Source organism: Vineibacter terrae (genome assembly GCF_008039615.1).
Classification (GTDB): Bacteria; Pseudomonadota; Alphaproteobacteria; order Reyranellales; family Reyranellaceae; genus Vineibacter; species Vineibacter terrae.
The window spans coordinates 56,879-168,058 of record NZ_VDUZ01000012.1; the positions used below are offsets into that span (position 1 = coordinate 56,879).

Here is a 111,180-nt window from a genome sequence, read left to right on the forward strand (position 1 = left end):
ATCTGCTGGGCGGCGAGGTCCAGACGACGAACAACATCACGCTGGGCGCCGATGCCACGGCCATGCTGGCCCACTACTTTGTCGACGTCGCCATCGTCGGCGCCGGTGCCATCACGCCGGCCGGCGTGCTGATGGACTACACGCGCGAGGAGGCGGAGATTTCCCGCCTGATGCTGCAGTCGGCGCGTCTGTCGGTGGTGCTGGCCGACCACACCAAATTCAATCGCCACGCCCCGGTGCAGGTCGGCACCTTCGAGAAGGTCACGTGCCTGATCAGTGATCGTCCGCCCGAGGCGCCGTTGTCGACGGTATTGGCGCGGTTGCCGCTTGACGTGCTGATCGCGGATGGCCAGCCGCACTAGGCTGCCTTGCCGAACGCATATCACGGCGCTCCGCTCCCAAATGGGAGTATCGCCACACGCGCCGATGAAGCACACGACGGCCTGCGGGCCGGTGTCGTCGTCAGTCGACATAGGGCGGCCGCGCGCATCCCAGGTGCCGGAGGATCCGCCGATGACCATGACCCGCACTGCGACGGCGCCGATATCGCCGCGACGGCGCCAGTGGCGCAGCTACGCCGCCTGTGTCGTGGCGCTCGGGCTGCTGTTCCTCGGCCGTGGCGCATGGGATGCCGTCGAGGCGACGCAGTTCGCGCTCCATGGCATTGTCACCGACGCGCGCGTGGTCGGCATCACCATCGTGCCCGAGGGGCGGGGCCGCATGGGCCGCTACGCCCGGGTTCGCTACGTCGTCGCCGACGGCAAGCCGATCATCGCCACCACCGAGGACCGGGTCGACAACCTCAAGATCGGCGATGCGCTGCGCGTCAGCTACTTGTCGACCGATCCCGAAAGCGTGCGCCAGGCCGCCGATGCCGGCACGCTCGGCGCCTGGTCGTGGTTGACGTTGGGCCTTGGCCTCGTGATCAGCCTCACGGGAGTGCTTTGGCTGCGCCGTCTCAGGCGTCAGCCGATTTGAAGGCCTGGATCCGCCATCGCAGGATCAGCGCAACGGATGTCGGGCAGCGTCAAGCGATCGCTGATACGACGCGCGGCAGCAGGTGCGCCTCGTGCAGATGCGCGACGAACGCTTCGACCAGGTTGGAACGCAGCCCGGTGCCGCGGGTCACGATCTCGAAACGCGCAGTGTAGCCCAGCGCCGCCGGCAGCAGCACGCGCATCTCGCCGCGATCGACCCAATGGGCGGCCTGGTGGTCGGGCAGGTAGCCGATATAGCGGCCCGAGAGCACCAGCAGCGCGATGGCCTCCATGTGGAATGCCGACCCTGCCGGCGGCACGTCGAGGATCTGCTGCTGCGCATAGCCGTGCGCGATGAAGGCATGGCGGCTGACGCTCTCGACCGTCAGCGCTTCCTCCGCCTTGCCGAACAGGGGATGCTTGCGGCCGCAGACCAGCACCTGCCGTTCGGTGAACAACGGCTCGTAGCGCAGGCCGGCGCTATGGTGGAAGAACGAGCCGACGCCGACGTGGCAGCGGCCGTCCAGGACGGCCAGCTCGATATTGTCCGGCACATCCACGGTCACGGTGAGGCGAGCGCGCGACGACCGGCGGGTGAAGCGCTCGATCGCCCGTGACAGACGGCAGGCGGGATTGGTGGCGATGTTGTCGACGACATGCAGCGACAGATCGCCCGCCAGCCCGCCGCGCAGGCTGGCCACCTCGCCCTGGAAGTCGGCCGTGGCTGCGAACAGCCGCTGCGCCGCCTGGTAGACGCGCTCCCCTTCTTCCGTCAGCCGGAACCCGCTGCGGCCGCGGTGGCACAGCCGGACCCCGAGCTGCTGCTCAAGGGCCGCCATCTGCGTGCTGATCGTCGACTGGCCCAGGTTCAGGGCGGCCTGGGCCTGGGTGAAGCCGCCGTGCTCCACGATCCGCGTGAACAGCTGCAGCAGGCGAAAATCACGGCTGAGGAAGCGGGGCATCATTACTTCTATATCCGTAGATGTAAGCTAGCATGCATCTTGCACCAATGAAACTGAACCGCAATAGTGCCGGCGGAAGCAGCTTGGAGCGTGGGTGGCATGACGGAGCGGATGGTCATTGGCGGAGCGGGAACGGCAGGCGGCGATCGTGCCCACGACGCCATGCGAGTTCCGGGCCAAACAGCAGACGGACACGCGGGCTGATGGCCGGCGCTGCTGCCCAGGCGGCGACAGCCGCTGCACATGCCCTGCAGATCGAGGGCATCGGCAAGCAATACGGTACCTTTCATGCCGTGCGTGATGTCTCGCTGCGCATCGACAGGGGCCGGTTCCTGACGCTGCTGGGACCCTCCGGATCGGGCAAGACGACGCTGCTGATGATGATCGCCGGCTTCACACGGCCGACGACCGGCCGGCTGCGCCTCGACGACCGCGACATCACCGACCTGCCGCCCGAGCAGCGCAATTTCGGCATGGTGTTCCAGGGCTACGCCCTGTTCCCGCACCTGACCGTGCGCCAGAACATCGAATTCCCCCTGCAGCTGCGCCGTATCGCGGCGCGGGAACGGGCTGAGCTCTGCCAGCGGGCGCTGGAGATGGTGCAGCTTCAAGCCCTGGGAGACCGCCATCCGCGCCAGCTCTCCGGCGGCCAGCAGCAGCGTGTCGCGCTGGCCCGCGCGCTGGTGTTCGGACCCGACCTGCTGCTGCTGGACGAGCCGCTCAGCGCCCTGGACAAGAAGCTCCGCGCTGATCTGCAGGGCGAGCTGCGGCAGCTGCACCAGCGGCTGGGCACCACCTTCATCTATGTCACGCACGACCAGGAGGAGGCGCTCTCGATGTCGGACGAGATCGTCATCTTCAACCGCGGCTCCATCGTGCAGCGTGGCAATCCGCGCGAGCTCTACGACACGCCGGCCAGCCACTTCGTCGCCGACTTCCTCGGCCGGTCCAACTTCATCGAGGGCCGGGTCGAGCGCCAGGACAGCGGCACGCTCCTCTATCGCGTCGGCGACCTCACCTTGCGACAGGTGCTGGCGGCACCGGTCGTCGCGTCCGATGCGGTGCTCATCGGGCTGCGGCCCGAGAAGATGCAGCTCGCCAGCGAAGCGCCGGCGCAGGCCAACGCCTTGCCGGCCGTGGTAAAAAGCACGACCTATCTCGGCGCCGACCAGCAGGTGCTGCTCGACAGCCCGATCGGCGAGATCACGGTGCGGGTTCCGGGGTGGCCGGCCATCGTGCCGCGCGCCGGCGACAAGGTCTGGGCCGCCTGGGCCCCGGACGCCTCGACGCTCCTGCGCGACGACCGCGCCTGAGGCGCCAGGGGCGCCGCGCGCCAGACCGCAGTCAGGTGGCGTCCTGCCGGCGCCGCGACGTCAACAGGTGGGCGACGATCCCGATCAGGGTCACGACGATCAGCACCGTCGCCATGGCTGCCACGGACGGGCTGATATTGTCCTGGATGCCGTCCCAGATCTTCTTTGGCAGGGTGTAGACGCGGCGGCTGGTGATGAACATGGTGACGACCAGCTCGTCCCATGACGTGATGAAGGCGAAGACCGCGCCGGCCAGGATGCCCGGGCGGATGCAAGGCACGACCACGCGGTACATCGCCTGGGTCACCGTCGCACCCAGGTTGCGGGCCGCCTGCTCCAGCCGCAGGTCGAAGTTCGCCAGCGATGCCGATACCGAGATCACCACGTAGGGCAAGCCCTTCAATGCATGCGCGATGATCAGGCCGGCATAGGTGTCGATCAGGCCGACCTGCACCCAGGCCTGGTAGAAGCCCAGCGCATGCACGATCGAGGGCACGATGATCGGCGCCAGCATCAGGAAGCGCATCACCTCGGACAGGCGCGACGAGATGCGCCAGCAGCCCACGGCGCACAGCGTTCCCAGCACCACGGCGATCACGGTGGCGCTGGCGCCGACCAGCAGGCTGTCGCCGATGCTGTTGCGCCACGCCGCCTCGCTCACGATCGCCTCGTAGTGGCGCAGCGACCAGCCGTCGACGGGCAGCGACAGGTAGCGGTTCGGGGTGAACGACACCGGCACCACGACGGCGATGGGCAGCAGCAGGAACAGCAGCCCGATCCACGCGACGAAGGTCGAGGCGCCGCGGCGGCCGGACGGGTTGGCGGCGGTCATGACTTGGCTCCGAACACTTCGCGCAGATTGGCGAACCGCGACACCGCTGCCAGCAGCGCGATGACCCCCACCAGCAGCGTGACCGCCAGCATCGAGCCCGTGCCCCAGTTCAGCGCCTCCATGATCTGGACGGCGACGTACTCGGCGATCATCACCGTCTTGCCGCCGCCCAGCAGGGCCGGCGTGATGTAGAAACCGAGCGAGAAGATGAAGAGCAGGATGCCGGCGCTGATGATGCCGGGCATGCTGAGCGGCAGGAACACGCGCCAGAAGGCAGTGAAGCGCGATGCGCCCAGCCCGCGCGCGGCCGGCACCAGGCGCGAATCGATGCCTTGCATGTTGGCGAAGATCGGCAGCACGGCGTAGGGGATGAGGTAGTGGACCATGCCGATCACCACGCCGAGCTCGTTGCGCACCAGCGGCAGCGGCGTATCGATAAGGCCCATCTCCATCAGCGCCGTGTTCACCAGCCCGCGGCTCTGCAGCAGCGTCAGCCAGGCGAAGCCGCGCACCAGCACCGACAGCCAGAACGACAGCAGCACGATGAACAGCATCCAGACGCGTCGCTCCGGCGGCGCCTGCAGCATCGCGTAGGCGATGGCATAGCCGATCACCAGCGACAGCGCCGTCGTGATGACGCCGATACGCAGCGTCGTCAGCATGATGTTGTGGATCGCCGTGCTCGACAGCAGCTTCTCGTAGTTGCCGAAGCCCGGCGTCGGTACGGTCACGCTCAGCCACAGCACCTTGGCCAGCGGATAGAAGTAGAACGCCGTCAGCACGGCGAGCGGGATCAGGATGAAGATCCAGTATGTCCGGGTCGCATGATCACGCTCCATGTTCCTGACCTATCCGGCCGTTGATCCGGCTTCCATATGATTTCGTCGATCTTTGCTTCCGATCGGAACGAAGCAAAAACATTTCACTTGCTCTTGCTTCCGCCGCGCGCGTTTTCTCGCGATCGGCAAAGCGTTGCAAGGCGTCCGTGTCGCCGGCGCCGGGAGTTGAGCAAACGATGACATGGTCGGTCGATTCGGAAACCGGACGCCTTCGCGATGTCCTCCTGTGCCAGCCGGATCACTACACGTGGCTACCCTACAACACCGTCGCGCAGCGCACGCTGTCAGAGGGCGGCAGCATCGACGCGCAGCAGCTCCATCGCGAGTTCCGCGAGTTCGAGGATGCGCTGGCCCGTGCCGACGTGCGCTGCCATTACCTGGAGCGCGACGAGCAGCTGCCCTATCAGGTCTACACGCGCGATTCGAGCCTGATGACGCCGTGGGGGCCGGTCATCCTGCAGCTGATGCGCCCGCAGCGGCGCGGCGAGGTGCGCGCCGTGGTCGAGTTCTATCAGGACCGCCATCCGCGCTGGCACTGGAGCACGGCGGGCAGCATCGAGGGCGGCGACATCCATATCATCCGTCCCGGCCTGCTGCTGATCGGCCACTCCGGCGAGCGCACGACCGACGTTGGCGCCCGGCAGCTGGCGGCGGCGTTCGAGGCCAAGGGCTGGGAGGTGCGCCTGCAGCCGTTCCAGGAGCATTTCCTGCATCTGGACGTGCTGTTCTGCATGGCCGCTCAGGGCCTGGCTGTCGCCTGCGTCGATGTGCTCGACGACGACTTCACCGCCTGGCTCGGAGGCAAGGGGATCGAGCTGATCCCGGTTTCCTATCGCGACACTATGCGCCTGGGCTGCAACCTGCTGAGCCTCGGCGATGATCGCGTGATCTCGCCACGGCAGAATGTCGAGCTGAACGCCCGGCTGCGCGCCCACGGGCTGGTCGTCTACGACCCCGAGCTGTCGTTGTTCACGCGCGGCGGCGGCGGCGCGCACTGCATGAGCATGCCGCTGGCGCGCGACCCGCTCGCCCCGACGCATTCCTGATCGATCTTCCAAGGAGAACGCCCATGGCCCAGCCCGCATCGTCCGACTACCGTTCGGTCCCGCTGTTCGACGAGATGACCTCGCCGGAGGTGGCTGCCGCGATCGCCAGCGACGCCGCGATCTTCGTCTCGCTGGGCGCCACGGAGCAGCACGGCGCGCACCTGCCGCTGGGCTCCGATACGATGCAGGGCCTCGACATCTCGCGCCGCGCCGTCCATCGGCTGCAGCAGGAAGGCATTGCCGCGATCGTCGGGCCGGTCATCCCCTTCGGTCCGCGTCCTTTCCTCAGCGAGACGCCGCGCGACTATCCGGGCACCGTCAACATCTCCAACAACACGCTGCGCATCCTGCTCGAGGAAGTCTGCCGCGAGCTCATCGGCCAGGGCTTCCGGCGCATCTACCTGGTGCTCGCCAATGCCGAAAGCGATCCGCCGATGCAGATCGTGGCCAAGGAGCTGAGCGAAACGACGGAGGCGAACCTCGTCACCCTGAACTGGCTGGTCGGCGTGCGGCCGCACTATCCCAAGTTGATGAAGGCCACCAAGCCACAGGGCCATGGCGGCGAGGGCGAGACCTGCCGCATGCTGGCCACCGCGCCGCATCTGGTGCGCATGAACGAAGCGCGGCCCTGGCACCCGACCGTGCCCGACGGCGTTCCCTTCGCCGACTACCTGCCCTATCTCGGCGGCGGCGTGGGCCGCTACAAGATGCCTGATCCGTTCTTCGCCGGCTTCAGCGACGGCATCACCGGCGATCCGCAGCTCGCCAGCGCCGAGGTCGGCGAGAAGGTCTACGAGCTGGTGACCGACTGGATCACCTCGATCGTGAAGTTCGATCTGGCCACGACGAAAAAAGGCTGATGCCAGCGCGGAGGCGATCATGAATGCGGACATCGAGAAACAGAAGCGCGCCCTGCGCGATGCGTTGCCGGCGTTGGAGCAGCCGGTAGCGCAGGCCGAAGGCCTGCCGGCTTTCGTCTATACCGATGCCTCGTGGTTCGAGGCCGAGCGCCAGGCGCTGTTCGCGGCCGGCTGGATGGCAGTGGCCTTCAAGAGCGACGTGCCCGAGCCGGGCTCGCTGGTGCCGGTCGAGATCGCCGGCTGGTCGCTGCTGGTGACGCGCGCCCGCGACGACACGATCCGCGTCTTCCACAATCTGTGCCCCCATCGCGGCATGAAGCTGGCCGCAGCGCCCAAGACGCAGTGCAGCGGCCTGACCTGCCCATGGCACGCCTGGACGTTCGATCTGGCGGGCAAGCTGCTGAGCACGCCCAATATCGGCGGTCCCGGCGTGCGCACGCAGGACGGCTTCGACCGCGACGGCCATGGCCTGCGCGAGGTGCGTGCTTCCGTCTGGCTCGACGTGATCTTCGTCAACATCGATGGCCAGGCGCCCGCGCTCGACGACTACACGCGAAGCTTCCGGCAGCGCCTGTCCGACTTCGATTTTGCGCGCACGGCGCAAGCCGATCTCGCCTACGAGTACGACTACGACTGCAACTGGAAGATCGCCATCGAGGGTGGCATCGAGGACTACCACATCCCCTTCGTGCACCCGCAGCTCGGGCCCGGCGGCCGCTTCTTCGCCGAGCACGGCGATGACCGGCATGTCGGCATCTCCTGCCGCCGCACGGTGGAGGACGGCAAGCGCCGCTTCCTGGATGCTGCCGAGGGCGGGATCAAGCCACTGCCGGCCTTCCCGCACGTGCCCGACAGCGGCGAGGTTGAGGCTTCGCTCATCCTGCTGCTGTTCCCGAACCTGTTCATGGCGACCGTGCTCGACCACTCTACGGTCAGCATCATCATGCCGCAGGATGCCGGCCGGACGCGCTATCGCCGGCGGTTCCGCCTCGTCGAGCCGGCGGCGACGGGCGCCGACTACGCGGCCACCCGTGCCCGGCTGCTGGACGGCTGGATCAGCGTGACGTCACAGGACGGCCCGGTCTGGGGCGAGGTGCAGCGCATGATGGCCCAGCGCGCCGAGCTTGGTTTCCGTTCCGCCTTCTCGGCGCATTGGGAGTCGGCGATCCACGAGTTCCAGCGCAAGGTCGCCTACAAGATGCTGGGCGAGACACCGCCGCCGCGTGTGCGCGAGGTGCGGGCTGCGGCAGAGTAGGGACCTCAGCGAGCGAAGCAGAGGATCTTTCCGGGCGCAAGGTCGCCTTCAGAAAGATCCTCGCTCTGCTCGGGATGACGTGACGGTCAGGAAACGGCTTCAAGATAGGCCGTGAGCGCGCTGGCGCTGTTCTTCGCATACCATTCGGCGCTGACCTGGACCTGCTTGGCGTAGTTCTCGGCCGAGCCGGGGTCGATCACCTTCAGATCGTTCGGCACCAGGGCCGAGGCTGCCGGATTGATTGGGCCGTTGCCCAGCAGCTTGAACAGCTCCACCTGCTTGGCCGGGTCCTGGGTCGATGCCATGAAGCGGAAGACATCCTTTCCGGCCGGGTTGTTCTTCGGCACGATCCAGGCGCCGACCCAGAGCAGCGCCTCGTTGAAGTGGAAGTCGACCTGCTGCTTGGATTCCCGCCGCAGCACGCTGGCGCGGGTGTTCCACAGGTTCGCCATCACCACTTCCTTGTCGCGCAGGATCTGCTGGCTTTCGGCGCCCGAGCTCCAGAAGATGCAGTGGGGCTTGATCTCCTTGATCTTGTTCAGCGCCCGCTTGAGGTCGAGCGGATAGAGATCCTTCGGCGCGACACCGTCGGCCAGCAGCGCGGCCTCCAGCTGCCCATCGATATGCTTGCGCAGGCCGCGCTTGCCAGGGAAGTCCTTCACGTTCCAGAAGTCCTTCCAGGTCATCGGCTTGCGGCCGCCGAAGGCGCCGGTTTGATAGGCGATGACGTTGGAGAAGATGTAGCTGCCGCAGCCCCATTTTGCGGCATGCTCAGGCCGCACCTTGGCCTTGTCGACGATGGTGTAGTCGATCGGCTCCAGCAGGCCCTGCTCGCCCAGCTCCAGGGCCGCCGGCAGGTTGCGGTCGCAGATGTCCCAGGTGGTGTGCTTGGCCTCCACCATGGCCTTGATCTTGGCCGAGGCCGGCAGGGTGCCGTCGACCACCACCTTGGTGGCCGGCACCGCCTTCGTGTACGGCTCGGCCAGCACCTTCTGCATCGCGCTTGCGGCATCGCCGCCGGCGTTCGCCAGCACGATCTCCTTGGCCTGCGCCAGGGCCGGGGCAGCGATGGCCGTCGACGCGCCGAGCAAGGTTGCAAGCTGCAGGAAGCGCCGGCGATCGATGGCGCCACGGGCAAGCTGCTCGTTCAGCAACGCCAGGGTGTCTTCACGGTGGCTGTGATGGTCACGCATGGCAGTGCTCCTTCAGAATGAAAGTCTGGATGTCATTATCTATGGCGGCAGGTCGTGTTCCATTGCCGATCGCCGTAGTTTTCATCGCCTTTTTGCGATCTTGCCCGCGCAGTGGCATCGGCCGGATGCTCCGAGGAGCGCACGCCGCGGAAATTTGAGAAGGCTTCGTCGCAATCGGGCCGGGCGTCAGCGATATGCTTCCTCGACGCGGCGCAGCTGCGCCGCGTCGAGCGGCTCCCAGAGCTCGATGGGGTTCCCTTCGGGGTCGTGCAGGCGCGCGAAGCGCCCGACCTCGTGCGTCTGCGGGTCCTGGACGGTCACGCCGGCTTGGCGCAGCTGCAGCACCATCGCGTCCAGATCGCGGACGCGGAAATTGATCATCCATTGCTGCTCGCGCCGGCCGAAATAGTCGGTGTCCTCGGCGAACGGTGCCCAGACCGTGGGACCAGCCTCCTGCCAGAACGGCCCGTCGAGTGGTATGCCCAGATGCCGGGCATACCACTGGCTCAGCGCCTTGCCGTCCCGCGCGCGGAAGAACACGCCACCAATTCCCAGAACCCGCTCCATCGTCGGACCTCCCCAACACCTTCGGCAGGCTGACTATAGCTTTCCTTGACCGGAGATCGTCGGCCGGGCAGCGCCTGCTGACGGTCGACGAGACGGTGAACTCATGCCGGACCTGCGGCGCGGCGCCCAGTGCGTATTCGACTGGACGCCGTCCGGCGCGCATGTGATCGGCGGGTAGGCGGTCAGGCCCGGCCGCCTACCGCCCGCAGGCGCTCGCCCGCGGCCTCGGCGGGAGTCCCGCCGACTGTCGTCGCCGGCGCATCGGCGTCGGGCAGCGGGCTGCCGGCCAGGGCCGCGTTCAGGCGTGCCTGATCCAGCTCGCCTTCCCACTTCGCCATGACCACGGTGGCGACGCCGTTGCCGATCATGTTCACCAGCGCCCGGGCCTCGCTCATGAAGCGGTCGATGCCCAGGATCAGGGCCATGCCGGCGACCGGGATGGCAGGCACCACCGACAGCGTGCCGACCAGGGCGATGAAGGATGCGCCGGTCACGCCCGAGGCGCCTTTGGAGGTCAGCATCGCCACCGCAAAGATGGTGAGCTGCTGGGTCAGCGTCAGGTCGGTGTTCGTCGCTTGCGTCACGAACAAAGCCGCCAGCGTCATGTAGATCGACGTGCCGTCGGTGTTGAACACATAGCCGGTCGGCACGACCAGCCCGACCACCAGGCGATGAGTCCCAGCACGCCGAGAACGAACACGATGCTCGTGACATAGAACGTGGCGATCGGGACCACCAGCGGCCCCAGCGATGACACGCCGTACTTCCCGACAGTGAATGCCATGGCGCCGAACGCGCCGATCGGGGCCAGGTGCATGATGACGTTGATCACGCTGAAGACCAGGCGCGAACCCGCATTGATCAGGTCGCGCACCGCCTTGGCGCGGTCGCCCAGGTGCGACAGCACATAGCCGAACAGCACCGAGATCAGCACCACCGGCAGGATGTCGCCCTTGGCGAAGGCGTCGATCACGGTGTTGGGAATGACGTTCAGCAGGAATTCGGTGACGGACTGCTCGTGCGCCTTGCCGGCGTAGGCTGCCACCGCGCGTGCATCCAGCGTTGCCGGATTGGCGTTGAAGCCGGCGCCGGGGTGCACGACGTTGGCGATCACCAGCCCGATGGCCAGCGCCGCGGTCGACACGACCTCGAAATAGACCAGCGCCTTGCCGCCGACCCGCCCGACCTTCTTCAGGTCGCTCATGCCGGCGATGCCCGACACGACCGTGCAGAAGATCACCAGCGTGATCACCATCTTGATGAGCTTGAGGAACGCATCGCCCAGCGGCTTCATGTCGGTGCCGACATGCGGCCAGTAGTGACCCAGGACAATCGCCACCGCGATGGCGATCAGCACCTGGACATAGAGCACCTGATACCAACGCTTACGCCTGCGCGACGGGGATTGCGTGTCGGCCATGATGTCCTCCCGGGAGCGAATGGCACGGTTGCGGCAGGCATGCGGCCTGCCGGTTGGCTTGCTTCGATGGTTCGGCGGATCAGCGTTTGCGGGTCAGCTGCCCGGCTTTGTCGGCAACGGCATCACCAGCAGGATGGATGCCGGGTGGTCGGTGTCGTTGCGCCGCTGGTGGCCTTCGTGCGGCGCGATGCGGCAGGAGTCCCAGCGCTGCTGGCGGACGGTGTCGCGGCCGTTCGACACCATGACCTCGCCATCGAGGGCCACGTACAGCCGACGGTTCTGGTCAACCGGGGCGAGGACCGGCTCCGCGCCGCGTCGGTCGTCTCGGATGACAGCGGCGGCATGGCGCTGGCGGTCGAGCACCTGGCTGACCTCGGGCATCGGTCGATCGGGCATCTCGCCGGTCCGGAAAACCTGTCGACGGGCCTGCTGCGGCGCCAGGGCTTCGAGGCTGCAATGACCGCAGCCGGCCGGGATCCATCCGCCATCGCCATCGCAGTGGCCTACAGCCGCGCGGCAGGCCAGGAGGCCACAGCCTCGTTGCTGGACCGCTGGCCCCGGCTGACGGCGATCGTGGCCAGCAACGACCTGCTCGCGCTCGGCGCCTACCTGGAGCTCAGGCGCCGCGGGCTCGCGTGCCCGCAGGACATCTCCGTCGTCGGGCACAACGACATGCCGCTGGTCGACATGGTCGACCCGCCGCTGACGACAGTGCGCATCGCCCATGCTGCGATGGGGCGTGCCGCCGCCTGCCTGCTGCTGGAACGGCTCCAGGATCCGGGCATCGACGCGATCGTTCGTCTCGTTCCGGCGGGGCTGATCGTAAGGGCGTCAACCAGGGCGCTTTGAATCAGGCAAACCGTCGGGCGAGGGCAACGCAGAGGATCACGAGACCGGCAGCGGCGATCATGGTCCAGGCCACGGGCTCGCGCAGGAGCAGGCCGGCGAGTGCGAGGCCGAGGAACGGCTGGACCTGCTGCAGCTGTCCGATGCGCGCGATGCCGCCCAGCGCCAGGCCGCGATACCAGAAGACGAACCCGACCAGCATGCTGAAGACCGAGACATAGGCCAGCCCGAGCCAGGCCGGCGCATCGATGCCGGTCCACGTGTCCGGCAGGGTCGCCAGCGCCACCACGGCCATCACGGGCGATGCCAGGACGAGCGCCCAGGAGATGACTTGCCAGCCGCCGAGCCGTCGCGACAGCGCCGCGCCCTCGGCATAGCCCAGCCCGCAGAGCAGGATTGCTGCCGCCATCAGGAGGTCGCCGGTCAGCGACGCCGAGCTGTCGTTCGACAGCGAGAAGCCCGCCACGACGGCGCTGCCCAGGCCCGAGAACAGCCAGAAAAGCGGCTTCGGGCGCTCGCCCCCGCGCAGCACGCCGAAAAGCGCGGTGACCAGCGGCAGCAGACCGACAAAGACCACCGAATGCGCGGCGGTGACGTGCTGGAGCGCCAGTGCCGTCATCAGGGGGAAACCCACCACCACGCCCAGCGCGACAACGGCGAGAGCGCCGAGGTCGTGTCGCTCCGGCCGCTTTTGGTGAAGCAGCGCCAGCAGGGCCACGCCGAGGATGGCCGCGATCACGGCCCGCGCCGACGTCAGGAACAGCGGCGAGAATCCGCCGACGGCGACCCGGGTCGCCGGCAGCGAGCCGCTGAAGATGATCACGCCCAGAAGCCCGCTGCCCCAGCCGTCGGCCGTCGCCTTCATGTCCCGCCTCGCCCTTCCGGTCGGGGATGCTAAGGCCGGAGTGGCTGGTCGAGACAGCAACAGCTCAATACAATTTGACCGAACTGTATGGTTATACTACTCCATACAGTGGAGATTCGAGGCGAGGATGGGCAGCGCACCGAGAACGCGGACGGGCGACGTCATGGCGGCCATCCGCGCCAGGATGGCGAGCCGCGCGTTGACGGGCGGCGACCGCCTGCCGTCGATCCGCAGCTTCGCGGCCACGATGGGCGTGTCGCCGTCGACGGTGGTGGAGGCCTATGACCGGCTCGCTGCCGAAGGCCTGATCCGAAGCCGCCGCGGTTCGGGGTTCTACGTCGCCAGCGCGCACCTGCCGCCGCTGGCGCTGGCGGCGATCGAGCCGCGGCGCGACCTCGCCGTCGACCCGTTCTGGGTGTCGCGGCAGTCGCTCGATGCCGATCCGGCGACCCTCATGCCGGGTTGCGGCTGGCTGCCGCCGGACTGGATGCCGGCTCCTGCGTTGCGGCGCGCCTTGCGGGCGCTGGCGCGCGCCGCGGATCCGGTGCTGGCCGATTACGGCGGCACGCGCGGCTCGCCGGCCCTGCGCCGGCTGCTGCTGGCGCGGTTCGCGGAGGAGAGCATCCCGGTGTCGCCCGACCAGCTCCTGCTGGCGGCGTCGGGCACGCAGGCGATCGACCTGATCTGCCGCTTCCTGCTCAGGGCCGGTGATACGGTGCTGGTCGACGATCCCTGCTACTTCAATTTCCAGGCGCTGCTGCGGGCCCATCAGGTGGCCATCGTCGGGGTGCCCTGCACCCCGTCCGGTCCGGACATCGCGGCCTTCGAGGCGGTGCTCGCGGCGCAGCGCCCGCGCCTCTACATCACCAACTCGGCGCTGCACAATCCGACCGGCGCGACACTCTCGCCGCAGACGGCGCACCGCCTGCTGAACGCGGCGGCGGCCCACGACCTGACGATCGTGGAGGACGACATCTTCGCCGATTTCGAGCCCGATCCGTCGCCGCGCCTGGCCGCGCTCGACGGCCTGGACCGCGTCATCCGGATCGGCAGCTTTTCCAAGACGCTCTCGGCCTCGGTCCGCTGCGGCTACATCGCCGCGCGCGCCGACTGGATCGACGGGCTCGTCGATCTGCAGGTCGCCACCAGCTTCGGCGGCCCGAGCCCGGTCGCGACAGAGCTGATCGCCAGCGTTCTGGCGGGAGGTGGCTATCGCAAGCACATGGATGGCCTTCGCCGCCGGCTGGCGCGGGCTCGGCGCGACACGGCCCAGAGGCTGCGCCAGCTCGGCATCGAACCATGGCTGATGCCGCGCGGCGGCTTCTACCTCTGGTGCCGGCTGCCGGAAGGTGGCGACGCGACCGCGATCGCCCGAGCGGCGCTCGCCGAAGGTGTCGTGCTGGCGCCGGGCAACGTGTTCAGCATCTCGCAGACCGCGACAGCCTTCATGCGCTTCAACGTGGCGCAGTCGGCCGACCCGCGTGTCTGGGAGGTCCTGCGCCGCGCGATGCCGGCTGCGCGGTGAAGGAGGTATTGAGAATGATTTGCAGTTGCGTATGATAAGTGGCGCCGTTCGGCACAGGCTGGCATGCACGGACTTTTCAGTGAGCGAAGCGAACGCCGCTGCAATCAGTCTGGAAGCCGATAACGACGAACGTCCAAAGCGTCCTCGCCCCAGGTGATCTCCAAGACCTTGTTCACGAGATCAGCGTCGGCCTCCAACTCGTCCAGCGCCTGCTCGAAGAGCTCGATCTGCATATCCAGATCCATGCCCGGCGGTCCGTTGAGGCAGACCAGGCCAGCGTGAAGGGCGACATCGGCGTACTGACCGTTGACCCCCGGCCGTTCCGCGGGACCGCGGAAGTCCACGGAATTCTCGGTCACAAAGGTCCAATCTCCGTCGACGATGATGGGCGTCAGTTCCCAATCCTTCAGGCCGGCGCACCTGAGTCAGACGACGTGGGACGACTCGCCATGGCCTTTGGCACGAGCGAGCTTGGTCAGTTCCGGGCTCAGGCACTCATCGACCAAAAACTTCATCTCGCCTTCCTGCGGCGAGGGACCGGCCGGTCAGTGACGACGACAGCGCCTTGGGGAAGTTCATTGCTCGCTCTCGGGCGGCCCCGTGCAGGGTTTGCCTCAGCATAGATCGCGGCAAGCTCGATCTTGTCCATATCGAGAAGCGGATAGGCCGCAAGGATGCGGTCCATCGGCAGGCCACCGGCGACGGAGGCGGCAACATCGTGAACCGGAACGCGCGTTCCGCGCACGACAGGAGCCCCCCCGAGCACTTCCGGGTCGGATACGACCATCTCGCGGGCGGCCGCCAGACGCTCCATGCGTTCTTTCGTACGCTGGACGAAAGGGGCCAAGTCGATGGTGAGGAAGTCGTCGCGCACGATCCAATCCTCGTCGACCAACACGGCAAGGGCGGCACGGGACTTATAGAGACGCCTGCCAATTTCCCGGATGGCGAACAGCCGTTCCTCCGAGGTCAGGCGCTTGGCGCTGTCGAAGTAGAATGAGATGAGCGTGCAGGCGGTCGCCGCAATGCGCCGACCGTCATCCAGCGAGAAGAAGCCCTCGGGCAGGATGCGCTCGTCGATGACGCGGTTGACATCGCGCAGAGCAACCCGGGCGACCACAGCGGCCTCCGTCGGCTTGAGCATATCCGCAGCAGAGCCCATGATGGTCTCCGATATATTCCGATGTATCGGAATATATATCCTGGGACTGAAACTTCAATGGCATAGGGCCAAAGCAGCAAGCTGGCGCCGGTTGCCCGCTGTTGTGGACATCGTGCGGGCACCACACCAGAACGACAAAGGCCGCCTTGCGGCGACCCTCAACATTCTAATTTCCTTGAGGAAAAATGGAGCGGGCGAAGGGATTCGAACCCTCGACCCCAACCTTGGCAAGGTTGTGCTCTACCCCTGAGCTACGCCCGCGCTCCGTGTCTTCGCCCGGGTGTCGTCGGCGAGGACGGGCGCGGAGATAGCCGCTTTCCCGGCTTTTGGCAAGACGATTGCCTCAATTGGCTGTCGCCGCTACCAAGGCGGCCCATGAACGCCGAAACTATCGCCGATCCCGAGGGCAACGACCTGCCGACCACGCCTGCCGCCCTGCTGGCGCGGCTGTCGGCGCTGGGCCTGGCGCACGAGACGGTGACGCACGAGGCAGTGTTCACCGTCGAGCAGTCGACGGCCGTGCGGGCCCGCCTGCCGGTGCTGCAGCAGGGCGTGCACATCAAGAACCTGTTCTTGCGCAACAAGCGCGAGGAGATGTGGCTGGTGACGGCGGAAGCGCACCGGCCGATCGACCTCAGGCAGCTGGGGGAGCGGATCGGCGCCGGCCGGGTCTCCTTCGGCAGCCCCGAGCGGCTGATGCGCTATCTGGGCGTACGCCCGGGCTCGGTGACGCCCCTGGCGCTGATCAACGACACCGCCCACCGGGTGCGCTTGGCCGTCGACCGGGCTGTGCTGGATGCGGACATCGTCTGGGCGCATCCGCTGGTCAACACCATGGTGACGCGGCTGTCGGGGGCCGACCTGCGTCGGTTTTTCACCGCTACCGGCCACGCGCCCGCCGCGATTGATTTCGCTGCCTGACGGCCGGCCTTGCCTTCGCGGCGGTCAGCGGCCACATTCCCGGAACCGAAGGCGGCCCTGGCCGCCATGCGAACCTTGTCGAGGACAGATGGACCAGATCATTGGTGGCGATCCGGCGGCAGACGCCGACCTCGTAAAGGACTCCGACCAGCGGCGCTTCGCCAAGGACGTGCTGGAGGCCAGCCGCGCGCGCCCGGTCATCGTCGATTTCTGGGCACCCTGGTGCGGCCCCTGCAAGACGCTGGGGCCGATCATCGAGAAGGCGGTCAAGAGCGCCAAAGGCGCGGTGCAGCTGGTCAAGATCAACATCGACGAGAACCAGATGCTGGCTCAGCAGCTGCGCATCCAGTCGATCCCGGCCGTGTACGCCTTCTTCCAGGGCCGCCCGGTCGACGGCTTCGTCGGCGCCCTGCCCGAGGGCCAGATCAAGCAGTTCATCGACCGCCTCGTGCAGGCCACCGGCGGCACGCCCGGTGGCGACCAGCTCGCCGAGCTGCTGGAGCACGCCAAGGCGGCGCTGGAGGGGGGTGACGTCTCGCTGGCGGCCCGGGTCTACGGCGAGATCCTGCAGCAGGAGCCGGAGAACCCGGCGGCGATCGCCGGCATGGCGAAATGCTACCTGCAGAGCGGTGATGGCGATCGCGCCAAGGCGCTGCTGGCCAAGCTGCCGCCGGTCCTGGCCAGCAATGCCGAGATCGCCGCCGTGCGCTCGGCCATCGAGCTGGCCGAGCAGGCGGAGCAGGCCGGCCCGGTCGGCGAGCTCGAAGCCAAGGTCGCGGCCGATCCCAAGGATCACCAGGCACGGCTCGACCTGGCTACGGCGCTCTATGCCGAAGGCAACCGCGAAGCCGCGGTCGATCACCTGCTGCAGTCGATCAGGATCGACCGCAAGTGGAACGACGAGGCGGCGCGCAAGCAGCTGCTGAAATACTTCGAGGCGTTGGGCTTCAACGACCCGATATCGGTCGACGGCCGCAAGCGGCTGTCGTCGATCCTGTTCGCGTAAGGGGCACGCATTCCGATCCGGAGCGTTGGCGTGGCACGAGGGCTGCCCTCATAGGCAGCCGAGGAGAGACCGTCACGGTCATGACCGAGCAGCGCAGCGGCAGGAATCCGTTCGATCCGGCGTTCGAGCAGCTGCCGGAAGCGATCCCGGTGTTCCCGCTTTCCGGGGTGCTGCTGCTGCCGGGCGGACGCCTGCCGCTCAACGTCTTCGAGCCGCGCTACCTGGCGATGGTGTTCGATGCGCTGGCTGGCCATCGGATGATCGGCATGGTCCAGCCCGCCAAGCCAGGCGGCTTCGCCGGTGACGGCCTGCCGGCCGGCGAGGGCCCGCCGCCGATCCACCCGGTCGGCTGCGCCGGCCGTATCGTGCAGTTCGCCGAGACCGAGGATGGCCGGCTGCTGATCACCCTGGCCGGCATCATGCGCTTCCAGGTCGGACAGGAGCTGGCGCTGCACCACAGCGGCTACCGCCGGATCATGACGCATTTCGAGCCTTACCGCGACGACCTCGATCATGCCGACGAGATGATCGACCTGGACCGCCCGCGCATGATGGCTGCCCTGCAGGCCTATTTCCACGGCCACAAGCTGTCGACCGACTGGAAGGCCGTGCAGGATGCGGGCGACCGCAACCTCGTGACCTCGCTCAGCATGGTGCTGCCCTTCGGTCCGGCCGAGAAGCAGGCGCTCCTGGAAGCCACCGACAGCACGGCGCGGGCCCGCCTGCTGATCGCGCTGCTCGAGATGGACAGCCGCGGCGAGGACGGCGGCAGCACCTCACGGCACTGAGCTACATCTCTCCGTCATCCCGAGTTCACTGTCATCCCGAGCGCAGCGAGGGATCTCCTGCGGCAATGCGCACGGTGCGCTCTTCGCGGGAGATCCCTCGCTGCGCTCGGGATGACAAGTCGCCCCGATCAGCCGCTGCGCACCTGCTTGAACGGGACGTTGCGGTCGAGCTCCGGCTCCTTGGGAAGTCCCAGAACGCGCTCGCTGATGATGTTCTTCTGGATCTGGTCGGTGCCGCCGCCGATCGAGGTGAAATAGGCGTTGAGCGCCAGGAAGTTGACATCGTCGGCCGTCGGATGGGTCTCGCCGGCAAGCAGGCTCTCGACGCCGATGATGGCGGTGCGCACGCGCGCCTCCTCGTGCAGGATGCGCGACATCGCAAGCTTGCCCAGCGACATGATGGAGGACGAGGTGCCCTGCTCCAGGTCGGCCTTGGCGCGTGCATTGTTCAGCGCGTTGAGGCGGCGCAGGGCGATGACGCGGGCGATGTCCTGGCGCAGCAGCGGATCGTCGAGCCGACCGGCGGCGCGCGCCAGCGCGATGATGTCGTCGGCAGATCCGTGCCGCGACTTGCGTGCGTTGGCGCCCATGGTCGAGCGCTCATAGGCCAGCGCCGTCTGGAGGACCCGCCAGCCCTGGTTCAGCCCGCCTACGAGATTGGCCGCCGGCACGATGGCGTTGGTGAAGAACACCTCGTTGAAGTGCGCCTCGCCGGTGATCTGGCGCAGCGGCCGCACTTCCACGCCGGCCTGCTTCATCGGCAGGAAGAAGAAGCTCAGGCCGCTGTGCTTGGGGACCTCCCAGTCGGTGCGTGCGATCAGCATGCCGTAGTCGGCGGTCGCCGCGCCCGACGTCCACACTTTCTGGCCGTTGACGATGAACCTGTCGCCGTCGCGCTCGGCGCGCGTGCGCACCCCGGCCAGGTCGGATCCGGCGCTCGGCTCGCTGTAGAGCAGGCAGGTCGTGATCTCGCGCTTGAGCAGTCCGGGGATCAGGGCGTCCTTGAGCGCGTCGCTGGCGAGCGCCAGCAGCGTGTTTGCCGGCAGGTTGAACCGGTCCTGTCCGGTCCCGGGCGCGCCGACGCGCGCGAAGGCTTCGATGACGATGCTCGTCTGCTCGTCGGAGAGGTTGCGCCCGAACCATTCGACCGGCCAGCTGGGCACCGACCACCGGGCCTCGAACACCTTGGTGTACCAGGCTCGCATCTCGGCATTCGTGTCCCACATGCCCTGGGCGATGGAGCCGGCGCCGCCCCAATGGGCGGCGAGCCAGTCGTTCACCTCGCGGCGCAGATCGTCGTTGGTCATGGTGCGGCGCTCACGTTGTGGGGTTGGGCGGATATCTTCGTCAGGAAGCGCTCGCGGTACAGATCCGAGGATCCGAACAGGTAGCTGTAGGCGCGGGCCCGCCGCAGATAGAGATGCGCCGGGTGCTCCCAGGTGAAGGCGATGCCGCCATGCATCTGGATGGCCGTCGCCGCGATCTTGGCGAAGGCATCGGCGCAGGCGAAGGCGGCAAGATCGATCGCTTCGCCGGCGCCGGCTTCCTCGAGCGCCAGCTGCAGCGCCGCATCCCGCGCCGCCGACGTCGCCGACTCGGCCTCGAGCAGGAGCTCGGCGGCCATGTGCTTGATGGCCTGGAAGCCGCCGATCGGCCGGCCGAACTGGATGCGTGTCCTGGCATACTCGACCGTCATGTCGAAGATGCGCCGCGCGCCGCCGGCCTGCTCGCCGGCGCGCGCGACCAGCGTCAGGCGCAACGCGGCCTCCATGGCCGGCCAGCCCGCTTTGCCGATGCGTGTGGCCGGGACACGGTTGAAGGTGATGCGGTCGAGCCGCAGTGTCCGATCGAACGTGGGCAGCGCCGCGATCGTGATCCCTGGATTGCGGGGCGCGACCTCGAAGAGGGCGGGACCGTCGGGTGTCGTGGCCACGACGAGCAGCACGTCGGCTGAGCCCGCGTGCGTGACGTAGGAGGCGGTGCCCGTGAGAACGGCGGCGCCGTCCGTCTCCTGGGCGGCCACGGCCACGTCCTCGGGCTTCCAGGAGCCACGCTCTGCGGTCAGCGCCGCGGTCGCTATCGTGGTGCCGGCGGCGATGCCCGGCAGCAGGCGGGCGCAGGCCGCCTCGTCCTGGCTGGCGACCAGCAGGCCGGCCGTCAGCACGCTGCTCGAGAGGAACGGGGTGCAGGCCAGGGCGGCGCCGGTTTCCTCCGCGATGAGCTCGAGCTCCACGGGCCCCAGGCCGGCGCCGCCGAACCGGGACGGAACCAGCAGGCCAGCGATGCCCATCTCCGCCAGCCGCGACCATAGCGGCCGGTCAATCCCGTCCTGCGTCTCCATGACGGCGCGCACGCGCTTCTCGCCGTTCTCGTCCGCCATGAGCTTGCGGACGGTCTCGGCAATGGCGCGGCGTTCTTCGAGGGTTGTCGCGATGGCCATCCCGCCTCCCTTGACAATATCAGTCTATTTCCGTCTGTAATTACGCCGACGGATCATGGCGCGCAAGGGACTCGACCATCTTGAGACGGCTCATGACAAGGCCGGCGGTTGACGGGGAGGTCCGCAGCACCCGCGGCCGGCCGCGGGATCCCGGTCTCGAGGGCCGGGTGTTCGATGCCGCCATCGCGCTTTACGCCGAGGTCGGATGGGCGGGCTTCAGCTTCGATGCCCTGGCGAAGCGGTCCGGCGTCGGCAAGGATGCGCTGTACCGGCGCTGGGGAGCGTCGCGCGCCGGCCTGCTGCGACAGACGCTCGAGGCACGATGGTATGGCCTCGAGCAGATTGACACCGGATCGATCCGCGAGGACCTGCTGGCGCTGGCGCGCATGTGGCTGCGCCTGCGCACGGGCCCCTACGGCAAGGTCGGCCTGCACATGATGATCGACACGCTGCGTTTTCCCGAGGTTGCCGACGTCCTGGCCGGCTACAGGGAAGACGCCGTCCGGCAGGCGCGATCGATCGTCCGCCGCGCGATCGATCGCGGCGAGATTCCGCCGAGCACCAACCCCGGGCTGGTCCTCGACATCGTTGTCGGCGGCGTGACGAACCATGTCGCCACCACGCCGCAGCGGCTGCGGCCGGCGATGACGGCCAAGATGGATGAGTTCGCCGTGTCCCTGGTCGACGTTCTCCTGAGCGGCGTGAAGCAGGCCGGCCAGTAGACGTCCCGCATCGCTTCAATCGCGATCGGCTCGACGGGAGGACTTCCGGGCCAGGGCCGCAAGGGTCCGACCCCAGACAGCCACCATGACGGTGCTCTCCACGGCGCACAGCAGAAGGCGCACGGCGGCGATGCCGGCGAGGCCATGACCCAGCTGCACGCCGACATACCAGCACAGCGGCAGCTGCGCCCCCCATTGCAGCGCGAAGGTGATCATGGCCGGCACCTGCGCGACGCCGGCGCCGCGCAGGGCGAACACCAGCACGCGGCCGACCGCGTCGATGCACATCGATAGCGCCATCAGCCGCAGCGGCGTGGCCGCGAGGTCGATGGTGGCTTCGTCGACGACGAACAGAGCCAGCGTGCCGTGCGGCGCCGCCATGATGGCCACGCTCAACGGCATCACCACCAGGGCGCCGACGCGGCTTGCGTCCCAGCCCCAGCGGCGCACCGCTGGAACATCGCGGCGGCCCAGGGCCTGGCCGACCAGCGTGGCGGCCGCGATGCCGACACCGGTCGATGCCAGGATGGAAAGCAGCATCAGCGCGATCATCACGTTGGCGGCTGCGATCTCGCGTGTGCCCAGCCGCGCGACGATGGTGAAGAAGACGACGACGCCCGCGTACAGGAAGGCCTGCTGGATGCTGACCGGCAGGCCCTGCGACAGCAGCGTGGCGATGCCCGAAGCCATAGGCCGGAGGGAGATCGACGCGCGCCGCGTGATCAGCCTGATATGGACCGCAAGCGCGATGAGAGCCGCTGCCGCAGCGCCGAGGCCGGCGCCGGCGGTGTCGAGCCGCGGACACCCGAACGCGCCGAAGATCAGGGCGTAGCTGAGCGCGCCGTGGCAGGGCAGCTGGACACAGATCGCGCGCAGCGGCAGCGCCGGCATGCCGCGGCCGTTCCAATAGGCGCTGAAGGCGAAGCCGGCGCCGATGAACAGCAGCGTCGGGCTGAGCGCGCGCAGATAGTCGATCGCGGTGGCGACCACCGCCGGATCGTCGACCATCATCGCAAGGACAGCCGGTCCGCCGACGTAGGCGGCAGCTGCCAGGAGCAGCCCGGCCGGCAGGGAGATCGCAACACCATCGGCCAGCACGGCGGCCATCCCCGGCATGTCGCCGGCGCCGGCCCGGCGGGCAACCGCGGCCTGCACGGCGGTGTCCAGCGCGAACAGCATCGCCAGCATCATCGAGAACACCGTGCCGCCGACCGCGATGCCGGCCAGCGCCGCATCGCCCAGCCGGCCGACCAGGGCGATGGTGATCAGGCTCATGGCGTTCTGCGCCACCAGCGCGAGGATGACGGGCCAGGACAGCTCCAGGATTGTCCGCGCGCGTTCACACGGCACGATCATCTTCGCGCTCCGGCATGCCGCCGTCGGTCTTGTGCCGGGAATCGCCGCTGATACATCTGTCATCCCGAGCGTAGCGAGGGATCTCCTGCGAGGGACGCACGGTGCGCCATTCGCGGGAGATCCCTCTCCTGAGCCTGTCGAAGGGGCGCTCGGGATGACAGCCGCGACTCACCCTCTACCGCACCGATAGCCAGGTACTAGCGATCGCACACGGACCAGGATAATGATTTCATGCCATGCGTGATATCGATCACAGCCATATCCGGTTGCTGGACGGGAGCCTGCTGCTGGTGTTCCGCGAGCTGTCGCGCGCCCGGCGCACCACCGAAGCGGCGCGGCGCTTGGGGCTGACGCAGTCGACCGTCAGCCACGCGCTGGCGCGGCTGCGGGACCTGTTCGACGATCCGCTCTTCGTGCGCCGGCCGCATGGCCTTGAACCCACAAGACGGGCGCTGGAGCTGGCGCCGCGCATCGACGCGCTGATCGACTTGGCGGGCGCCGTGATGGGGCATGATGGCGGCTTCGATCCGGCCCGCAGCGATCGGCGCTTTCGTCTCGCCGCAGCGGAGTTCGTCATGGCGCTGATCGGCGCGAAGCTGGCGCAGGCCTTCGCGCAGCAGGCGCCGCAGGCTTCGTTCTCGGTCGAGTTCCTGCTGGGCAGGGCATCGCTGGACAGCCTGCGCCGCGGCGAAACCGACCTCGTGCTGGGGCAGTTCCTGACGCTGCCGCCGGGCTTCGAGGCCGAGACGCTCTACGAGGACGGCTACTGCGTGGTGGCCCGCAAGCGCCATCCGCGAGTCAATGGCACGGTCGACGCGGCAACATACGCATCGCTGCCCAACATCTTCGTCGGACCTTCGGGCGAGACCGGCATCACGGATGCGACGCTGCCCAGCCGGCGCGTGGTGTCCACCGTCGCGCTCGTGCCGCGCTGGCTGACGGCGCTGACCATGGTGGCCGGCAGCGATGCCATCGCCACCTGCCCGCGGCGGCTGGCCGAACGGCAGGCGAAAAGCCTCGGGCTCCAGGTGATCGACACCCGATTCGCCGGGCCGCGCTTCATGGTTTCCGCCGTGCGCCGCGCCGGCCACGCCGATGCCGGCCTCGACTGGCTGCTGTCTGCGATCCGTGCCGCCGTATGAGCACGACAACCGGGCGCCGTCCGGGATGACAGCCGGGGGCACCATGATGCTATAAGCGCCATCAGCATCCGGAGCGCCCCGCCATGAGCCCCCCTGAAGGTCCCGCCCGCCGGGTGGGTATTGATCCCAAGCTGCTCGAGATCCTCGTATGCCCGGTGACGCACGGGCCGTTGGAGTTCGACGCTGCAAGCAATGAGCTGATCAGCCGCAAGGCCGGGCTCGCCTATCCCATCCGCGACGGCATTCCCATCATGCTGCCGGGTGAGGCGCGCCGGCTGGACGACGCAGGCTGACACGATGAGCAAAGGCAACGGTACCGCGCCCTTTGCGCAGTCGGCGCCCGCGGCTGGCGGCTACGAGCCGTCCGCTGGCACGCCTTGGCCGACGGAAGTGCGTCTGCTGCGCGAGAAGGCCGAGCTCCAGGTCGATTTCGACGACGGCCGCACCTTCCGCTACCCGGCGGAGTATCTGCGGGTGGAGAGTCCCTCGGCCGAGGTCCAGGGCCATGGCCCCGGCCAGAAGACGATCGTTCCCGGCCGCCGGCATGTGCGCATCGAGGCGATCGAGCCGGTCGGCAACTACGCCATCCGCATCCGCTTCGACGACAAGCACGACACCGGCATCTTCAGCTGGGCCTATCTCCACGAGCTGGGCAGCCAGCAGCAGGAGAAATGGGAGGCCTACCTGGCGGCCCTGCACGCCCGCGGGCTGAGCCGCGATCCCTGACTATCGCCGATGCGGCGCCCGGCGCAGGCTCGATGCCAGCGCGAAGCCGATCAGGGGCATGCCGATCGCGGCGCCGAGGAACACCGGCGTGGCGCCGATATGGTCGACGATCGGCGCGGCGATCGCGACACCCAGGGACTGGCCGAGGAACAGCGCCGTGGCGAACGCCGCGACGCCGGCGCCGCGCGCCTTGGGCGCCATCTGGGTGCCGTGCGTCTGCAGGGTGTTGTGCAGCATGAAGAAGCCCAGCCCGCACAGCGCAATGGCGAGCACCGAGACCCAGAGCGCCGGCGCCAGGACCAGCACCACGAAGCCGGTTCCCAGCAGCGTGCCGCCGACGCGTGCCAGGCCGGCCTCGCCCAGCATCTGGACCAGGCGCCCGACGCCGGCGGTATACACCAGCCCGCCGCCGCCATAGGCGGTCATCGCCAAGCCCACGATGGTGTAGTCGATGGCGAAGCGATGCCGCAGTTCGTTGCCCACATAGGTGAACGCGCCGAAGAACAGAAATCCCTCGGCGGCGACCGCGGTCAGGATCACGCGCACCCACGAATCACGCAACAAGCCGATCGTGTCGCGCCAGGACCGGACCAGGCCGGCGAGGCCGGGAACGCCGCTGCTGTCCCGCAGCCGCGTCAGCGGATCGAAACGCAAGTGCAGCAGCAGCACCAAGCCGGCCACGACATAGGCGATCGCGAGCGCGCCGAAGACCCAGCGCCAGCCGAAGGCGTCGCCCAGGATGCCGCCGGCCACCTGCCCGAAGATCATGCCCAGGATCTGTCCGGTGATGAATCGCGCCAGCACCGGCTGGCGGCGTGCGTAGGGGATGACGTCGCCGATCCAGGCGAAGGACAGGGGAATGATGGCGCAGGCCACGGCGGCGGTGGCGAACCGCGCCACCGTCAGGGCCAGCAGCGAGGGCGCGAGCGCGCAGGCCAGCGAGCCCGCCGCCGCCAGCAGCGTCGTGATCGCGATCAGCCGCACCTTGCCCATGCGGTCGCCGGCGGCGCCGTAGAAGATCTGCATCAGCCCGTAGGCCAGCGTGAAGGCGGTGACGATCGCCGATGCCTCGCCGGCGGTGGTGCCGAACGATGCGGCCACCTGCGGCAGCAGCGGGTCCGATACCCGGATGCTGGCGGCGCTCGAGAACGTCGCGCACGCGAGGATGGCGAGCGACAACGTGGGCGTGGCGGATAGTGTGGGAGGCGGATTGTCGGGCGAGGCGGTCGTCACACGTCCGACAATGCGCCGTGGCGTGCGTCGGCGCCACCGGATCATGTGTCGCACGCTCACGCGTTGGCCGCGGTCATGCCCACCACCGCCGCCTCATGGCGACGGAACCCGCCGATGCCGGGCCCTGCTGACGAGATGGGCCCGGCTGCACGCCATGCGGACCGGCCTGGGATGCGCTGCTGCCGCCGTGCTCCTCTGGGCGTCGCTGCGATGACGCATCACGCCGCGGGCGCCGCCAGCAGCCATAGGCCGCGCGCCAGGTAGACGGCGCTGACGGTCAGGATCAGGCGGCGGCTCCAGCGCCGGAAGCTGTCGTCGGTCATGCGGTGCAGCACCCCGGCTGCCAGCGACGTGCCGGCCAGCGCCAGCGCCACGGCGCCGACATAGACCCACCATGGCAGGACGTCGTTGCCGGGGATCGCGAAGGTGCCGAAATAGACGATGCGGCAGACATGGGCGATGACCTGGGTGACCGCCTTGGTGGCGACGATCGCCTTGCGGTCCAGCGGGCTGCGCTGGAAGAAGATGTCGAGCACGCTGCCGGCGGCGCCGGCCATGAGCTGCAGGGCCATGATGAAGGCGCCGCAGGCGAACGGCATGAAGCGCCGGGTGATGTCGGGCCGCCACGCCGGCGGCACGAAGGTGCCGGCGATCGGCAGCACGCCCAGCCCGATATAGACCATCGTCTTGTCGGGCAGGAAGGCGGCCACCTTCATGAAGCCGAACATCGCCAGCGCGCCGGCGACATAGCCCCCGATCAGCCGCCATACGACGTGCCCGCGCCACAGGAACGCACGCCAGCCGTTGGCGCCCAGCTGCGTCGTGCCGAACAGGATCATCGCCGACGCGACGTCGAGGATGATCAGCAGCACCCCCAGCAGGATGAGCCCGCCGGCCATGCCGAAGATGCCGGAGAGGAACGACGTGACCAGGACGACAGCGGCAACGATGGCCATCGTGACGGCGGACATGGCCACACCATAGACGCCGCTGGGCTCTTGCGCATCCGCCGGTCGCCGACGAAAGTGCGGTCCTCGATTTTTCTCGAGCCTTCATGGTGAGCTTGTCGAACCATGGAGGCGTCGCACGGACAATCGTGCGGATGCTTCATGGTTCGATTCCGAAATGCGCAGCTTTTGCCTGAGCTCACCATGATGCATCCACGTTAGATGATCCTTGACGCAGAGGAAGCGCCATGGCCAATCCGCCGACCTACGAAGTCCATGCCTGCAAGTACGCCCATCTGCCGCGCAAGGGCCATGAGGTGCAGATCATGGCCGATCCACACGACGCCGACTGGCCGATGGACTATTTCGTGTGGGTGGCAATCCCCCTGGGCGAGGACGGACGGCGGATGATCGGCGCCCGGCCGGTCGTCATCGACACCGGCTTCAGCGCCGAGGTCGGCGCGCGCCGCGGCCGCAAGATGCTGCGCGACCCGGCTGTCACCTTGCGCGATCTCGGCATCGAGCCCAACGAGATCCAGGACGTTGTCATCACCCACCTGCACTACGACCATGTCGGCGGCTGGGCGATGTTCCCCAAGGCGCGGTTCCACATCCAGGACAAGGAGATGAATTTCGTCACCGGCCGGCACATGACCAAGAAGACGTTCCGCCACGCCTACGAGGTCGAGGAGGTCGTGGCCATGGTGCGGGCGCTCTACGGCGATCGTGTTGTGTTCCACGATGGCGATGAGGAGATCGTGCCCGGCCTCAGCGTGCACCATATCGGCGGCCATACGGCCGGCATCCAATCGGTGCGCATCTGGACGCGCAATGGCTGGCTGGTGCTGGCCTCGGACGCCAGCCACTACTACTGGGGCCTGCACGACGAGAAGCTGTTCGCGATCGTCTTCAGCGTCGCCGACATGCTGAGCGGCTACGACAAGCTGAAGGCGCTGGCCGGCGGCCGCGTCGAGATGGTCGTGCCCGGCCACGACGCCGAGGTGATGAAACGCTACCCGGCATCGACGCCGGAGCTTGCCGGCTGGGCGGTGCGCCTCGACTGAGGACGCAGGCCGCCGACCGCCACATCGACGATCAGGGCCAGCACCAAGGCAGCGGCGCCAATGCCGAACAGCAGGACATGGCTGCCGCCGTGCGCGAACAGGAAGGACATCGCATAGGCGGCGCCCGCCTGCCCGACGGCGAACGCCGTGGTCGCGGTGCTCCACGCCGCCTGGCGCGCGTCGTCATCAGGCGACGCCAGCGCCTGCGTGCGGCCGAGCACCAGCGGCACGATGCCGGGCACGAACGCACCGACGATCAGGCTCGACAGGCCGAGCGCGACGGCGGTGCTGGATACGGCGATCAGCGCGATGGCGCCGGCCTGGACGAGCAGGGCCAGCCGCAGCGCCGGCCCGAAGCCGATGCGATCGGCGAGGTGGCCGGCCAGCACCGGGCCGACGGTCGCACCCAGTCCGAACAGCACCCAGCACCGGGCGCCGGCGTCGAGCCCGTGGCCGAGCCCGCGGGCCACGAAATCCACCAGGAAAACCATGTGCGGCACGAGGCCCACCGCATTCAGCGCGTACTCGAGGTAGAGCGCCTTCAGCGTTGGCGCCGCGCGCCGCTCGACACGTGGCGACGAATGGGCGGCGGGCTGGGCCGCCGCGTCCGGGAAGCCGTTCCACGCCGCGATGGTCAGAGCGAGCGCCAGGATGCCCAGCGCGCACCATGTCTCGACCAGCCCCCAGCGCAGCAGCGGCGGCACCAGCGTGCCCGACGCCGCGATTCCCAGCCCGACACCGGCGAAGATCACACCGCTGGCCAGGCCGCGCCGGGCTGGCGGCACGTGCGGCAGCACCATGGTGGCCGGCAGCACCATCACGGCACCGCCGGCGAAGCCCGAGATGAAGCGCCAGACGAAGAACCAGGCAAAAGAGAACGGCGCGGCGCAGGCGAAGAAGGCCAGGACGGCCGATGCCAGCATGATGCGCATGGTTCTGCGGGCGGAGATCCTGGCCGCCAGGTGGCGGGCGGCCAGCGCCCCGCCGAGATAGCCCGCCAGGTTGGCGGCGCCGAGATAGGCGGCGTCGGCGGGCGAGAACCAGCCCGCCGCGACCAGCGCCGGGATCAGGGGCGTGTAGGCGAAGCGCGACAGCCCGATGCCGACCAGGCTGGCGCTCAGTCCTGCCGCTACCGCGCGCGCGACGTTGACCCGATTGGAAAGTGCCGCCACCTGCGCCATGAGCCGCTCCCTCGATGGCGCCAATCTAGGGCAGCAGAGATCTCATAAAAAACGGTTTGAGATGATAAAATATATCTGAGTTACAGATATCTATTCAGCTGCCTGGGCGTGCAGCAGCGGCGGCCGCACATGGTCCAGGAAAGCGCGCAGCGCGCTCGAGACGTGGCTGTCGCGGCGGCGGATGAACAGCGTCTCGACATGGGCCTCGTGCACCGGCAGGGCGTGAAGGGCGATGCGCTCGCCATGCCGCGAGCCGGCCACCAGCGCGCGCGGCAGCAAGGTGACGCCCAGGCCAGCCGCGACGCAGCCCAGGATGGCCTCGATGGTGCCGAACTCCAGCAGGCGTGCGCCGACGGCGCCGCGGCGGGCCAGGATATCCTCGAGCCGCTGGCGATAGGAGCAGCCGGCGCGCAGCACCACGATCTTGAGGTCGCCCTCGCCGATCAGGGCGTCGAGCGTGCGCACGCCGCGGGCCGTGGCCAGCACCAGCTCCTCGCGGAACAAGGCCTCGCCGGCCAGCTCGGGATGATCGACAGGGCCGCAGACAAACGCGCCTTCCAGCTGGTGGGCCGCGACCTGCTCGACCAGCTCGCATGTGGTGCCGGTGCGCAGCGCCAGGTCGACCTCCGGCCAGGCCGTGACATAGCTCGACAGCAGCGGCGACAGGCGCAGCGCCGCCGTGGTCTCCAGCGCGCCGATGACCAGCGGGCCGCGCGGCGTGCCGTCATCGACGGTGGCGCGGCGCGCATCGACGAGAAGCTGCGCCATGCGCTCGGCGTAGGGCAGCAGGCGCTGGCCGGCCGGCGTCAGGGCGACGCCGCGGCTGTGGCGATGGAACAGCGGCGTGCCCAGCTCGTCCTCGAGCAGCCGCACGCGCGCCGTGACGTTCGATTGCACGGTGTTCAGCTCAGCCGCAGCGCGGTTCATGCCGCCCAGCCGCGCCACCGCTTCGAAAATCCTGAGATCCGCCGCGTCCATCGGACGCCTCCACCGCTTACCTATCGGAATTAATGATATATGGTCGCGTCGGAAAAGGCATCTGGAGATTTCCGATGAGCTACGTCTATCTCGGCATCGCCATCGTCAGCGAGGTGATCGCGACCTCGGCGCTGAAGGCATCCGAGGAATTCAGCCGGCTGGTGCCGTCGATCATCGTCGTGGTCGGCTACGGCGTGGCTTTCTACTTTCTGTCGCTGACATTGCGGACGATCCCCGTGGGTATCGCCTATGCCATCTGGAGCGGCGTCGGCATCGTGCTGATCGCCCTGGTCGGCCTGCTCTGGTTCCGGCAGGCGCTGGACCTGCCGGCGATCATCGGCATGGCACTGATCATCGCCGGCGTCGTCGTGGTGAACCTCTTCTCCAAGTCGGTGCCGCATTGAGGGCTGCCGCCGCAGAGGCGGCGACAGTGGTTCGGCTCAAGCCCCGCCCTAATCAGGTGCCCGCCGGGCGGAAACAGAGGTAGCAATTTCGTTCCGCCGTCGAGTTTGACGATACGATCAACCGTCTATGATCGAGGTGCGTCTGCCAGGTCGGCAAGCATCTCCTCGACCCATTCCTCATCCCTGGATCGCAGCAGCACGGCCGCCAGCAGCTGGACCATGCGCGGCACCTCAGCGGTAGCAGGATAGTCAGGCAACAGGAACGAGATGTCGCCAGACGCATCGACGACGAGCGCCGCTGCGTCTGGCGGCAGCACACTGCCATGGTCGGTTGAAATATCAGTCATCTCATTTACCAGTAGTACCTGTGTGGGCGACTGTTTCCGAGGTCCCAGACAAGGGCGTCAGGATCGTCGCCGCGATGCACGCGTTGCAGGCCCTTCGCGTTGCGTCGGCGGCGGGGCCTGTTGTGAAACAGGATATTCCAATGCGCGGGCGTTCCAGACAGGAAGGCGCCGACGCTGCGGCTCTTCGTGCGCGGCTTCTTGCGTTTATGGTGCATGATGGTCTCCGGGGCTTCTGGGCACGGAAATACGTGCCGACCCGGAGGTCCGCGGATGGCGGGCAGAAATGCAGCGTGATGAAAAGCGTCGTCTGCGCTCCCAATAGCAGATCGGGCCGCGCCGGCAAAGCCTGCTTTCCTGGGGACAGGCGCCGCCAACCTCATGGTGCTATGGCGTAAACATAGTTCTCACCATTACCTGTCACGGCGCGCCATTCGCGGGAGATCCCCCGCAGGGCTTGGAATGACAGCGCGATAAAAAATTTCCTTCGCCGCTTTTCGTTCCGTTGTCGCTGTGCGCGGCGGTGCGCATATGCACCGGGAAGTTCGTGTTCACACCTGCCGGGCCGATTCATGACCGCGACCGTCCTGCCGCCCACGAAAGTCGCGCACGCTGCCGGCGCATGCGCGACTTTCAGTCATTGTTGTCGTTCTTGTCACGCATTTCGCGGTGACGGTATTGGCGCCGACGGGTCGGTGTGGCGCATCCGCTTATTGCGCGCGCAGGAGCTCCGGCACGCGCAGCAGGATGAGCTCGTTGTCGTCCTGCCTGCCGATCTGGCGGCCGGACGAATAGGGCAGGTTGTTGTCGTTGGCGACGATGATGTGGTCGGCGTCGACGATGGCCACGTCCTCGATGGTCACGAACGGGAAGGTGAAGACGCCGTCACGTGTTGCGGTGCGCGCCAGCTTCTTGGGGTCGGCGATGCGCATCAGGTCGATGTAGCCCACCTTCTTCACGAAGCCCTCGGCGTCGGCCTGGGTGAGGTCGATCTTGTAGATGCGCTTGAACCTGGCCGGAACGTTCTGGCAATCGGGCCGGGCCGGCCCGTTGCAGGCCGTCGCCGGATCGCCCTCGCCGTTGTCGCGCTCGATGATCAGGCCGGTGGCGGCGTCGATCATGTTGAAGTCGCCGATGTTGTTGTCGTTGAGCTCCAGGCGGTACTTCCACGAGCGGCCGGTGTACGCGCCCCTGGCGACATCGAACTCCAGGATGCGCAGATACTCGCGCCCGTCCTTCATCTCCCAGGTCTTGGCGGCGGCATCCCACAGCGGCCCTTCCAGCAGCGGATACAGGAGCTTGCCGTCGACGGCGGCGGCCATGCCCTCGAAGCCGCGCGAGCGGCGCACCTCGAAGGTGACCGCGCCCGGCACGGCCGGCGTCGTCATGCCGTAGTGGTCGGGCGAGCGCACGACCTTGCCGTCGACCCTGGTCTCGAAGAAGCCGGTCACCTTGCCGTCGAGATCGGTGCGCACCAGGTACGGCCCGAACTCGTCGCCGAACCACAGGCTGTCGCCGATCGGCTGGATCGATTCGATATCGAGATCGGCGCCGGTGAGGTAGCGCCGCGGCGTATGCTCGTTGACGATCACGAAGGGCAGCTTGCGGTCGGGGTCATGCAGGAACTTCGTGCCGACACGGTCGACCTTGCCGGCTGTCCAGTCGGCCTTCAGCTCGTGGAACATCAGCATGGCGTCGGACGAGTTGGCCTTGCTGCCGAAGCCGTTGTCGGTCAGGACGATGAAGTTGCCATTGGCCAGCGTCTTGATGCCCGAGAAGCCTTGCACGGGCTGGCCCTTGAAGGGCAGCGACAGGCCGGTCTCGCGCGGCGCTGTCTTGTCCGACAGAAACGACGTGCCCTTGATCGAGCCCACGGTCTCGTTGCGGCCCTTGGCCGGCTCGGCGAAACGGCCCGAGACCGCCAGGCTCTCGGGTGCGTCGGACGGCGGCGGCACGAAGGTGGCCGCCGGCAGCACGGCATGGCCCGCCAGCTCGGCCGGATAGTCCTTGGCCAGGGCCGGCGCCGCGGCCAGCGATGTTCCGATCAGGAGCGCCCCGATCAGGCGCGTGTGGCTCAGTCTCATCTCACCCCCTTGGTCGCGCTGTGCGCACGCCGGTGTAGGAAGACGGCATGACGTGCCGGTTACACGGTGGTGGCGGAACGGCGACGGTGCCGTGGACAGGGCCGATCGGGGTGGCGTCGGGCGTTGGTGCGCACGCCATGGGAATGAAATGCGCACCTGAAGTGTCTGTTGCGGTCAGGTCGCTCCATCGGGCGGCCTTCGGTTTCGATCCAGCAGGGGGAGCAGAACCATGACCACAAACGATGCCCGCGGCCTGGCCATGACCGGCGCCGACGCGGCCGCCGTCGACGGCTTCGAGGCGGCCCTGGCGGAATTCCAGTGCTATGTCGGCAATCCCGCCGGCACCATCGAGGCGGCGCTGCAGGCCAGGCCCGATCTCACCATGGGCCACGTGCTGCGCGGCTATCTCTACGGCTCCAGCCTCGAGGCGCCGGGCCTGCGCGAAGCCGGCCTGTCGCTCGAGGCGGCGCGGGCGTTGCCCGCCAATGCCCGCGAGCGCCAGCACGTCGCGGCCCTGGAAGCGCTGGTGGCCGGCGCCTACGAGCGCGCGGCGCATCTATGGGAGGGGCTGCTGGTCGAGCATCCGCGCGACGTCCTGGCGCTGCAGGTCGCGCATCTGATGGACTTCATGCGTGGCGATGCACGCAACCTGCGCGATCGCGTCGCGCGGCGCCTGCATGCCTGGACCAAGACCGATCCCGGCTATCACGCGGTGATCGGCATGCATGCCTTCGGCCTGGAGGAGATGGGCGAGTACGATCGTGCCGAGGAGCGCGGCCGCGAATCGGTGAGCCTGAATGCGCGCGACGGCTGGGGCTATCACGCCGTGGCCCATGTGCTGGAGATGCGCAACCGTCCGGAGGACGGCGTACGGTGGTTGTCGTCGAGCAGCGCGCACTGGGCGCCCGATTCGTTCTTCGACGTGCACAACTGGTGGCATCTTGCGGTCTACGAGCTGGAGCTCGATCACCTTGATGCCGTGCTGGCGCTCTACGACGGGCCGATCCGCGCTGAGCATTCCGCCACCGCGCTCGACCTGATCGACGCCGCGGCGCTGCTGTGGCGCCTGACGCTGCGCGGCCATGATGTCGGCACGCGCTGGGACGAGATTGCCGACGCCTGGACGCCGATGATCGATGACGGCGTCTATGCCTTCAACGACGTCCATGCCGTGATGGCCTTTGTCGGTGTCGGCGACGAGGCGCGCATCGCGCAGCAATACGCCACGTTGCGGCGCAGCGCGGCGGCTGCCGCCGGTATCAGCAATGGCGCGATGGCGCGCGAGGTCGGCCTGCCGGTGGCCGAGGCTTTGATCGCCTTCGGCCGCGGCCGCTATCGCGACGCCATCGACAGGCTGCAGCACCTGCGGCCGCTGGCGCACCGCTTTGGCGGCAGCCATGCGCAGCGCGACCTGCTCGACCTGACCCTGATCGAGGCCGCCAGCCGCGCCGGGGACAAGGGCCTGCTCGCGGCCCTGGCGAGCGAGCGCAGCATGAGCCGGCCGCGCTCTCCCCTGGCGCGCCGCTATCGGCAGGCGGCGCTGGCGGCGTAGCCTCTTCCCGAGGCCGCGGGCAGGGTCCGGAGGACCTGACCAGGCGGCTGCCGCCGCCGTGCCGCCACCCTGTCCTGCAAGCCAGACATCGTATATCCCGGGATGTCGGAGGGGCGCCTACGCCCTATGGTGCGGCCGCGCCGCTGGCATCCGGCGGGTGCGGCGAGGAGGGACATGATGGCTGGGCCTTTGGCAGGTGTGCGGATTCTGGATTGCACTTCGGTCGTGCTGGGGCCGTGGGCGGCCCAGCAGCTGGGCGACCTCGGTGCCGATATCATCAAGATCGAATCGCCGGAAGGGGACACCACGCGCCAGCTCGGCCCGCGCCGCAACAAGAACATGGCGGCCTTCTTCCTGGGCTGCAATCGCAACAAGCGCAGCATCGTGCTCGACCTCAAGAAGGAGGACGGCCGCGCTGCCCTGTTCCGCATGGCCAAGACCGCCGATGTGCTGATGCACAACTACCGGCCCGAGCCGGCGGCGCGCCTGGGCGTGCCCTACGAGGCCTTCGAGAAGGTCAACAAGCGGCTGATCTACGTCGCCACCTACGGCTACCGCGCCGCCGGGCCGATGGGGCCCAAGGCGGCCTACGACGACATCATCCAGGCCGGCTCCGGCCTGGCGTCGCTGCAGACCGTGGTGGCGGGCGCGCCGCGCTTCCTGCCCACGATCGTCGCCGACAAGACCAGCTCGAACGCCGTGGTCGCGGCCGTGCTGGCGGCGCTCTACGAGCGCGAGAAATCGGGCCTGGGCCAGGCGGTCGAGGTGCCGATGTTCGAAAGCCTGGTCTCCTACGTGATGGTCGAGCATCTCTACGGCGAGAGCTTCGTGCCGGCGATCGACACCGCAGGCTACAAGCGGGTCCTCAACAAGGAACGCCGGCCCTATCCGTCGAAGGACGGCTTCTTCGCGCTGCTGCCCTACAACGATGCCAACTGGCACGAGTTCTGCCAGCTCGTCGGCCGGTCCGACATCATGCAGGATCCGCGCTTCCAGTCGCTTGAGGCCCGCCTGACCAACGTCGAGGTGGTGTACGCCACGCTGGCCGAGATCTGCGCCACCCGCACCAACGCCGAATGGGTCGCGCTGCTGAAGGACTCCAACGTGCCGCACGGGCCGGTGAACACCCTGGAGGATCTGTTCAACGATCCGCAGCTGCAGGCCACCGGCTTCTGGAAGGAGGTCGATCACCCGACCGAGGGGCGGCTGCGCATGCCCGACATCCCGCCGAGCTTCAGCCGCACGCCGGGCGAGATCCGCTATCTGCAGCCGCGCCTGGGCGAGCACAGCGTCGAGATCCTGCGCGAGTCCGGCTTCTCGGCCGCCGAGATCGACGCCATGCTCGCGACCGGCGCCACCCGCGACGGCACCAAGGGCTAGCACGGCCACTGTCATCCCGAGCGTAGCGAGGGATCTCCCGCGAATGGCGCACCGTGCGTCCCTCGCAGGAGATCCCTCGCTGCGCTCGGGATGACAGGCTGAAACGCGCCGGAAAGGGCTATACTGCCGCCCATTCCGGAGGCTGCCATGACCCTGTCCGCTGTCGAGGCTGCGCCCAAGGCCGAGCTGCACATCCACCTGGAAGGCTCGCTGGAGCCGGACATGCTGCTGGCGCTGGCCGCGCGCAACCAGGTCACGATCCCCTACGCGAACGCCGATGAGCTGCGGGCCGCCTACGACTTCGCCGACCTGCAGGAGTTCCTCGAGCTCTACTGGGCCGGCCAGAGCGTGCTGCGCACCGAGCGCGACTTCTACGACCTGACCCACGCCTACCTGGCGCGCGCCCATCGCGACAATGTCGTGCATGTCGAGGCCCACCTCCTGCCGCAGGGCCACACGCCGCGCGGTGTTCCGTTCGGCGCGGTGCTCGACGGCGCGCTGGCAGCCTTCGACGACGCGCGGCATGCGTTCGGCATCACCGGCGGCATTATCCTGGGACTCAATCGCCACGAATCCCAGGACGAGGCGCTCGCGGTGCTGCGGTCCGCCCAGCCCTGGCGCGACCGGATCCTGGCGCTGGGCCTGGAGGGACCGGAGAAGGGCAACCCGCCATCGAAGTTCACACAGGTCTATGATCAGGCGCGCGACTGGGGCTGGCACCTGACGGCGCATGCCGGCGAGGAAGGGCCGCCGGACTACATCGTCGAGGCGCTCGATGTGCTGAAGGTCGAGCGCATCGACCATGGCGTGCGCTGCGAGCAGTCGCCGGCGCTGGTGCGGCGCCTGGCCGAGCAGGGCGTGCCGCTCACCGTCTGTCCGCTCTCGAACGTGATGCTGAAGGTGTTCCCCGCATTGGCGCAGCACAATCTGCGTCGCCTGCTGCAGGCCGGCCTGTGCGTGACGGTCAACTCCGACGACCCGCCGTATTTCGGCGGCTACGTGAACGCCAACTACACCCAGAGCGCGGCGGCGCTGGGCCTCAGCGCGGCCGAGCAGCGGCGCCTGGTGCGCAACGGCTTCGTTGCCGCCTTCATCGACGACGCGCAGCGCCGCCGCTGTCTGCACGACCTCGATGCGGCCTGGCCGCCGCCCTGAACCATCAGCGCGCGTGCAACCTCCCGCGCCGTAGCGCGTTTTTGATGCGGGACCTGCATGTCCCGACGCATCAGGAGGCAACCATGCTGAAAGGGCTTTGCGCAGCCCTGCTGACGTGCGCCCTGGCGGGTGCGTGCACGGTTCGCGAGACGAGAACCGTCGTCGTGCCAGCCGGTGCCGACACTGTCTGCCAGGGCTACGGCTTCACGCCGGGCACGACAGGCTACGACAACTGCGTCGTCCGTGAAGCCGATGCCCGCCGCCGCGGCCGTATGGCAGCCGACTACACCGAATCAGCGCTCGTCACCGATTCGCAGGCCGCCTGCTACTCCTATGGGCTGACACCCGGCACGACTCCCTACGATCGCTGCGTGAGCTATGAGATCAATGCGCGCCGCTATCGCTAGCTCGAACCGGTCAACGGGTGATGGCAGGCGGCGAGCTGGCCGCCGCTGATCGGCCGCAGCGGCGGCACCTCGTCGGCGCAGCGCTGGTCGGCCCGCGGGCAGCGCGTGCGGAAACGGCAGCCCGAGGGCGGTGCGATCGGCGACGGCGGTTCGCCGATCGGTATGTTGACGGTGGGCCGGATCGTCGGATCCGGCACCGGGATCGCATCGAGCAGCAGCGCGGTATAGGGATGCGCCGGACGCGTGAAGATCTGCTCGGTCGGGCCGACCTCGCACAGGCGGCCCAGATACATCACCGCGATCCGATCGCTCACGGCTTTCACGACCGCCAGATCATGCGCGATGAACAGCAGCGTCAGCCCGTAGCGGCGCTTCATGTCCTCGAGCAGGTTCAGGATCTGGGCCCGGATCGAGACGTCGAGCGCTGACACCGGCTCATCGCAGATCACCAGCTCAGGCTCCAGCACCAGGGCGCGGGCGATGCAGATGCGTTGGCACTGCCCGCCCGAGAACTCGTGCGGCAGGCGGCCGCCGGCCGTATCGGGGTCGAGGCCGACCGCCGTCATCACCGCGCGCACCTGCCTGTCGCGCTCGGCGCGGTCCTTGATGCCGGCGATCACCAGCGGCTCGGCGATGATGTCGGCGATGCGCCGGCGCGGGTTGAGCGATGCGATCGGGTCCTGGAAGATCAGCTGCAGCCGGCGGCGCATGCGGCGCAACGCTTCCCCGCCCAACCGGGTCAGGTCAGTGCCGTCGAACACCACCCGGCCGGCGGTCGGCCGGCGCAGCTGCAGCACGGCGCGGCCCAAGGTCGACTTGCCGCAACCCGACTCGCCGACCAGGCCCAGGGTCTCGCCGCGGTCGACATGCAGGCTCACGTCGCTGACGGCGTGCACGGTCTTGCTGCCGACAGGGTATTCGACGACGAGGTTCTCGACCTCCAGCAGCTTGCCGTTCTTCACGCCGGCCATCATGCCTCCGGCATCGGCGCGGGTTGCAGGGGATGCCAGCAGGCGTATTGGCTGCCGGCGGGACCACTGTCGGCCAGCGGCGGCTTCGCGGCGCGGCACTGGTCGTCGGCATGGCGGCAGCGCGGCGCAAAGGAGCAGCCCGGCAACGGCCGGGTCTGATCGGGCGGCCGCCCGGCGATCGCCGGCAGCGCCGTATGCGGCGGCGAATCGAGCTTGGGAATCGCGGCCAGCAGGGCCTGCGTGTAGGGCATGCGCATGCCGGCGAACAGCGATGGCGTCGGCGCGCGCTCGACCACGCGCCCGGCATACATCACCGCCACCTCGTCGGCGCGGCCGGCGACGACGCCGAGATCATGCGTGATCAGGATCATCGCCATGTGGCGGCGCTGCTGCTCGCGCGCCAGCAGGTCGAGGATCTGCGCCTGCACCGTGACGTCGAGCGCCGTGGTCGGCTCGTCGGCGATCAGCAGCTTGGGCTCGCACGACAGCGCGATCGCGATGGCCACGCGCTGGCGCATGCCGCCGGAGAGCTGGTGCGGGTACTGCCGCAGCCGCTGCTCGGGCGCCGGGATGCCGACCGCCGCCAGCAGCTCGGCGGCGCGCCTGGTGGCGGCCGCCGTGTCCATGCCGAGATGGGCCTGCAGGGTCTCGATCAGCTGCGTGCCGATGGTCAATACAGGGTTGAGCGAGGTCATCGGGTCCTGGAAGACGACCGCCAGCGACGGGCCGCGCAGCCGGCGCAGCGCCTCCGGCGACAGGCGCACCATGTCCTGTCCGTCGAACATGACCCGGCCCTTGAGCGCGGCACGCTTGGGCAGCAGCTGCAGGATGGCGCGCGACAGCATGGTCTTGCCGCAGCCCGACTCGCCCACGATGCCCAGCGTGCGGCCCGGCGCCAGGCTGAGATCGACCTGGTCGACCGCCAGCAGCCGGCCGCGCGGCGTCGGCAGCTCGACCGACACGCCCTCGACGGAGAGCAGTGGCTGGCTGGTCATGTTTTGGACCGCGCGCGTCCACGCGCGCACCGGTTCAGCGGCGCCGGATCATGAGCGCGCGTAGACGCGCGCGGTCCGAAACATGAGCTCACCCTCCTCACAGGGCCCCCGGCCGCGGGTCGGTCAGCGCCCGCAGCGTGTCACCGATGATGTTGAAGGCCAGCACGGTGATGAACATCGTGCCCGCCGGCAGGAAGGCGAGCCATGGCGCGATGTCCAGGCTCTCGCGGCCTTCGGCGATCATGCTGCCCCAGCTTGGCGCCGGCGGCGGCACGCCCAGCCCCAGGAAGCTCAGCGCACCCTCGACCACGATGGTGACGGCGACCCCCAGAAGGAAGAAGGCGACCAGCGGCAGCGAGACGTTGGGCAGCAGCTCGCGCAGCAGGATGCGGCCGTGCGTGGCGCCAAGGGCGCGGGCGGCGACGACGAATTCGCGCTCGCTGAGCGACAGGGTGACGGCACGGGCGACGCGCGTGAACGCCGGGATGCTCAGCACGCCGATCACCAGGGTGATGTTCAGGACCGTCTGCCCGAGATAGGCGAGGACGGCGAGCAGGAAGACCAGTGGCGGAAAGGCCAGCAGCACGTCGACGCCGCCAACTGTCAGGGTCTCGAGGCGGCCGCGGAAGTAGCCTGCCAGCATGCCCAGCGCGCCGCCGATCGTGACGCCGATCACCGACGACAGCAGCCCGACCGTGAGCGAGACGCGGGCGCCGTAGATCAGGCGGGAGAGTATGTCGCGGCCCAGGCTGTCGGTGCCCAGCAGATGCTCGGCGCTGGGCAATGCGCGCTTGCCAAGCATGTCCATGTCGGTGGGGCTGGCGATGGGCAGAATGGTGGCAAACACCGCCGCCAGGCCGATCAGCAGGACCCAGGCGACGGCGCAGAGGAAGAGGCCGCCCAGCTTGCGGCGCTTGGCGACAGGTGAGGCCAGCGCGGTGTCGCCGTCGATCTCAAGCACGGCCATGGCGGATCCTCGGATCAAGCACGCCGTAGAGCATGTCGACGATGAAGTTCACGATGACGAAGCCGGCGGCGACGAACAGCACCACGCCCTGCAGGATGATGAAGTCTCGGGCGTAGATGGCGCCCACCAGCAGCCGGCCGATGCCGGGCAGCGCGAAGATCGTCTCGACGATCAGGGCGCCGCCGATCAGCCGGCCGATGTTGATGCCGGTGATCGTGACCAGGGTGAGCGACGAGGGCTTCAGCGCATGGACCAGCAGGATGCGCGCCGGCCGCAGCCCCTTGGCCTTGGCCATCGCGATGTAGTCTTCCTGCAGGGTGGCGATCATGTCGGAGCGCAGCACCCGCATCAGGGCCGGCCATTCGGCGAAGGCAAGCGTCAGCGCCGGCAACACGAAGCTGCGCAGGTTGCCGACCGGATCCTCGCTGAACGGCACCCAGCCCGTCGCCGGCAGCCAGTTGAACTGCACCGCGAACAGGAAGATCAGCAGGATCGCCACCATGTAGGACGGCAGCGACAGGTTGGCGAAGGCGAAGCCGGTGAAGAAGCGATCGATCGCGCTGCCGCTCTTCACCGCGCACAGGATCGCGAGCGGAATGCCGATCATGAGCCCCATCACCTCGGCCATGATCATGAGCTCGATCGACACCGGCAGGCGATCGAGCACGGCGTTGAGCACCATCTCGCCGGTGCGGAATGACCGGCCAAGGTCGCCCTGCAGGACGCCCCACAGCCAGTGCAGGTAGCGCTGCCAGATCGGCAGGTCGAGCCCCATCTTGGCACGCAGCGCCGCGAGCTTCTCCGGCGTCGCCTGATCGCCCAGGATGGCGTAGGCGAGATCGCCCGGCAGCAGCGAGGCGATCAGGAACGTGAGCAGGCTGACGGCAAGCAGGACCGGCAGCAGATAGAGCAGCCGCCGGCCGATAAAACGGGCCATGCCTATTCAAGCCACGCGTTGGACACGTCGATCACGCCGCCATACAGCTTCGGCACGCCCTTCACCTTGGCCTTGGCCATCGCGTAGTACGTATTCTGGAAGGTCCAGAACCAGATGGCCTCCTGGTTGATGATGCGGCTGATGGCGCAGTAGTCCTCGGTGCGCTTGGCCTCGTCGGGCGTGACCCGGGCATGCTCCAGCAGCTTGTCGAGCTCGGGGTTCGAGTAGTTGGCGAGCGCCACCGGGCTGCCGGTGTGGAAGTTGGCGTACATCTGCACGTCGGGATCCGGGAAGTCGACGATGCGCCAGCCGATGACGTCGAACTTGCGCTGGAAGGCGCGCGGCGGGAAGGTCGCCTGGTCGACCATCTCGATCTCCATATCGGCGCCGACCTGCTTCCACAGCTGCTGGTATACCTGGGCCGCGGCCCGGCCGCGCGGAGTCGCGGTGAACAGCATCTTAAAGGCTACCGGCTTGCCGTATTCCTTGATCAGCGCCGCGGCCTTCTTGGGATCCTCGGGCAGGGCGCCGTCATCCTTGCATTTGACCCACGAGCCGTCGCCGTAAGGATTGCTTGCCGGCCGGGCGAGGCCGTTGGTCAGCGCCTGCGACATCTTCTTGCGATCGAGCGCCATGACCAGGGCGCGACGCACGCGAACGTCGTCAAGCGGCGCGACCTTGGTGTTGATGGCGTTCACCGCCGCGCCCGACCCGGCATAGGTCAGCACCTGCAGGGTCTTGTCGTTGCGGGCGCGCATGATGTTGTCGGCTTCCGACTCGTCGGCCCACACCAGGTCGGTCTCGCCCGACTTCAGGCTGGCAAAGCGTGATTGCGCATCGGGCAGCGGCCGCAGCACGACGCGGTCGAGGTACGGGCGACCCTTGTCCCAGTAGCTGGGGTTGCGCTCCACGACCAGGCGATCGCCCGCGGTCCACGATTTCAGCACGAACGGCCCGGTGCCGACGGGATTGCGGTTGTAGTCGTCGCCCTTGGCCAGCATCGCCGTCGGCGAATGGATCGTGCTGTTCTGGTCGGGGCGCGTGATCAGGGCGGGGAAATTCACCGCCGGATCCTTGAGGTTGTAGACGACCGTCAAATTGTCCTTGGCGTCGATGCTCAGGATGTTGGCGATATAGAACGCGCAGCGGCAGTTGTTCTTGGGGTCCTTCTGGCGGTCGAAGTTCGCTTTCACCGCCTGGGCGTTGAACGGCGTGCCGTCGTGGAACTTGACGTCCGGCCTGAGCTTGAAGGTCCAGGTCTTGAAGTCCTCGGAGCTGGACCATGAGAGCGCGAGCCTGGGCTTGGGCTTGCCGCTGTCGTCGAGGCTGACGAGCGTCTCCAGGATCAGGCTGGCGGCAATGTTGGCCGCCGTGTCGTAGACGCCGACCTTGAGCGGATCGAACCCGGGGATATCGAGCTCCAGCCCTACCGTGAGCGAGCCGCCTTGCTTCTGTGCTGCCGCGGGCGCGGCCGCGAACGCTGCCGCCAGGGCCAGCGAGCACGCGATGGAACCGAGACGCAATCCAGACCGGGTCATGACGTTTCCTCCAGGACATGCGGCGTTCGATGCGCTGCTTGGGCGGTACTGTAGACAGGGTCGCACGGCGACGTCCATGGGATCGCGCGCCGGATCGATCACCGATACGTGGCCACCCTCGACGGCCGCAACCGGGCCCTGTACCGTTCCCCGAAATGGGGGAGGCAAGCATGGTAACCGTCTACTTCGCGACCAATCGCCAGAATGAGGGGACGGAACGATCACCGAAATTCGGCCGGAATTTCAGCGAGAAGGGCTTAACCTACCTGCGCTTCGGTTCGGCGGAGGTCGAACCGCCAGCGCGCCCCGGCGGACGCTACAAGGTCACGCAGGTGCACCTGCCGCCAGAAAACATCATCGATGACCCGGACGCGCCCAAGCGCGAGAAGGCCAAGGAGAAGCTCGGCAGCCGCGAAATCTTCGACGAGCTGCGGGCCTCGATGGTCGCCAACCAGAGCGATGCGCTGGTGCTGATCCACGGCTTCGCCTGCAAGTTCGAGGAGGTGCTGGAGCGCGGCGCCCAGCTCAAGGAGATCTATCAGCTCGACGAGAAGCCGCTCGAGGTCTTCGTCTTTTCCTGGCCGGCCGACGGCAAGATGATCCCGCTGATTTCCTATCCCCGGGATCGGGACGATGCGCGCGCATCGGGGCCGGCGATGCAGCGGGCGCTCACGATCCTGCTGCGCTATCTCGCTGGCATCGGCCGCGACGCCCATTGCGAGCAGAACCTCCATCTCGTGGCGCACAGCATGGGCAACTATGCCTTGCGCCATGCGGTCCAGGCGATCGTCGGCGACCTCGGCGCCAACCGGCTGCCGCGCCTGTTCAAGAACGTGTTCCTGATGGCGGCCGACGAGGACAACGACAGCTTCGAGCTCGCCTACAAGTTCGCGCCATTGGCCGGCCTTGCCGACGCCATCCATGTCTACTTCGCCGCCAACGACGGTGCGCTCAAGATCAGCCGCGACACCAAGAACGCCCAGGATCGCCTCGGCGCCACGGGCCCGCGCACGTTGTCGGACCTGCCGCTGAAAGTGACGCTGGTGGACTGCGAGCGGGTCAGCGCCACGACCGATGGCGACCGCGGGCACCAATACTACCGCAATCGCCCCGAGGTGGTGGCCGACATACGCCAGGTGTTGCGCGGATTGCCGCCGGACGAGGTTCAGTTCCGCGACTGGGTGCCGGAGAAACGGGCGTACCGGATCAGGCCGACATAGTCTGGCACGGCCGTGGTGATTGTCCTCGCTCGGGGCAACCAGAGCGCACCACCTTTGCGCATGACCGCCCTATTCCTGCCGTGGCGGTGGGAAAACCTGCGGTGTTCCGGGAACCCGTCCCGCCAGATGCCGCAGGCATGACCGATCTTTCTGGCACGTCATCACCGTCCGTCGTCGCCCGGGTCGCCGTCGCGCAGGCGGTGCCGACGCGATCGGATGCCGCGCTGTTCAAGGTCAAAGCCGCCCTGCTGCGCGTGCGACGCCATGGGCAGGACATCGCCAGCGGGCTGCGACTGCGGCGTCATCCGACAGGCGCATCTCTCGCGGATGCACCCGTCATCGCCCAAACCCGCTCACCGCTGTGGGCTCCTGAAGCGGACCCGCGGGAATGGGCACTGACGGCAGGCAAGATCCAGAACCTGCGCATCGCTGCGCGTTGCCTTGACGGCATTGAGGTGCCAGCCGGCGCGGTTTTCAGCTTCTGGCGCCAGATCGGCCGCGCCACGCGGCGTCGTGGCTTCGTCGCCGGCCGTGAGCTGCGCGAGGGCTGCATGATCAGCACCGTGGGCGGCGGACTGTGTCAGTTGTCCAACGCGCTCTACGAGGCGGCGCTCGACGCCGGCTTCGAGATCGTCGAACGCCACGCGCATAGCCGCGTGGTGCCGGGATCGCGCGCGGTGCTGGGCCGCGACGCGACGGTCTTCTGGAACTATGTCGATCTGCGCTTTCGCAGTGCGCACGCCTTCCGGATCGAGGCGCGGATGACCGGCAGCGACCTGGACATTCGGTTTCGCGGCATCGGCAGTGCGGATGCGACCGGCATGCCGCCGCTTCTGACGCCGCGCGGCGACATCCACGACTGTATGAGCTGCGGACAGGTCGCCTGCTTTCGCCATACGTCCCGGCCGGTTGCGTCACAGACACACCAGACGGCATGGCTGATCGATGCGTGCTGGCCGGAATATGCCGACCTGTTCGCACGACAAACCGGACCGCGCGACATGCTCTTCCTGCCCATGCGTGGGTCCCTGGCGCGGCGTTATGCCTGGCCGGCGGCCGCCGGCCGTGAAGTCCGCGCAACGGTCGTCGCCTTGGCCCGAGCGATCGCCGCGCGGCGGCAACCGGCGCAAGGCCGTGCGCTCCAGACGCTGGCGCTGACCTATGACCGCCGCCTGGCCGAGAGCTACGCCCGGCGGCTGCCGCACACGCATACCCATCTCGTGGTCGGTCAATCCCTCTTGCCGCATCTCTGGAAGCTCGGCTGCTTGCGGGGTCGGACGTTCGACGTGCTGATGGAACGCTGGCCGCTGGCCGAATTGCAGCGCCGATTGGACCAGGCGCTGCTGGTGTATCCGCACAGCCCCACGTTGGGTGATTTCCGGGCGCCGCCGGAGATTGTCGCGGCCGAGGCTGCAGCGCTTGCCGCCGCCGATCATCTGTACACGCCACATCACGCGCTCGCCGAAGCGCTGCACGGTCACGCGACGCTGGTGCCGTGGGCAGTGCCGAAGCCCGCGGCGACCGCGCGGGTCGCCGGCGGCCGCGCGCTGCTGTTTCCGGCATCTCCCGTGGGACGCAAGGGCATCTACGCGCTGCGGGCGGCGTTGTCCGGACTGGATGTGGAGGTGCTGATCGCCGGACGCGCCCGCGAAGACGGCGCGAGCCTGAGCGACTTCTGGGGCAGCATCCCGGTTCGGAGCCTGGAAGGCGCAGGGTGGCCGGAGCGCCTGGCCGGAGTCGTGCTGCCGGCCATCATCGAGCATCAGCCGCGCGCGTTGCTGCGTGCCCAGGCGCTGGGCATTCCCGTCATCGCGTCGACGGTCTGCGGTCTGGCGCCTCGTCCGGGCACCACACTGGTCGACTATGACGATGTGCCGGCGCTGCGCGCCGCCATCATCACGTGCCTCGATCACGTCTCCGCGAGGTAGAGGCTCAGGGCGTGCCGCGAGCCGTCTGCTCGAGCAGATGCCACGCGGCCAACTTGACCCGCGGCCGGCCTTCGGCCTGACCTGCGGTGTTCTCCGCCGCTTCGATGCGCTGCCATGCAGCGGTGTCGATGACACGCGTGCCGCGCGCCGCAAGCAGCGCGTCGAGACCGCCCGGGCCGGCTTTCCGTGACGTTGGTACGGCTGCGAGATCGTCGACAACGACCTTCACCAGCGCCAACGAGTCGGCGCGGTTGGTCGGGATGACGCCGGTCGGGCCGCGCTTGGCCCAGCCCACGACATAGGTGCCGGGCAGGCCGCGCACGCGGCCATCGTCGTGCGCGATATGGCCGCGTTCCAGGGGCAGGCCGGCGGGCGGCGAGGGATCGTAGCCGATGCAGGTCACCACCAGATCGGCCGGCACGCGCCGGCGCTGCTCGGGATGCCGCGTGTCGGCCAGCTCCAGCGCGCGCACCTTGCCGTCCACGCCGTGCAGAGCGACGGGCGTGCACCAGAACAAAAAGTGCAGCCGGCGATGTTTCGCGGCGGCCGGACCCACCGCGAAGCCGCGCAGGATCTCGAGGTTCTTGGTCTTGCGCATGCGCTCGGGTGCCGGATCGCTGTTGGGGGCCGTCACACCGTCCAGCAATTCGGGCTGCGTGACGGCCTGGAAGGCAGCCAGGCGGCCGAGCTCGGCGAGCTCATTGCCGGTGAAATTCGCATCGGCCGGGCCACGGCGGGCGACAAGGCTGACGGCTGCGAGATCGAGCTTGGCGATGGCCGCCGCGGCGTGCGGCGCGATGTCGGACTTCGCCATCTCGTCTGCCGTCTTGGCCAGCACGCGCGCGACATCGATGGCGACGTTGCCGGCGCCGATCACCGCCACCGTGCGCATGTCGGGCCGCAGCGGATCCAGATCAGCAAAGTCGGGGTGGCCGTTGTACCAGCCGACGAAGGCGCCGGAGCCGACGACGCCATCGAGCGTTTCGCCCGGGATGCCCAGCCGGCGGTCGTGGCTGCAGCCGGTGGCGATGATCAGCGCGTCGTACAGCGCCGACAAATCTTCAATGGTGACGTCGCGACCGACCTCGACATTGCCGATAAAGCGCACCGTGGGCTTGGCCAGCAGGCGCTCGAACTGGCGCTGCACCGCTTTCGTGCCCTGGTGGTCCGGCGCGACGCCGTAGCGCACCAGGCCATAGGGGCAGGGCAGCCGGTCGATGATGTCGATACGGGCTTCCGGCAATGCCCGCACCAGCCCGTCGACGGCATAGAAGCCCGACGGCCCGGCTCCGATGACGGCGATGGTCCGGCTCATGGTGTCGCGACCATATCGACTGCGCCGGGCGCGTGCTAGCGTGGACTGATCGTCATCTGGTTTCGCCGTGGAGGCCGCATGCTTCTGAAAGACCGTGTCGTGCTGATCAGCAACGCCACCAAGTTCACCGGCCGGGCCGCCACGGCGGCGGCGCTGGGCGAGGGCGCGACCGTCCTCGTGACGGACGAGAGCTTCGCTGACGCCGACAGGCGCAAGGCCTGGGAGAAGGAGTTCAAGGGCAGCACGGCGCTGGCCGAGCAGGCGCCGGCCGAGATCGGCGCCGCCGTCAAGGCGCGCGGCCGCATCGACGCCCTGGTCAACAACGACGCCTGGCCAGCGACGCGTGCACCGCTGGGCGAGGCCAAGCTCGACGAGTTCCGCGCCGCCTTCGAGACGATGGTGGTGCGCCCCTTCGCGCTCACGCAGCACATCGCGCCGCTGATGCGCCAGCGCGCCTATGGCCGCATCCTCTTCGTCTCCTCGGCAGCGCCGCTGCGCGGCATTCCCAACTATTCAATGTACGTCTCGGCGCGCGCCGCCGCCAACGGCCTGGTGTCGTCGCTGGCCAAGGAGCTGGGCAAGGACCAGATCACGGTCAATGCGCTGGGCTCCAACTATGTCGAGAACCCCGACTATTTCCCGCCAACGCTGCTGGCCAACAAGGAGGCGATGGCGCGCATGACGGCGCAGGTCCCGCTGGGCCGCCTGGGCAAGCCGCAGGAGATCGCCGCCACCATCTGCTTCCTGGTTTCCGAGGGTGCCGGCTTCATCACCGGCCACGTCCTGCCGCATGCCGGCGGCTGGGCATAACACCGCCAGCGTCATCCCGAGCGTAGCGAGGGATCCCCTGCGAAGGACGCACGGTGCGCCATTCGCGGGAGATCCCTCGCTGTGCTCGGGATGACAGAAAAATGCGGCGGTGCGGAATCTTTCTGTTCGACGGCAAGATCCCGCGCTTCATCCGGGCAGACAGCATGGCCTGGTTCGCGTGTCCGTCTCATCGTGCTAGGTGTCAGGCGATGGCGGCGCACGAGCGCCGCGCGATGGAGAGCAGCCAATGGGCAAGCGGATCGCACTCCTCACCAGCGGCGGTGATTGCGCCGGGCTGAACGCCGTGATCCGTGCCGTGGTGCGCCGTGCCCATCACGCCTACGATTTCGACGTGATCGGCATCCGCAAGGGCACGCATGGCCTGCTGGCGCGGCCGGTCGAGATCGAGGAGCTGAAGCCCGGGCATGACGATACGGCGCTGCTGCGGCTGGGTGGCACGGTGCTGGGCACCACCAACAAGGGCGATCCCTTCGCCTTTCCGATGCCCGACGGCACGCTGAAGGATCGCTCCGAGGAGATCGTCGAGGGCTTCCGCGCGCTCGACCTGGATGCCCTGATCGGCGTCGGCGGCGACGGCAGCCTCAAGATCCTGTCGCGGCTGGCGCTGCAGGGCGGCATCCCCTTCGTGGGCATTCCCAAGACCATCGACAACGACGTCGCCCGCACCGAGCGGGCCGTCGGCTACACCACCGCCGTGGCCACCGCCACCGAGGCGCTGGACCGGCTGCAGCCCACGGCCGCCAGCCACGATCGTCTGATGGTGCTGGAGCTGATGGGCCGCGACGCCGGCCACATTGCGATCGCCGCCGGGGTGGCCGGCGGCGCCGACGTCGTGCTGATCCCGGAGATCGACTGGACCCTGCAGATCGTGGTGCGGCGCGTGAAGGACCTGCGCGTCGCGGGCCGCAATTTCGCGCTGATCGTGGCGGCCGAGGCGGCGCGGCCATCGGACGTCGACGGCTCTGCGGTCGAGGCCGCAGGCGGCATCGGCCACTGGCTGGGTGTCGAGCTGGGCCGGCTCACCGGCGCGGAGACGCGCGTCACCGTGCTGGGTCATGTGCAGCGCGGCGGCGTGCCCAATGCCGAGGATCGGCTGCTGGGCTCGGCCCTCGGCGTGCATGCCGTCGACCTGGTGGCGCAGGGCCGCACCGGTCGCATGGTGGCATGGTGGAACCGCGACGTGGTCGACGTGCCTCTGGAAGAGGTCGTGGCGGTGCCCAGCGTCGTCGACCCGCAGGGTCCGGTGGTGCGCACGGCCAGGGGGCTGGGCATCTGCCTGGGGGACACCCTGTAGGCAGGTTCTTCTTCTCGGAATGAGGACTTCGACGTTTCGCCGCAGCCGGCAGCCTCTTGACTCTGAGCGATTACTCATCAATTGTGAGTAATTGATCACACAAGAGGCCTCCATGGTGCTTCCCTATTTCCGGCTGGCGGCGCTCGGGGTGGTGGTATCCGGTATTCTTTCGGTCCCGGCGCCGGCGCGGGAGCGGACCGTCGCCGCCCTTTCCGCCGTCGGTTTTCCGATCGTCGGCGGCTCGACGGTCGAAATGTCGCATGTGCGTCCCGCCGGCGCCGCGGCGGCGCCGGCGTCGGCGTCGGTCCATGATGCTGCCACGGCGCTGAGCCGGGCCGGCAAGTGGTCGACGGCAGGCGTCGTGGTCACGGGCGCGGTGGCGACGCTGGTGCTGCGCGATGCCAGCGGCGCGATGCAGGCCAGCCTGATCGTGCCGGCGCGGGCGATCACGGCCTCGGGGCTGCGGGCCGGCGATGCCGTGCGCACCACGGCGACGGAAGCCGGCACGATCCTGCACCGCGACGGGCGGGTGCTGGCCTTTGTCGCCGCCGATGACCAGGACCATCTCGTGCAGCATGACGCGCTCGTGGTCCACTGACTGTCGCGCGGCGATGGCCGGCATGCGGATTGCGGCGTTGGGCACCGGGCCGTCCGGCGCGCGGGCCGGGGAGTCGGCGTGCAGCGACCGGCTGCCGCCCGTCGCTGAGGTGGTGCAGGCGGCCGCGGCCGCGAAACGCCTGGAGCGGGCTCTGGACGATACCGGCGCCGACATCGCCATCATCGGCCGCGTCGGCGCCGATCTCAGCCGCCACGGCGTCACCTGGACCCATGCCGGCATCGCCTGGCGTGACGATCCGGCGGGCCGCTGGCAGATCCGGCACGCGCTCAACGAGCGCGCCGGGCCAACATCGCGCCTGTACCGCCAGGGCCTGATGAACTTCTTCCTCGATGGTCCCTGGACCTACGACGCTCTCGTGCTGGTGCCCGGCCCCGAATTGCGCGCGGGACTGCTGGAGCGGCTGGAGGCCGGATCGATCGAGACCCTGCATCAGCCGCGCTACAGCGTGATGGCCTATCCGTTCGCCATGGCCTATCAGAACTCCAACCAGTTCGTGCTCGAGAACCTGGCGCTGGCGCGCGCCGGCAGGCTCGATGGCGACCGCGCGGCGGCGATCGCCGAGCTGCGGCAGTCCGGCTTCGAGCCGCACACGGTGTGCTTCACGCGGCTGGAGCGCCTGGGCGGCCGCTTCCGCGCCAATGTACGCTTCGACGACCACCCTCGCGCCGCCGCCAACGACAATCGCTACGCGGTGGTCACCGTCCAGGCCATCGAGCGTTGGCTGGCCTCGACCGGCACCTTGTCGGCCAGCATCGAGGTGCGCCCGCAATGACGGCAGGCGCGCTCACCCGCCGCATTTCGGGGTGGCGAAGGCGTTGAGCTCCTTCACGTCGGCCCGCCAGACGATGCCTTCGCGCCGGAACGTGAAGCGCGCGATCACACCGCTCTCGTGCAGCTCGAAGGTCGACTCCATCCAGTCGCTGAGCGCCCTGGAGGTCTGCTTCAGCGTCCAGGCCCTGCCACGCAGCAGCGGCGAACTGATCCGCGGCGCCGGCGGCTTCAGGGCCGGCAGGGCCGCCGCCCGCGCCACGGTGACATCGGCTGCGGCATAGAAGCGGCCCAGCTCAATGGTGCGCAGCGCGAACGGACCGCCCGCCGTGTCGGGATCGCTGCTGCTGAGCGCATCGATCAGCTTGGCGCGCAGCGCCACGGGCAGCAGCGTGCCGGCCGGCAGGTCGACCTTGCGCGGCAGCTTGTCGGACTTGACGTCGAGCGTGCCGGCGCCGTCGGCGCCGAGCACGACCGTGCCGCGGGCTTCCTCGCCGCGGGCGCCGACGCGATAGCGGGCCTCGTATTGCAGTATCCGCCCGTCGGGCTTCTCGCTGAACTTGGTGCCCTCCTGCCAGGACTCCATCCGGGCGCCGGTGCGCCCGAGGCTGTACAGCAGGGCGCTGCTGTAGTCCCAGCTCTCGCAGGTCTTGCTCAGGCTGGCCGACATCTGGCCTTCCGCCTTGGTCTCGGCGGGCGGCTTCTCGACCGTGATCTGGTAGCTGATCGCATGCCCCTGGATGTCGGCGGCCTGCGCCGGCAGCGCCGCGGCAAAGAACAGTCCTGTCGTCCCGAGCGCAGCGAGGGATCCCCTGCGAAGGGCGCACCTCGCATCATCCGCAGGAGATCCCTCGCTGCGTTCGGGATGACAGGAGGGCTCGAGAATCCGCATGCATTCATATTACCGACCAGGAACGCCTAGCTGAAGGCTTCGTCCCAGGTGCCGCGGGTCGAGGCGCGGGAGTACTCGGTGGCCCGGTTCTCGAAGAAGTTGGTGTGCTCGACCGCATTGAGCATGAAGTCGATCCAGGGCAGCGGGTTCTTCTCGACCCGGTAGATCGGCTGCAGGTCGAGCTGCGTGAGGCGGTGGTCGGCGATGTAGCGGATGTAGCGCTTCACGTCCTCGGCGTTCATGCCCTCGATGGCGCCCATCTCGAACGACAGGTCGATGAAGGCATCCTCATGGTCGACGATGGTCGAGCAGGCGATGTAGATCTCGCGCCGCAGCTCCTCCGTCCAGATGCCGGGGTTCTCGGCGATGAAGGTGCGGAACAGGCGGATGATCGAGTTGCAGTGCAGGCTCTCGTCGCGCACCGACCACGACACGATCTGGCCCATGCCCTTCATCTTGTTGAAGCGCGGGAAGTTGAGCAGCATGGCGAAGCTGGCGAACAGCTGCAGGCCCTCGGTGAAGGCGCCGAACACGGCCAGCGTCTTGGCGATGTCTTCCTTGGAGTCGACGTTGAAGCCCTGCATGTAGTCGTACTTGTCCTTCATCTCCTTGTAGCGGAGGAAGGCCGAGTACTCCGTCTCGGGCATGCCGATCGTGTCGAGCAGGTGCGAGTAGGCGGCGATGTGCACCGTCTCCATGGCCGAGAAGGCGGCCAGCATCATCTGCACTTCGGTCGGCTTGAAGATCCGGGAGTAGTGCTTCATGTAGCAGTTGTTCACCTCGACATCGGCCTGGGTGAAAAAGCGGAAGATCTGCGTCAGCAGATGCCGCTCGCTGTCGCTGAGCTTGTGGCGCCAGTCCTTCACGTCATCGGCCAGCGGCACCTCCTCGGGCAGCCAGTGGATGCGCTGCTGCGTGAGCCAGGCGTCGTAGGCCCACGGATAGCGGAACGGCTTGTAGATCGGCTTGGCGTCGAGAAGGGACATGGGTCTCTATCCAAATTCGCTGGGAGCGCGCCACTCCAGTGGCGCATCGCCCGTAGCATCAGCGGAGGGCGACCACGAACTGCTGGGAAGACCGCCGTCGGACGGCCGTCGAGGCCGTCCGACGGCGTGCGCCACTGGAGTGGCGCGCTCCCGGCAATCACATAACTACTGGCACGCGAGGCACTCTTCGTAGTTGTTCTGCTCCGCTGCGGCGGCCAGCGGCAGCTCGGCGGGGGCGCCGGAACCGTTCTTGTAGCTCGAGGGCATCGCCACCGCGGCGATGGCCGCGTCGCCCGAGACCGCCTCGGCGCGCTGGATGCTGAGCGAGCGGCAGTAGTAGAGGCTCTTCACGCCGCGCTTCCAGGCCATCATGTGGATCTGGTGCAGGTCGCGCTTGTGCACGTCGGCCGGCAGGAAGACGTTCAGCGACTGCGACTGGCAGATGAACGGCGTGCGGTCGGCAGCATGCTCGATCAGCCAGCGCTGGTCGAGCTCGAAGGCGGTCTTGAAGACGGCCTTCTCGTGGTCGTCCAGGAAGTCGAGATGCTGCACCGATCCCTGGTTCAGCGCGATCGAGGTCCAGGTGTCCTCGTCGTCGCGGCCCTTCTGCGCCAGCAGACGCTGCAGGTACGGATTGCGCACGCTGAAGGAGCCGCTCAGCGTCTTGTGGGTGAAGACATTGGCCGCGATCGGCTCGATGCCGGGCGAGGCGCCGCCGGCGATGATCGAGATCGAGGCCGTCGGCGCGACCGCGAGCTTGTTGGAGAAGCGCTCCTGGATGCCGAAATCGGCCGCGTCCGGGCAGGCGCCGCGCTCGCCCGCCAGCTTCACCGACGCGGCGTCGACGCCCTGCTTGATGTGCTTGAACATCTTCTTGTTCCACACCTTGGCCATCACCGACTCGAGCGGGATGGTGTTGGCCTGCAGGAAGGAGTGGAAGCCCATCACGCCCAGGCCGACGCTGCGCTCGCGCATGGCGGCATAAGCGGCGCGCTGGAAGTCAGCGCCCGAGTTCTCGATGAAGGCCTGCAGCACGTTGTCCAGGAAGCGCATCACGTCCTCGATGAAGGTCGGATGCTCGTGCCACTCGAAATAGGTCTCCAGGTTCAGCGACGACAGGCAGCACACCGCCGTGCGCTCGCGGCCGTACTTGTCGACGCCCGTGGGCAGCGTAATCTCGCTGCACAGGTTCGAGGTCTTGACGGTCAGGCCGGCCAGCTTCTGGTGCTGCGGCAGGGCGCGGTTCACGTGGTCGATGAAGACGATGTACGGCTCGCCGGTCTCGATGCGCGCCGTCAGGATGCGGATCCACAGCCCCCGCGCCGACACGGTGCGCAGCACGGCGCCGTCCTTGGGCGAGGTCAGGGCCCATTCGGTGTCGTTCTCGACGGCGCGCATGAAGGCGTCGGGCACCAGGATGCCGTGGTGCAGGTTCAGCGCCTTGCGGTTGGGATCGCCGCCGGTCGGCCGGCGGATCTCGATGAATTCCTCGATCTCGGGATGGCTGACCGGGATGTAGACGGCGGCCGAGCCGCGGCGCAGCGAGCCTTGCGAGATCGCGAGCGTCAGCGAGTCCATCACGCGGATGAAGGGCACGACGCCGGACGTCTTGCCGTTCATGCCGACCTTCTCGCCGATCGAGCGCAGGTTGCCCCAGTACGAGCCGATGCCGCCGCCGCGCGCCGCCAGCCACACGTTCTCGTTCCACAGCCCGAGGATGCCCTCCAGCGAATCGCTGGCCTCGTTCAGGAAGCAGGAGATCGGCAGGCCGCGCTTGGTGCCGCCGTTGCTGAGCACCGGCGTCGCCGGCATGAACCACAGGTTCGAGATGTACTCGTAGAGCCGCTGCGCATGGGCATCGTCGTCGGCATAGGCCGCGGCGACGCGCGCGAACAGGTCCTGGTAGCTCTCGCCGGGCAGCAGGTAACGGTCGGACAAGGTGGCCTTGCCGAAGGCGGTGAGCTTGTCGTCCCGGCCACGTTCAGTCACAACGCGGCCGCCACTCTGAAGCTGAACTACATCAAACACTTGGCGCCCCCGTCACAGTCTTGTCCACCCCTGTGGGCAGAATTGTTTGTGACACAACATCTCGGTAAGGCTCTCGCCCTGACCACAATATGTCGATCATAAGTCGGCATCGCCGCCTGTCACCCCCAAACTTTTCCCTTAAGCGGGAATTACGAGAATGACGCCGCAAGCGCTTGAAAAGACGAGGGAAAGTGTCATCTAATATTGACCACACCACTCACTCGGATTTCATGCTGCAGCGCAATAAAAACGAGAACAAACCGCGCTTTGTGGCGGATTCATTGGCTCTTTGACGGAATTGTCAAGCATTCCGCGCCTCGCCTCGTGGCGAGGGCGCAAAAGGCCGCGAATGATGGGCATCGATGGCGAATCGCGGAATCACCATGCAGCTTGCATCCGCCGCCTGCATGATGTGCCGGGAATGATCCGGCGCCGGCGGTGTCTGCCAATTCCTGGGTGACCGCTTACCTTTTTAGGAAATGGTGGGCTTCGCGTGATTGGGGTAGCATCTCCCCCCAGTGATGCGGCATCGGTCGGGTCTGCGGCGGCGTGTTGCCGCTGCCCCAGGGAGGGAACGATGGACGTACGCACGGCCGGCGAGGAAGCCCTCAACGACAAGCTGGTGGCGGTGATCGAGGCGGCGCGGGCCGACGGCGGTGTCGCGGCGCGCTTCGCGCATCGCCTGTTCGAGGCGCTGGCGCCCGACGACATTGCCGCCGCTGCGGCTTCGGATCGCGCCGCGCAGGCCCGGGCGCTGTTCGCGTTCATGCGCCAGCGCGAGCCGGAGGCGACCAAGCTGCGGGTCTATGATCCGACGCTCGAGGCGGACGGCTACAGCAGCCGCTACACCGTGGTCGAGATCGTCAATGACGACATGCCGTTCCTGGTCGACTCGGTGCGCATGGAGTTCGTGCGCCGGGATCTGGCGGTGCATCTGATGGCGCATCCGGTGATGCCGGTGGCGCGCGACGCCGCGGGCGTCCTCACCGAGTTCGGCGGTCCCGCGCGGGGCGCGCCGCGCGAATCGATGATGCGCATCGAGATCGACCGCATCGCCGACGCGGCCGGGCGTGACGATCTGGCGGCGGCGCTGCGCCAGGCGCTGGGCGAGGTGCGGCTGGCGGTCGCCGACTGGTTCGCGATGCGCCAGACGGCGCTCGACGCGGTCGGCGAGCTCGCCGTGGCGTCGGGCCGCATGCCGGCGCTGCGCGGGCCGCTCGAGGAGGCGGCCACCTTCCTGCGCTGGGTCGAGGCCAACCACTTCACCTTCTTGGGCTTCCGCCGCTTCAAATATGGCGGCGGCAAGCGCGGGCCGGTGAGCTACGACGTCGTGCCGGGCTCGGGCCTGGGCATCCTGCGCGGCGACGAGGAGCGGCTGTTCGATCCGCATCCGCAGGGGCGCGCGGCGCTGGCCAGCTTCGCGGCATCGTCGTCGCCCGTCCTGGTGCTGAAAAGCGACCGGCCCTCGCGCGTGCATCGTGCCGGCGCGATGGACGTGATCGCGGTCAAGATCTTCGATGCCAAGGGAAAAGTCACCGGCGAGCGGCGCTTCACGGGCCTGTTCACGTCGTCGGCCTACCACGCATCGCCGCGCGACATCCCGCTGCTGCGGCGCAAGGTCGAGGCCGTCATCGACCGCGCCGGCTACGACCCCGCCAGCCACGACGGCAAGGCGCTGATCAACATCATCGAGACGCATCCGCGCGACGAGCTGTTCCAGGCCGACGAGGACACCCTGTTCGCCACGGCCACCGGCGTGCTGCAGCTCCAGGAGCGCCAGCGCGTGGCCCTGTTCGCGCGGCCCGATGCGGCGGGGCGTTTCGTGTCGTGCCTGGTCTATGCACCGCGTGACAGCTACGACACCGATCTGCGCAAGCGTTTCGCCGCGATCCTCGAGCGTGCCTATCGCGGCACGGTCGACAGCTTCTCGGTCAATGTCGGCGATGAATCCGTCCTGGCGCGGGTGCTGTTCATCCTGCGGCCGGCCGATCCGATGGCCAAGCTGCCCGATCCCATCGCTGTCGAGCGCGAGCTGGCCGAGGCGGCGCGCACCTGGAGCGACAAGCTCAAGGCGGCGCTGGTCGAACGCCATGGCGAGGCCGACGGGCTGGGCCTGGCGCGGCGCATGGCGACGGCCTTCCCCGTCGCCTATCGCGAGATGTTCGATGGCGTTGCCGCGGCGCGCGATCTGACGCAGGCGCTGTCGATACAGGGCGGCGTGCCGCTGGGCATCGATCTCTACCGTCGCGCCGGCCAGGCGCCGCACCAGATGGCGGTGAAGCTGATGCGGACCGGGCAGCCGATCCCGCTGTCCGACATCCTGCCGCCGCTGGAGGCGATGGGCCTGCGCGTCATGACAGAAACGCCGTTCCGGCTGTCGCTGCCCGACGGCGCGGTCTGGCTGCACGATTTCAGCATCGAGACCGCCGACGGCCGGGCCGTCGACGTCGATGCCGAGCGGGCCGGCTTCGCCGAGACGCTGGGCGCGGTGTGGACCGGCGACATGGAAAGCGACGGCTTCAACCGCCTCGTGCTGGGCGCCGAGATCGAGGCCCGCGACGTCGTCGTGCTGCGCGCCTACGCCAAGTTCCTGCGCCAGGCCGGCTTCCCGTTCAGCCAGGACTACATCGAACGGGCGCTGGCGGCGCATCTCGATATCGCCGCCGACCTGGCGGCCCTGTTCCGCGCCCGGCTCGATCCTGCGCTGGGCGCTGCCGATTCACCCGAGCGGCAGGAGCGGATCGAAAAGACGCGCATGTCGATCGCCGCGGCGCTGGAGCAGGTCGCCAGCCTCGACGAGGATCGCATCCTGCGGCGCTACCTGAACGCCATCGAGTGCACGCTGCGCACCAATTTCTGGCAGACCGGCGCCGATAGACGGCTCAAGTCCTATGTGTCGCTCAAGCTCGACAGCCGTCATCTCGATGAGCTGCCGCTGCCGCGGCCCATGGTCGAGATCTTCGTCTACAGCCCGCGGGTCGAAGGCGTGCATCTGCGCGGCGGCCCGGTGGCGCGCGGCGGCATCCGCTGGTCGGATCGGCGCGAGGACTTCCGCACCGAGATCCTGGGCCTGATGAAGGCGCAGATGGTGAAGAACGCCGTCATCGTGCCGGTCGGCTCCAAGGGCGGCTTCTACGTCAAGCGGCCGCCGGTCGGCGGCACCCGCGACCAGATCCAGTCCGAAGGCATCGAGTGCTACAAGACCCTGGTCCGCGGCATGCTCGATATCACCGACAACCTGAACGCCGACGGCAAGGTCGTGCCGCCGTCCGGCGTGCTGCGCCATGACGGCGACGATCCCTACCTCGTGGTCGCTGCCGACAAAGGCACCGCGACCTTCTCCGACATCGCCAACGGCGTGTCGGCCGAGTACGGCTTCTGGCTGGCCGATGCGTTCGCATCGGGCGGCTCCGTCGGCTACGACCACAAGAAGATGGGCATCACGGCCCGCGGCGCCTGGGAGAGCGTCAAGCGCCACTTCCGCGAGCTGGGCCTGGATACCCAGGCCACACCGTTCACCGCCGTCGGCGTCGGCGACATGTCGGGCGATGTCTTCGGCAACGGCATGCTGCGCTCCGACAAGACGCGCCTCGTGGCTGCCTTCGATCATCGCCACATCTTTGTCGACCCCGACCCCGACCCGGCCGCAAGCGTCGCCGAGCGCCAGCGGCTGTTCGATCTGCCGCGCTCGTCCTGGGCCGACTACGACCGCGCCAAGCTGTCGGCCGGTGGCTTCATCGTCGAGCGTGGCGCCAAATCGGTGGCGGTGACGCCCGAAGCGCGCGCCGTGCTCGACATCGAGTCCAGCCAGGTCGCGCCCAACGACCTGATGCGCGCCATCCTCAAGGCGCCGGTCGACCTGCTGTTCTTCGGTGGCATCGGCAACTACGTGAAGGCCTCGGCCGAGGCGCACGCCGATGCCGGCGACAAGGTCAACGACACCCTGCGCATCGACGGCCGCGACGTGCGTGCGCGCGTGATCGGCGAAGGCGCCAATCTCGGCGTCACGCAGCGCGGCCGCATCGAGGCGGCTCAGGCCGGCGTCAGGATCAATACCGATGCCATGGACAATTCTGCCGGCGTCGATACGTCCGACCACGAGGTCAACATCAAGGTCGCGCTGGGCGATGCGGTGCGCCACCAGGCGCTGGGGATGCAAGCGCGCGATCAGCTGTTGGCGTCGATGACCGACGAGGTCGGCAACCTGGTGCTGCGCCACAACTACCAGCAGACGCAGGCTGTCAGCGTCGCTGCGGTGCAGGCCATCACCATGCACGAGCGCCACGCGCGCATGATGCGGGCGCTGGAGCGCGCCAACCGGCTGGACCGGGCGGTGGAGTTCCTCCCGGACAACGACGCGATGAAGCGGCGGGCCGCCGCCGGACAGCCGCTGACGCGCCCCGAGCTCTGCGTGCTGCTGGCCTACGGCAAGATCGTGGTCAACGACGAGATCCTGGCGTCGGACCTGCCTGACGACCCGCTGCTCGAGGCGGAGCTGCTGCGCTACTTCCCGCTCGCCATGCGCGAAGGCTTCTCCGACTCGATCCGCCGCCACCGGCTGCGACGCGAGATCGTGGCGCTGCAGGTGACCAACTCGATGGTGAACCGCGTCGGCAGCACCTTCGTGCACGACATCCGCGACCGCACTGGCGCCTCGACGGCGGATATCGCGCGCTGCTTCGCGATCGTGCGCGACAGCTTCCTGCTGCGCGACCTGTGGGCGGAGATTGAAGCGCTGGATTCGCAGCTCGTGGCGCCGGCGCAGATCGCGATGCTGATCGCAACCCAGCGCCTGATCGAGCGCGGCACGTTGTGGGCCCTGCGCGGCCTGCCGCGGCCGGTCGACCTGACGCGCGCGGTCGACGCCCTGCGGCCGGCCGTGGCGACGATGGCCGCCGAGCTCGACGCGCTGCTGCCGCAGGGCGAGCGTGCCGCCATCGCCGAGCGGGCCGGCACGTTCATCCAGGCCGGCGTGCCCGAGGAGCTGGCGCATCGCATCGCGGCGCTCGACACATTGGCCGCTTCCGGCGACATCGCGGCGCTGTCGGCCATCGCCCGGGTGCCGGTGGGCGATGCCGCGCGCCTCTATTTCGACCTCGGCGCCCGGCTCGGGTTCGATTGGCTGCGCGCCGCCGCCGACCGGCTGCCGCGCGAGACCCATTGGCAGATGATGGCCGGCAACGCCGTCGTCGACGACTTTGCGACCGTTCAACGCAGCCTGGCGGCCTCGGCGCTGGCGGGAGCGCCCACCGACGCCGCCGCGATCGACGTATCTGGCCTGCTCGATGCCTGGACCGCGCCGCGCCGGGAAGCCCTGGAGCGCGTCGACCGGGTCGTCGTCGACCTCAAGTCGCAGCCGACCGTCGACCTGGCGATGTTGACTGTCGCGGCCAACGAGCTGCGTGGTCTGGCGACGGCTTGAGGGGCGGCGAGCCACCGGGCGCCGAACCCCCGGATCCGATCAAAAGCCGCATGGCCGGCATGCGTTCTGTGCGGAGATATGCATGCAGTGCGTTGCACATACTCTGCGCACACGCGTAAGTCGCGGTCAGAACAGGGGAAAACAGCTAAGAACCTGAATTGACTGTACTTTATCCCGCGATTGAGGTGTGGCTAAAATATCACAGTTTCGCCCCATTTGGGCCTAGCGCGAGCCACACGTCGCGCCTAACTAAGGGGGGTATCTCCCCCGAACGTGGTTCCCCCAAGCCACGTTCAGCCTCGCAAGAGGCTCTGGCCGCCGTTCCATCCTCCCCCCGGAACGGCGGCCTTTTCTTTTTGCGGGCAGCGCGGCGGCACCCGGCAAGTCAGCAACCCAAATCAAGGCGGCTTCACTACCATCGCCGGACCATGAACCGGACGCTGACCCGCCAGAGCTACGCCGATCGCATCGCACGCGTGGCCCAGCACATCGCCGAGCATCTCGACGAGCCGCTGGTGCTCGAGCGGCTGGCGGCGGTGGCCTGCTTCTCGCCGTTTCATTTCCACCGCATCTACAGCGCCATGACGGGCGAGACGGTCTCCGACACCGTCCGCCGTGGCCGCCTTCAGCGCGCCGCCACGCAGCTCATCAGCTCGGACCAGCCGATCGCCACGATCGCCCAGGCGGCCGGCTACGGCAGCACGGCGGCCTTCGCGCGCGCCTTCGCCGCCGCGCACGGCCTGCCGCCGGGCGCCTTCCGCAAGGGCCGGCGGCCATCGGCCGTTGTCGGCACGGCATCCACCACGGGAGGTTGCGTCATGAACCATGCGATAAGCATCGAGACCTTGCCGGCGCGCCGCCTGCTGGCGCTGCGCCATGTGGGATCCTACGACGGTCTGGACGTCGCCTTCACGCGGCTCAGCGCCTGGGCGAGCACGCGCGGCCTGCTGGGGCCGCAGTCGCAGGCCTTCGCCATCTACCTGAACGACTGCTTCGCCGTGCCGGCCGACAGCCTGCTGACCGATGTCGCACTGTCGATGCCACCTGGAACCGAGGGCGAAGGCGATTTCCGGTTGATCGACCTGCCGGGTGGCCGTCATGCCGTGCTGCATCACCAGGGCCCCTACGCCGAGCTGGGCGCGGCGTGGCGCTGGCTGTATGGCGACTGGCTGCCGCGCAGCGGCGAGGAGATCGCCGACCAGCCCGCCTTCGATGCCTACCTCAACGATCCGCGCACCCTGCCGCCGGCGCAGTGGCGTACCGATCTGTGCCTGCCGCTGGCTGAGCACGACGAGCCATGACGGCGCCCATCACGTTCCACGACGGCTACTGGTACTGCTACGCCAATGCCACGGCGATGCTGCTGGGCGCGCATGGCGAGGACGTCGCGCCGCAGCGCATCGAGGTGCTCTCCGGCGTCGGCCTGGGCGCGTTCATCGCCGAGGACGGCCTGCCGTTCTTCAGCGGCCTCGCCGGCACGCCGGACGCGGGCATCTCGTGCGCGCTCGCCGTGCTGGGCTTTGCGATCGCCGAGCACGCCACCGAGGCGCCCGATCCGGTGCCGTTCGACTGGCTGGCGGCGACGGTGCGGACCTCGCCGGTGGTGATCGGGCCGCTGGACATGCAATTCCTGTCATACAACCCCGGCCGGCCATCCGTGGCGGGGGTCGACCACTACGTGCTCGTGTCCGCGATCGAAGGCGATCAGGCCGTGATCTACGACCCCGCCGGGTTCGCGGAAATGCTGATCTCGCGGGCCGATCTGGCGCAGGCGTGGCGTGCCGACGCCATTGTCTACAAGCGTGGCCATTTCCGCGCCTGGTCTCATCCCAGGCGCATCGCCATGCCCACCCGCGCCGCGATCGAAGCGCAGGCGTGGCGGAACTTCAAAGGCCTCCATGCCGAGGCGGCCCGGCTTGCCGCCGCCAGCGGCCGTCTTGTCGACGAGCGCGCGCTGGCCTGGCTGGCCCGGCAGGTCGGGCGCGACGCGCTGTCGCCGGCGCAATCCGCCCATCTGCTGCACTTCGCGCTGCCCCTGGGCGTCAAGCGGGCGCTGGATTTCGCGCGGTTCTTCGCCGCGTCGAATCCGGGCCTGGCGCAGTCCAAGCGCCGGCAGGCGGCGCTGTTCGGCCGCTGCCACAGCCATCTGATGCAGCGCGACCGGTCGGCCGCGGCCGACCAGCTGGGGCACCTGGCGGCGCTGGAGGTGCAGATCCGCGAGGAAATCGGCGCGCACGAGGTCCAGGCGCCCGGCGGCTGATCTCGCGTGCTATGTAGATGGGCCTCGTCGTTCACTGCGCCCGGCCCGATGTCCCTTCTGTCTGCACAATCGCTTGCCTGCCGCCGTGGCGGACGGCTTGTGTTCCATGATCTCGGCTTCGAGGTGGCCGCCGGCCGGGCGCTGCTGCTCACCGGGCGCAACGGGGCCGGCAAATCCACCCTGCTGCGGGTTCTGGCGCTGCTGACGCCGGCGCAGCGTGGCGAAATCGCCTGGGATGGCAAGCCCGTGCGTGAGGACGCCGAAGCCTGGCGCGCCCGCCTGGCGTGGCTGGGCCATGCCGACGCGGTCAAGGGCGACCTGACCGTGCGCGAGACCCTGGAAGCGGCGCAGTGGCTGTGCGCCGGCGGTCCGCCGTCGCGCGCCCTGTGGGACGGCGTGCTGGCGCGCTTCGATCTGGTGCCGCTGCTCGATCGGCCGGGCCGCTACCTCTCGGCCGGCCAGCATCGCCGCGTCGCGCTTGCCCGTGTCGCGCTGAGCGCCGCGACCGTCTGGCTGCTCGACGAGCCGGCCGCGGCGCTGGACGAGGCGTCGCGCCAGTCCCTGCATGCGGCCATCACGGATCACCTGGCGGCCGGCGGCATCGCGGTCATCGCGACGCATGGCGACATCGTGCTGCCCGGTGCGCTGGCGCTCGATGTCGGCGCCTTCACGCCCGACGGCACCGTCAGCCTGGAGGCATGGGCATGAGCGGCGGCCGGGAGGGCAGCGCGCCATGAGCCGCTTCATGGCCCTGGTGGGACGCGACCTGCGGCTGGCCTGGCGGCGGCCGGGCGATGCCGCCGTGGTGCTGGCGTTCTTCGTGCTGGCGGCGAGCCTGTTCCCGCTCGGCGTCGGGCCGGCATTGGAGACCCTGGCCCGTATCGCGCCGGGCGTGCTGTGGGTCGCGGCCCTGTTCGCGGCCATGCTGTCGCTGGACCGCCTCTTCGCCGACGATTTCGCCGATGGCACGCTGGAGCAGCTGGCGCTGGCGCCGTTGCCCCTGGAGCTGACGGCGCTGGCCAAATGCCTGGCACACTGGATCGTGACTGGCCTGCCGCTGGCGGTTCTGTCACCAGCGCTGGGGCTATTGTTCGGTCTGGATGCAGCATCCATCGCCACCCTCACCGCATCGCTGCTGCTGGGCGCGCCGAGCCTGTCGCTGCTGGGCGGGCTGGGGGCGGCTTTGACCCTGGGCGCCCGTCGCGGCGGCGCCCTGCTGTCGCTGCTGGTGCTGCCGCTGGCGGTGCCGGTGCTGATCTTCGGCGTCGGCGCGGTGGAGGCGTTGAAGGGTGGCGATGGTGTGCTGGCGCATTTTGCGCTGCTGGGCGCCTTCCTGGCCGGGACGCTGGCGATCACGCCCTGGGCCATGGCGGCGGCCCTGCGTCAGGCGGTGGAGTAGACAGGCCGTGCAGAACCGGGAATAGAAGCGGCGCCATGGCCATGCCGTCGATCCACTTCCTCGCCAACCCGGCGCGGTTCCAGCGCTTTTCCGCGCGCATCCTGCCGTGGCTGGGGGCGCTTACGGCGCTGCTCTGGGCGAGCGGCCTCTATATGGCGCTGCTCGTCGCGCCGCCCGACTACCAGCAGGGCGAGACGGTGCGCATCATGTTCGTCCATGTGCCGGCAGCATGGTGGTCGATGGCGGCCTATGCCCTGCTGGCCGGCCTGGGCGCCGCCTTGCTGGTCTGGCGCCATCCGCTGGCGGCGCTGATGGCCCGGGCGGTGGCGCCGGTGGGTGCCGCCTATGCCCTGGTCTGCCTGGTCAGCGGCTCGTTCTGGGGCCGGCCGATGTGGGGCACGTGGTGGGTCTGGGATGCGCGGCTCACTTCGATGCTGCTGCTGTTCTTCCTCTATCTCGGCCATATCGCGCTCAGCCGTGCTTTCGACGACTCCGAGCGCGGCGATCGCGCCGCCGCCGTGCTGGCGCTGGTGGGCGTGGTGAACCTGCCGGTGATCAAGTTCTCGGTCGACTGGTGGAACACGCTGCACCAGCCGGCTTCGGTCATGAAGCTCGACGGGCCTGCGATCCATCCGTCGATCCTCACGCCATTGCTGGTGATGGCGGCCGCCTATCTGGCGCTGCTGGTCTTCCTGGTGCTGCTGCGCACCGAGACCGAGATCGGGCGCCGCCGCCTCGAGACGGCGGCGCTGACCGGCCGCTGAGGCTGGCCGCAGAATGCCGGAGCCCTGCGGTTGCGCTGCAGCAGCAACAGGGACAGCTTGGCGCGATTCGTCGCCGCGACAGGCGGTCGGCCGCAGCCTATATAGGTGGCCGGAGGTTCGGGCATGGGCGGGTTCCTGTCGATGGGCGGCCATGGCGCATATATCTGGCCGGCCTACGGTATTGCCGTGGCGGCGCTCGGCGGCCTGCTGATCTGGTCGCTGCGTGCCCGCGCCAAGGTGCAGCGCGAGCTGCAGGACCGCGGGCTGGATCGCCGCGCCCGCGAGCGTCGCTGACCGCCGGTTCCGCTATGACACGCAAGCGCAAACGCCTGTGGCTGCTGCTGGGATCGCTGGGTGCGTTCGCGGTCGCTGTCGGGCTCGTGCTGGTGGCCCTCAACGACAGTCTGGTCTTCTTCTACTCGCCCACCGAGATCGCCGCCAAGCCGCCGCCGGCCGAGAAGAGCCTGCGGATCGGCGGCCTGGTGGCGCCGGGCAGCGTCGTCAAGAGCGCGGACGGCCTGACCACCACGTTCGACGTCACCGACACCAGCCATACGCTGAAGGTGAGCTACCGCGGCCAGCTGCCGGACCTGTTCCGCGAAGGGCAGGGCATCGTGGCGCTGGGAACGCTGCGCGCCGATGGCGTCTTCGCGGCCCGCGAGGTCCTCGCCAAGCACGATGAGAACTACATGCCGCCGGAAGTTGCCGACGCGCTGAAGAAGGCCGGGCGATGGAAAGAGGGCGAGCCGGTTCCCGGCAACACGAAATGAGAGCGACGCCATGACACTAACGGCCATTGAGATTGACCGCTTCATGGTGAGCTTGTCGAACCATGAAGCGGGCTGCTCCGCCGTTCGTGCGGAAGCCTTCATGGTTCGACAAGCTCACCATGAAGGCTCCATTGACGCGGGGCGCATGCAAGGGGCGCTGGCATGAGTCCCGAGCTCGGCCACTACGCGCTGGTGCTGGCGCTGTGCGTCGCGGTGGCCCAGGGCACGCTGCCGCTGCTGGGCGCGCGCCGCGGCGATCCCGGCATGATGGAATTGGGCCGCACCGCGGCGCTGGCGCAGGTGGCGCTGATCGCCGTCGCCTTCCTTGCGCTGGTGCAGGCCTACGTCACGTCGGATTTCTCGGTCGCCAACGTGGTGCGCAACAGCCACACGGCCAAGCCGCTGCTCTACAAGATCACCGGCACGTGGGGGAACCACGAAGGCTCGATGCTGCTGTGGGTGCTGATCCTGGCGGTGTTCGGCGCCGGCGTGGCCGCCTTCGGCAGCAACCTGCCGCCGAGCCTGCGCGCCCGCGTGCTGGGCATCCAGGGCCTGATCGGCGTCGGCTTCCTCGCCTTCATCCTGTTCACGTCCAATCCGTTCGAGCGCCTCGATCCGGCGCCGCTCAATGGCGACGACCTCAATCCGTTGCTGCAGGATCCCGGCCTCGCCTTCCACCCGCCGCTGCTCTATCTCGGCTATGTCGGCTTCTCCATCACCTTCAGCTTCGCCATCGCGGCCCTGATCGAAGGCCGTGTCGATGCCGCATGGGCGCGCTGGGTGCGGCCCTGGACGCTGGCCTCCTGGTGCTTCCTGACGCTGGGCATCGCGCTGGGCTCGTGGTGGGCCTACTACGAGCTGGGCTGGGGCGGCTTCTGGTTCTGGGATCCGGTCGAGAACGCCTCGTTCATGCCGTGGCTGCTGGGCACGGCGCTGCTGCACTCCGCCATCGTCACCGAGAAGCGCGATGCGCTGAAGAGCTGGACCCTGCTGCTGGCGATCCTGGCCTTCTCGCTGTCGCTTCTGGGCACGTTCCTGGTGCGCTCCGGCGTGCTCACCTCGGTGCATGCCTTCGCGCAGGATCCGGCGCGCGGCCTCTATATCCTGGGGTTCCTGATCGTCGTGGTCGGCGGCGGGCTGGGGCTCTACGCCTGGCGTGCGCCGAAGCTGGCGGGCGGCGGCCTGTTCGCCCCGGTCAGCCGCGAAGGCGGCCTGGTCTTCAACAACCTGCTGCTGGCGACGCTGACCCTGACGGTGTTCCTCGGCACGCTCTTCCCGCTGGTGCTGGATGCGCTCGATGCCGGCAAGGTGTCGGTCGGCCCGCCCTTCTATGTCGCCACCTTCATTCCATTGTCCCTGCCGCTGCTGATCGCCGTGCCGATCGGGCCGTTCCTGGCCTGGAAGCGCGGTGATCTGCGCATGGCGCTGCGCCAGCTCGTGGCCGTCGGGGTCGTGGCCGTGGCGGCGGGCATCGTCACGCTGTTCATCGCCCATCGCTCGGTCGTGCTGGCGGCCTGCGGCATCGCCGTCGCGGTCTGGCTGGTGCTGGGCGCGCTGCGGGAGCTGGCGCGGCGCATCCAGCTGTTCGGCGTGCCGCCGGGCGACTCGCTGCGTCGGCTGGTCGGGCTGCCGCGGGCGGCCATCGGCATGACGATCGCGCATGCCGCGCTGGGGCTGACCGTGCTGGGCATCACCGGCGTGTCGGTATGGCAGACCGAGACCATCGTCATGCTGAAGCCGGGCGCATCGGTGGCTCATGCCGGCTACGAGGTGACGTTGGACAGCGTGCAGGACGTGCGCGGCCCGAACTACGTCGCCGAGCGCGCCCGCCTTGTCTATCGCCGCGATGGCGCCGTCGCCGCGATCCTGCAGCCGGAACGGCGGCTGTTCGCCGTGCAGCGGCGGGTCACGACCGAGGCTGCGATCCGCACCAGCCCGCTGGCCGATCTCTACGCCACCATCGGCGAGTCGGACGGCAAGGGCAGCTGGACCGTGCGGCTCTACCACAATCCGCTGGCGCCCTGGATCTGGCTCGGCGCGGCCCTGGCGGCCCTCGGTGGCTTCATATCGCTGACCGACCGCCGCTTGCGGGTAGGCGCGCCGCGGCGCACCCGGGCGGCCGCGCCTCAGCCGGCGGAGTAAGTCGTGTCCAATCGCTGGCTCTACGTCCTGCCGCTGGTGATGCTTGTCATCATGGCCGGCTTCTTCGCCTATGCCCTGACCCAGAGCCGCAATCCCACCGATATCGGTGCGCCGCTGGTCGGCCACAAGGCGCCGGCGATCGACCTGGCGCCGCTGCATGACGGCGGCGCGCGCCTCACCGGCGCCGACTGGCAGGGCAAGGTCACGGTGGTGAACTTCTTCGCCTCGTGGTGCGCGCCGTGCCTTGCCGAGCACCCGTTGTTCCTGCGGCTGAAGAGCGAGGGCGTGCGCCTGCACGGCATCAATTATCGCAACAAGCCCGAGGAGGCCAAAGCCTGGCTTGCCCGCCTGGGCGATCCCTACGAGCGGATCGGCGCCGACCCCGAGGGGCGCGCCGGTGTCGAGTTCGGCATCAGCGGCGTGCCGGAGACCTTCGTGATCGACAGGACCGGCACGGTGCGCCTGCACCTGCGCCGCCCGCTGATGCCCGACGACGTCAACAAGACCATCCTGCCGCTGGTCAAGGAGCTGTCGAGGTGAGCCGGGAGCGCGACGCCGGTCGGGCCGCGCCGCTCCAGCGGCGCTCTTCATCTTGTCGTGAAGGTACGCATGAGCGCCGCTGGAGCGGCGCGGCCCGACCCAATGCGCTCGCAATGCTCATGATCATCGTCAGCATGGCGGCACATGCCGTCGACCCGGGCGAGATGCTTGCCGACCCGGCGCTGGAGGCGCGCGCGCGGGCGATCTCGGCCGAGGTGCGCTGCGTCGTCTGCCAGAACCAGTCGATCGACGACTCCAACGCGGAGATCGCGCACGACATGCGGCGCGCCATCCGCGAGCGCATCACGCAGGGCGACAGCGATGCCCAGGTCGTGGCTTTCCTGCGCGCCCGCTACGGCGATTTCGTGCTGCTCAAGCCGCCGTTCGACATCCGCACCGGGCTGATGTGGCTGGGCGCGCCGCTGGCGCTGCTGCTGGCGGCGTTCCTCCTGTGGCGCGGCCTGCGGCGTGCCGCGACGAAGCCGGCGGGTGGCGCGCCCGATCTGTCGTCCGAGGAGCGGGCGCGCCTGGAGGCGCTGCTCGGTGAGGATCGCGAGGCGCGGCGATGACGCTGCCTTTCGCGCTCGCCGTGATCACGGCGCTGGTGATTGCCGCATTGCTGCTGCCGCTGCTGCGCCGCCGCTTCGACGCGACGCGCCGGCTGGACCACGATCTGGCGATCTATAAGGACCAGCTGGCCGAGGTCGAGCGCGATCGGCTCGCCGGGCGCCTGAGCGGCGACGAGGCCAAGGCGGCGTCGACGGAGATCGAGCGTCGCATCCTGGCGGCCGCCGGGGCCGATGACGCGGCGACGATGCCGGTGCCGCCGCGGCGGCGCTTCCTGCCGACGGCCATCGCCATCCTCGTGCCGGTGGCGGCGCTGGGGATCTATTTCCAGACCGGCCGGCCCGAGCTACCGGCGCAGCCTTTCGCCGAGCGGCCCAAGCCGCCGGCGCCCAGCGTTGCCGATGCCGGGCCGATGGAGATGGTGCGCCGCCTGCGCGAGCGCGTCGAGAAGGACCCCAAGGATGTCGAGGCCCGCCTGGCGCTGGGCCGGGCGCAGCTCGCGGTCGGTCGGGTGGCGGACGCCGTCGAGTCATTCCGTGCCGCGCAGCAGGCGGCGCCGGATCGTGCCGACGTGCTGTCGGCGCTGGGCGAGGCGCTCACCTTCGAGTCGGACGGCGTGGTGACCCAGCCGGCGCGGGCGCTGTTCGCCGCGGCCCTGGAGCGCGATCCCAGGAGCGCAGGCGCGCGGTTCTATCTCGGCCTCGCCGATGCCCAGGGGGGCGATCCGGCATCGGCGCTGCGCCGCTGGCTTGACCTCGAGGCTGACTCGCCCGACGGCGCGCCATGGCTGGAGACGCTGGCGCGCGAGATCGAGCGCGTGTCGCGGCAGGCAGGCATCGACCCCAAGAGCATCCGGCCTGACCGCAAGGAGCGCAAGCCGCGCGATGCCGGCATGCCGCAACCGTCGGCCGATGACGTGAAGCGCCTGGAGCAGCTGCCGCCGGAGCAGCGCGAGCAGCAGATCAGGGCCATGGTCGATCGTCTGGCGGAGCGCCTGAAGGAGGCGCCGGACGATGTCGAGGGCTGGCGGCGCCTGGCGCGGGCGCGGGCCGTGCTGGGCGAGCACGGCAAGGCGGCCGAAGCCTATGCCGCGGCCGACAAGCTCAAGCCCGACGATCCCGAGATCCTGGCGGCCTGGGCCGAGGTGCGGCTGCGCCTCGACGAGGTCGGCACCAAGCCGCTGTCGCCCGAGACGATCGCCGTGCTGAAGCGCCTGGAGAAGGTGCGGCCCGACAACGGGCTGGCGCTTTTCTTCCTCGCCCAGGCCGACGAGGCAGCCGGCGACCGTCCCGGCGCCATCGCGCGCCTGCGCCGCCTGCGCGACCTGATGCCGGCCGAGGCGCCGGCACGGGCCGCCATCGAGAAGCGCCTGCAGGCGCTGGAGGGGAAGTGATTTACCTCTCCCGCAAGCGCGAGAGGTCGGCGGTCGCGTAGCGAACGCCGGGTGAGGGCCTGCACACTCGGCATCTCGTCCTTGGACCCTCACCCTCCCATGGCGCTGCGCGCCACGGGCCCCTCCCTCTCCCGTAAACGGGAGAGGGGACGCTGCTCGATCCTGGCCCCGGTTTCGCGCACCAGACCGGCCGGTCATTCCATTGATTGGCCTGATGTTTTGCTGAGGAACAGGATGCATCCCGGCCGGGTCGTTGCTAGCATCGCGGCCCCGAATGGAGGCATGTGATGCCCGACAGCCTGACGCCGGCAGCCGCCGGCCCCGCCGTGCTTGACGCCGACGCCGCCCGCGCCCTGGTGGCGAGCTATGCCAAGCCCAGCCCGATGGCCGTGGCCAAGGATATCGGCCGCATCGACCGGCATCTGCGGCGCTACATCGAGATGTCGCCATTCTGCTGTGTTGCCACCGCCGACGCCGATGGCCGCCAGGACGTGACGCCGCGTGGCGATCCGCCGGGCTCGTTCAAGGTGTTCGGCGAGCATACGGTCGCCATCCCCGACCGGCCCGGCAACAACCGGCTCGATACGCTGAAGAACCTGCTGGTCAACTCGCAGATCGGGCTGGTCTTCCTGCTGCCCGGCATGGACGAGACGGCGCGCGTCAACGGCATCGGGCGGCTCAGCGTCGATGCGGCGCTGCTCGAGTCGATGGCTGTCGAGGGCAGGGCGCCGAAATGCGCCATCGTCGTGGAAGTGCGCGAGGCCTATCTGCACTGCGCCAAGGCCTTCAGGCGCTCGAAGCTGTGGGATCCGGCGACGCAGATCGACCGTCGTTCGCTGCCGTCGCTGGCCGGCATGATCCGTGACCAGGTCGGTCTGTCCGAGGAGGCCGCCCGGCAAGCCGAGGACCGGATCGAGAAGGCGTACCGCGAGACCTTGTGGGCGCCGACGAACTGAGATGCCTTACGTGCCCAGCTTCATGCGGATGGTGTAGCGGTCGGCACGCACCAGCATTTCGATGTACTGCACGGTGCGGCGGCGATGGTCGCGCATGATGCGCACGACTTTCAGCATCGGTGCGCCGACCTCCAGCCGCATCAGGCGCGCGACGGCGGGATCGGCGATGGTCACCGACACGATCTGGTCGCCCGAGGTCGGCCGCACGCCCGAGCGTGCCAGAAGCTGGTTGAGGCTCTCGCGCTCCATGTCGGCAGAATCGTAGGCGCGGCCCAGCTTTTCCGGCGTCCAGCTGGTGATGTACATCAGCGCCTCGCCGTTGGCTTCGCGCAGGCGCACGGCCCGCTGCATGCGCTCGCTGGCCTGCCGGCCGAAGGCCGCGCCGATTTCCGATGGTGTGTCGATGTACTCGAACTCGATGATGCGTTGGGTCGATCGCTCCGACAGCGCGTCGATCTGGCTGATCGAGCTGGCGATCAGGCCCAGCTGCTTTCCGTCGGCCGCCGGCCGGGCTCGCACGAAGGTGCCGCTGCCCTGCCGCCGCTCGATCAGGCCCGCGGCGGCCAGCTCGCTGAGCGCGCGCCGCACGGTGACGCGCGAGACGCGATAATCGCGCGCGAGCTCGTCTTCGGTCGGCAGCGCGACGCCGGGCTTGTAGCGACCCGAATCTATTCCGTCACGCAGCACGAGACAGATGATGTGGTAGAGCGGTACCCCTGGACGCCGACTTCTATTGCGCACGCAACCCCCTGCCAGCGGTCCACTCACGAACGCATATGCAACCGCTGGTCGAGAGGTAGCATAACCCCGTTCAGCGTGGCCGCGAAGATCGAAATCACCAGCACAACCGTCATAATAGACCGCGTCTTGTCGCTCCCTTTGACCTGCAGCAAGGACACGGACGGCTGATGGCGGACGCGAACCGCTGGTGAGACGCAAGCTTCACGATATCATGTGACAGCGGGTTCCACAGGGTGGAATCAATGTGCGCACAGCGCCATGTATCCCTCTGACCCAGAGGCGAAAGTCGACGGGTCAACATGCCGCATGTCGATGCAGCCGGCTTCGCGGTGGGCGCCCCCAATGCCACTTTCACGGGTGCAGCGCCGGAAAATCGGTCGAAATGGCTCCGGACCACACGCCGTGATCGTGCCAACGATGCGATGTGAAGCCAGGCACGCATCACGTCACGCCGGTCGCAGGCGCGCGACAAGCTCCTCCTTGACGGGCAGGTTGAGCAGCGCGGCGGCGACGCTGAGCACGATGGCGATCAGCCACACCAGGTCATAGGAGCCAAGACGGTCGTAGACGTAGCCGCCCAGCCAGCCGCCGAGGAACGCGCCGATCTGGTGGCAGAAGAACACGATGCCGGTGAGCATCGACATGTTGCGCACGCCGAAGATGCCGGCCACCATGGCGTTGGTCACGGGGACGGTGCTCAGCCAGAAGAAGCCCATGGCGATGCCGAACGCCCAGGCCGATGCGGTCGTGATCGGGAGGAACACGAACAGCGCGATGGCAATGGCGCGGCCGACATAGATCGCCGATAGCAGCCAGCCCTTGCGCATGCGCGCGCCCAGCATGCCGGCCAGGAACGAGCCGACGACGTTGAACAGGCCGACCAGCGCCAGCACCGCGGCGCCGGTGCCGCCGGAAAGCCCCTGGTCGACCAGGAAAGCCGGCAGGTGGGTGCCGATGAACACCACCTGGAAGCCGCAGACGAAGAAGCCCAGCGACAGCAGCCAGAAGCCGCTGTGGCGCGCGGCCTCGCGCAGCGCGTCGGCGGCCGACATCTCGGTGCCGGCCGGCGGCGTGGTGTCCTTCTCGGACACGCCCAGGGACAGCGGCAGCATGGCGGCAGCCAGCAGCGCCAGCAGCAGCAGCGCCATCGACCAGCCGAAAGCCTCCATCACCGACTGCCCCAGCGGCAGCATGACGAACTGGCCGAACGAGCCGACGGCGCCGGCGATGCCCAGCGCCATGCTGCGCTTCTCGGCGGCCACGACACGGCCCACGGCGCCGAACACGACGGCGAACGACGCGCCGGCCAGCCCGATCCCGAGCAGCAGGCCGCTGACGAGGATGAAGCCGCTGGCCGACGAGATGGTCGCCATGCCGACAAGGCCGGCGACGTAGAACACGCTGCCCAGCGCCACCGCGCGGCCGGCGCCATAGCGGTCCGCGATGCGCCCGGCGAAGGGCTGCGCCGCGCCCCAGACCAGGTTCTGCAACGCGATGGCGAAAGCGAACACCTCGCGGCCCCAGCCGTTGTCGTGCGACATCGGCGCCAGGTAGATGCCGAAGCTGTGACGGATGCCGAGCGCGATCGCCAGGATCGCGCAGGCGGCAATCAAGAGCGGCCATGGATTGGACCGGTGGTCCGTGTCGGGCATGGCGTTTCCTCGTCCCTCCCGGTCCGGCAGGGTCTTTTGCGGCCATCCTGCTGGCTCGCCCGACATGTTGTCGAGCGCGGAATTGTCCACTCTCGGTTGCTAAAGAGTCATTGCGTCGCGCGTGGTCGTGCCGGATCGGCTGCGGCGGCGCCGGCCTCAGCCGGCGCGCAGCACCGCTTCCACCGCGCGCCCGATCGACAGCGTGCGCCGGTCGCTCATGGTCTCGCCCATCACCATGAACCCGACAGGCAGCTCGTCCGGCCGTTGGCAGGGGATCGACACGGCGCAGCGGTCCAGGAAGTTGCCGACGGTGCAGTTGCGCAGCAGCAGCAGGTTGTTGCGGGTGAAGCCGTCGGGGTCGCCGATGTCGGCGATCCGGGGCGCCACGATCGGGCAGGTCGGCATCACGACGGCATCGAAATCAGCCGTGACCGCCGATACGCGCCGCTGCAGGTCGGCACGGCGGCCCAGCAGCTCGATGTAGTCGGCGGCGCTCATCTGCGCGCCGCGCTTGATGCGCGGGGCGATGATGGGATCATAGAGGGCCTCGTGCCGCGCGATCAGGTCCTTGTGCCAGGCATATGCCTCCGACGCCGCGAAGCCGCCTTTGGCGTTGATCGCCGGCAGCTCGTCGAGCATGAACAGGTCGATCTCGACAATGCGCACGCCGGCTGCGGCCAGCACCGTCAGGGCGCGGCTGAACGCAGCCGACACCGTGGCATCCAGGTCGCTCATCACGTAGTGCCTGGGCACGGCGAAGCTCAGCGCGTCCAGGCGCGCCGGTTCGGGCACCGCGATCGGTTGCGCCGCGAACACGGCGTCGACGACAGCGCAGCAGGCGACCGAGCTGGCCAGCGGCCCGATCGAGTCGAGCGAGGTCGACAGTGGCACCACGCCGTCGATCGGCACCCGGCGCGCCGTGGGCTTGAAGCCGACCAATCCGCACACGGCCGAGGGGATGCGCACCGAGCCGCCGGTGTCGGTGCCCAGCGCCGCCACCGCCATGCCGTCGGCGACCGAGACGGCAGCGCCCGACGACGAGCCGCCGGGCACGCGGGTGCGATCGGCAGGGTTGCCCGGCGTGCCGTAGTGCGGGTTGTAGCCGACGCCCGAGAAGGCGAACTCGCTCATGTTGGTGCTGCCGACGATCACCGCGCCGGCCGCCCGCAGGCGTGCCACCACCGGCGCGTCGGCGGCGGCAGGCGGCGCATCGGCCAGGGCCTTCGACCCCGACAGCGTGGTCTCGCCGGCCACGTCGCACAGGTTCTTGATCGACACCGGCAGGCCGGCCAGCGGCGAGGGCACGAGCCCGGCCTTGCGCATGGCATCGCTGGCGTCCGCCGCCGCCAGGGCTTGCTGGCGATAGACCTTGATGAAGGTCCGGGCGCCTTCGCCGGCGGGATCCTCGATGCGGGCCAGCGCCTGCTCGACAAGCGCGCGGCTGGTGGTGCGGCCGGCCGCGAGGTCGGCGGCAAGGGCGGCGATGGTCGGACGGGTCACGGATAGCCCTCTCGTTGAGCGAACAGAGCCTGACCGTAGCGCAACCCCCTCTCCCCGCGAAGCGGGGAGCTACGGCATTCACACATCCAGTCTCAGAGAGCTTGCGTCCCAATAGAACCGTTATCCCTCGCTGGCGCTCGGGATGACGGTGAAGATGGGTGAATGCCGTAGAAGCAGGGAGCGGATTCCCTATCCCCGCTTCCACAAGCCGCCAGCCGAGGTCGTCTGCGTGCCGGCCTTGTGCAGCGTGCGGCCGGCGAACTCCTGCGCATAGAGCTCGCGGATCGCGGCGGCGTCGAGGTAGCTCTTCACTGTGACGCCGTCGGGGAAGAAGACGTCGATCTCCTCGTCGGCGCTGTCGCTGAAATGCTCCTGCTCGCCGTGCCTGACCATCGGCGAGCCGATATGGGCATTGATATAGGTCTGCACGTCCAGCAGGTCCTTGCCGCGCGCGTGCGGCACGCCCATGCGCTCTTCCTCGACGAACACGTTGCTGCCCTTGTCGCCGACGGGCACCACCGAGAACAGGTCGTAGTCGCCGTGCACGAAATGGCCGGCCGTGCGCAGCCCGCTCTTGCAGTGCATGACACAGCCGTAATGGATGTGCGACGGGTCGGTCTGCACGAGATAGGAACGGTGCGCCGGCAGGTACATCGGCGGCTGGCCGTTGGCAGCAACGGCGGGGCCGAGATGCGGGCGGAACTTCTCCCATTCCGACAGCGCCTTGACATGCTTGCCGCCCTTGTAGGCGCCGCTGCCCACGATCGTGGGATCGACGACCAGGCCGGCGGTCTTGTAGAGCTTGCCGTTCACGATCACGTCGAAGTCGGCTGTTTTGGCTTTGCAGTCGAGCATCTTGGGGATGTAGCGCGGCTTGCCGATGTACTGCAGCGCCGCGGTGTTGGTGCGGCGCACGGCGATGTAGACACGGTACAAGGCCGCTGCCTGCGCGAACACTTGCGCATCCATCAGCCGCATGTGGTTCAGCAACGACGGATCCTGGATGTTCAACGGCCGCGTGGCCATGGACAGACTCCCTCGCCTCGGTGCTGCCAACAGCGGCAGCCGGCTAATTATGAGTAGATGCTCATGTATACCGGGATACGGTCCGGTGCGCCAGAGGGAAACTGCGCATTGGTATCAAAAATCGCGGCAGACCTGTCATCCCGAGCGCAGCGAGGGATCTCCTGCGAGTGGCGCACTGTGCGTCCCACGCGGGAGATCCCTCGCTGCGCTCGGGATGACGGATGTATTAGCGACCTGCGATTCCCAGCACTAGAAAAGATGCCCGCTCTTCTCGGCCTTGGTGCGCAGGTATTTCTCGTTGTGGCCGTTGGCCGGGAAGACGTGGCGCACGCGTTCGACAACGTCGATGCCGTAGGACGACAGCTGACCGATCTTCTCGGGGTTGTTGGTCATCAGCCGGATCCTGGCGATGCCCATCTGGCGCAGGATGGTGACGGCCGGCCAGTAGAGGCGTTCGTCGGCATCGAAGCCCAGCTGCTCGTTGGCGTCGACCGTGTCGAAGCCGCCGTCCTGGAGCTGGTAGGCGCGCAGCTTGTTGACCAGCCCGATGCCGCGGCCTTCCTGCGCCAGGTACAGCAGCACGCCCGAGCCGTGGCGCGCGATCTCGGCGATGGCGCCGCGCAGCTGCTCGCCGCAGTCGCAGCGCAGGCTGGCCAGCAGGTCACCGGTGAAGCATTCCGAGTGCAGCCGCACCAGCACCGGCGCCGTCGGGTCGATCTCGCCGATGACGATGGCGAGGTGCTCCTTGCCGCCGTCGGCGGGACGCCAGGCCACGATGCGGGCGTTCTCGGCATTCTCCAGCGGCACGCGCGCATCGGCCACCGGGCGCAGCTCGGACGCCGCCAGCTTCTCATAGCCGCGGATATCGGCGGCATCGACATAGAGCGTGTCGCGCGCTGCGGCCCATTCCCGCCAGGGCCGGGCCCGGTCGCGGGCCAGCGGTCCCATCACCACCGCCGGCATCAGCCGCGCCAGCTTGGCCAGCTCGATGGCGGCCTCGGCGACGGTGGGCGCATGGCTGGCGATGGGGCGCGACAGGTGCCGGGTGGCGATATGGGCGGCCTGGTCCGGGGCCGTCGGCCGCAGGATCACGTCGACCGGCACGCCGGACGGCAGGTCGAGCGTCACCGGCTTGTTGGCGCCGCCCATGCCGCGGGCGATATGGGGCGGGATCTCGATGCCGACGGCTTCGGCCCGGCGCCGCGTCGTGACCAGCACCGGCGCGTCGCTGGCCAGCCCCCGCAATTGCGCCAGGGTGGCGTCGCCGCAGGATTCGGCTGCGACCGCCAGTCCGGCGGAGCCATCCGTATCTCGGATCAGCACGGCGCCGCCGCGCCGCAGCTCGGCAATGGCGCGTTCGACGGCTGCCAGGGGCGTGTGGGACAGGGTGTCGGCCGCTCGGATGTCGCCGCGGCGGGACGAGGGTGTGGGCATGGTGGCGTCCTTTTACCCGGCGGCGGCGGCCAAGTCATGGGCGACCGGCTCATGGAAGGCTTTCGCCTCTTGCGGGCCGGCCGCCGGCGTCGCTCAATGCCGCATCCACATTCCGAGGCGGGTTCCATGACCCTGATCTACCGGGATTTCGACCAGGCCGGCCTCGATGCCGCCTACAACAACCGCAACGCGGTGCCGGATTTCCAGGCAGCCTATGTCGACCGCTGGGCCGCCACGAGCGCCACCGTGCGGACCCGGGTGCCGTGCCGGCTCGACATCGCCTACGGGCCGTCGCCGCGCCAGCGTCTGGACGTCTTCACGCCGGCCGGATCATCACCGCCCGGGGGCCGTCCGGCCCTGCTCTACATCCATGGCGGATACTGGCAGAGCAACCACAAGGACAGCTACTCCTTCCCGGCGCCCGTCGTCACCGGCACCGGCGCCCTCTACATCGCCGCCACCTACGATCTGTGCCCCGATGTCACCATGACGGTGCTGCTCGAGCAGGTCCGGCAGGCGGTCGGCTGGCTGCACCTTCATGCCCGCGATATCGGCCTCGATCCGGCGCGGCTGGTGGTCGCAGGCCACTCCGCCGGCGGCCACATCGCCGCCAGCCTGGCGCATACCGATTGGGCCGCGCGCGGCCTGCCGGCAGGGGCGCTGGCCGGCGCCCTGCCGCTGTCCGGCCTCTACGACCTGGAGCCCATCCGGCTCAACTATCTCAATGCCGCCTGCCGCATGGATGTCGCCGAGGCGGCCGCCTTGAGCCCGATCCGCCATATCCGCCCCGGCGCGCCGCCCACCGTCCTGGTCGTCGGGGGCGCCGAGCTGCCGGAGCTGGTGCGTCAGACCCGTGACTATGGTGCTGCCCTGGCGCAGGCCGGCGTGCCGCCGCGGGCGGTTGTCGAAAGCCCGGGCGACAACCATTTCTCCGTCGTGGATGTCCTGTTCGACCCCGCCGGTCCCCTGTGGTCGCACCTCAAGGGCCTGCTGGGCGCCTGAACCCTAACCAGACCGTGAACGGCCGTGAGAACCATCGACGCCATGCCCGGGCCATCATGGCCGCACGTGCCCACTCGATGGTATAAGCCATGCAATCGCATCCAACCGCATCCGAGGCCGCGGCCGGCGGCGTATCCGCCGCGACCGCATCGGGACAAGAGATGACAACCAAAGGCAAGAAGATTCTCCTGATCGACGACGACGCCTCGTTGCGCGAGGTGCTCGTCGAGCAGCTCGAGCTCTATGACGGCTTCGCCACCATCCAGGCCGCGACTGGGGCCGAGGGGCTGGAGATCGCGAAGAAGCAGCTCTTCGACGCCATCCTGCTGGATGTGGCGCTGCCCGACGGCGATGGCCGCGACATCTGCAAGCTGATGCGGCGCGAGGGCGTGCGGGCGCCCATCCTGATGCTGACCGGCGCCGATACCGATGCCGACACCATCCTGGGCCTGGATTCCGGCGCCAACGACTATGTCACCAAGCCGTTCCGCATCAACGTGCTGCTGGCCCGGCTGCGCGCCCATCTGCGCCAGCACGAGCGCAGCGAGGACGCCATCCTGCAGATCGGCCCCTACGAGTTCCAGCCGGCGGCCAAGATGCTGCTGGAGAAGGGCGGCAAGAAGAAGGTGCGCCTGACCGAGAAGGAAACCTCGATCCTGAAGTACCTCTACCGCGCCGGCACCCGCGCCGTCGGCCGCGACCAGCTGCTGGGCGAGGTCTGGGGCTACAACGCCGGCGTCACCACGCACACGCTGGAGACCCACATCTACCGGCTGCGCCAGAAGATCGAGAAGGACCCCGCCAACGCCGCGATTCTCGTGACGGACAAGGGCGGGTACAGGTTACAGCCCTAGGGCCCGGCGCCGTCGCGCGCTTCCTGCTGCCGCGACGGGCGCGTAAAGTCCCGATGGGAGACATGCAGGCGGCTACGAGGGGGCCATGGCCGAAACCACATTCATGAAAGTCGACGGTCTCGAAGGTGATGCGCGCGAGCCGCGCGACTATGTCGGCTGGTTCAAGGTCGAGAATTTCACCTGGACCCGAGGCGAGAATATCAAGTTCGGCGAAGGTGTCGACGTCGATGCCGTCGTCACCATTGCCGGCGGCAAGCACGCATCACCATTCTACAAGCTCCGCACATCAGGCGAACCGGTCGCGCGCATCGAGCTGCACGTGCTGGATCGCGGTGTCATCCAGCAGTCGATCGACCTGCATGACGTCTACGTCAACGACTATGCCCGCGCCGGCGAGAACAAGCTCAAGACGCAGCTGATCGAGCTGACGCTCAACGCCACACGGGCGATGATCAAGGGCGGCTGACCTTCACAAGGACCTGCTGCCGGCCGAGCCTGCCGTCATTTTCACTGTCATCCCGAGCGCAGCGAGGGATGACAGACCTGTTTTTCGGCGTGCAATGCCGCCGTCAAGTTTTGGCTTCCACTGACATCGGTGCGGCCTTTCACTGAAAGGAGGTGCCATCGTCGTGGCGGTTCGACGTGCTCTGTCCACGTACAAGACGGCTGGTAGCAACCTGCAATGACAGGAGGGTCAGATTAGTCGACCGACCATGTGCTGGGAGGACGTCGAGGAGGGGCAGCCGCTGCCGTCCTTCGACTACGAGCTCAGCCTGTTGCGCCTCGTCGCGTTCGTTCGCGCGACCGGCTTGTATGACTATGTCCATTTCGACGGCGACTACGCGCGTGCGGCCGGCGCGAGGGACGCCTTCATCTCCACGCCGCACGTGGCCGGCCTGTTCGGGCGGCTGTTGACCGACTGGAGCGGTCCCTCGGGGGAGATCCGATCCCTGACCTTCAGCATGCGAACGCAAAGCTGCACCAACGATATGCTGGCGGTGAGCGGACGCGTCGGACGGCGCTACCGGGGACCCGATGGCGCCTACCTCGTCGATCTTGTCGACCTCAATATCGGGCACGCGCTCGCGGCCCATGCGGCGACGGCAACCGCCACGATGGCCTTGCCGTCGCGCTCGGGGGACAAGGCCCTGCCGTTGACTCCCGTCCGCGAGGACGACGTTCGCCCCGCGGACGTCCCTGACTTCGCGCGGCCATATCTGGGCAAATCACGGGCTGGCGGCGCGTACCCGGCCCAGCCGTTGACGAAGGAGGAAATCCACCTCTGGTGCGAGGCGCTCGAGGATTGGAATCCGCTCTACTGGGACGAGGCATACGCGGCATCGAGTCCACATGGCGGCATCATAGCGCCTCCCACCTCGATGTTTTTCGGAACGGGTTCGTCGGCCGGGCTGGGCATCGGCTGCATGAAGCCTGGCGAGACTGTCCCTGACGCGGTGCGCAAGGGCATGACGGGCATCGGCCTCCTGCAATCCCTGCGTCAGGCGTGGGCCGAAGGCGGCACGCTCGTCATACCGCCAGGTTGCGACGAGATCGCCGTCGTGCAGGCTGTCTGTCGCTTCTTCATCCCGATGCGGCCCGGCGACACGGGGCATACCCAGCTGAGGATGAAGAACTGCAGCCAGCGCAAAAAGACCAAGCTCGGAGAGGGCTACTTCATCACCACGGAACGGCTTCTCTACAATCAGCGCAACGAGCCGGTCCGTAGCCAGGAGTTCACGGTCTTCCATTACCACGTCTAGCGCCTGGTGTCCGGAAGCCCTGGTCTCTGATACGTCTGTCATCCCGAGCGCAGCGAGGGATCTCCTGCAAGAGACGCATGGTGCGCCATTCGCGGGAGATCCCTCGCTGCGCTCGGGATGACAGGGAAACGTTGGATTCAGCGCCGACAAAGACAGTGCGCGTGCGCTGCTACACCACGTCGTACGTGATCTCGACCTCTTCGCCGAACGCATGCCCCTGGCATGTGAGGATCCAGCCGCTGGCGAGATCCTCCTCGGTGTAGATGTCGTTGTTGGCCAGCACGATCTTGCCCTTGATCTTCTTGGCCGCGCACGAGGCGCAGAAGCCTTCCTCGCAGGCCGAGTTGGGCGACAGGCCGGCTTCGCGCGCCGCGTTGAGGATCGACAGGCCCTTGCGGTAGGGCACGCGGTGCACCTTGCCCTCGAAATGGATCGTGATCGCATCGGGCACGACGTCGCCGTCCTCGGGCGGCGCCATCGGCACGGCGTCGTTGCCCGAGGCCTCGAAGCGCTCGATCAGCACGCGGTTGCGCGGCATGCCCGACTTCAGCAGCGTCTCCTCGACCAGGGTCATGAACGGCCCGGGGCCGCAGAGATAGGCCTCCGCCGGTTCGAACCCCGCCAGCGCCTGCGTGATCTCGGCGGCCGTCGTCAGCCCCTGCTCGGCATCGAGATGATGGATCACCTCCAGCCGGTCGGGATGGGCGCGCGCCAGGGCCTCGAGCTCGGCCTTGAAGATCACCGATTGCGCGTCGCGGTTGGCATAGAACAGCCGGATACGGCGGCCGGTGGTCCTGAGCGCCGACTTGATCAGCGACATCACCGGCGTGACCCCGCTGCCGCCGGCAAGCAGCAGCAGCGGCGCGGCGCTGCCGTTCAGCACGAAGCGCCCGGCGGGCGCCATCACATCGAGCGTGGCGCCTTCCGTCAGCGTGTCGTGGAACCAGTTCGAGCCGCGGCCGCCGTCGACGCGCTTGACCGTGACCTTGGCCTCGCCGTCCGTCTCCGGCGCGCTCGAAAGCGAATAGCAGCGCGCCACGGTGCCCTCGGGATGCGGCACCCGGAAGGTCAGGAACTGGCCGGCCCGATAGTGGAAGCGGTCGGCCAGCTCGGAGGGCACGGCCAGCACGAAGGATCGGGCATCCGGGGTTTCCTGCACGATGCGGGCGATACGCAGCTTGTGGTACGACATCGAGGCTCCCGTCGTCGGACGCGTTTCAGGGCGCGGCGGGTTCCGCGCCGGCACGGCCCGCCTTATGCGCGATTCCGGGCTGACAGTGCTAGCAGAACATGCTAGCTTCCGCCGAGAAAAATGAACGGAGCGTCATAATTTTCCGTTCGCTGGAGAGGAAGCGGCGGCCCAGGCCGGTGTTCTACCGGTCTCGCACGGGGCGTCGCGCGACAGTCGTGACCCCGCAGGAGGCCGCAGCATGACTTCGACCAAGATCTATGAGCTGCCCGTCGACATCACTGAATGGAAATTCGACGGCAAGACCGAGATGCACTTCACCTGGGAGTACGAGGACGGCTCGGCCGAGCTGCTGAACCTCTACGAAAAGGGCAAGCAGCAGCAGTGGAACGCCACGGACCGGCTCGACTGGACGCAGGAGCTGCAGGAGGACAACCCGATGGGGATGTCCGACGAGTCGATCCCGATCTACGGCTCGCCGTTCTGGGACAAGATGACGGAGAAGGAGAAGGTCTGGCTGCGCTGGAACCTGGCGTCGCATACGATCTGCCAGTTCATGCACGGCGAGCAGGGCGCGCTGATCGCGACCGCCAAGATCGTGAACACCGTGCCCGACATGAACGCCAAGTTCTACGCCGCCACCCAGGTGATGGACGAGGCGCGCCATGTCGAGGTCTACAAGCGGCTGATCCACGAGAAGTTCAAGATGGCGTATCCGATCACGGAGTCGCTGAAGAACCTGCTCGAGCAGACGCTGACCGACAGCCGCTGGGACATGACCTATCTCGGCATGCAGGTGCTGATCGAAGGCCTGGCGCTGGCCGCCTTCCAGCGCATTCGCGACCAGGCCAAGAACAACCTCTCGGCCGCGGTCAACGCCTACGTCATGCAGGACGAGGCGCGGCACGTCACCTTCGGCCGCCTGGCGTTGCGCGACTACTACCCGCAGCTCAGCGATCATGAGCGCGCGCAGCGCGAGGAGTTCTGCGTCGAGGCGCTCTACTTCATGCGCGACCGCTTCAACCAGGCCGAGGTCTGGATGCGCTCGGGCCTGCCGGTCGACAAGCTGATGGAATACGCCTTCAATTCCGGCGTCATGCAGGCGTTCCGCACGCGGCTGTTCACGCGCATCGTGCCGATCCTCAAGGATATCGGCCTGTTCGGTCCCAAGGTGCAGAAGGCGCTGATCGACATGGGCGTGATGGAGTACGCCAAGATCGACGCCTCGGCGATCCTCGCCAACGACGGCAAGGTCGCCGACGACTTCGACAAGAAGCGTTTCGTGACCGACGCGATCGCAGCGCAATAACTCTTACCTCTCCCGCATGCGGGAGAGGTCGACGGGTGCGCAGCACCCGGCGGGTGAGGGGCCAAGGACGAGGCGCCTTGTCTGTCGGCCCTCACCTTCCCATCGCTTCGCGATAGGCCCCTTCCTCTCCCGCTTGCGGGAGAGGAATGTTACTCGCAGCTCTCCACCTTCGGCGGCGCGTCGAGGATCGTGGCGACCTTGCTGATGTCCAGGCAGCGATCGCCGATCCACGCCTTTTCATTCACGAACAGGCCGAAGATTCCCATCATCATCGCCTGACGATGCGCGTCGGGCTGCTCGCGGGCCAGCAGCCAGCCCAGCGCGTAGATGTTGGAGATGGCGAAATCGGCCGCCGAGACGTCCTTGTCCTTGGCCCACAGCGCCGCGTTCTTCTTCGCCGCCTCGGTCCCCGGGCCGTTCAGCTCGTTGAGCCAGGCGAACGATGCGTCGACCATGGCGTAGGTGTCGGCGTAGCGCTTCTTCTCGGCCTTCACGTCGTTGGCGCGGGCCGGGATCGACTTGCCGGCCACCGTGTCCTTGGCGCAGCCCGACCAGCGGCACAGGGTCACCATGGCCAGGTACTCGGCCATCACGATCTCGGTGTTGCGGTTGTTGTGCAGCCGCCATTTGCGCGCCAGCGTCCAGCCCTGGCGCGCCTCGTCCTTGAACGGGCGCTCGGCCATGGGCGAGCCCTTCTCCAGCTCGCTCAGCACGGCACGGGCCGCGCCCGGCCATTCCGGCGGTATCTGCGCCAATGTTCCCGTTGAGCTCAATGCCAGGAGCGAAGCCGTACCGAACGCCACCCCGATGAGCCGCCGCATCTACCACTCCTGCACCTGACTTTCGCGCAATACGATATAGGTGCGGGAAGGGACGGGGTTTGTCCATCACCAAGGTGCCGCGCGGGCCTTGAGCCACCTGATCCCGGCTGGGGTCGAAAGACGCCTCGCCCGGTCGTGATCCTGCGTTCAATGTGCGCGGATATGGCGGGGATCATAGTGGGAGCCGTGGAAATCCGCGAACAGCTCCCCGATCTGAGGGTGGCCGACCGGCTTGCCGCTGCGGTCGGGCAGCAGGTTCTGCTCCGAGACATAGGCGACATAGGTCGTCTGCGCATTCTCGGCCAGCAGGTGGTAGAACGGTTGGTCGCGCCGCGGGCGCACTTCTTCCGGGATCGACAGCAGCCAATCCTCGGTATTGGCAAATACCGGGTCGATATCGAAGATCACACCCCGGAACGGGTAGATCCGGTGTTTGACCACCTGACCGATCCCGAACTTGGCGGTTTTCATGATTGCATCCCCGCGATACGCTGCGCGATCGCCGTGCGTCCACCCCGGAGATCCATCGGCATAGGGCGCCATCGGGGCGTCCGGACCTTGTGCGCGCATATATTTTGCTCCCGATTTGGGGGTAAATGCAACGAATCCCGGATTTTCGCACTCAACCTGGATGCTTTCGCGCAGTGGAGGGGAGCAAGGACCGTGCCGACACCGCGCAATCTCGAGAACAGGCGTGTGGTGCTGGCGGCGCGGCCTGTCGGCATCCCGCAAGCAGCGCACTTCGCGCTCGAGGCGGTCTCGGTTCCGGAGCCGGCCGACGGTCAGGTATTGGTGCGAAACCGCTATCTGTCGGTCGACCCTGCGATGCGGGGCTGGGTCAACGTGGCGGCCAACTATGCGCCGCCGGTGCCGGTCGGCGAGGTCATGCGGTCCTTCGCCGCGGGCGAGGTGATCGCCTCGGCGAGCCGGCTCTTCAAGGCCGGTGATCTGGTCACCGGGATGTTCGGCTGGCAGCAATATGCCGTCGTCGATGCCCAGACAGCCCGCGCGATTCCGCATGACGATCTGCCTCTGTCGGCCGCCTTGGGCGTGCTCGGCCTCAACGGCGTCACCGCCTACTGGGGGCTGCTGGGTGTCGGCCAACCCAGACCGGGCGATACGGTGGTGGTCTCGACCGCCGCCGGCGCCGTGGGCTCGGCCGTTGGCCAGATCGCGCGGCTCAAGGGCTGCCGCACTGTCGGCATCGCCGGCGGTGCCGACAAGGTGCGGCAATGCCGTGAAATATTCGGCTTCGATGCCGCCATCGACTACAAGGCCGGCGACCTGGCCGCGGCCCTGGATGCGGCATGCCCGCGTGGCGTCGACGTCTATTTCGACAATACGAGTGGACCGATCAGCGATGCGGTGCTGTCCCGGCTGGCGGTGCGGGCGCGGGTGGTGATCTGCGGCACCGCATCGATCGCCAGCTGGGAGCCGTGGCCATCGGGCCCGCGCATCGAGCGGCATCTGCTGGTGAAGCGGGCGCGGGCCGAGGGCTTTCTGCTGTTCGACTGGATGGACCGGTACGATGAGGCTGTTCAGGCGCTGGCGGCCTGGGTGCGTGATGGACAGCTTCGCTACCAGGAGCATGTATTGAAGGGCTTAGCGTCGGCACCCGACGCGATCGCCATGCTATACCGTGGTGAGAATCAGGGTAAGTTGCTGATCGAAATCGAGTGACGGCACGAGATCGCTCGAAAATCCAGTGGAAGCAGGGCGAGGTATTGCCGTGTCGGGCACAGCGGTGGCCCGCGCAGGTCGGGCACAAACGCCGCTTTCCGGCCTGACTCTGGTAGCCGCCGGAATTCTACTATGATGGTGTCGGGGCCGCCCGGGTGCGGGCGGTGCCGCAAGGAGAGCCGTGTTGGCGAGTGATTTGGCGGTCAAGTTCTGGGGTGTGCGCGGATCGATCGCCTGCGCCGGGCCGCAATATGTGCGCTACGGCGGCAACACCTCGTGCCTTGAAGTGACGGCGGGCGGGCGGCGTCTGATCTTTGATGCCGGCACCGGCCTGCGGCCGCTGGGCGACACGCTGTGCTCCGCCGACAAGCTCGACGTCGACATTTTCTTCACGCACACGCATTTCGACCATATCTGCGGGCTTACCTTCTTCAAGCCGCTGTACACGCGCGAGAACAAGGTGCGGCTGTGGGCCGGGCATCTCGCGCCGATCCTGCGGCTGGTCGATGTCGTCAAGCAGCTCATGATGGCGCCGCTCTATCCCGTGACGCTCGATATCTTCGTCGCCAAGGTCGAGTTCCGGGACTTCCGCAGCGGCGAGACGTTGCGGCCGGCGGCCGGCGTGCGTCTGCGCACGGCGCCGCTGAACCATCCCAACGGCGCCACCGGCTATCGCATCGAGCATGGCGGCAAGGCGATCTGCTACATCACCGACACCGAGCATCGCGGCGGCCCGCCCGATCCCGTGGTGGTCGAGCTGTGCCGCGACGCCGACGTGATGATCTACGACAGCACCTACACCGATGCGGAGTATCCTTCGTATCGCGGCTGGGGCCACTCGACATGGCAGGAAGGCATCCGGGTCGCCGATGCGGCCAATGTCGGAAGCCTGGTGATCTTCCATCACGACCCCTCGCACGACGATGCGTTCATGGACGGTGTCGAACGCGATGCCCAGGCGGCGCGGCCGGGCACGGCCAAGAACGGTCAGCCGCGCGCCGTCGTTGCGCGCGAAGGCATGGTGATCGCGCCGTGATGGTCCTTTCTCATCGCCGCGTCCGGCTGCGCACCCCATGACGGGCTGAGCCTTCGCCATGACGCCGCGCGAGACGTGGAGACGGATGCGTCTGGGCATGGCGACCGTCACGGGCTGGCGCCGTGCCGGCTGGTTCATCCCCTATCGCTATGCCGACACGCTGCCGCCGGCCGGCGCATCTCCGCCCTACGTCGCGGTCGAGCGTCTGTTCGACGCCGAGCGCAGCGCGTTTGTGGCGGTGATCGATCGCATCGACGCCCTGGCCGAGCCGTTGCGTGCGATCGCCGCTGGCGACGCGCCGGCCGGAGCGGGCCGCCCGCCGCGCTTTGATCAGGCGTGGTTCCCGACCCTGGATGCCTGCGCGGCGTACGCGCTGGTGCGTCATCTCGAGCCGCGGCGCATCGTCGAGGTCGGGTCGGGACACTCGACGCGCTTCCTGGCGCGCGCGCTGGCCGACGGCGGCCGGGGCGGCGAGATCGTTGCCGTCGACCCGGCGCCGCGTGCCGAGATCGCCGGCCTTCCCGGCGTCCGCGTGGTGCGCGGCACGGTGCATCGTGCCGATCGCGCTGTGCTCGCGAGCCTGGCGGCGGGCGACGTGCTGTTCATCGACTCGAGCCACATCCTGATGCCGGGCAGCGACGTCGACCTGCTGTTCAACCGCGTGCTGCCCGACCTGCCGGCCGGCACCATCGTGCATATCCACGACATCCTGCTGCCGGATGACTATCCCGCGCAGTGGGCGTGGCGGAACTACAACGAGCAGCTCGCGGTCGTCCCGCTGCTTGTCGACGCCGCCTACAAGCCGCTGTTTGCCGGCCACTTCGCGCGCACGCGGCTGGCGGAGCGCCTCTCGACGTCGGTCGCGGCGACGCTGCCGCGGCACCCTGAAGGCTTTCCGACCAGCCTGTGGCTGCGCAAGGTGTGACGGCGCCCGGCGGCTGCGCGCCGGGATGCTAGGATGTTCCATGGCTGCCGCTATGCGTCTTGGCCGGCTGCGCCGCTGGCTCATGGGTGATGCGCCCGACGACGGGCTGCCGGCGCGTGTGCTCGACACGATCCGCGCCCAGCAGGATCGCAGCGAGATCATGGTCAGCGTGGCGCAGCTGCTGGCGATCGGCTTCTTCGCGACCCTGTACGGCGCGGCGCCCATGGCCCAGGGCCAGATCCAGCCGGTGACCCTGGCGGCGGCTTTCGATCTCGTCGCCGGCCTGCTGGGCATCGACCTGGCGCATGTCGGGCTGGCCGGCCTGCGCGATGCCGCCGACCATGTCGAGTTCGTGTTCGGCGTCCTGGGCATCTATGCCGTCGTGACGCTGCTGCGCCTGATCCTGGCGTTGCGTCGCCGGTTGACGCCCTGGATGCTCTATGCGTCGGCGATCAGCGACATGGCGCTGCTGATGGCGGTGATCTGGAGCTTCCACCTGAAATACGCCCAGACGGCCGCCTTCTACCTGAAGGCGCCGACCTTCATGTACGTCTTCATCTTCATCGCCCTGCGTGCGCTGCGCTTCGAGGCGCGCTACGTGCTGTTCGCCGGCGCGATGGGAGCGCTGGGCTGGGCGATCCTGCTGCTGATCGTGCTCAGCGGTCATGGTGGCCCGCCCAACGTGACGCATGACTACACCGAGTACCTGACCTCGAACGCGACGCTGATCGGCGCCGAGGTCGACAAGATCGTCGCCGTCCTCCTGGTGACCTCGATCCTGGCGCTGGCGATCACGCGGGCGCGGCGCCTGCTGGTGCGGGCCGTGGCCGAGCGCATCGCGGCCCAGGATCTGTCGCGGTTCCTGGCGCCCGAGGTCGCTGATCGCATCCGTCGCAGCGAGCTGAGGATCGCCGCCGGGGAAGGCGAGCTGCGCGACGTCACCATCCTCACCACGGATCTGCGCGCGTTCTCGGGCTTGTCGGCGACGATGGCCCCCGACTCGGTCGTGAAGCTGCTGCAGGACTACCAGGCCCGCGTCTGCCCCGCGATCAGGGCTGCCGGCGGCAGCATTGACAAGTACCTGGGCGACGGGATTCTCAGTTCGTTCGGCGCGGCGCAGCCAAGCGGCACCGACGCGGCCGATGCCTTGCGCGCCGCCGATGCCGTCGCGGCGGCGGTCGCGGCATGGAACGCCGAGCGGACGGGGCAGGGCCTGCCGCCGATGCGTGTCGGCATGGCGCTGGCCTCCGGGCGGGTCATCTTCGGGGCGGTCGGCGATGGCGACCGGCTCGAGTACACGGTCATCGGCGACGCCGTGAACCGGGCTGCCAAGCTCGAGAAGCACACCAAGGCGGAGAACGTGCGCGCGCTGTGCGATGCAGCAACGTACGACCGGGCGGTGAGCCAGGGCTATGTGCCGCCGGCCGTGCGCGAGAGGCGCGCGGCGCGGCAGGTCGACGGGGTTGCGGCACCTGTCGATCTTGTGGTCATCACGCCATGATCGGATTTCGAGCACATTTCGGGATCGGCCCCGGATGCCTTGATCTTGCCCGATTTTCGCGGCGAGCGGTCGTGTCCTTGCCCTTTGCCCGCCCACCCCTTATGTAACGAGAGACGGCTCGGGGCCGGTTCGATCCGGGGGTACCCGTGGGCAATATCGATATCATCCTGATCGCATTGGTCGCCGTATTCCTCGTGTTGCGGCTGCGTTCTGTACTGGGTCGCCGTACCGGCAACGAGCAGCGGCCGCCGACCCAGGATCCGTTCACGCCGCCGTCGGCGCCGCCTTTTCCCACCAACGAGCCGCGCCGTGACAACGGCAATGGCAATGTCGTGTCCCTGCCGCGGCAGCCGGAGCGGCCGGCTGCCGCCGAAGGCGGCGCGCCCGTCGTCGTGTCACCGGCCGCGAATGACGGGGTGGCGCGCATCCGCGCCGCCGACCCGGCATTCGATCCGATCGGCTTCGGCGGCGGCGCCCGCGGCGCCTTCGAGATGATCGTCGGCGCCTTCGCCAAGGGCGATGCCGCCACGCTGCGCACGTTGCTGGACCCCACCACCTTCGCCAGCTTCGATTCCGCGATCCGTGACCGGATGGCCCAGCAGCGGACGCTGGAGACGAACCTGGTCGGCTTCCTGTCGACCGAGATCGTGCAGGCCGAGATGGAAGGCTCGCGCGCCCTGGTCACGGTGCGCTTCGTCACCGAGCAGGTCAACGTGACGCGCGACGTCGACGGCCTGGCCGTCGAAGGCAATCCGAACACGGTCGAGCGGGTCACCGACCTGTGGACGTTCGCGCGCGACACGCGCTCCAACGACCCCAATTGGCTTCTGGTGCGCACGGCATCCGAATAGCCGAGGCGTCCGGCGCCCGTCCCGGGCGCCGCTGCATGACGCCAGGGGGCGATCTGCCCCGACATCGCCACGATCCCGGTTTCCCCTTAACCTGCGGCGCGGGTTGTATGTCGCGCGGTTTGCTTTAGGATCAATTCGATGAACAAGAAAAAAATCGTCGTGGGAGCAGGGGCCCGCAGGTTTGGGTGCGCTGCGAAGGTCTTCACCATCATGGCTCTGGCGCTTGCAGGGTGCGCTGGCGGGACGACCGAAAGCGCACGCCGTCCCAGCTTGACGGTCGCAAGCTTCGATGACTTGCCGGGCTGGCAGCAGGACGCCCAGGCCGAGACGATCGGCGCCTTGCGGCGGTCCTGTCCGCGCCTGGTGAGCGGCGAAGGCACGCGCATCCGCATGGATAGCGGCGAGTACCACACGACAGCCGAGCAGTGGCGCCGGGTCTGCACCGCCGCCGAGGCCGTGGCACGCGACAACCACCGCGGCGCCCGCGCCTATTTCGAGCGCTACTTCGATGTGCTGGCCGTGGCCGGTCCCGACAGCGACGGACGCTTCACCGGCTACTACGAGCCCGAGATCAAGGGCAGCCGGGTGCCGAGCCGGCGCTTCACCATTCCGGTCTATCGCCGGCCGCCCGATCTTCAGAACGACAAGCCCTACCTGACGCGCACCGAGATCGAGAACGGCGCGCTGCGCGGCCGGGGCCTCGAGCTCGCCTATGTCGAGGACATGATCGGCCTGTTCGAGATGCATGTTCAGGGCTCGGGCCGCATTGCGCTGGCCGAAGGCGGTGTGATGCGCCTGGGCTTCGACGGCACCAACAACCGCACCTACACCGCCCTGGCCAAGGTGCTGGTGGACGAGGGCGCGTTGAAGCCGGACGAGGCGACATGGCCCGGAATCCGCGCCTGGCTGCAGAAGAACCCCAATCGCGCCCGCGAGATCATGCGCAAGAACGATCGCTACGTGTTCTTCAAGGACACCGGCAGGTCGGGTGCCGTGGGCGCGCAGGGCGTGGCGCTGACATCGGGCCGGTCGATGGCGGTCGATCCTGCCTTCGTGCCCTATGGCATGCCGATCTATATCGACACCACCCGGCCGGCGCCGAACAAGCCCGGCGAGACCATGACGTTCCGGCGGCTGATGGTGGCCCAGGACACGGGCGCGGCGATCAAGGGTCCCGTGCGCGGTGACGTCTTCTTCGGCGCCGGCTCGGCCGCCGCCGACACGGCGGGCCGCATGAACAGCTCCGGCCGCTGGTGGCTCCTGGTCCCGAAGAAGAGCTGACGCCGCCGCCGGGAGCGCGCCACTCCAGTGGCGCCCCGGGCCAACGGCCCGGTTCATGCCTGACATTGCTGCTGTTGACCCGGCGCTACGCGCCGGGGCGCCACTGGAGTGGCGCGCTCCCAGCCGATTGAGCGCGACGATCGCCACCGTTGCTTCAATGTGCTGCGCCGGCCATTGTGCGGATGGTCGATCCATCTGCATCCCACGCCATGAGCACTGTTTCCGAACCGTCATCGCATGCGCCCGGCCGCGGCAAGACCGTGGGCCTGTTCGTCACCTGCCTCGTCGACATGTTCCGGCCGTCGGTCGGGTTTGCCGCCGTGAAGCTGCTCGAGGACGCGGGCTGCCGCGTGGTGGTGCCGGACGTGCAGACCTGCTGCGGCCAGCCGGCCTACAACTCCGGCGACCGCGGCGATGCGCGCGCGGTGGCGCGGCAGGTGATCGCCGCGTTCGAGGGCTTCGACCATGTCGTCGTGCCCTCGGGTTCCTGCGGCGGCATGATCGCGCATCATTTCCCGGGCTTGTTCGACGACGATCGGCCCATGCGGCAGCGCGCCGAGGCGTTGGCCGCCAGGACCCACGAGCTGATGTCGTTCCTGGTCGACGTGCTGGGCGTGCGCCGCGTCGCGGCGCGCTGTGACGCCACCGTCACCTACCACGATTCGTGCTCGGGCTTGCGCGAGCTCGGCATCAAGGCGCAGCCCAGGACGCTGCTGGCCGGGGTCGCCGGCCTGAAGCTGGCGGAGATGACCAATCCGGAAGTGTGCTGCGGCTTCGGCGGCACGTTCTGCGTCAAGTACCCCGACATCTCCAACGCCATGCTGATCGACAAGACCGCGGACATCGCCGGGACCGGCGCCGATACCTTGCTGGCCGGCGATCTCGGTTGCCTGATGAACATGGCCGGCAAGCTGCAGCGTGAGGGCAAGGCCGTGCGCGTGCGTCATGCCGCCGAGGTGCTGGCCGGCATGGGCGACCTCCCCGCCATCGGCGAGCCGGAGAGGACAGAAGCGCCTGTTTCGGACCGCGCGCGTCCACGCGCGCACCGGCGCACAAGCGCCGGATCATGAGCGCGCGTGGACGCGCGGTCTGAAACAAGACGACACCGAAAGAGCAAGCGATGCAGTCCACCGCCCATGCCTTCAAGGCGAATGTCGGCCACGCGCTGGTCGACGACAACCTGCAGCAGTCGCTCGCCATCCTGAAGGTCGGCTTCTCCGAGCGCCGCCGCCAGGCGGCAGAACGGCTGCCGGAGTTCGAGGCGCTGCGGGACCGCGCGCGCGACATCAAGAATCACGCCCTGGCCCATCTCGATTTCTATCTGGAGGCGTTCGAGGCCAAGGTGACGGCGCTCGGTGGCCATGTGCACTGGGCGCCGACCGCCGCGGATGCGCGTGCCGCCGTGCTCGACATCTGCCGCCGGGCCGGCGCGCGCACCGTCACCAAGTCGAAGTCGATGATCGCCGAGGAGATCGCGCTCAACGACCACCTCGAGGCCCATGGCATCGAGCCGGTCGAGACCGATCTGGGCGAGTACATCATCCAGCTGCGCCGCGAGCCGCCCAGCCACATCATCGCGCCGGCCGTGCACCTGACCAAGGACCAGGTCGCCGACACGTTCCTGGAGCATCACCGCAAGCTCGGCTTCGACAAGCGGCTGACCGAGCGCAACGACCTCGTCGCCGAGGCGCGCCAGGTGCTGCGCCGCCGCTTCCTGGAAGCCGATGTCGGCATCACCGGCGCCAACTTCCTGGTCGCCGAGACCGGCAGCTCGATGCTGGTCACCAACGAGGGCAACGCCGATCTCACCAACACCCTGCCGCGCGTGCATGTGGTGATCGCCAGCATCGAGAAGGTGATCCCGACGCTGGAGGATGCCGCGACCCTGCTGCGGGTGCTGGCGCGCTCCGCCACCGGCCAGGAGAGCGCCAGCTACACCACCTTCAACACCGGCCCCCGGCGGCCCGATGATCCGGACGGTCCGGCGGAATACCACGTGGTGCTGCTCGACAACGGCCGCAGCAGCGTGCTGGGCACGCAGATGCAGGACATGCTGCGCTGCATCCGCTGCGGCGCCTGCATGAACCACTGCCCCGTCTATGGCGCCATCGGCGGCCACGCCTATGGCTGGGTCTATCCGGGGCCGATCGGCGCTGTGCTGACGCCGCAGCTGGTGGGGGTGGAGGAAGCCGGCAACCTGCCCAACGCCTCGACCTTCTGCGGCCGCTGCGAGAGCGTGTGCCCGGTGCGCATCCCGTTGCCCAAGCTGATGCGGCACTGGCGCGAGCGCGAGTTCGAGCGTCACCTGACGCCGGCATCGGTGCGCCAGGGCCTGGCGCTCTGGGCGTTCCTGGCGCGTCGGCCGCAGCTCTATCGCCGCGCCACCGGCATCGCCAACCGCATGCTGGCCCTGTTCGGCCGCGCCGACGGCCGCTATGGCTGGCTGCCGCTGGCGCGCGGTTGGACGCGGCATCGCGACTTCCCCGCGCCCCAGGCGGGTGGCACGTTCCACGCCCAGTGGAAGGCCCGCGGCGGAGCCCGGCGATGAGCGGACGCGAGCAGATCCTGGGCACCATCCGCCGCTCGCTGAAGCGCGATGCCCTGTCGGGCGCCGCGCGCGAGGCGGCCGAGGCGCGGCTGCGCCAGCATCCGGTCAACATCGTGCCGGCGCGCGCGGCAGGCACGCCGGACGAGCGCCTGCGGACATTCGAGCACTGGGCCACGTTCAACCACGCCACGGTCGCGCGGGTCGCGGCGGCGGAGGTGCCCCAGGCGGTCGCGGACTATTTGACGTCCAACAACTTGCCGGCCCGTGCCGTGATGGCGCCGGACCCTGCGCTCGACCGCTACGACTGGGGCGGCCGGCCATTGCTGGAGCTGCGGCGCGGCCTGCCGCTGGATGCCGATCGCGTGGCGATCACCGGGGCGCTGGCCGGCATCGCCGAGACCGGCACCCTGGTGCTCGCGTCGGGCCCGGCGCATCCCACCTCGATCCACCTGCTGCCCGAAACCCATGTCGCCGTTCTGCGCGAAGCCGATGTGGTGGGGCCGATGGAAGAGGTGTTCGATCGCCTGCGGGCGCGCTATGGTGAGGGCGTGATGCCACGCACCGTGTGCACCGTGACCGGGCCGTCGCGCACCGGCGACATCGAGCAGCAGCTCGAGCTGGGTGCGCATGGGCCGCGGCGCCTGCACATCCTGCTCGTTGGCGACTGATGCGGGAAGCGGGCGCCGAGCGATGCTGGTGAATGTCGTGGCGCGCAAGGCCGGTCCCGTCGGCGATCGCGCCGGGGCTTGACCTGGGGCACCGGATCGTTGATCCAACCACCATGCTTGTCCAGTTCCTGCTGCGTATCGCCCGCGCCCGAGAATTGACAGTCGGCCTGCTGGCTGGCGCGCTGATGGCGGCGCCGGCAGTCGCCGCTGCCCAGACGACACCCAGCCAGCCGCAGCGGCCCCGCGCCGCGCCGTCGTCCAAGACCAAGCCGGCCCAGAAGCCGGCGCCGGCCGCGCCGACGACGCCCAAGGCGACCGTGGTCACCGAGGGCAGCTTCCCGCCTTTCAACACGCTCGATGCGCAAGGCAAGCCGGCGGGCTTCGAGGTCGATCTCGCCAACGCGATCTGCCAGCGCGCCAAGATCGAGTGCAAGGTCGTGGCGGCGAAATGGGACGACATCATCCCCGGCCTGCTCGACAAGCGCTACGACATCGCCATGGCCTCGTTGCTGATCACCGCGGAGCGCCGCAAGCACATCGCCTTCAGCCGCCGCTACTACACCACGCCCGCCGCCTTCGTGACCGGCAAGGACGCCGCGGTGCCGGACGGCGCGCCGATCCTGCTGCGGGGCAAGACCGTCGGCACGCAGCGCGCCACCACGTTCGCAGACTATCTCGAGCGCATGTTCCGCAAGACCATCAGGCTGCGCCAGTTCCCATCGGGCGAGGACGCGCGCCGCGAGCTCGCGGCCGGCAAGCTCGATGCCGTGCTGGGCGACAAGGTCTCGCTGTGGAAGTGGCTGGGCACGGCCGAAGGATCCTGCTGCGCCTTCTTCGGCCAGGACATCAAGGACACGCGCACGCTGGGCGAAGGCGTCGGTGCCGGCTTCCGCAAGGGCGATTCCAAGCTGCGCGAGGCCTTCAACAAGGCGCTGGCCGAGCTGATCGCCGACGGCACCTACAAGAAGGTCGCCGACAAGTATTTCCCGTTCCCGATCTACTGAGCCGGGAACGCGCCGCTCCAGTGGCGCCCGCCCGGCGGGCCTCGACGGCCGATCCGCCGCGTGGAAGGATGTCGCCGATGATCGCCGGCCTCCTCCTCTCTCGCCATGGCTGCGTCGCTGCCGCGCTGGCCGCTGTGCTGGTTGCCGCCGCGCCCGTGTCCGCAGACGAGGATACCGCGGCATGCCGCGAGCTCGAGCAGCGCTTCGAGCAGATCAAGTCGGATGTCTCCTCCGTGCAGGTCAACCTCGCGCTGTTCTCGGCTGCGGAAGGGGGCTGCATGACCTTGGCCCGCCGCCTGCTGGCCATGGGCGCTTCGGTCGAGTCGCGTGATCGGCTCGGCGGCACGCCCCTGGCGCGTGCCGCGCGCTTCGGGCAGCTCGCGCTCGTCGAGCTGCTGCTGGAGCATGGCGCGCACATCAACGCCCGCAACCTTGTCGGCGCGACGGCGCTCTATTTCGCGGCCGAGAACGGCCGGATCGCCGTCGTGAGCCGGCTCCTCGAACGGGGCGCCGACCCCAATCTGGCGGGACGTGCCGGCGTGACCCCGCTCGCCGCGGCGGCCTTCAAAGGCGCCGATGACGTCGTCGCGGTGCTGCTGGCGCATGGTGCCGACCCCGGCGTGGTGGACGCGACCGGCAAGGCGCCGATCCTCTATGCGGCGGCGGTCGGCGCCGTGCCGCTGGTGCGCCGCCTGCTGGCGGCTGGTGTCGACGTCAACGCGCGCTACGGCAACGACCTTACGGCGTTGATGTGGGCGGCTGGATACGCCGACAGCGCCAGCGCTGCGAACGGCGAAGCGGTGGTGGCGCTGCTCATCGAGCGGGGCGCATTGCTCGATGCCGCCGACAACCGCGGTCGCACGGCGCTGATGATTGCCGCCGAGCGGGGGCACGCCGCGATCGTCGGTCTTTTGCTCGCCCGCGGCGCCGACCGCAGCCTCACGGATGCCAGCGGCAGGAGCGCTATCGACCTCGCCTCGACCGAGAGCATCCGCGCGACGCTTCAGAAGAGATGAACGTGCTCATTGCAGCCCCGCGAGGTATTCCGCGCAGGCGGCGATGGCCTCCTCCGAGATCGACAGCATGAGGTCCGACATGCCCGGATTGTTGCCCCGGGTGCGCGTGCGGAACTCGATCATCGACTTGACGAGGTACTCGCGGCGCTGCCCGGCAAGACGCGGCTGCGTGCCGTCTCCCTGGTAGGCGCCGAGGTGACAGCCGGTGCAGTTGACGGCGACATTGGCGCGCTGCGCCTGCGCTGCGACGGCATCCGATGCGGACGGCTGGCCCAGCCTGGGCCATGGCTTGCCGGCGAAGTATTCTGCCAGCGCCATCATCTCGTCACGCTCCAGCGTCTCGGCGATGGTCGACATCGGATCGCTCTTGCGGGTGCCGCGCTTGTAATCGCGCAGCTGCAGATAGAGATAGCCCTGATGCTGGCCCCAGATCACCGGCGTCTGCACGTCCTGCGGAATGCCGTTCTCGCCGTGGCAGGCGTTGCAGAGCTGCACCTTCTCCTCGATCGGGTCGGCGCGCGACGCCTGGCACAGCACCATCAGCGTGGTAGCCAGCACGGCAGCGCGCACGCCACGGGACCGTCCAGCGGTCCCGTGGCGCGACGGGGCATCAGCGCCAGGCAGGCATGGCCAAAGCAACCCCGCCATCAATCGACCGTGAAGGCGATGATCGAGTTGCCGCGCTTGTAGTCGAGCTGCACGTTGCCGCCCGCGCCGACCACGATGTACTGCTTGCCATCGACGGTATAGGACGACGGCGGTGCGTTGACCCCGGCGCCCGCCTGGAACTTCCACAGCGTCGCCCCGGTCTCCGCATCATAGGCCTTGAAGAGACCGTTGCCCTCGCCGGTGAAGACAAGGCCGCCGGCCGTGGCGAGAACGCCACCGATCATCGGCTGCGGTGTCTTCACCTGCCAGCGGATCTTGCCGGTGTTGTAGTCGACCGCGGTGATGTTGCCCCATTGCTCCTCGGCCGGGATCACCTTGAAGGCCCCGCCCAGCCACAGCTTGCCCTGCGGATAGGGCGAGCTCTCGACGTGGTAGGTCATCGGCTGGTGCAGGTTGATGGCGTAGGTGAGTCCGAGGCCGGGGTTCACGGCCATCGGCGACCACTCGACGCCGCCATTGGCGCCGGGCAGCATGCGCGCGCCTTCCTTCGTCGGCAGCACCCACATGTTCTCCTGCGGCACCATCGCCTCAGAGAAGCGGATCAGGCTGCAATCGTTGCGATTATGGACATAGACATGGCCGGTCTTGCCGGCATGCAGCACGCCGGGGACGACCTGTCCCTGGCTGTTGCGCACATCCACGAGGATGGGAGGGCTGACCGCATCGAGGTCCCACACATCATGGGCGATGTACTGGAAGTGGCAGACATATTGCCCGGTATCGAGATTCACCGAGACCAGCGAGTTGGTGTAGAGGTTGTCGCCCGGGCGCAGCGAGCCGTCGAGGTCGGGTGACGGATTGCCCACCATGAAGAAGATGCGGTTCAGCGCCAGGTCGACCGCCGGGTTCTGCCACACGCCGCCGCCCAGCGTCTTGTACGGATCGCCGGTCTGTGCAAGCTGCGCCTTCTCGGCCGCGATATCGCGGAGCATATGGCGCCCGGTCGCGTCCTTCTCAGCCCATACGCCGACCGAGTTTTCCGGGATCGTGTAGAAGGTCCACAGCAGCTTGCCGGACTTGGCATCAAAGGCCTTCACGAAGCCGCGGATGCCGTACTCGCCGCCGTTCGTCCCGATGAGGATCTTGCCGTTGACGGCGGTCGGCGCCATCGTCTCGCTGTAGCCGAGTTCCGGGTCGGCGATGTCGGCCTGCCACACGAGCTTGCCGGTCTTGGCTTCAAGCGCGACGAGCTTGGCGTCGAGGGTCCCCATGTAGACCATGTCGCCGTGCACGGCGACGCCGCGGTTGTTCGGGCCGCAGCAATAGGTCGTTATGGGCCCAAGCTTCTGCTTGTAGTGCCATAGCTCCTCGCCGGTGCGCGCATCGAGCGCATAGACGTGGTTGTACGACGTCGTGACGTACATGACCCCGTTCACGATGATCGGGGTGGTCTCGAGCGATTCCTTGACCTCCGTCTGGAAGATCCATGCCGGACGCAGCCGCGCGACGTTGGACACGTTGATCTGCCGGTTGGGATAGAAGCGAAGCTGGTTGTAGTCGCCGTTGGTGTGGAGGAAGTTGTTGCCGTCACCGCCGGCGCGGTTGAGCAGGTCCTGAGTCACGGTGGACATGTCGCCGTACTTCGCGGCGGTCTTCACCTCTTGCGCGGATGCCGTGCAAACGACCGCGAGCGCGAATGCGGTGCCGATCGCGGCAAATCTCCCAAGTCGAGCCATGTGAATCCTCCCCGTAGTTCATGCACCAGGGAACTATGCGAGCTCGTTGCGCGGACGCCGTGCGTGCTGCCTGCGACGTGAGCGCGCCTGCGTCCGGGATCGCGGCGAACAGCCTCGCCCGGAAGGCACGCAGCAGGGGACAATGCGAAGACTATGCAAGCTTGAATGCAAAAAGCGTGGGCGCCGCCGCAAGGCCTGTCAAGCCAAAGTCTGGGCCATCCCGTCATCCCTCGCTGCGCTCGGGATGACGGGTGTGTCAGCGACCTGCGATTCCAGGCTCAGGGCTTGCGCGCGGTCAGCGTCGTGAACATGCCGGCCACCATCGTGCGTTCGATGTCGCGGAAGCCGGCGCCGGTCAGGAGCGCTTCCTGCTCTTCGCGGGTCGGCACGACGTTGCCCCAGGTCAGCTCGTTGTAGCCCGTCTGCACCGAGAAGGCATGGTCGGGCTTGCGCAGATCGGCATGCGTCGACGGATAGGTCTCGTCGAGGACGAAGAGGATGCCGCCGGGCTTCAGCGCCCGGAATGTCTGGGCCAGCACGCCGGCGCGGTCCGCGACCGGGATCTCATGCAGCACCTCGAACATGGTGGCGACGTCGAAGGCCTGATCGTCCTGCGCGGCCTCGCCACCGACCTGGGCAACCGTCACGCGTTCGGCGAGGCCGGCGCCGGCGATCCGCGCGCGCGCCGCGGCGATGCCATGCGCATCGACGTCGACGCCGTGGCAGCGCACCTTCGGCCACGCCTGCGCGATGCGCATCATCAGTCCGCCGGCGCCGCAGCCGACATCGAGCAGATGGCAGCCGGCCTCGAGCCGCTCCCGCACGCCGGGCACGCCCGGCAGCAGCCGGCGCGCCACGAACGTCTGCAGGCCGCCGGTGGTGTCGGCGATCAGGTCGGAGAAATCGCGTCCATGCTGCTGGAAGGTGAAGACGCCGCCGGTGCGATAGAGGCGCGCGTGGTCGGCGAGATCGGGCCCGCCGAAGCGTTGCATCACCGTCACGTAGGCTCCGATATGACGCGGATCGCCGGATGCCACGAGTATCTCGCGCATGAAGGGCGCCAGCCGGAACGCCTGCGGCCCGTCGGCGTCGAGCAGCTCGTAGGCGCAGGCCGTGCGGCACCAGGTCGTCACGTAGGGCGCATGCAGGCCGAGGTCGGCGGCAAGCTGCGCCGGCGTTGCCGTGCCGCGCTTGTCGATGCCGTTGAACAGACCGGCCTCGATGCCGGTGGCCATCAGATGCGTGGCGTGGAAGCCGCGGATGTGGCTCCACACCAGCGCGGCCTGCTGCTCTGCGGTGCGTGCCTGCGGTGCTGCGCCCGTGGCCGGCTCGGTGGTCATGCTGTGCTCCCCAGTGGCGTCCGCCGGATCACCGGCGGCGCTCGCACCGTAGGCGGCGCCCGGCCGGCGTCAAGGCCGCGCCTGAGGCGGCCATTTGGTCCGAGCAGGTGGAGCGCGACGGCACGAAAGCGGGCTGCCCCCAGGGCGCGGACGCCAGTTGCGGCACCCGCGTCCGCAGATGGTCGTGATGCCGCCACTATCGGGCCGTCACCAAGGACGGAACACTCCCCCGGATCGGACGTTGACACATTCAGGACACGATTGCGCACGAGCGTTTCCAAGTCGCACGGTTTGGACAACTCAGGAGGAGACCATGAAGCCTCTTCGGTCAGCTTGGTTGGCGTTCGCGCTGGCGCTTGCCGGCGCTGGTCTGGCACAGGCGCAGCAGCCCTATCCGTCGCAGTTCGCCGATCAGTGGATCAATTCCTGCGTAGCCTCGTGCAAGACCAACGAGCTTTACAAAGCGCGCCAGGGCCTGTGCCCGTCCTATTGCACCTGCATCGTCCAGGAATCGCAGACCAGCGTTCCGCTTGAGGTGGCGATGCAGGCCGATCGGGACTGGGCGGCTAAGAACTACAAGAGCGAGGCCGTGCAGCGCGTGAGCAAGGTGGCCAACCAGTGCCAGTCCCGCGTCCTGCCTCCGCAACCGGCCAGCCAGACCCGGAAGCGCTGAGGCGCCTGGTCGCGCGATCGCACGCCCTCCCGTCATCCCGAGCGTGGCGAGGATCCAGGCGCCGCCCCGGCATCCCTCGCTGCGCCCGGGACGGCTCAGTACTTCACCGCGCTGCGCGCGTCGGGGGCGGTGTATTGGAGCATCTGCCCGGCCTTGACCTCCATCGCGTCGCGCCGGCGCAGGCGGCGGGCCTGGGCCAGCGTGATCAGCCGATAATGGCGGCTGTTGTCGATCCAGTCGGCGACGTCGAAGCAATTGTCGTCGCGGCCGACCCACCGACGCGGATCGATGCGGCGCAGGTCATACGGGCGCGAGTAGGTGCGCAGCGTCTTGCGGTCCTTCAGCACGTACTCATGGAAATACGACAACGCCAGCTCGCGCAGCGAGCGGTGGATCGGGTCGCGCCAGCGCAGCCAGATATGGTTGCTCTTGGAGATCGCACCCCAGTGGCCGCCCTGGCGGAACAGGGTCACGACATGATCGTCGTCGGTGTCATCGGCCTGCAGGTCCATCAGCAGCGGCGGCTGGCCTGCGATCCACAAGGCGCAGGCGGCGACGAAGGCGCCCTCCAGGCAATGGGCGTGGCCGTGACGCAGCGTCTCGCGGACTGACAGCGCGGTGTCGCCCCCCAGCTCGAAGTTCGTCGGCAGCGCCGCGACGAAGTCCTGGATGCGTTCCGGCGTCTTGAGCCGCTTGAGAGTCCTGTATTGCGATGGTGAAAGGCCGAGCCGCTCGGCAGTCGGGGGACGGATGCGCATGTCGCACTATATCCGCGCGTTCCCCCGATGGAACACCGGTGTCAATCCTTGAAATCGATGCCCTGGGTCTTCAGCCAGTCGATCCAGCCGATCATCGACGGGTTGTGTGGCCGCACCTTGTAGTAGGGGATCATCGGCTTGTACTGGTCGAACGCACGGCGCAGCAGGTCGACTGCATCGGGTTCGCCGGCCCGCTTGGGCGCGAAGTCGACGCGCAGGTCGGTGCGCCCATAGGGCTCGGTATCGTAGACGATCAGGCAGGCGGAGCGATGGCCGCCAGCGTCCCCGCCTGCGTCGCGGCCGGCGGTGATGACCCGCATCAACCGCTCCTCGAACAGCTCACCGGCGCTGTCGCGCCACGCACGCTCCATGTCGGGCAGCACCTGCGCGGAGCCCAGCAGGTTGCCCATCACGACATAGCCGTCGCCGGTCAGGGCACCCTTGTGCTGCTTGGCTTCCGCGCCGGTATGGACCGCCACCCGACCATGCCGGTCGACCATGCCGATCTGTCGATAAGCGAAGCCGGCATCGCTGGCGCCGATCTCCGCCATCACCTTCTCCGGCGCATAGCCCAGGCTCAGAAGCTCGATCGCCAGCGGTCCGAGGCCAGGATCGGTATAGGCCTGCGTGCTGACGGCCCCGACATTGGCCCGGATGAACGGGCAGCGGGCGCCGACCGATAACGGGTTGGTCGACTGCGCGATGCCCAGCAGGCCGCTCTCCTTTTCGCGGGCCACGATGGTGAAGGTCATGGTGTGGTTTCTCCGGTGGTCGTGAAGCGATCGTCGTGTTGCAGGACCCGCATGTCGGTGGCAGCCCATCCGAAGGTGACGGTGGTGCCCGGTGCCGGCATGGCGTGGCCGGACACATCGGCCCGGACGGCGATGCCGGCGGCCGTGACGGTGAGGCGCGATGTGCCGCCGAGATAGGCGGTTTCCGTCAGGACGCCGGCATGGTTGAAATCGAGCGCTGCTGCATCCGTGCCGACAACGACATGCTCCGGCCGGATCGACAGCAGGACCGGGTCGCCCGGGGCCGGCCGATGGGCCGCCGGCAGCAGGCCGCGCAGCGGGCCCAGCGCCGATGCCGCGACGGCCGTGGCGCCATCACCGCCACAGCATGTACCAGCCAGCAGATTGGCCTCGCCGATGAAGTCGGCGACATACGCGGTGGCGGGGTTCTGGTAGATCTCGACCGCCGGGCCCTGCTGCACGATGCGGCCGTGGTCCATCACCACAATGGTGTCGGAGAGGTTCATGGCCTCTTCCTGGTCATGGGTCACGTAGACGAAGGTGATGCCGACGTCGCGTTGCAGCTTCTTCAGCTCGTTCTGCATGTGCTTGCGCATCTTGAGGTCGAGCGCGCCCAGCGGCTCGTCGAGCAGCAGCACACGCGGCTGCGTCACCAGGGCACGCGCCAGGGCGACGCGCTGCTGCTGGCCGCCGGACATCTGCCGCGGGAACTTGGCGATATGGGCCTCCAGGCCCAGCAGCGCGACAATGCGCTGGACACGCGTCTCAATATCTGCCTTGCCCACCTTCTGCATGCGCAGGCCGAAGGCGACGTTCTGCGCCACCGTCATGTGCGGGAAGAGGGCGTAGTTCTGGAACACCATGCGGGTCGGCCGGGCGGCGCCACGATCGGCGGCCACCGGCTCGCCGGCAACCAGGATACGGCCCGAGTCGGGCAGCTCGAAGCCGCCGATCATGCGCAGCGTGGTGGTCTTGCCGCAGCCGCTGGGACCGAGCAGCGTGACGAACTGACCCCGCTGGATCGCCAGATCGATGCCGTCCACCGCGGTAAAGGTACCGAATCGCTTGACTACCGCTTCGAGTTCGACGTCGACCTGGCTCATCGCGCTGTCCGTCTCCTGCTGTGCCGCGTCAGGCGGCTTTGACTTCGTTCCAGACCTCGTTCCAGCGGGACTTGTCCTTGGGGATGTCCTTGAAGACGAGGCGGTCGACGTTGTTGATGTCGATGCCGAGATCCTTCACGAGCTGTGGCTCGAGCTTGGCGATGGCGGTCTTCGACGCCGGCGCGTAGCGTGTGGTGCGCGCCATGAACTCGCCGTACTCGGCGCTGAGGGTGAAGTTGGCGTACTCCTCGACCAGCTTCAGCTTCTTGGTGCCCTTCACCGCCGTGATCGACTCGCTCCAGCCCACGGCGCCTTCCTTCGGCCAGACCCAGCCGACATCCACGCCGGCCTTCAGCAACGGCGCGATCACCGCCAGGAAGCTCCACGCGACGACCGCCTCGCCCGAGGCCAGCATGTTCTGGACGTCGGCCACGTTCTTCCAGTAGGCCCGCACCAGCGGCTTCTGCGAGATCAGCAGCTTCTTGACCTCCTGGAGCTCCTTCTCCTCCATCGCGTAGGGTTTCTTGATGCCCAGGTGCAGGGCGGCGACCGCCAGCGTGTCCTCGGGCTCGTCGCGCATGGCTATGCGCCCCTTGTACTTCGGATCGAACAGCGCCTTGAGCGAGTCGAGCTCGCCTGTCTCCTTGCGGTTGAAGGCCATGGCATTGGCGCCCCAGACGAAGGGGATTCCGTACAGCTTGCCGTCGACACGCCATTGCGGCGACTGGCTGAACTGTTCGAAGATCTCCTTCGCATTGGTCAGCGCTGCCGGGTTCAGCGGCTCGATCAGCCCTGCCTTGGCTGCCGGCTCGACATAGTTCTGCACCGGCACGATCATGTCGTAGAGCTTGGTGCCGCCGCCGCGCAGCTTGGCCATCATCTCGTCCGAGCTGGCGTAGAAGGTCGACTTCAGGTCGATGCCCAGCCGGTCCTTGGCCTGGGTCGCGAAGCCCGCCTCGCCCCACGACGACCAGGTGAACAGGGCCAGCGACTTGTCCTGGGCCATCGCCGGGCGCAATCCCGCCGGCATCGCGGCCGCCAGGCCGGACATCCCCAGCAGCTGGAAGACCTTGCGCCGCGAGATCCCGCGGGGCAGCAGAAGGTTGAGCGATTCTCGTTGCATGTCAGGCCTCCTTGCCTGGGTCCGGGCTCACGTTCGCGCCTGCGCCTGTCGCAGCGACAACTCCGCGACGACGGCGAACAGGCCAGTGATCAGCACGGTGATGGTGGCGATGGCGTTGACTTCCGGCGTGATGCCGAAGCGCAGCATCGACCAGATGATCATCGGCAGCGTGTTGTCGTTCCCCGTCGTGAAGAACGTCACCACGACCTCGTCGAAGGAAAGGGTGAACGACATCAGCGCCGCCGCGACGATCGCCGGCTTCAGGAAGGGAACGGTGATCTCGCGGAAGATCGTGAAGGTGCCGGCGCCCAGATCCCATGCCGCTTCTTCCAGAGACTTGTCGAAGCCGACCAGCCGCGCCGACGTGATCAGGATCACGTAGGGCAGGGTCATCACGACATGACCTGCGATCACCGTCAGCAGCGACAGGTCGGCCTGCAGCAGGTTGTAGAAGCTCAGCAGCGCAATGCCGATCACCAGGCGCGGCACCATCATCGGCGTGAGGCTGAAGGCACGCAGGCCGCCGGCCAGGCGGCCGCCGTAGCGGTGGATGCCGACGGCCGACAGGATCCCCAGGCTGCAGGAGAGCACAACGGTGGCGAATGCGATGATGAGGCTGTTGACCAGCGCGGCGTGCAGGGCCGCGTTGCCGAACAGCTTGCGATACCAGCCCAGGGTCAGGCCGCTCATCGGGAAGCGGCTGATCGTCGAATCGTTGACGGAGAAGATCGCGACAATGACCAGCGGCGCGAACAGGAACAGCAGCACCACACCGGTCCAGGCGCCCAGCACCAGCTTGGCCGGATCGCGCCGGGTCATGCCGTTCCCCGCGGCCTGCCGTAGCGCAGGGTGGCTGCGGCGGCGGCGAAGATGAGGCCCATCAGCACCAGGGCCATCGCCGAGCCGAACGGATATTCGTAGGCGACGCCAAACTGCTGGGCGATGATGCTGCCGATCATGATGCTGCGCGTGCCGCCGAGCAATTCCGGCGTCACGAAGGCGCCCATCGACGGGATGAAGACGAACAGGCAGCCGCTGGCGATCCCGGGCAGGCTCAGCGGCAGGATCACGGAGAGAAAGGTGCGTAGCCGTCCGCCGCCGAGATCCCAGGCTGCTTCGAGCACGCTGGGGTCGATCTTCTCCAGCACCGCGTAGAGCGGCAGGATCAGGTACGGCATGTAGATATGCACCAGCGCAATGGTGACGGCGACGTCCGAGTACAGCAGCGCGGTAAAGGGCGCGTCGATCAGCCCCAGGCTCATCAGCGCCTGGTTGACGACACCCTGGGTGCCCAGGATCAGCATCCAGGCATAGGTGCGCACCAGGTAGCTGGTCCACAGTGGCAAGATCACCAGCAGCAGCAGGGTAAGCCGGAAGCGGCGCACCTTGCGGGCCAGGAAATAGGCGACCGGGTAGCCGATAAGCAGCGACAGCGCGGTGACGTACAGTGACAGCCGGATGGTCGAGAGGAAGACGTTGACGTAGAGGTTGCCGCCGATTTTCTGGTAGTTGCGCAGAGTGAAGTCGGCCACGATCTGGTAGTCGGCGACGCGCCAGAAGCTGTAGAGCACCATCGTCATCATCGGCAGGATGAAGAAGATGATCAGCCACAGCTTCGGCGCGGCCAGGAAGGCCAGAACCGTCGAGACCTTGGCCCGCATGCTGCGTCAGCCTGCGATGCCGGCCATGAAATCGTCGTAGGCGAGGGCCTTGCTGTTCGTCGTCAGCCGATCGCAGCCGGTATCGGTGACAAGCAGGGTGTCTTCGCACAGGAAGCCCTGCACTCCCTGCATGTAGTAGCCGACCTCTATATTGAGCGACATGCCGGGCGCCAGGCCTTCCTCCACCCGGGGCATCAGGAAAGCCGATTCGCTCGGGTCGGCCAGCGTCACGACCGGCGGGTCGTAGACGCTGATGCCGATGCCGTGGCCGCAATGGAAGCGGTCGAAGTCTTCCAGGCCGAGATCCTTGCCGGGCTTCATCGCCGCCCGATAGATGTCGCGCACATCGGCACCCGGCCGGATCAGCGCGATGGCATCCTCGACGCCCTGCGACAGCGCATCCCACAGGGCCTGCTGTTGTGCCGTGGGCTTGCCCAGGACGACGGCCCGCGCCGTGTCGGAGTGGTAGTGCTCGTAGGTGCAGCCGATGTCGTAGCGCACGATATCGCCTGCGGCGATCGTCTTGTCCGAGCTCAACGCATGCGGGTACGAGGTGCGGCTGCCGCTGCCCAGCACCATGAAGGTCGGCTTGCCCTTGAGGTCCGCCAGGCGGCGATGATAGGCGTGGATGACGTCGCTTTCCTTCACGCCCGGCTTGACCAGGCGGTAGGCGTGATTGATCGCTTCCTCGGTGATGCGCGAGGCGAGGCGCAGACGCTCGATTTCATCCGGCGTCTTCACCATCCGGATTTCCCACCACAGCGCATTGCCGGCGATGATGTCGGCGTTCGGGAAGCGCTGCTTCAGCTCCCAGAAGATGAACGGTGACATGCCGAGCTCGTCGACGGCGATGCGGCTGCTCTGCAGGCCGCGCGCCTCGATGGCAGCGACCAAGCCGTCAAGCGCGCGCCGCACCGTGTGCGCACGCTCCAGCAGCGCCTTGCCCGCCTTGCCCACCCGGTCCATCTCGTTGCCCTGCGCCGGGCCGCGCTTGAAAGGGCTGAAGATGTAGACGTCCTCGACCCAGACCGTGCCGTCGACGATCGCCTCCAGCTCCAGGCTGGGCGCGACCAGCGATGCCTTGGGCTCGTGGGCCGGCGTGTAGATGGAGTAGACCTGGAAGCCCTTGTTGATCCAGTGCGAGACGCAGTTGTAGTCGGTCGCATACATCACGTTCTCGGGCGACGTGGCGATGATGGCCGCCACGCCGGCCTTCGCCATCACCATATCGGCCCGCTGCTGATTAAAGAGCATCCGGTTTCTCCTTGGCTTCCTTTGTCGTGGTGCCGGCCGCATTGCCTGGGTAGCCGAGCTCGTACGAGAGCCGTTCGGCTTCGTCTCGCACCATGGCGATGAAGTCGTCGACCTTGCTGTTGGGCATGCGGAAGTCGGGCGCTGAAATGGTCAGCCCGGCGATGACCTGGCCATCCGGCCCGTGGATCGGCGCGCCGACCGATCGTGAGCGCGGTGTCATCTCGGAGTCGCTGAAGGCGTGGCCCAGACGCCGGATCCTCAGCAGCTCGGCCCGCAGCTTCCCGGGATCGGTGATCGTGTTCTTCGTGTAGCGCTTGAGCGCCTTCTGCGCGATCAGGCTCTCGACGAAGGCATCCGGCTGAAACGCCAGGATCACCTTGCCGATGCAGCCGGCGTTCAGCGGGAAGCGTTCGCCTTCGAAGACCGTGAACCGCATCGCCTGCGGGCTGTCGATGTAGTCGATGCACAGGCCGTGGTTGTCTTCCAGCACGCACAGTCCGATGGTCTCGCCGCAGGCGGCGGCCAGGCGCTGCAGGAACGGTCGCGCAATGCGCTTGAGCGCGCCGTTCGCGCCGCCGCGTGGATTGAGCTGCGCCATCACCAGCCCGAGGCTGTACTGGCCGCTCTCGCCGTCGCGCTGAAGAAGGCCACTCCCTGCCAGCGTCAGCAGCAGGCGATGCACCACGCTCTTATGCAGCCCGGTGTGATGCGCAAGCTCGGTCGGCCCCCAGCTGTCCGCCTTGACGAAAGCCAGCAGCACGCGCGCGGCCCGCTCGACCGACTGAACCTCGCTGTAACGCCGCTCCGCCATGCGTCCCGTATCGTCTCGTATTGTGAGACAGTGTCTCGATATCGAAACGGTAGCGACAGATCACCGCCATCGCAACGCTTTTTTCCAAGTCACAGCAAATTGTGGAGGCGAAACTCGCGCCGGATCGCGCATCTGCTGATGTGCTTGCGGAGCATCGAAGGAAGATCCGATCATCGGCTTCCCGCCCGTCCGAGATAGTCCTGCCTTATGGGGTTAGCCGCGTGGCTGCGAGTGATGCAGCACCCGGCGGACACATGCAGCCCGGTCAGAAATCACCAAACGGCGGCGCGATCTCGCCGATCGGGGCGGAGACGAGGAGCGTGGCAGCGGCCGCGCGGTTCGGCCCGGGCGGTCGTTGGTTTGCGGATGTCAGGGGGTTTCACGGGCGCGGCCCGCGGTCGTTTTCGGGCCGCTGGACCGCGGGGCCTGAGCCCTTGCAAATCCAGCGTTCGGGGATGGTGGAGCTGAGGGGGATCGAACCCCTGACCTCCTCATTGCGAACGAGGCGCTCTCCCAGCTGAGCTACAGCCCCCCGCCCGAAAACGGCGCGGATAATGGTGACAGGGGAACGGGAAGTCAAGGAAGTAGACCGTGGTCCGGACCGATAAAACGCATGCCGGCGCGAGCCGGCGCTTGCCTCGGAGTATGTGCTCATGCGAGTTTCAGCGCCGCGTTCGAGGTGGCCATGAGCAAGCAGAAAGTGCAATCCGAAGCGGCGCCGGCGGCGCTGGGCCCGTATTCCCAGGCCATCGTGTCCGGTGGCATGGTCTATTGCTCGGGCCAGATCGCGCTCGACCCCAGGACCGGTCAGTTCGCCGGCGATACGGTCGAGGCGCAGACCCACCAGGTCCTGCGCAACCTGCAGGCGGTCCTGCAGGCCGCGGGCAGCGATCTCGGGAAGATCGTGAAGACCACCGTGTTCCTGGCCGACATGGGCGATTTCCAGGCCATGAACGGGGTCTATGCCGGCTACTTTCCCGATCCGGCGCCGGCGCGCAGCACGGTGCAGGTGGCGCGGCTGCCGCGCGATGCACGGGTCGAGATCGAGGCCGTCGCAGCCCTCTGAGCGGCGCGCGGCTCTCATGTCAGGGAGGTCGGGATGGGAGATATGGGCGGTATGATGGCCGGCTTCGGCGCCTTGGCCTTCGTGATCTACCTTATCGGTGTCGCGATCGTGACCGTGCCCTTCTGGTTCATCCTGAAGCGGGCCGGGTTCTCACCGTACCTCGCGCTGCTCAACCTGATCCTCGGGCTTGGCACGCTCATTGTCATGGCGATCCTGGCCTTCTCGCGTTGGCCGGCGGGCGAATCGGGCCGCACCTCGACGGTGCAGGATCTGATGCGCCAGGTTCAGGGAGGCCGGTGATGGGCTACGGCAGCGGTGGCATGATCGGCGGCCTGCTGATCTCGCTGATCGTCATGGCGCTGGGCATCTGGATGACCTGGCGCATCATCGAGAAGGCCGGCTATCCGGGCTGGTACGCCCTGGCGATCGGCGTCGGCGGCTTCATTCTGAGCCTGATCCCCTTCGTGGGTCTTCTGGTCCAGCTTGCCCAGCTCGGCCTGCTCTACGCCTTTGCCTTCGTGCGCTGGCCGAAGGAAGGCGGCACGGTCCCGTTCGGGGGCGGCATCCCGGGCGTGTCGGGCGGCTACGGCTCGCCGGCCGGCTATCCGCCGCAATCGGGCTACCCGCCGGCGGCCGGCGGCTATCCGCCGCAGCCCGGCTATCCGCAGGCAGGCTACCCGCAGCAGCCCGGCTATCCGCCGCCGGGGTATCCGCAGCAGCCGGGCTACCCGCCGCAGGGCGGCTACCCCCAGCAGCCCGGCTACCCGCCGCCGCAGCCTTATGGCCAGCAGCCGCCCGGCTATCCGCCGCCGGCGGGCGGGCCCGCGGGCTACGGCCAGCCGCCGGTGGCGCCGCCGCCATCCTACGGCCAGCCGCCTGTCGCACCGCCGCCGTCCATGTCCGCGCCGGTGATGCCGCCTCAGCCGCCGCCGTCGTCCGGCGGCGATGCGGAGGCCACCGTGATCGCGGGCCGGTCGATGCCGGCGGCACCGCCGCCGCCGCCAGCCGCGCCGCCATCGGTCGCGCCACCGCCACCGCCACCGGCGCCGATTCCAGGCGCGGGCGCGTCGGGATGGACGCTCTCCACCCCCGGGCCGGGTGGAACCCCGTTCGTGCTGACGTTGGCGGAAGGCAAGGCGATCTACCTCGTCAGCGGCCAGGGCGGCGGCGGCGACCTGATCGTGCCGGAAGCCTCGATCGGCAACCCGCATGCCCGCCTGCATCTGGCGACGGGTCGGCTCGGCCTGGAGGATCTCGGCTCGCCCGGCGGCACCGCGATCGATGGTGCCCAGCTCCTGCCGAGCCACGGCATCCGCGAGGTCACGCAATCCAAGAAGATCCGCTTCGGCGCCCTGGAGTTCTCCCTGTCGCGGTCGTGACGATCCTGTCCGTCCAGGTGAAGGTGTAGCGAGGGATCTTTCCGAAAGGCGCGCTGCGCGCCGCTCGGAAAGGGTTCCTCGTTGCGTTTGGGGTGAGAGCTTCGGCCGTGGGCGCCAGCTTGC

Annotated in this window: 107 protein-coding genes, 2 tRNA genes and 1 pseudogene (1 of these 110 running past the window's edge); 61 read left to right on the plus strand and 49 right to left on the minus strand. The window is 68.2% G+C overall.

All coding sequences use genetic code 11. The annotated features are described in order from the left end of the window. On the plus strand, window positions 1–362 hold the 3' portion of the coding sequence (locus FHP25_RS12705; RefSeq protein ID WP_147847304.1) for a DeoR/GlpR family DNA-binding transcription regulator. 409 nt of this gene lie to the left of the window's left edge; the window shows 362 of its 771 coding nt (coding positions 410–771); its start codon lies beyond the left edge, outside the window; the stop codon is at window positions 360–362. Window positions 363–513: 151 nt separating this feature from the next. Further along, window positions 514–978 carry a DUF3592 domain-containing protein gene (locus FHP25_RS12710; RefSeq protein ID WP_147847305.1) on the plus strand — a complete coding sequence of 155 codons (465 nt, stop codon included), beginning with the start codon at window positions 514–516 and terminating at the stop codon, window positions 976–978. Between the two features lie 49 nt (window positions 979–1,027). Here the strand turns inward: FHP25_RS12710 and FHP25_RS12715 are convergent, their stop codons facing one another. Then, window positions 1,028–1,942: a LysR family transcriptional regulator gene (locus FHP25_RS12715; RefSeq protein ID WP_147847306.1), complete on the minus strand. Its 915-nt coding sequence runs from the start codon at window positions 1,940–1,942 to the stop codon at window positions 1,028–1,030. Window positions 1,943–2,142: 200 nt separating this feature from the next. Between FHP25_RS12715 and FHP25_RS12720 the strand changes: the two genes are divergently transcribed. After that, window positions 2,143–3,252 (plus strand): ABC transporter ATP-binding protein, encoded by a 1,110-nt coding sequence (locus FHP25_RS12720; RefSeq protein ID WP_147847307.1) that lies wholly within the window; start codon window positions 2,143–2,145, stop codon window positions 3,250–3,252. Between the two features lie 31 nt (window positions 3,253–3,283). Here FHP25_RS12720 and FHP25_RS12725 read toward each other — a convergent pair whose 3' ends face one another. Both FHP25_RS12725 and FHP25_RS12730 read right to left on the minus strand, forming a co-directional pair. Next, window positions 3,284–4,084 carry an ABC transporter permease gene (locus FHP25_RS12725; protein ID WP_147847308.1) on the minus strand — a complete coding sequence of 267 codons (801 nt, stop codon included), beginning with the start codon at window positions 4,082–4,084 and terminating at the stop codon, window positions 3,284–3,286. Next, complete coding sequence (locus tag FHP25_RS12730) at window positions 4,081–4,923, minus strand: ABC transporter permease (protein ID WP_147847309.1); 843 nt, start codon at window positions 4,921–4,923, stop codon at window positions 4,081–4,083. Before FHP25_RS12730 ends, FHP25_RS12725 begins: the two co-directional genes overlap by 4 nt. A 176-nt stretch (window positions 4,924–5,099) precedes the next feature. Between FHP25_RS12730 and FHP25_RS12735 the strand changes: the two genes are divergently transcribed. From FHP25_RS12735 to FHP25_RS12745, 3 genes are read left to right on the plus strand one after another with little or no spacing between them, the layout of a single operon-like run. Continuing rightward, window positions 5,100–5,969: a dimethylarginine dimethylaminohydrolase family protein gene (locus tag FHP25_RS12735; RefSeq protein ID WP_147847310.1), complete on the plus strand. Its 870-nt coding sequence runs from the start codon at window positions 5,100–5,102 to the stop codon at window positions 5,967–5,969. A 23-nt stretch (window positions 5,970–5,992) separates the two neighbouring features. Next, on the plus strand, window positions 5,993–6,829 hold the full coding sequence (locus FHP25_RS12740; protein WP_147847311.1) for a creatininase family protein: 837 nt from the start codon (window positions 5,993–5,995) through the stop codon (window positions 6,827–6,829). Between the two features lie 19 nt (window positions 6,830–6,848). Beyond that, entirely contained in the window at window positions 6,849–8,084 is a 1,236-nt protein-coding gene (locus FHP25_RS12745) for an aromatic ring-hydroxylating oxygenase subunit alpha (protein ID WP_147847312.1), read from the plus strand. 86 nt (window positions 8,085–8,170) lie between these two features. Here FHP25_RS12745 and FHP25_RS12750 read toward each other — a convergent pair whose 3' ends face one another. The 4 genes and pseudogenes from FHP25_RS12750 to FHP25_RS41370 all read right to left on the minus strand — a co-directional run bounded on the left by FHP25_RS12750 (window position 8,171) and on the right by FHP25_RS41370 (window position 11,645). Then, on the minus strand, window positions 8,171–9,277 hold the full coding sequence (locus tag FHP25_RS12750; RefSeq protein ID WP_147847313.1) for an ABC transporter substrate-binding protein: 1,107 nt from the start codon (window positions 9,275–9,277) through the stop codon (window positions 8,171–8,173). Window positions 9,278–9,463: 186 nt separating this feature from the next. After that, window positions 9,464–9,844, minus strand: coding sequence for a VOC family protein (locus tag FHP25_RS12755; RefSeq protein ID WP_147847314.1), 381 nt, complete (start codon window positions 9,842–9,844; stop codon window positions 9,464–9,466). A gap of 182 nt (window positions 9,845–10,026) precedes the next feature. Continuing rightward, window positions 10,027–11,264: pseudogene (locus FHP25_RS12760) on the minus strand (cation:dicarboxylate symporter family transporter). A 93-nt stretch (window positions 11,265–11,357) separates the two neighbouring features. Next, window positions 11,358–11,645, minus strand: coding sequence for a cupin domain-containing protein (locus tag FHP25_RS41370; RefSeq protein WP_218578353.1), 288 nt, complete (start codon window positions 11,643–11,645; stop codon window positions 11,358–11,360). On the opposite strand from FHP25_RS41370, the gene FHP25_RS41375 reads away from it, so the two are divergent. Next, window positions 11,607–12,113, plus strand: a complete 507-nt coding sequence (locus tag FHP25_RS41375) for a LacI family DNA-binding transcriptional regulator (RefSeq protein ID WP_218578354.1) — start codon at window positions 11,607–11,609, stop codon at window positions 12,111–12,113. The two genes, FHP25_RS41370 and FHP25_RS41375, sit on opposite strands and share 39 nt — an antisense overlap. A 1-nt stretch (window position 12,114) precedes the next feature. Here FHP25_RS41375 and FHP25_RS12770 read toward each other — a convergent pair whose 3' ends face one another. Then, window positions 12,115–12,975 carry a DMT family transporter gene (locus tag FHP25_RS12770; protein WP_147847316.1) on the minus strand — a complete coding sequence of 287 codons (861 nt, stop codon included), beginning with the start codon at window positions 12,973–12,975 and terminating at the stop codon, window positions 12,115–12,117. A gap of 163 nt (window positions 12,976–13,138) precedes the next feature. Here FHP25_RS12770 and FHP25_RS12775 point away from each other — a divergent pair, with 163 nt between their 5' ends. After that, window positions 13,139–14,500 (plus strand): aminotransferase-like domain-containing protein, encoded by a 1,362-nt coding sequence (locus tag FHP25_RS12775; RefSeq protein ID WP_231712311.1) that lies wholly within the window; start codon window positions 13,139–13,141, stop codon window positions 14,498–14,500. Between the two features lie 104 nt (window positions 14,501–14,604). Here the strand turns inward: FHP25_RS12775 and FHP25_RS41380 are convergent, their stop codons facing one another. From FHP25_RS41380 to FHP25_RS12790, 3 genes are all read right to left on the minus strand, one after another. Next, the gene (locus tag FHP25_RS41380; RefSeq protein ID WP_218578355.1) at window positions 14,605–14,859 is read right to left on the minus strand and encodes a hypothetical protein; all 255 of its coding nucleotides are present in this window, start codon (window positions 14,857–14,859) and stop codon (window positions 14,605–14,607) included. A 152-nt stretch (window positions 14,860–15,011) separates the two neighbouring features. Beyond that, on the minus strand, window positions 15,012–15,662 hold the full coding sequence (locus FHP25_RS12785; protein ID WP_147847318.1) for a DUF433 domain-containing protein: 651 nt from the start codon (window positions 15,660–15,662) through the stop codon (window positions 15,012–15,014). Between the two features lie 186 nt (window positions 15,663–15,848). Further along, window positions 15,849–15,923 (minus strand) — tRNA-Gly (locus FHP25_RS12790). Between the two features lie 114 nt (window positions 15,924–16,037). On the opposite strand from FHP25_RS12790, the gene FHP25_RS12795 reads away from it, so the two are divergent. From FHP25_RS12795 to FHP25_RS12805, 3 genes are all read left to right on the plus strand, one after another. After that, window positions 16,038–16,583, plus strand: coding sequence for a prolyl-tRNA synthetase associated domain-containing protein (locus FHP25_RS12795; protein WP_147847319.1), 546 nt, complete (start codon window positions 16,038–16,040; stop codon window positions 16,581–16,583). Between the two features lie 88 nt (window positions 16,584–16,671). After that, a complete protein-coding gene (gene trxA, locus FHP25_RS12800) occupies window positions 16,672–17,589 on the plus strand; it encodes a thioredoxin (protein ID WP_147847320.1) in 918 nt (305 codons plus the stop codon). 80 nt (window positions 17,590–17,669) lie between these two features. Beyond that, a complete protein-coding gene (locus tag FHP25_RS12805) occupies window positions 17,670–18,377 on the plus strand; it encodes an LON peptidase substrate-binding domain-containing protein (protein ID WP_147847321.1) in 708 nt (235 codons plus the stop codon). Between the two features lie 128 nt (window positions 18,378–18,505). Here FHP25_RS12805 and FHP25_RS12810 read toward each other — a convergent pair whose 3' ends face one another. Both FHP25_RS12810 and FHP25_RS12815 read right to left on the minus strand, forming a co-directional pair. Further along, window positions 18,506–19,684 (minus strand): acyl-CoA dehydrogenase family protein, encoded by a 1,179-nt coding sequence (locus tag FHP25_RS12810; RefSeq protein ID WP_147847322.1) that lies wholly within the window; start codon window positions 19,682–19,684, stop codon window positions 18,506–18,508. After that, window positions 19,681–20,817, minus strand: a complete 1,137-nt coding sequence (locus FHP25_RS12815) for an acyl-CoA dehydrogenase family protein (RefSeq protein WP_147847323.1) — start codon at window positions 20,815–20,817, stop codon at window positions 19,681–19,683. Before FHP25_RS12815 ends, FHP25_RS12810 begins: the two co-directional genes overlap by 4 nt. A gap of 92 nt (window positions 20,818–20,909) precedes the next feature. On the opposite strand from FHP25_RS12815, the gene FHP25_RS12820 reads away from it, so the two are divergent. Then, window positions 20,910–21,539 carry a TetR/AcrR family transcriptional regulator gene (locus FHP25_RS12820; RefSeq protein ID WP_147847324.1) on the plus strand — a complete coding sequence of 210 codons (630 nt, stop codon included), beginning with the start codon at window positions 20,910–20,912 and terminating at the stop codon, window positions 21,537–21,539. 15 nt (window positions 21,540–21,554) lie between these two features. On the opposite strand, the gene FHP25_RS12825 is transcribed toward FHP25_RS12820, so the two are convergent. Beyond that, window positions 21,555–22,895: an MATE family efflux transporter gene (locus FHP25_RS12825; protein WP_178133486.1), complete on the minus strand. Its 1,341-nt coding sequence runs from the start codon at window positions 22,893–22,895 to the stop codon at window positions 21,555–21,557. Between the two features lie 236 nt (window positions 22,896–23,131). On the opposite strand from FHP25_RS12825, the gene FHP25_RS12830 reads away from it, so the two are divergent. The 3 genes from FHP25_RS12830 to FHP25_RS12840 all read left to right on the plus strand — a co-directional run bounded on the left by FHP25_RS12830 (window position 23,132) and on the right by FHP25_RS12840 (window position 24,763). Further along, window positions 23,132–24,037, plus strand: coding sequence for a LysR family transcriptional regulator (locus tag FHP25_RS12830; protein WP_147847326.1), 906 nt, complete (start codon window positions 23,132–23,134; stop codon window positions 24,035–24,037). A gap of 83 nt (window positions 24,038–24,120) precedes the next feature. Further along, the gene (locus FHP25_RS12835; protein ID WP_147847327.1) at window positions 24,121–24,330 is read left to right on the plus strand and encodes a Trm112 family protein; all 210 of its coding nucleotides are present in this window, start codon (window positions 24,121–24,123) and stop codon (window positions 24,328–24,330) included. A 4-nt stretch (window positions 24,331–24,334) separates the two neighbouring features. After that, window positions 24,335–24,763, plus strand: coding sequence for a gamma-butyrobetaine hydroxylase-like domain-containing protein (locus FHP25_RS12840; protein ID WP_147847328.1), 429 nt, complete (start codon window positions 24,335–24,337; stop codon window positions 24,761–24,763). On the opposite strand, the gene FHP25_RS12845 is transcribed toward FHP25_RS12840, so the two are convergent. Then, window positions 24,764–26,041 (minus strand): MFS transporter, encoded by a 1,278-nt coding sequence (locus FHP25_RS12845; RefSeq protein WP_147847329.1) that lies wholly within the window; start codon window positions 26,039–26,041, stop codon window positions 24,764–24,766. A gap of 173 nt (window positions 26,042–26,214) precedes the next feature. Continuing rightward, window positions 26,215–26,967, minus strand: a complete 753-nt coding sequence (locus FHP25_RS12850) for a TSUP family transporter (protein WP_147847330.1) — start codon at window positions 26,965–26,967, stop codon at window positions 26,215–26,217. 224 nt (window positions 26,968–27,191) lie between these two features. Here FHP25_RS12850 and FHP25_RS12855 point away from each other — a divergent pair, with 224 nt between their 5' ends. After that, complete coding sequence (locus FHP25_RS12855; RefSeq protein WP_147847331.1) at window positions 27,192–28,007, plus strand: N-acyl homoserine lactonase family protein; 816 nt, start codon at window positions 27,192–27,194, stop codon at window positions 28,005–28,007. On the opposite strand, the gene FHP25_RS12860 is transcribed toward FHP25_RS12855, so the two are convergent. Both FHP25_RS12860 and FHP25_RS12865 read right to left on the minus strand, forming a co-directional pair. Further along, window positions 27,956–29,188 carry a YbfB/YjiJ family MFS transporter gene (locus FHP25_RS12860; RefSeq protein ID WP_147847332.1) on the minus strand — a complete coding sequence of 411 codons (1,233 nt, stop codon included), beginning with the start codon at window positions 29,186–29,188 and terminating at the stop codon, window positions 27,956–27,958. The genes FHP25_RS12855 and FHP25_RS12860 overlap by 52 nt on opposite strands. Window positions 29,189–29,278: 90 nt before the next feature. Further along, on the minus strand, window positions 29,279–30,166 hold the full coding sequence (locus FHP25_RS12865) for a LysR family transcriptional regulator (RefSeq protein WP_147847333.1): 888 nt from the start codon (window positions 30,164–30,166) through the stop codon (window positions 29,279–29,281). A 74-nt stretch (window positions 30,167–30,240) separates the two neighbouring features. Between FHP25_RS12865 and FHP25_RS12870 the strand changes: the two genes are divergently transcribed. After that, on the plus strand, window positions 30,241–30,570 hold the full coding sequence (locus FHP25_RS12870) for a DMT family transporter (RefSeq protein WP_147847334.1): 330 nt from the start codon (window positions 30,241–30,243) through the stop codon (window positions 30,568–30,570). Between the two features lie 125 nt (window positions 30,571–30,695). Here FHP25_RS12870 and FHP25_RS12875 read toward each other — a convergent pair whose 3' ends face one another. Together FHP25_RS12875 and FHP25_RS12880 are read right to left on the minus strand one after the other, a co-directional pair. Next, the gene (locus FHP25_RS12875) at window positions 30,696–30,917 is read right to left on the minus strand and encodes a hypothetical protein (protein ID WP_147847335.1); all 222 of its coding nucleotides are present in this window, start codon (window positions 30,915–30,917) and stop codon (window positions 30,696–30,698) included. 707 nt (window positions 30,918–31,624) lie between these two features. Continuing rightward, window positions 31,625–32,998 carry an esterase-like activity of phytase family protein gene (locus FHP25_RS12880; RefSeq protein WP_147847336.1) on the minus strand — a complete coding sequence of 458 codons (1,374 nt, stop codon included), beginning with the start codon at window positions 32,996–32,998 and terminating at the stop codon, window positions 31,625–31,627. Window positions 32,999–33,227: 229 nt separating this feature from the next. On the opposite strand from FHP25_RS12880, the gene FHP25_RS12885 reads away from it, so the two are divergent. The 4 genes from FHP25_RS12885 to FHP25_RS12900 all read left to right on the plus strand — a co-directional run bounded on the left by FHP25_RS12885 (window position 33,228) and on the right by FHP25_RS12900 (window position 37,492). Next, entirely contained in the window at window positions 33,228–34,550 is a 1,323-nt protein-coding gene (locus FHP25_RS12885; RefSeq protein WP_147847337.1) for a tetratricopeptide repeat protein, read from the plus strand. A gap of 174 nt (window positions 34,551–34,724) precedes the next feature. Continuing rightward, entirely contained in the window at window positions 34,725–35,930 is a 1,206-nt protein-coding gene (locus FHP25_RS12890) for a CaiB/BaiF CoA transferase family protein (RefSeq protein WP_178133487.1), read from the plus strand. 147 nt (window positions 35,931–36,077) lie between these two features. Next, window positions 36,078–37,085, plus strand: a complete 1,008-nt coding sequence (locus FHP25_RS12895) for an adenosine deaminase (protein ID WP_147847339.1) — start codon at window positions 36,078–36,080, stop codon at window positions 37,083–37,085. An 83-nt stretch (window positions 37,086–37,168) separates the two neighbouring features. Further along, entirely contained in the window at window positions 37,169–37,492 is a 324-nt protein-coding gene (locus FHP25_RS12900; RefSeq protein WP_147847340.1) for a hypothetical protein, read from the plus strand. Here FHP25_RS12900 and FHP25_RS12905 read toward each other — a convergent pair. The 5 genes from FHP25_RS12905 to FHP25_RS12925 form a co-directional block, all read right to left on the minus strand. Then, entirely contained in the window at window positions 37,489–38,466 is a 978-nt protein-coding gene (locus FHP25_RS12905; protein ID WP_147847341.1) for an ABC transporter ATP-binding protein, read from the minus strand. The genes FHP25_RS12900 and FHP25_RS12905 overlap by 4 nt on opposite strands. Beyond that, window positions 38,463–39,458, minus strand: coding sequence for an ABC transporter ATP-binding protein (locus FHP25_RS12910; RefSeq protein ID WP_147847342.1), 996 nt, complete (start codon window positions 39,456–39,458; stop codon window positions 38,463–38,465). Before FHP25_RS12910 ends, FHP25_RS12905 begins: the two co-directional genes overlap by 4 nt. Before the next feature lie 97 nt (window positions 39,459–39,555). Then, window positions 39,556–40,425: an ABC transporter permease gene (locus FHP25_RS12915; RefSeq protein ID WP_147847343.1), complete on the minus strand. Its 870-nt coding sequence runs from the start codon at window positions 40,423–40,425 to the stop codon at window positions 39,556–39,558. Further along, complete coding sequence (locus tag FHP25_RS12920; protein WP_147847344.1) at window positions 40,412–41,362, minus strand: ABC transporter permease; 951 nt, start codon at window positions 41,360–41,362, stop codon at window positions 40,412–40,414. Before FHP25_RS12920 ends, FHP25_RS12915 begins: the two co-directional genes overlap by 14 nt. Window positions 41,363–41,364: 2 nt before the next feature. Beyond that, entirely contained in the window at window positions 41,365–42,900 is a 1,536-nt protein-coding gene (locus FHP25_RS12925) for an ABC transporter substrate-binding protein (RefSeq protein WP_147847345.1), read from the minus strand. 170 nt (window positions 42,901–43,070) lie between these two features. On the opposite strand from FHP25_RS12925, the gene FHP25_RS12930 reads away from it, so the two are divergent. Together FHP25_RS12930 and FHP25_RS12935 are read left to right on the plus strand one after the other, a co-directional pair. After that, window positions 43,071–44,120 carry an alpha/beta hydrolase gene (locus FHP25_RS12930; protein WP_178133488.1) on the plus strand — a complete coding sequence of 350 codons (1,050 nt, stop codon included), beginning with the start codon at window positions 43,071–43,073 and terminating at the stop codon, window positions 44,118–44,120. Window positions 44,121–44,257: 137 nt separating this feature from the next. Then, entirely contained in the window at window positions 44,258–46,048 is a 1,791-nt protein-coding gene (locus tag FHP25_RS12935; protein ID WP_147847347.1) for a VanW family protein, read from the plus strand. Window positions 46,049–46,052: 4 nt separating this feature from the next. Here the strand turns inward: FHP25_RS12935 and FHP25_RS12940 are convergent, their stop codons facing one another. Continuing rightward, window positions 46,053–47,363, minus strand: coding sequence for an FAD-dependent oxidoreductase (locus FHP25_RS12940; RefSeq protein WP_147847348.1), 1,311 nt, complete (start codon window positions 47,361–47,363; stop codon window positions 46,053–46,055). A 78-nt stretch (window positions 47,364–47,441) separates the two neighbouring features. Between FHP25_RS12940 and FHP25_RS12945 the strand changes: the two genes are divergently transcribed. The 4 genes from FHP25_RS12945 to FHP25_RS12955 all read left to right on the plus strand — a co-directional run bounded on the left by FHP25_RS12945 (window position 47,442) and on the right by FHP25_RS12955 (window position 50,879). Further along, on the plus strand, window positions 47,442–48,173 hold the full coding sequence (locus FHP25_RS12945; RefSeq protein ID WP_147847349.1) for an SDR family oxidoreductase: 732 nt from the start codon (window positions 47,442–47,444) through the stop codon (window positions 48,171–48,173). Window positions 48,174–48,420: 247 nt separating this feature from the next. Beyond that, on the plus strand, window positions 48,421–49,488 hold the full coding sequence (locus tag FHP25_RS12950; RefSeq protein WP_147847350.1) for an ATP-dependent 6-phosphofructokinase: 1,068 nt from the start codon (window positions 48,421–48,423) through the stop codon (window positions 49,486–49,488). 112 nt (window positions 49,489–49,600) lie between these two features. Further along, entirely contained in the window at window positions 49,601–50,086 is a 486-nt protein-coding gene (locus tag FHP25_RS40770) for a hypothetical protein (protein ID WP_178133489.1), read from the plus strand. A gap of 22 nt (window positions 50,087–50,108) precedes the next feature. After that, the gene (locus FHP25_RS12955) at window positions 50,109–50,879 is read left to right on the plus strand and encodes a DUF2145 domain-containing protein (protein WP_178133490.1); all 771 of its coding nucleotides are present in this window, start codon (window positions 50,109–50,111) and stop codon (window positions 50,877–50,879) included. A gap of 12 nt (window positions 50,880–50,891) precedes the next feature. On the opposite strand, the gene FHP25_RS12960 is transcribed toward FHP25_RS12955, so the two are convergent. The 3 genes from FHP25_RS12960 to FHP25_RS12970 all read right to left on the minus strand — a co-directional run bounded on the left by FHP25_RS12960 (window position 50,892) and on the right by FHP25_RS12970 (window position 54,742). Then, on the minus strand, window positions 50,892–51,767 hold the full coding sequence (locus tag FHP25_RS12960; RefSeq protein WP_147847352.1) for an EipB family protein: 876 nt from the start codon (window positions 51,765–51,767) through the stop codon (window positions 50,892–50,894). Window positions 51,768–51,793: 26 nt separating this feature from the next. Then, window positions 51,794–52,753 (minus strand): ribonucleotide-diphosphate reductase subunit beta, encoded by a 960-nt coding sequence (locus tag FHP25_RS12965; RefSeq protein WP_147847353.1) that lies wholly within the window; start codon window positions 52,751–52,753, stop codon window positions 51,794–51,796. 165 nt (window positions 52,754–52,918) lie between these two features. Beyond that, complete coding sequence (locus tag FHP25_RS12970) at window positions 52,919–54,742, minus strand: ribonucleoside-diphosphate reductase subunit alpha (RefSeq protein ID WP_231712312.1); 1,824 nt, start codon at window positions 54,740–54,742, stop codon at window positions 52,919–52,921. Window positions 54,743–55,358: 616 nt separating this feature from the next. Here FHP25_RS12970 and FHP25_RS12975 point away from each other — a divergent pair. The 14 genes from FHP25_RS12975 (at window position 55,359) to FHP25_RS13035 (ending at window position 70,994) form a co-directional block, all read left to right on the plus strand. After that, window positions 55,359–60,203 (plus strand): NAD-glutamate dehydrogenase, encoded by a 4,845-nt coding sequence (locus tag FHP25_RS12975; protein ID WP_147847355.1) that lies wholly within the window; start codon window positions 55,359–55,361, stop codon window positions 60,201–60,203. A 428-nt stretch (window positions 60,204–60,631) separates the two neighbouring features. Beyond that, the gene (locus tag FHP25_RS12980; RefSeq protein ID WP_147847356.1) at window positions 60,632–61,504 is read left to right on the plus strand and encodes an AraC family transcriptional regulator; all 873 of its coding nucleotides are present in this window, start codon (window positions 60,632–60,634) and stop codon (window positions 61,502–61,504) included. Beyond that, window positions 61,501–62,463: a hypothetical protein gene (locus FHP25_RS12985; RefSeq protein WP_147847357.1), complete on the plus strand. Its 963-nt coding sequence runs from the start codon at window positions 61,501–61,503 to the stop codon at window positions 62,461–62,463. Before FHP25_RS12980 ends, FHP25_RS12985 begins: the two co-directional genes overlap by 4 nt. Before the next feature lie 48 nt (window positions 62,464–62,511). Continuing rightward, on the plus strand, window positions 62,512–63,171 hold the full coding sequence (ccmA, locus tag FHP25_RS12990; protein ID WP_147847358.1) for a heme ABC exporter ATP-binding protein CcmA: 660 nt from the start codon (window positions 62,512–62,514) through the stop codon (window positions 63,169–63,171). 25 nt (window positions 63,172–63,196) lie between these two features. Continuing rightward, window positions 63,197–63,862: a heme exporter protein CcmB gene (ccmB, locus tag FHP25_RS12995; protein WP_147847359.1), complete on the plus strand. Its 666-nt coding sequence runs from the start codon at window positions 63,197–63,199 to the stop codon at window positions 63,860–63,862. Between the two features lie 35 nt (window positions 63,863–63,897). Beyond that, on the plus strand, window positions 63,898–64,626 hold the full coding sequence (locus FHP25_RS13000) for a heme ABC transporter permease (protein WP_331461682.1): 729 nt from the start codon (window positions 63,898–63,900) through the stop codon (window positions 64,624–64,626). 123 nt (window positions 64,627–64,749) lie between these two features. Then, a complete protein-coding gene (ccmD, locus tag FHP25_RS13005) occupies window positions 64,750–64,920 on the plus strand; it encodes a heme exporter protein CcmD (protein WP_147847360.1) in 171 nt (56 codons plus the stop codon). Between the two features lie 14 nt (window positions 64,921–64,934). After that, complete coding sequence (gene ccmE, locus FHP25_RS13010; protein WP_147847361.1) at window positions 64,935–65,396, plus strand: cytochrome c maturation protein CcmE; 462 nt, start codon at window positions 64,935–64,937, stop codon at window positions 65,394–65,396. Window positions 65,397–65,406: 10 nt separating this feature from the next. Beyond that, complete coding sequence (locus FHP25_RS40775; RefSeq protein ID WP_178133491.1) at window positions 65,407–65,562, plus strand: hypothetical protein; 156 nt, start codon at window positions 65,407–65,409, stop codon at window positions 65,560–65,562. After that, the gene (locus FHP25_RS13015) at window positions 65,559–67,538 is read left to right on the plus strand and encodes a heme lyase CcmF/NrfE family subunit (RefSeq protein ID WP_147847362.1); all 1,980 of its coding nucleotides are present in this window, start codon (window positions 65,559–65,561) and stop codon (window positions 67,536–67,538) included. Before FHP25_RS40775 ends, FHP25_RS13015 begins: the two co-directional genes overlap by 4 nt. A gap of 3 nt (window positions 67,539–67,541) precedes the next feature. After that, window positions 67,542–68,078 (plus strand): DsbE family thiol:disulfide interchange protein, encoded by a 537-nt coding sequence (locus FHP25_RS13020; RefSeq protein ID WP_147847363.1) that lies wholly within the window; start codon window positions 67,542–67,544, stop codon window positions 68,076–68,078. A gap of 113 nt (window positions 68,079–68,191) precedes the next feature. Next, window positions 68,192–68,647, plus strand: coding sequence for a cytochrome c-type biogenesis protein (locus FHP25_RS13025; RefSeq protein ID WP_147847364.1), 456 nt, complete (start codon window positions 68,192–68,194; stop codon window positions 68,645–68,647). Then, window positions 68,644–70,038, plus strand: coding sequence for a c-type cytochrome biogenesis protein CcmI (ccmI, locus tag FHP25_RS13030; protein ID WP_147847365.1), 1,395 nt, complete (start codon window positions 68,644–68,646; stop codon window positions 70,036–70,038). Before FHP25_RS13025 ends, ccmI begins: the two co-directional genes overlap by 4 nt. Before the next feature lie 287 nt (window positions 70,039–70,325). Next, complete coding sequence (locus FHP25_RS13035; protein WP_147847366.1) at window positions 70,326–70,994, plus strand: MSMEG_1061 family FMN-dependent PPOX-type flavoprotein; 669 nt, start codon at window positions 70,326–70,328, stop codon at window positions 70,992–70,994. A gap of 6 nt (window positions 70,995–71,000) precedes the next feature. Here the strand turns inward: FHP25_RS13035 and FHP25_RS13040 are convergent, their stop codons facing one another. The 5 genes from FHP25_RS13040 to ribA all read right to left on the minus strand — a co-directional run bounded on the left by FHP25_RS13040 (window position 71,001) and on the right by ribA (window position 77,347). Continuing rightward, window positions 71,001–71,735, minus strand: a complete 735-nt coding sequence (locus FHP25_RS13040; RefSeq protein WP_178133492.1) for a GntR family transcriptional regulator — start codon at window positions 71,733–71,735, stop codon at window positions 71,001–71,003. 446 nt (window positions 71,736–72,181) lie between these two features. After that, entirely contained in the window at window positions 72,182–73,387 is a 1,206-nt protein-coding gene (locus FHP25_RS13045) for an MFS transporter (protein WP_147847368.1), read from the minus strand. 156 nt (window positions 73,388–73,543) lie between these two features. After that, a complete protein-coding gene (locus FHP25_RS13050) occupies window positions 73,544–74,887 on the minus strand; it encodes an amidase (protein WP_147847369.1) in 1,344 nt (447 codons plus the stop codon). Window positions 74,888–75,076: 189 nt separating this feature from the next. Continuing rightward, window positions 75,077–75,913 (minus strand): hypothetical protein, encoded by an 837-nt coding sequence (locus FHP25_RS13055; protein WP_147847370.1) that lies wholly within the window; start codon window positions 75,911–75,913, stop codon window positions 75,077–75,079. A 249-nt stretch (window positions 75,914–76,162) separates the two neighbouring features. Further along, complete coding sequence (gene ribA, locus FHP25_RS13060) at window positions 76,163–77,347, minus strand: GTP cyclohydrolase II (protein WP_147847371.1); 1,185 nt, start codon at window positions 77,345–77,347, stop codon at window positions 76,163–76,165. 126 nt (window positions 77,348–77,473) lie between these two features. Here ribA and FHP25_RS13065 point away from each other — a divergent pair, with 126 nt between their 5' ends. The 4 genes from FHP25_RS13065 to FHP25_RS13080 all read left to right on the plus strand — a co-directional run bounded on the left by FHP25_RS13065 (window position 77,474) and on the right by FHP25_RS13080 (window position 80,963). Continuing rightward, window positions 77,474–78,349, plus strand: a complete 876-nt coding sequence (locus FHP25_RS13065; RefSeq protein WP_178133493.1) for an alpha/beta hydrolase — start codon at window positions 77,474–77,476, stop codon at window positions 78,347–78,349. A 161-nt stretch (window positions 78,350–78,510) separates the two neighbouring features. After that, entirely contained in the window at window positions 78,511–79,203 is a 693-nt protein-coding gene (locus FHP25_RS13070) for a response regulator transcription factor (RefSeq protein WP_147847373.1), read from the plus strand. An 85-nt stretch (window positions 79,204–79,288) separates the two neighbouring features. Continuing rightward, window positions 79,289–79,669 carry an Hcp family type VI secretion system effector gene (locus FHP25_RS13075; RefSeq protein ID WP_147847374.1) on the plus strand — a complete coding sequence of 127 codons (381 nt, stop codon included), beginning with the start codon at window positions 79,289–79,291 and terminating at the stop codon, window positions 79,667–79,669. A gap of 247 nt (window positions 79,670–79,916) precedes the next feature. Then, on the plus strand, window positions 79,917–80,963 hold the full coding sequence (locus FHP25_RS13080; RefSeq protein WP_147847375.1) for an FAS1-like dehydratase domain-containing protein: 1,047 nt from the start codon (window positions 79,917–79,919) through the stop codon (window positions 80,961–80,963). Window positions 80,964–81,132: 169 nt separating this feature from the next. Here the strand turns inward: FHP25_RS13080 and FHP25_RS13085 are convergent, their stop codons facing one another. Further along, a complete protein-coding gene (locus FHP25_RS13085) occupies window positions 81,133–82,155 on the minus strand; it encodes a ferredoxin--NADP reductase (RefSeq protein ID WP_147847376.1) in 1,023 nt (340 codons plus the stop codon). Between the two features lie 238 nt (window positions 82,156–82,393). On the opposite strand from FHP25_RS13085, the gene FHP25_RS13090 reads away from it, so the two are divergent. After that, window positions 82,394–83,461 (plus strand): ferritin-like domain-containing protein, encoded by a 1,068-nt coding sequence (locus FHP25_RS13090; RefSeq protein WP_147847377.1) that lies wholly within the window; start codon window positions 82,394–82,396, stop codon window positions 83,459–83,461. 149 nt (window positions 83,462–83,610) lie between these two features. Here FHP25_RS13090 and FHP25_RS13095 read toward each other — a convergent pair whose 3' ends face one another. Together FHP25_RS13095 and hspQ are read right to left on the minus strand one after the other, a co-directional pair. Beyond that, on the minus strand, window positions 83,611–84,282 hold the full coding sequence (locus tag FHP25_RS13095) for a hypothetical protein (protein ID WP_147847378.1): 672 nt from the start codon (window positions 84,280–84,282) through the stop codon (window positions 83,611–83,613). A gap of 147 nt (window positions 84,283–84,429) precedes the next feature. Next, window positions 84,430–84,753 (minus strand): heat shock protein HspQ, encoded by a 324-nt coding sequence (gene hspQ / locus FHP25_RS13100; protein WP_178133494.1) that lies wholly within the window; start codon window positions 84,751–84,753, stop codon window positions 84,430–84,432. 192 nt (window positions 84,754–84,945) lie between these two features. Here hspQ and FHP25_RS13105 point away from each other — a divergent pair, with 192 nt between their 5' ends. From FHP25_RS13105 to FHP25_RS13155, 11 genes are all read left to right on the plus strand, one after another. After that, entirely contained in the window at window positions 84,946–85,962 is a 1,017-nt protein-coding gene (locus tag FHP25_RS13105) for an NADP-dependent oxidoreductase (RefSeq protein ID WP_147847379.1), read from the plus strand. Window positions 85,963–86,143: 181 nt separating this feature from the next. Continuing rightward, window positions 86,144–86,998 carry an MBL fold metallo-hydrolase gene (locus tag FHP25_RS13110; RefSeq protein ID WP_218578356.1) on the plus strand — a complete coding sequence of 285 codons (855 nt, stop codon included), beginning with the start codon at window positions 86,144–86,146 and terminating at the stop codon, window positions 86,996–86,998. Between the two features lie 97 nt (window positions 86,999–87,095). After that, the gene (locus FHP25_RS13115) at window positions 87,096–87,923 is read left to right on the plus strand and encodes a class I SAM-dependent methyltransferase (RefSeq protein WP_218578357.1); all 828 of its coding nucleotides are present in this window, start codon (window positions 87,096–87,098) and stop codon (window positions 87,921–87,923) included. 40 nt (window positions 87,924–87,963) lie between these two features. After that, complete coding sequence (locus FHP25_RS13120; RefSeq protein WP_231712314.1) at window positions 87,964–89,424, plus strand: adenylate/guanylate cyclase domain-containing protein; 1,461 nt, start codon at window positions 87,964–87,966, stop codon at window positions 89,422–89,424. A 146-nt stretch (window positions 89,425–89,570) separates the two neighbouring features. Further along, complete coding sequence (locus tag FHP25_RS13125; protein ID WP_147847382.1) at window positions 89,571–90,275, plus strand: Tim44/TimA family putative adaptor protein; 705 nt, start codon at window positions 89,571–89,573, stop codon at window positions 90,273–90,275. A 270-nt stretch (window positions 90,276–90,545) separates the two neighbouring features. Further along, complete coding sequence (mltA, locus tag FHP25_RS13130; protein ID WP_178133495.1) at window positions 90,546–91,556, plus strand: murein transglycosylase A; 1,011 nt, start codon at window positions 90,546–90,548, stop codon at window positions 91,554–91,556. A 209-nt stretch (window positions 91,557–91,765) separates the two neighbouring features. After that, the gene (locus FHP25_RS13135; RefSeq protein WP_147847384.1) at window positions 91,766–92,626 is read left to right on the plus strand and encodes a (Fe-S)-binding protein; all 861 of its coding nucleotides are present in this window, start codon (window positions 91,766–91,768) and stop codon (window positions 92,624–92,626) included. A 50-nt stretch (window positions 92,627–92,676) separates the two neighbouring features. Further along, window positions 92,677–94,104, plus strand: a complete 1,428-nt coding sequence (locus FHP25_RS13140) for a LutB/LldF family L-lactate oxidation iron-sulfur protein (RefSeq protein ID WP_147847385.1) — start codon at window positions 92,677–92,679, stop codon at window positions 94,102–94,104. Further along, window positions 94,101–94,772, plus strand: a complete 672-nt coding sequence (locus FHP25_RS13145; RefSeq protein WP_147847386.1) for a LutC/YkgG family protein — start codon at window positions 94,101–94,103, stop codon at window positions 94,770–94,772. The genes FHP25_RS13140 and FHP25_RS13145 overlap by 4 nt, the downstream gene beginning before the upstream one ends. Before the next feature lie 113 nt (window positions 94,773–94,885). Beyond that, a complete protein-coding gene (locus FHP25_RS13150) occupies window positions 94,886–95,776 on the plus strand; it encodes a transporter substrate-binding domain-containing protein (RefSeq protein ID WP_178133496.1) in 891 nt (296 codons plus the stop codon). A 77-nt stretch (window positions 95,777–95,853) separates the two neighbouring features. Further along, a complete protein-coding gene (locus FHP25_RS13155) occupies window positions 95,854–96,792 on the plus strand; it encodes an ankyrin repeat domain-containing protein (RefSeq protein WP_178133497.1) in 939 nt (312 codons plus the stop codon). 6 nt (window positions 96,793–96,798) lie between these two features. Here FHP25_RS13155 and FHP25_RS13160 read toward each other — a convergent pair whose 3' ends face one another. From FHP25_RS13160 to FHP25_RS13170, 3 genes are all read right to left on the minus strand, one after another. Beyond that, a complete protein-coding gene (locus FHP25_RS13160; protein ID WP_218578358.1) occupies window positions 96,799–97,350 on the minus strand; it encodes a c-type cytochrome in 552 nt (183 codons plus the stop codon). Window positions 97,351–97,439: 89 nt separating this feature from the next. Beyond that, window positions 97,440–99,032, minus strand: coding sequence for a pyrroloquinoline quinone-dependent dehydrogenase (locus FHP25_RS13165; protein WP_218578359.1), 1,593 nt, complete (start codon window positions 99,030–99,032; stop codon window positions 97,440–97,442). 383 nt (window positions 99,033–99,415) lie between these two features. After that, complete coding sequence (locus tag FHP25_RS13170; RefSeq protein ID WP_147847390.1) at window positions 99,416–100,477, minus strand: class I SAM-dependent methyltransferase; 1,062 nt, start codon at window positions 100,475–100,477, stop codon at window positions 99,416–99,418. A 313-nt stretch (window positions 100,478–100,790) separates the two neighbouring features. Here FHP25_RS13170 and FHP25_RS13175 point away from each other — a divergent pair, with 313 nt between their 5' ends. Continuing rightward, the gene (locus FHP25_RS13175; RefSeq protein ID WP_147847391.1) at window positions 100,791–101,150 is read left to right on the plus strand and encodes a hypothetical protein; all 360 of its coding nucleotides are present in this window, start codon (window positions 100,791–100,793) and stop codon (window positions 101,148–101,150) included. A 95-nt stretch (window positions 101,151–101,245) separates the two neighbouring features. Here the strand turns inward: FHP25_RS13175 and FHP25_RS13180 are convergent, their stop codons facing one another. The 9 genes from FHP25_RS13180 to FHP25_RS13220 form a co-directional block, all read right to left on the minus strand. Continuing rightward, window positions 101,246–101,908: a hypothetical protein gene (locus FHP25_RS13180; RefSeq protein WP_147847392.1), complete on the minus strand. Its 663-nt coding sequence runs from the start codon at window positions 101,906–101,908 to the stop codon at window positions 101,246–101,248. Window positions 101,909–101,949: 41 nt separating this feature from the next. Further along, window positions 101,950–102,660 (minus strand): DUF1028 domain-containing protein, encoded by a 711-nt coding sequence (locus FHP25_RS13185; protein WP_178133498.1) that lies wholly within the window; start codon window positions 102,658–102,660, stop codon window positions 101,950–101,952. Further along, window positions 102,657–103,763: an ABC transporter ATP-binding protein gene (locus FHP25_RS13190; protein WP_147847394.1), complete on the minus strand. Its 1,107-nt coding sequence runs from the start codon at window positions 103,761–103,763 to the stop codon at window positions 102,657–102,659. The genes FHP25_RS13185 and FHP25_RS13190 overlap by 4 nt, the downstream gene beginning before the upstream one ends. 28 nt (window positions 103,764–103,791) lie before the next feature. Then, window positions 103,792–104,886, minus strand: coding sequence for an ABC transporter substrate-binding protein (locus tag FHP25_RS13195; RefSeq protein WP_147847395.1), 1,095 nt, complete (start codon window positions 104,884–104,886; stop codon window positions 103,792–103,794). Between the two features lie 27 nt (window positions 104,887–104,913). Further along, window positions 104,914–105,705: an ABC transporter permease gene (locus tag FHP25_RS13200; RefSeq protein WP_147847396.1), complete on the minus strand. Its 792-nt coding sequence runs from the start codon at window positions 105,703–105,705 to the stop codon at window positions 104,914–104,916. After that, complete coding sequence (locus FHP25_RS13205; RefSeq protein WP_147847397.1) at window positions 105,702–106,547, minus strand: ABC transporter permease; 846 nt, start codon at window positions 106,545–106,547, stop codon at window positions 105,702–105,704. Before FHP25_RS13205 ends, FHP25_RS13200 begins: the two co-directional genes overlap by 4 nt. A 6-nt stretch (window positions 106,548–106,553) precedes the next feature. Then, a complete protein-coding gene (locus FHP25_RS13210) occupies window positions 106,554–107,801 on the minus strand; it encodes a M24 family metallopeptidase (RefSeq protein WP_178133499.1) in 1,248 nt (415 codons plus the stop codon). Next, window positions 107,791–108,612, minus strand: coding sequence for an IclR family transcriptional regulator (locus tag FHP25_RS13215; RefSeq protein ID WP_147847399.1), 822 nt, complete (start codon window positions 108,610–108,612; stop codon window positions 107,791–107,793). The genes FHP25_RS13210 and FHP25_RS13215 overlap by 11 nt, the downstream gene beginning before the upstream one ends. A gap of 456 nt (window positions 108,613–109,068) precedes the next feature. Beyond that, window positions 109,069–109,144, minus strand: a tRNA-Ala gene (locus FHP25_RS13220). Window positions 109,145–109,297: 153 nt separating this feature from the next. Between FHP25_RS13220 and FHP25_RS13225 the strand changes: the two genes are divergently transcribed. The 3 genes from FHP25_RS13225 to FHP25_RS13235 are packed head-to-tail and all read left to right on the plus strand — an operon-like array spanning window position 109,298 to window position 111,057. Then, complete coding sequence (locus FHP25_RS13225) at window positions 109,298–109,678, plus strand: RidA family protein (protein WP_178133500.1); 381 nt, start codon at window positions 109,298–109,300, stop codon at window positions 109,676–109,678. A 51-nt stretch (window positions 109,679–109,729) separates the two neighbouring features. After that, window positions 109,730–109,978, plus strand: a complete 249-nt coding sequence (locus FHP25_RS13230; protein ID WP_178133501.1) for a hypothetical protein — start codon at window positions 109,730–109,732, stop codon at window positions 109,976–109,978. Beyond that, the gene (locus FHP25_RS13235; protein WP_147847401.1) at window positions 109,978–111,057 is read left to right on the plus strand and encodes an FHA domain-containing protein; all 1,080 of its coding nucleotides are present in this window, start codon (window positions 109,978–109,980) and stop codon (window positions 111,055–111,057) included. Before FHP25_RS13230 ends, FHP25_RS13235 begins: the two co-directional genes overlap by 1 nt. Window positions 111,058–111,180: the final 123 nt, after the last annotated feature.

Excerpts from the sequence above, each read along its gene's own strand:
- FHP25_RS12940 (WP_147847348.1), bottom strand. The coding sequence starts at position 47,363 with ATGAGCCGGACCATCGCCGTCATCGGAGCCGGGCCGTCGGGCTTCTAT.
- FHP25_RS12875 (WP_147847335.1), bottom strand. The coding sequence starts at position 30,917 with ATGACTGATATTTCAACCGACCATGGCAGTGTGCTGCCGCCAGACGCA.
- FHP25_RS41375 (WP_218578354.1), top strand. The coding sequence starts at position 11,607 with ATGGCGCTGGCGGTCGAGCACCTGGCTGACCTCGGGCATCGGTCGATC.
- FHP25_RS12925 (WP_147847345.1), bottom strand. The coding sequence starts at position 42,900 with ATGACCCGGTCTGGATTGCGTCTCGGTTCCATCGCGTGCTCGCTGGCC.
- FHP25_RS12880 (WP_147847336.1), bottom strand. The coding sequence starts at position 32,998 with ATGAGACTGAGCCACACGCGCCTGATCGGGGCGCTCCTGATCGGAACA.
- FHP25_RS13235 (WP_147847401.1), top strand. The coding sequence starts at position 109,978 with ATGGGCTACGGCAGCGGTGGCATGATCGGCGGCCTGCTGATCTCGCTG.
- FHP25_RS12740 (WP_147847311.1), top strand. The coding sequence starts at position 5,993 with ATGGCCCAGCCCGCATCGTCCGACTACCGTTCGGTCCCGCTGTTCGAC.
- FHP25_RS12885 (WP_147847337.1), top strand. The coding sequence starts at position 33,228 with ATGACCACAAACGATGCCCGCGGCCTGGCCATGACCGGCGCCGACGCG.
- FHP25_RS12715 (WP_147847306.1), bottom strand. The coding sequence starts at position 1,942 with ATGATGCCCCGCTTCCTCAGCCGTGATTTTCGCCTGCTGCAGCTGTTC.
- ccmA (WP_147847358.1), top strand. The coding sequence starts at position 62,512 with ATGTCCCTTCTGTCTGCACAATCGCTTGCCTGCCGCCGTGGCGGACGG.
- FHP25_RS12785 (WP_147847318.1), bottom strand. The coding sequence starts at position 15,662 with ATGGGCTCTGCTGCGGATATGCTCAAGCCGACGGAGGCCGCTGTGGTC.
- FHP25_RS12795 (WP_147847319.1), top strand. The coding sequence starts at position 16,038 with ATGAACGCCGAAACTATCGCCGATCCCGAGGGCAACGACCTGCCGACC.
- FHP25_RS41370 (WP_218578353.1), bottom strand. The coding sequence starts at position 11,645 with ATGCCCGAGGTCAGCCAGGTGCTCGACCGCCAGCGCCATGCCGCCGCT.
- FHP25_RS13195 (WP_147847395.1), bottom strand. The coding sequence starts at position 104,886 with ATGCAACGAGAATCGCTCAACCTTCTGCTGCCCCGCGGGATCTCGCGG.
- FHP25_RS12725 (WP_147847308.1), bottom strand. The coding sequence starts at position 4,084 with ATGACCGCCGCCAACCCGTCCGGCCGCCGCGGCGCCTCGACCTTCGTC.
- FHP25_RS12830 (WP_147847326.1), top strand. The coding sequence starts at position 23,132 with ATGCGTGATATCGATCACAGCCATATCCGGTTGCTGGACGGGAGCCTG.
- FHP25_RS12750 (WP_147847313.1), bottom strand. The coding sequence starts at position 9,277 with ATGCGTGACCATCACAGCCACCGTGAAGACACCCTGGCGTTGCTGAAC.
- FHP25_RS12815 (WP_147847323.1), bottom strand. The coding sequence starts at position 20,817 with ATGGCCATCGCGACAACCCTCGAAGAACGCCGCGCCATTGCCGAGACC.
- FHP25_RS12840 (WP_147847328.1), top strand. The coding sequence starts at position 24,335 with ATGAGCAAAGGCAACGGTACCGCGCCCTTTGCGCAGTCGGCGCCCGCG.
- FHP25_RS13155 (WP_178133497.1), top strand. The coding sequence starts at position 95,854 with ATGATCGCCGGCCTCCTCCTCTCTCGCCATGGCTGCGTCGCTGCCGCG.
- FHP25_RS12775 (WP_231712311.1), top strand. The coding sequence starts at position 13,139 with ATGGCGGCCATCCGCGCCAGGATGGCGAGCCGCGCGTTGACGGGCGGC.
- FHP25_RS13090 (WP_147847377.1), top strand. The coding sequence starts at position 82,394 with ATGACTTCGACCAAGATCTATGAGCTGCCCGTCGACATCACTGAATGG.
- FHP25_RS12870 (WP_147847334.1), top strand. The coding sequence starts at position 30,241 with ATGAGCTACGTCTATCTCGGCATCGCCATCGTCAGCGAGGTGATCGCG.
- FHP25_RS12860 (WP_147847332.1), bottom strand. The coding sequence starts at position 29,188 with ATGGCGCAGGTGGCGGCACTTTCCAATCGGGTCAACGTCGCGCGCGCG.
- FHP25_RS12915 (WP_147847343.1), bottom strand. The coding sequence starts at position 40,425 with ATGGCCGTGCTTGAGATCGACGGCGACACCGCGCTGGCCTCACCTGTC.
- FHP25_RS13225 (WP_178133500.1), top strand. The coding sequence starts at position 109,298 with ATGAGCAAGCAGAAAGTGCAATCCGAAGCGGCGCCGGCGGCGCTGGGC.
- FHP25_RS12855 (WP_147847331.1), top strand. The coding sequence starts at position 27,192 with ATGGCCAATCCGCCGACCTACGAAGTCCATGCCTGCAAGTACGCCCAT.
- FHP25_RS13180 (WP_147847392.1), bottom strand. The coding sequence starts at position 101,908 with ATGCGCATCCGTCCCCCGACTGCCGAGCGGCTCGGCCTTTCACCATCG.
- ccmE (WP_147847361.1), top strand. The coding sequence starts at position 64,935 with ATGACACGCAAGCGCAAACGCCTGTGGCTGCTGCTGGGATCGCTGGGT.
- ccmB (WP_147847359.1), top strand. The coding sequence starts at position 63,197 with ATGAGCCGCTTCATGGCCCTGGTGGGACGCGACCTGCGGCTGGCCTGG.
- FHP25_RS12770 (WP_147847316.1), bottom strand. The coding sequence starts at position 12,975 with ATGAAGGCGACGGCCGACGGCTGGGGCAGCGGGCTTCTGGGCGTGATC.
- FHP25_RS13085 (WP_147847376.1), bottom strand. The coding sequence starts at position 82,155 with ATGTCGTACCACAAGCTGCGTATCGCCCGCATCGTGCAGGAAACCCCG.
- FHP25_RS12835 (WP_147847327.1), top strand. The coding sequence starts at position 24,121 with ATGAGCCCCCCTGAAGGTCCCGCCCGCCGGGTGGGTATTGATCCCAAG.
- FHP25_RS12965 (WP_147847353.1), bottom strand. The coding sequence starts at position 52,753 with ATGTCCCTTCTCGACGCCAAGCCGATCTACAAGCCGTTCCGCTATCCG.
- FHP25_RS12975 (WP_147847355.1), top strand. The coding sequence starts at position 55,359 with ATGGACGTACGCACGGCCGGCGAGGAAGCCCTCAACGACAAGCTGGTG.
- FHP25_RS13120 (WP_231712314.1), top strand. The coding sequence starts at position 87,964 with ATGGCTGCCGCTATGCGTCTTGGCCGGCTGCGCCGCTGGCTCATGGGT.
- FHP25_RS12980 (WP_147847356.1), top strand. The coding sequence starts at position 60,632 with ATGAACCGGACGCTGACCCGCCAGAGCTACGCCGATCGCATCGCACGC.
- FHP25_RS12730 (WP_147847309.1), bottom strand. The coding sequence starts at position 4,923 with ATGGAGCGTGATCATGCGACCCGGACATACTGGATCTTCATCCTGATC.
- FHP25_RS13095 (WP_147847378.1), bottom strand. The coding sequence starts at position 84,282 with ATGCGGCGGCTCATCGGGGTGGCGTTCGGTACGGCTTCGCTCCTGGCA.
- ccmD (WP_147847360.1), top strand. The coding sequence starts at position 64,750 with ATGGGCGGGTTCCTGTCGATGGGCGGCCATGGCGCATATATCTGGCCG.
- FHP25_RS12825 (WP_178133486.1), bottom strand. The coding sequence starts at position 22,895 with ATGATCGTGCCGTGTGAACGCGCGCGGACAATCCTGGAGCTGTCCTGG.
- FHP25_RS13075 (WP_147847374.1), top strand. The coding sequence starts at position 79,289 with ATGGCCGAAACCACATTCATGAAAGTCGACGGTCTCGAAGGTGATGCG.
- FHP25_RS12935 (WP_147847347.1), top strand. The coding sequence starts at position 44,258 with ATGACCGATCTTTCTGGCACGTCATCACCGTCCGTCGTCGCCCGGGTC.
- FHP25_RS13205 (WP_147847397.1), bottom strand. The coding sequence starts at position 106,547 with ATGCGGGCCAAGGTCTCGACGGTTCTGGCCTTCCTGGCCGCGCCGAAG.
- FHP25_RS40775 (WP_178133491.1), top strand. The coding sequence starts at position 65,407 with ATGACACTAACGGCCATTGAGATTGACCGCTTCATGGTGAGCTTGTCG.
- FHP25_RS13145 (WP_147847386.1), top strand. The coding sequence starts at position 94,101 with ATGAGCGGACGCGAGCAGATCCTGGGCACCATCCGCCGCTCGCTGAAG.
- FHP25_RS13140 (WP_147847385.1), top strand. The coding sequence starts at position 92,677 with ATGCAGTCCACCGCCCATGCCTTCAAGGCGAATGTCGGCCACGCGCTG.
- FHP25_RS13200 (WP_147847396.1), bottom strand. The coding sequence starts at position 105,705 with ATGACCCGGCGCGATCCGGCCAAGCTGGTGCTGGGCGCCTGGACCGGT.
- FHP25_RS12950 (WP_147847350.1), top strand. The coding sequence starts at position 48,421 with ATGGGCAAGCGGATCGCACTCCTCACCAGCGGCGGTGATTGCGCCGGG.
- FHP25_RS13190 (WP_147847394.1), bottom strand. The coding sequence starts at position 103,763 with ATGAGCCAGGTCGACGTCGAACTCGAAGCGGTAGTCAAGCGATTCGGT.
- FHP25_RS12810 (WP_147847322.1), bottom strand. The coding sequence starts at position 19,684 with ATGACCAACGACGATCTGCGCCGCGAGGTGAACGACTGGCTCGCCGCC.
- FHP25_RS40770 (WP_178133489.1), top strand. The coding sequence starts at position 49,601 with ATGGTGCTTCCCTATTTCCGGCTGGCGGCGCTCGGGGTGGTGGTATCC.
- FHP25_RS12805 (WP_147847321.1), top strand. The coding sequence starts at position 17,670 with ATGACCGAGCAGCGCAGCGGCAGGAATCCGTTCGATCCGGCGTTCGAG.
- hspQ (WP_178133494.1), bottom strand. The coding sequence starts at position 84,753 with ATGAAAACCGCCAAGTTCGGGATCGGTCAGGTGGTCAAACACCGGATC.
- FHP25_RS13230 (WP_178133501.1), top strand. The coding sequence starts at position 109,730 with ATGATGGCCGGCTTCGGCGCCTTGGCCTTCGTGATCTACCTTATCGGT.
- FHP25_RS12845 (WP_147847329.1), bottom strand. The coding sequence starts at position 26,041 with ATGATCCGGTGGCGCCGACGCACGCCACGGCGCATTGTCGGACGTGTG.
- FHP25_RS12735 (WP_147847310.1), top strand. The coding sequence starts at position 5,100 with ATGACATGGTCGGTCGATTCGGAAACCGGACGCCTTCGCGATGTCCTC.
- FHP25_RS13215 (WP_147847399.1), bottom strand. The coding sequence starts at position 108,612 with ATGGCGGAGCGGCGTTACAGCGAGGTTCAGTCGGTCGAGCGGGCCGCG.
- FHP25_RS13055 (WP_147847370.1), bottom strand. The coding sequence starts at position 75,913 with ATGGCCACGCGGCCGTTGAACATCCAGGATCCGTCGTTGCTGAACCAC.
- FHP25_RS13065 (WP_178133493.1), top strand. The coding sequence starts at position 77,474 with ATGACCCTGATCTACCGGGATTTCGACCAGGCCGGCCTCGATGCCGCC.
- FHP25_RS13175 (WP_147847391.1), top strand. The coding sequence starts at position 100,791 with ATGAAGCCTCTTCGGTCAGCTTGGTTGGCGTTCGCGCTGGCGCTTGCC.
- FHP25_RS12945 (WP_147847349.1), top strand. The coding sequence starts at position 47,442 with ATGCTTCTGAAAGACCGTGTCGTGCTGATCAGCAACGCCACCAAGTTC.
- FHP25_RS12955 (WP_178133490.1), top strand. The coding sequence starts at position 50,109 with ATGCGGATTGCGGCGTTGGGCACCGGGCCGTCCGGCGCGCGGGCCGGG.
- FHP25_RS12920 (WP_147847344.1), bottom strand. The coding sequence starts at position 41,362 with ATGGCCCGTTTTATCGGCCGGCGGCTGCTCTATCTGCTGCCGGTCCTG.
- FHP25_RS13150 (WP_178133496.1), top strand. The coding sequence starts at position 94,886 with ATGCTTGTCCAGTTCCTGCTGCGTATCGCCCGCGCCCGAGAATTGACA.
- FHP25_RS12745 (WP_147847312.1), top strand. The coding sequence starts at position 6,849 with ATGAATGCGGACATCGAGAAACAGAAGCGCGCCCTGCGCGATGCGTTG.
- FHP25_RS12710 (WP_147847305.1), top strand. The coding sequence starts at position 514 with ATGACCATGACCCGCACTGCGACGGCGCCGATATCGCCGCGACGGCGC.
- FHP25_RS13035 (WP_147847366.1), top strand. The coding sequence starts at position 70,326 with ATGCCCGACAGCCTGACGCCGGCAGCCGCCGGCCCCGCCGTGCTTGAC.
- FHP25_RS13170 (WP_147847390.1), bottom strand. The coding sequence starts at position 100,477 with ATGACCACCGAGCCGGCCACGGGCGCAGCACCGCAGGCACGCACCGCA.
- ccmI (WP_147847365.1), top strand. The coding sequence starts at position 68,644 with ATGACGCTGCCTTTCGCGCTCGCCGTGATCACGGCGCTGGTGATTGCC.
- FHP25_RS13210 (WP_178133499.1), bottom strand. The coding sequence starts at position 107,801 with ATGCTCTTTAATCAGCAGCGGGCCGATATGGTGATGGCGAAGGCCGGC.
- FHP25_RS12890 (WP_178133487.1), top strand. The coding sequence starts at position 34,725 with ATGATGGCTGGGCCTTTGGCAGGTGTGCGGATTCTGGATTGCACTTCG.
- FHP25_RS12910 (WP_147847342.1), bottom strand. The coding sequence starts at position 39,458 with ATGACCAGCCAGCCACTGCTCTCCGTCGAGGGCGTGTCGGTCGAGCTG.
- FHP25_RS13185 (WP_178133498.1), bottom strand. The coding sequence starts at position 102,660 with ATGACCTTCACCATCGTGGCCCGCGAAAAGGAGAGCGGCCTGCTGGGC.
- FHP25_RS13135 (WP_147847384.1), top strand. The coding sequence starts at position 91,766 with ATGAGCACTGTTTCCGAACCGTCATCGCATGCGCCCGGCCGCGGCAAG.
- FHP25_RS12930 (WP_178133488.1), top strand. The coding sequence starts at position 43,071 with ATGGTAACCGTCTACTTCGCGACCAATCGCCAGAATGAGGGGACGGAA.
- FHP25_RS13115 (WP_218578357.1), top strand. The coding sequence starts at position 87,096 with ATGGCGACCGTCACGGGCTGGCGCCGTGCCGGCTGGTTCATCCCCTAT.
- FHP25_RS12895 (WP_147847339.1), top strand. The coding sequence starts at position 36,078 with ATGACCCTGTCCGCTGTCGAGGCTGCGCCCAAGGCCGAGCTGCACATC.
- FHP25_RS13080 (WP_147847375.1), top strand. The coding sequence starts at position 79,917 with ATGTGCTGGGAGGACGTCGAGGAGGGGCAGCCGCTGCCGTCCTTCGAC.
- FHP25_RS12900 (WP_147847340.1), top strand. The coding sequence starts at position 37,169 with ATGCTGAAAGGGCTTTGCGCAGCCCTGCTGACGTGCGCCCTGGCGGGT.
- FHP25_RS13015 (WP_147847362.1), top strand. The coding sequence starts at position 65,559 with ATGAGTCCCGAGCTCGGCCACTACGCGCTGGTGCTGGCGCTGTGCGTC.
- FHP25_RS13165 (WP_218578359.1), bottom strand. The coding sequence starts at position 99,032 with ATGTCCACCGTGACTCAGGACCTGCTCAACCGCGCCGGCGGTGACGGC.
- FHP25_RS12850 (WP_147847330.1), bottom strand. The coding sequence starts at position 26,967 with ATGTCCGCCGTCACGATGGCCATCGTTGCCGCTGTCGTCCTGGTCACG.
- FHP25_RS12985 (WP_147847357.1), top strand. The coding sequence starts at position 61,501 with ATGACGGCGCCCATCACGTTCCACGACGGCTACTGGTACTGCTACGCC.
- FHP25_RS13070 (WP_147847373.1), top strand. The coding sequence starts at position 78,511 with ATGACAACCAAAGGCAAGAAGATTCTCCTGATCGACGACGACGCCTCG.
- FHP25_RS12755 (WP_147847314.1), bottom strand. The coding sequence starts at position 9,844 with ATGGAGCGGGTTCTGGGAATTGGTGGCGTGTTCTTCCGCGCGCGGGAC.
- FHP25_RS12820 (WP_147847324.1), top strand. The coding sequence starts at position 20,910 with ATGACAAGGCCGGCGGTTGACGGGGAGGTCCGCAGCACCCGCGGCCGG.
- FHP25_RS13045 (WP_147847368.1), bottom strand. The coding sequence starts at position 73,387 with ATGCCCGACACGGACCACCGGTCCAATCCATGGCCGCTCTTGATTGCC.
- FHP25_RS13025 (WP_147847364.1), top strand. The coding sequence starts at position 68,192 with ATGCTCATGATCATCGTCAGCATGGCGGCACATGCCGTCGACCCGGGC.
- ribA (WP_147847371.1), bottom strand. The coding sequence starts at position 77,347 with ATGCCCACACCCTCGTCCCGCCGCGGCGACATCCGAGCGGCCGACACC.
- FHP25_RS12960 (WP_147847352.1), bottom strand. The coding sequence starts at position 51,767 with ATGCGGATTCTCGAGCCCTCCTGTCATCCCGAACGCAGCGAGGGATCT.
- FHP25_RS12905 (WP_147847341.1), bottom strand. The coding sequence starts at position 38,466 with ATGATGGCCGGCGTGAAGAACGGCAAGCTGCTGGAGGTCGAGAACCTC.
- FHP25_RS12720 (WP_147847307.1), top strand. The coding sequence starts at position 2,143 with ATGGCCGGCGCTGCTGCCCAGGCGGCGACAGCCGCTGCACATGCCCTG.
- trxA (WP_147847320.1), top strand. The coding sequence starts at position 16,672 with ATGGACCAGATCATTGGTGGCGATCCGGCGGCAGACGCCGACCTCGTA.
- FHP25_RS13000 (WP_331461682.1), top strand. The coding sequence starts at position 63,898 with ATGGCCATGCCGTCGATCCACTTCCTCGCCAACCCGGCGCGGTTCCAG.
- FHP25_RS12865 (WP_147847333.1), bottom strand. The coding sequence starts at position 30,166 with ATGGACGCGGCGGATCTCAGGATTTTCGAAGCGGTGGCGCGGCTGGGC.